We start from the raw sequence: 113,029 nt of genomic DNA on the forward strand, positions 1-113,029 counted from the left end.
GCCCACCGATCCGCCCCAGGCGCTGCCGTCCCTGCTGCTGAATCGGCTGGCCGTCGAGCCGGAGTGGGCCGAATCGGCTCGGAATCTCCAGGAAGCGCTGAGTGGCAGCCGCTTTCGTTACGCATGGCGTCCCCCGGTAGAAGCGGACCCGGCGCTCATCGCCACCCTGCGCGGCCACGTCGGACCAGTCCTGGCCGTCTGTGCCAGCGCTGACGGCTCCTGGCTGGCCACCGCGGGAAGCGACCACACGGTGCGGCTCTGGGACGCCGGCACCTTCCGGCTGCGCGCGGTACTGGAGGGACACCAGGGCCCCGTCACTGCGGTGGCGGCGGCTGCGGACGGCTCCTGGATCGCCAGCGGCAGCACCGACCGCAGCGTCCGCATCTGGGACGCCACCACCTTCCAGGTCCGCACGACCCTGCCCGGGCACCGTCGCCCGATCACCGCCTTGGCGGCCGCTCCCGACGGCACCTGGATCGCCACCGGCAGCACCGGCGACGAGGTGCGCGTCCACGACACCCGATCCGGCCGCACCCGTGCCGTCCTGCGCGGCCAGAAAGGTCCGGTGACGGCCCTGGCCGTCACCGAAGACGGTTCGCGCCTTCTGGCCGGTGGGCACCGACAGGTCCTGAGTGCATGGACGTTCGACGGCCACGAGTTCACGGCCACCGCCCTGCCGCACCAGAAATCGGTCGTGGACCGGACGACGCTGGCCATCAGTGCGGACGGCCGCCAGTTCGCGACCGCGTTCGACTACACCGGGCCCGGAACGGGCTGCCCGGGTGCGGCCACGACCGAGTACTTCCCCCAGGAGGCCTGGGCGGGCAACTACATGGACGGCAGCGTCCGAGACACCACGGCGATGGCCTTCAGCCCGGACGGGTCCCTGTTCGCCGCGGCGGGGGACACCGGTATCTGCTGGTACGACGGGCTCTTCGTGGACGAGCGCCGTCCGGGAAACAGGTATCTGTCATCGGGCCGGCAGTACGCGCCGTTCACTGCAGTGGCCTTCAGCCCGGACGGGGCCTGGCTGGCCGGGTGTCCCTCTGACGGGACGGTGCGGATCTGGGCGATGTCCGGGCTCGTGCACCGACCGGAGCAGAAGGCCTCCGCCGCGCACCAACCGGACACAGCTCTGCCGATCGCGGTCAGCCCCGACCACCGCTGGGTCCTGACCCTGAGCGCCCGGACGGCCTACCGTGGGCAGCCCGACGATCGCGGTCGGGCCGAGGTCTGGGACGCGGCCGAGCGCTCGGTGGTCGGCGTAGTGTCCGATGTCTGGCTGGAGCCACGTCTGTCCGCGAGCATCCGGGCCGAGATGGGGGCGCAGGGGGACTGGGCCATCGCGCTCGACCGTGCCCCGGTCCGGCTCTGGGCCGAGTCTCCGACCAAGGGGGAGAGCGAGCCCTCTGCGCGCTGGCACGACGTTGCATATCGCGGATCCCATGTCTGGGAGAGGACCTCGATCTCACGAACCGTCCTCGACCCCTGGGCCGTCCTGGCCGCCAGCCCGGAAGGTTCCTGGGTTGCGATCGCCGGCACTCACGGCGCCCACCTGATTCTCCGGTCGAGCATCACCGGAATGGGTGGACCCCACGGTCTGCCGGGCTCCCAGTTGCCGGACCCGGACGAACGACGCTGGACCGCTCGCCTTCCCCGGCGCCGGGCCAAGCGTGAGCCCGGCCGCCGGCTCGCCGCCGGCGCCGCCGGGCCGGACGGTTCCTGGCTGGCCGTCGGGGGAGAGTCGGGTGCGGTGCTGCTCTGGGACATGCGCCCGGTCCAGGCCGGTCGGCATGTCGACGCCTACGACCTGCAACCGCCCCGGCTCCTGCGTCGCCACACCGGCCCCGTCGCCGCCCTCCAAGCCGGCCCCGACGGCACCTGGCTGGCCAGCGGTGGCCAGGACCGACGCGTCCTGATCTGGGAAATGCCCGCCGGAACGGTGCTCTGCGAGCTGTTGGGCCACGAAACCGGGGTCTGCGTGCTGGCCCCGCATCCGGCGGGCCGACTGCTCCTGAGCGGTGGCCGCGAGAACCACGCCCAGATCTGGGACGTGAGTACCGGCGTCCGCACCCGCACCCTGAACTGGACGGGCGGCCTGCTCACCGCGGCCGCCTTCAGCCCGGACGGGCGTTGGCTGGCCACCGGGTGCGAGGACGGGACGATCCGGTTGTGGAGCGCGCTGGAGTGGCACTCCGTCACGATGATGCGGATCGACGACGAGGTCCTGCGGATCACCTGGGACCCGGCTTCGCGGCAGATCGCGGCCAGCGATCGGCACGGCGTGCATCTGCTCACGTATGTGACCTAGATGATCATCTGCGTGATCTCGGGGCCCACGCGCCCGGGATCCCTGCCAGGGGCTGACCGCTGGTCGCACGACACTGGGTGCCGCTGATGGGGGGCCACGGGCAGGCGTAGCGTCACTGCATGACCGTGCGCGCCTGGCCGGTGAAGCTGCCCGTCCTGGTCGTGGGCACGGGGATGGCCGGCCGGACCGCGGCGGCGCTGATCGCCCGCTGGGGTCTGGACGTGCGCCTGTTCGAGGCGAGCAGCACCCGTGATCCGGGCCGTTCCGCCGCCGAGCAGCCTTCTGAGGACGTGCTGGACATCTGGGAGACGATCGGGATCAGCCGCCGCTCCGTCGAGGCCGGGGGTCGGATCGACGATCTGCTGGACCAGGCTCTTGCCGGTCTTGGGGTGTTCACCTTCTGGGGGTACGAACTGGCCGGCCTGTCCCTGCAGGACGACCTGCTGCGTACCAGCTTTCGCTGTCGGGGCGGTGAAGTGAGTTTCGCGGGATCGCATCTGGTCCTGAGCGAAGCGGGCGCCGGCCCCGTGCTGGCGCGGGTGCTCACCCTCTCTGCCGGAGATGGGCTGGAAGCCGGTGTTCTGGATGCCGAGAATCTGTCTTGGAAGGTGTTTTTCGATGCCAATGGCTGGGGTGGTCCAGCGCTCCTGGGCAGCTACTACACCGAGCGCGCGACCCCGCCCCGCTGGTACGGCGACTCTGTGCTCACCACACCCGACCCCACTCGTCCTTCAATTGGTGCCCCAACCCCGGGCGCACTGATACCCGACATTGCGGTCGGACTGCCCGGGCGGCCCCGGGTGCGACGGCTGCGGGAGGTGGTGCGGGGTGGCTTCACGGTGCTGGTCGCCGACGGTAGGTACAGCGAAAAGCTTTACCGGGCGGCCGTATCGGTCTCCACCGCCCCGATCGACCTGGTGCCGCTCGACGGTGTCCATGGTGGTGACCGCGTCGTTCGGGCTCTGGGGATGCGGGCGGGGGAGGCCTGGCTGATCCGCCCGGACGCCTGTGTGGCGGCGGTGGTGGCGCAGGACGATCCCGCGGCGCTGACCCGGGCTCTGTTGCGGGCCCTCGGCCATCCCTAGCCCCGGCCGCTAGTAGATTGCCGCCATGCAATCTCCGGGTGTTCTTGAGTGGATCGGGCTGGCTCTGCAGTTCGTCGGTCTGGTGCTGGTGCTGCCCGGAGCCTTCCTGCTGTACCGCAACACGGTCGCCGACGGCCGGCGTCGCCGCGCCGAGGGCGTGGGTGGCTATCACCCGGGCGACAGCGCCCGCTTGGCCCGCCTGGTGCGCGCCGAGGAGCAGGACTGCGGCATGCCCGACACCGACCGCGTTCGGCTGAGCTCGCTGGCCCGCACCCTGCAGGCCCGCCGCCCCCTGGCCCTCCTGCTGGCCGCGGGCCCGCTGACCGCCTGGGGCCGGGTGCTGCTCGACGCCAATGCCGTGGTGATCGGCCTGGCCGTGCTGATGTCGCTGGTGCTGGTGGCCGTGGTGCAGATCGAGCGCCAGGCCCGGGACGGGAAGGCCTTCCGGCAGCGCTTCCCCGTCCCCGTGGCCTGATCTAGCTCACCCGGCGGCGGTCGAGGAACTCCCCGATCCGGCCGATCGCGTCCTTCAGCACCTCTGCGTGCGGCAGGGTGACGATGCGGAAGTGGTCGGGCGCCGACCAGTTGAAGCCCCGCCCGTGCACCACCATCACCTTCTGCTCCCGCAGCAGGTCGAGCACGAACGCCTCGTCGTCCTCGATCGGGAAGGCCTTACGGTCCAGCCGGGGGAAGCAGTAGAGCGCGCCGGTGGGCTTCACACAGCTGACGCCGTCGATCTGGTTGAGCATCTCCCAGGTCACGTCGCGCTGTTCGAGCAGCCGGCCGCCGGGCAGCAGCAGGTCGTTCAGGCTGTCCGAGCCGAGCGCGGTGGCGATCACGTGCTGCGAGGGCACGTTGGCGCACAGCCGCAGGTTGGCCATGATCTGCAGGCCCTCGAGGTAGTCGGCGGCCTGGTGCCGGGGCCCGGACACGACCATCCAGCCGGCCCGGAACCCGGCCACCCGGTAGGCCTTCGACAGGCCGTTGAAGGTCAGGCAGAACACGTCCGGGGCGAGCGCCGCGGTGGCCACGTGCTCGGCGTCGTCGTAGAGGATCTGGTCGTAGATCTCGTCGCTGAGCAGCATCAGGTCGTGACGCCGGGCGATCTCGACCAGCCCTTCGAGGATCTCGCGCGGGTAGACCGCACCGGTCGGGTTGTTCGGGTTGATGATCACCAGGCCCACCGTGCGGTCGGTGATCTTCGCCTCCACGTCGGCCAGGTCGGGCAGCCATCCGGAGGTCTCGTCGCACACGTAGTGCACCGCCCGGCCGCCGGCCAGCGTGGTGGTAGCCGTCCAGAGCGGGTAGTCGGGGCTGGGCACCAGCAGTTCGTCACCGTCGTTGAGCAGGGCCTGCAGCGCCATGCTGATCAGCTCGGAGACCCCGTTGCCGAGCCACACGTCCTCGATGTCGAACTCGGTGACGCCCTTGGCGCGGTGGTACTGCACCACCGCCCGCCGGGCCGGGACGATGCCCTTGGCGTCGCTGTAGCCGTGCGCGCCGGGCAGCTGCAGGATCATGTCGCGCAGGATGTCCTCGGGCGCCTCGAAACCGAACGGCGCCGGGTTGCCGATGTTCAGCCGCAGGATCTGGTGCCCCTGGGCCTCCAGTCGCATGGCCTCGGCGAGCACCGGCCCGCGGACGTCGTAGGCAACGTGGTTGAGCTTGCGCGACTGTCGGATCTCCACGCGCGTCAGAGTAGCCCTCGGCCCTGGCCCCACCGGAGTCCGGTGACGCTCGCCGACCAGTGGCGTGGCAGCCGTGACGTATGGGGCGGACCACACATCTGTCCTCGCTCTGGACAAAAACCACGCCGGCTTGTCAGGTAGAAAGGGAACAGGTGCCCAACGGGGAGGGTGCGATGAGAACCGTGCTGAAGCGGCGGAACTGCCTGAGACGGCCCGTGCCGTGCTGAGCCTGGACATCCCGGTGGTGACGGTCCACGGCGAGGCGTCCCGGGTGGTGGTGCGGCTGCAGGAACCCGATGCGGTGGAGTTCTGGTACGCCGAGATCCGGCACGGGGTGGTCCCGATCCCCTGGCTGAACGCCTGGGTCACCCAGCTCACACCACGGATGCCCGGTCGTTTCGGCGGGGTTGTACTCTCGGCCGGGCCCTCGGGCGAGGTGCTGCTGTCCATCCCGCCGGAGATCATCGACCACGCGGTGGCGACCGCCGACCTCGCCGCCCTGCGGTCCGCCGGTCGGCGACGGGCCCGGCCGACCTAGGAATTCTTGGGAGGTTACTACCGGTGGATGGTTGGTGAGGGTGTTGCCTCCAGCCCGCGCGAGCACCCACCATCCACTCAGGTCCCAGGCTTCCCCGGCGGAAAGGAGATGAAGACAGCGACTCCCGGTCAGACCGTAAAGTCGCGGTCGCAAAAGTTTACGGATCGTCGCGCTCTGCAGCACATGAAACTCCCTATCCCGCCGGGGCAGTGTGTCCGGTCTCAACCTGGGGCATGGTCTGGATCTGAGCAGCCCGAAACGGTCCACGGTCAGGAGCAGACGTTTTCCGAGGCCGGTCGGTGCCGCAACAGGTCCGAGATCTGGGCAGCGAGTTCTCGCACGGCCGCCTCCAGCCGGGGGCCGTCGGTGGCGAAGTACTCGACGGTGCCGACCAGGCAGGCCGCGGCCACCACGGCTCCGCTGGAGTCGTGCACGGGGGCGGTGACCGACTGCATGCCGGTGTCGTCGAAGGGTTCCATGGAGATCGCCCCCTCCTGCACGACCTGGCGCACGCGGCGCAGGAACCGGTCGAGCTCCAGGCGGGTGTAGCGGGGTGGGAAGAGCTCGGCGATCTCCGGCAGGTCCAGGTCCATCACGAGCACCGGCCCGCCGTCGGAGCCGATGATCGGGTGGGCCCGGCCGAGCCACGGCGACATCCGCAGGCCCGCGCCGGGCGAGGAGAGGTGCTCGACCAGCGTGAGACTGCGCATGCCGCGCAGAACGGTGAGGAACACACAGGTCTGGGTGAGTTCGGCGGTGCGTTCGGCCAGCGGGGAGGCGTGCCGCACCAGGGTCGGCGCCACGATGCTGCGGTGCCAGGCGTGCACCGCCCAGCTGAGCCGGTAGCGGGCGGGTCTGCTGTCCTGGTCGACCGGGACGACCAGGCCGGTCCGGGTGCAGGAGTCGAGCAGGCGCTGGGTGCGGTCGGCGCGCAGACCGACGGCGCGGGCGGTGCCGGTTGCGGTGTCGGGCGCGGTGGCCAGGTGCTTCAGGATCAGCAGGGATGCCTCCAGTGCAGTGGTTCTCGGGCCGGTTGACGGGGTTTCGGTGATCTCGGACGCCCAGTGGTGGGCGATGGCCGGCTCGATGCTGCGGCGCGCGATCTGGACCGCGCGCCGGGCGCTGGAACCGTGCTGCGGCAGGCGATTGACCGGCATCCGTACGGCCACCACGGCCACGCTCTCGCCGGCCGGGCCCAGCACCGGTGCCGCGATCTCCGCACACCGGCCGATCGTCGACTCGAAGGTCTCTTCCGCCTGGTCCGCGCGCTCGGCCCGGATCATCGCGCTGTGCTCGTCCTCGACCAGGTCGCCCGGATCGGCCGGGGCGTGCAGTGTCCACAACGACTCGACCATGGCGGTGATCTGCAGGCCGGGCCCGGAGCGGGCGGCCAGACAGACGGTTTCGCCGGTCTGGTGGGCGGCCAGGGTGAGCGCGTATCGCAGCGCGTGGGCGTAGGGGGCGGCGGCGCGGCCGGAGAGCCGGACGGCTTCGGGACCCAGGAGGTAGGTGCCGTAGGCCTCGCCGGCCTCCAGCAGGCCCAGTCCTTGTAGCTCCGAACACAGCCGGGAGGTCTGGCTGAGTGAGGCGCCCAGGTCGCGGGCGATCGAGCCGACCGGTACGGCGATGGTGGGATCGCCTCGCCCGGCGATCATTTGAACGATTGTTAACGCGGTCGACACGCGAGCGGTCATTGCCTCCCCCTTCACAGAACCGGCAATCTCCCTGGCTGAAGATTGCGTCCCATACCTACCACGAGCGCTGCGTCCGAGAACCCTGCTATAGCGTCCGCCAGATACTCGGCTGTCGAGAGTTGCTTGCTCATAGCCGTTCTCGTCAGGTCCGGAACTGGAGGAGGGACTTCATGGAGACGTTCGACGTGGCCGTGGTCGGCCTCGGGGCGCTGGGCAGTGCCGCCGCCTACCACCTGAGCCGGAAGAACGCCCGCGTGGTGGCTTTCGAGCAGTTCGAGCTCGGGCACGTGCGCGGCGCCTCGCACGACACCTCCCGCATCATCCGCACGTCGTACGGCTCGGAGCCCTACGTGCGGCTCGCGCAGTCGGCCTACCGGGACTGGGCGGACTTCGAACAGGCCTCGGGTGAGCGCCTGGTCACGGTCACCGGGGGTGTGGTGTTCATCCCCAAGGCCGGCCCCTACTCGGCGGCCGACTTCGCCACCAGCCTGACCGCGGCGCAGGTGCCCTACGAGCTGCTCACCCCCGAGCAGGTGGCGCGGCGCTGGCCCCAGTTCCGGCTCACCGACGACGTGGAGACGGTCTACACGGCCGACACCGGCATCGTGCACGCCTCCCGCTCGGTCGCCGCGTTCCAGATGCAGGCCCGGATGCACGGGGCGCAGCTGCGCGACCGCACGCCGGTGCTGCGGCTGACGCCCACCGAGGGCGGCGTGATCGTGCACACGCAGGGCGGGGACGTGCTGGCCGGCAAGGTGGTGCTGGCGGCCGACGCCTGGACCAACACGCTGCTGGAGCCGCTGGGTGCGCAGATACCGTTGATCACCATGCAGGAGCAGGTCACCTACTTCCGGCCCGGTGATCCGGAGCAGTTCGACCGGGAGCGGTTCCCGGTGTGGATCTGGGAGGACGACGAGTGTTTCTACGGCTTCCCGACCTACGGTGAACCGACCGTGAAGGCCGCCCGCGACCTGTCCAACAACCTGATGAGCCCGGCCGAGCGCACCTTCGCCCCCTCGCCGGCCCTGCTCGAGGAGCTGGGCGGGTTCATGGGGCGCACGATCCCCGGCAGCGGAGAAGTACTGCGCACGGTCACCTGCCAGTACGCGATCACCCCCGACCGCAATTTCGTGATCAGCCCGCTGGAGCGCCATCCCGACGTGCTGGTGGCCCTCGGGGCCGGTCACGCGTTCAAGTTCGCCCCGGCGATCGGGCGGGTCCTGGCCGAGCTCGCGCTCGAGGGCAGTACCAGTGACGACATCTCGGCCTTCGAGGCCCCGACGACAGTGGGTGCGGCATGAGTGAAGTGCAGTTGCGGAACGCTCGTCTGCTGAAGAGCGAAGAGATTGTGGACGTGGTGGTCGCCGGCGATCGGGTCGCCCGGATCACCCCGGCCGGCACCGAGCCGCAGTCCGGTGCCGCGGTGGACCTCGACGGACGGGTCCTGGTGCCCGGCTTGTGGGACGAGCACCTGCACTTCACCCAGTGGACGATCCAGCAGTCGCGGCTCGACCTGACCCGCACCACCAGTGCGGTCGACGTGCTCGAGGCGGTCCGGCGGGCGCTGCCCGACGTCACCGGAGAGTTCCTGTCGGGGTACGGCTTCCGCGACGGCAACTGGCCGGAGCCGCCCTCGCTGGTCGGGCTGGACGCGGTCACCGGGGCGGTGCCGGTCGTGCTGATCAGCGGGGACCTGCACTGCGCGTGGATGAACTCGGCGGCCGCGGCCCGGCTGGGCGCGCAGCCGGACGGGTTCGGCCTGGTGCGCGAGACGGCCTGGTTCGAGGCCGGGCGTCACCTGATCGAGGCCGCCCCGCCCACGCTCGCCCAGTACGCGGCGGCGGCGCAGGCGGCGGCCCGGCGCGGGGTCGTGGGCGTGGTGGAGTTCGAGAACGAGGACAACGTCACCGACTGGCCGGCCCGGGTCGCCCAGGGCGTGGACAGCCTGCGGGTCGAGGTGTCGGTCTGGCCGGAGCGGCTGGAGGCGGCGATCGCGGGCGGCCACCGCACCGGCGACGTGCTGGACGAGCGCGGCCTGATCACGATGGGCCCGCTCAAGGTGGTGGTGGACGGCTCGCTGAACACCCGCACGGCGCTGTGCTGGGACCCGTACCCCGGCCTGGAGCACGACCTCGTGCACGGCTGCGGGGTGGCCGCCGTGACCCCGGACGAGCTGCGCGAGCTGCTGCGGCGCGCGGGGGCCAACGGCGTCGGGGCCGCCGTGCACGCGATCGGCGACCGGGCCAACTCCGAGGTCATCGGGATCTTCGAGGAGCTGGGCCTGCCCGGCAGCATCGAGCACGCCCAGCTCGTCGACGAGGCGGACTTCGCCCGCTTCGCGCGGCTCGGCCTGGTGGCCAGCATCCAGCCCGAGCACGCCATGGACGACCGGGACGTGGCCGACCGGCACTGGGCCGGGCGTACCGGCCGGGCGTTCGCCTACGGTTCGCTGCACCGGGCCGGCGCCACGCTGCGCTTCGGTTCCGACGCCCCGGTGGCCCCGCTCGACCCGTGGCAGGCGGTGGCGGCGGCCACCTCGCGCAGCCGCGACGAGCGTGAGCCCTGGCACCCGGAGCAGCGGGTGCCGCTGGACGTGGCCCTGGCCTCGAGCATGCGCGGACGTCTGCGCCCGCAGGTCGGGGACGTGGCCGACCTGGCCGTGCTGGAGGCCGACCCGTTCGTGGTCACGGCCAAGGAACTGCGGGCCCTGCCGGTGGCGGCGACGCTGGTGGGCGGCCGGTTCACCCACGACACCCTGACCGGGAGCGCGTGATGCGTCATGCTCCCCACTACGCGGTGCCCGAGGTGGAGGAGGTGCGCCGGATGATCGCCGCCCACCCGTGGGCCACACTGATCAGCCACACCTCCACCGGCCTCGTGGTCTCGCACTACCCGGTCCTGCTCGAGGGGGAGCCCAGCCCAGAACACCCGGAACACCCGGAGCACCTGGTGCTGCTCGGGCACGTCGGCCGCCCCGACGAGCAGCTGCACGAGCTGGGCCGGCACGAGGTCGTGATGGTGTTCTACGGGCCCAGCGGCTACGTCTCGCCGAGCTGGTACGACCTGCCGATCGGGGTGCCGACCTGGAACTTCGAGGTGGTGCACGCCTACGGGGTGCCGCAGATCCTGTCCGACGCCGAGAACCTGCGCGAGCTGGAGCGTCTGGTCGACCACTTCGAGGACCCGCTGCCCAACCCCTTCCGGATGCGCGCCACGCTGGCCAACGAGGCCTACGCCGAGCGGATCGTGCGGGGCACGGTGGGCTTCCGGATGCGGGTGACCCGGTTCGAGGCGAAGAACAAGATGAGTCAGGACAAACCCGCGCCCGTGCGGGAGCGGATCGTCGCGGCCCTGCGGGCGTCCGGCCCCTACCACAACCCGGAACTGGCCGACCGGGTGGACAGTTCGAGGGCTGGGGTTGGCAGGGTCCACGAGGGCACCGGCTGAAGGTGGGCCGCCTGCCGGCCGGACCGGCAGGCGGGTCGTCGCTCAGGCCGGGACCGGGCTGCCGAGCATGCCGAACAGGTCCTTGGGGTCGTCCGGGCCGGCGATCAGGTCGATCCGCTCGGCGAAACGGGTGCCGGTGAGCGCCTCCCGCACGTAGGTCAGGGCGGTGAAGTCCTCGATCGCGAACCCGACCGAGTCGAACACCGTGGTGCGCTCCGGGCCGACCCGGCCCGGGCTCTGCCCGGCGATCACCCGCCACAGCTCGGTGACCGGGAAATCGGCTGGCTGCAGCTGGATCTCACCCTCGATCCGGGTCTGCTCGGGGTACTCGACGAAGACGTCGGCTCCGGCCACGATCCGCGGGTCGAGCTCGGTCTTGCCCGGGCAGTCGCCGCCCACGGCGTTGATGTGCACGCCGGGGTGGATGTCGGCCAGGTCGAGCACGGCGGCGTTGGCCTTGTCCGCGGTGCAGGTGGTGACGATCTGCGCGCCGCGTACGGCCTGGGCGGGGGAGTCGGTGACCTCCACCTCGAAGCCCTGGGGGGTGAGGTTGCGCACCAGCTTGGCGCAGGCCTGCGGGTCGACGTCGAACACCCGCAGCCGGCGCACCCCCAGCTGCGAGCGCACGCCCAGGGCCTGGAACTCGGCCTGTGAACCGGCCCCGATCATGGCCATCACCTCGGCCTGGCGCGGGGCCAGCCAGCGGGCCGCCAGGGCCGAGGTGGCGGCGGTGCGCAGGGCGGTCAGCAGGGTCATCTCGCTGATGAAGGTGGGGTAACCGGTGAACACGTCGGCCAGCACCCCGAACGCGCTGACCGTCTGCAGGCCGTGCCGGGGATTGCCCGGGTGCCCGTTGACGTACTTGAACGCGTACTGCTCGCCGTCGGTGGTCGGCATCAGCTCGATCACCCCGACGTCCGAGTGCGAGGCCAGGCGCGGGGTCTTCTCGAACTGCGGCCAGCGCCGGAAGTCGCGTTCCAGGGCGTCGGTCATACCGGCGATGACGGCCTCCGGGCCGGTGGCCGCGACCCACTGGGCCATGTTGCTCACGCTCACGAAATGCATGCCTCAACGGTAGTTTTCGCCGCTGCAGGCGGACAATCGACGAACCGGGCGATCTGCCCGGCCCGACCGCGCAGATCGCCGGGTGTCACCGGGCAGATCGCCACCGACCTCAGGAGGTACCCCCAGTGGACGACCTGGACCGCCGCCTCGTCGCCGCCCTGCGGGCCGACGCCCGTGAGCCGGCCGCCTCGCTGGCCCGCCGCCTGGGAGTCACCCGCGGCACCGTCACCCAGCGCGTCGAACGTCTCCAGAACAGCGGCGTGATCCTGGGTTTCACCGCCCGCGTGCGCGACGAGACGGTGGGGGACGTGCGGGCGGTCTCGTTCATCGAGATCGAGGGCCGGGCCACCGCCCAGGTGATCGAGGGGCTGCGTGGGCTGCCGCAGATCGTGTCGCTGCACACCACCAACGGCGCCTGGGACCTGGTCGCCGACATCCGCGCCACCTCGCTGTCGGAGTTCGACGCGGTGCTGGGGCGGATCCGCTCGGTGGACGGTGTGCTGAACTCCGAGACCAGCCTTCTGCTGTCCTCCCTGCTCCTGTGAACGCCGTTTTCGTGCCGTCAACACAATGCCGCCCGATTCTTTGCTTTCCCGGCACATTGTCCGGTGAATCAGCGCTTCCTAGCCTCGACACATGGACCCGGCGGGTCCCTCCCCACACAGCAGGTCGAGTCCCATCGCTACGAGTCGGAGGACGACTGCAATGACCAGGAAACACTCCCCGGCCGGGGCGGTGGCTGCCACCTCCGCGATCGCCGCGCTCACGCTCACCGCGTGCGGCGGCGGCAGTGGAGGCGGCACCGAGGCGGCGTCCACCACCTACGTCTCCGGCGGCACGTTCAACGTGGCCCTGAACGACGACCCGGGCAGCCTCTCCCCGCTGAACGGGGTATCGCTGGTGCAGCGGGCCCTGGTGCCCTACGCCTACGACTCGCTGGTGCACACCACCGCCCAGGGCGAGTTCCAGCCCTGGCTGGCCGAGAGCTGGAAGGAGACGCCGACCTCCATCACCTACACCCTCAAGGAGGGCGTCACCTGCTCCGACGGCAGCGCCTTCAGCGCCGCCACGGCCGCCGCGAACATCAACTACCAGGCCGACGAGAAGAACGGCACGTTCTGGCACGGCTCCAACATCACTGCCGACATGTCCGCCGAGGCCGACGGCAACCAGCTGACCATCACCAGCAAGACCACCAACCCGTTCCTGCTCTCGTCCACCGGCGCGGTCGAGATGGTCTGCCAGAAGGGCCTGGACGACCCGGACACGCTGAAGGACGCCACCGACGGCACCGGCCTGTTCCAGCTCACCAAGGCCCAGGCCGGCAGCGAGTACACCTACACCAAGCGCGACGACTACACCTGGGGCCCGCAGGGCGTCACCAGCGACACCGAGGGCCTGCCCGACACCGTGGTGGGCAAGGTGGTCACCGACGAGTCCACCGCCGCGAACCTGCTGCTGTCCGGTGGCCTGAACGCGGCCGGCATCGCCGGTTCCGACCGCGACCGGCTCGAGGCGGCCGGGCACAGCAACAAGGGCGTGCCCAACCCGATCGGCGAGATGCTGTTCAACGAGCGCCCCGACCGGCCCACCGCCGACGAGAAGGTACGCCAGGCCCTCACTCTCGCGCTGAACCGGGAGGCCGTCGGCGACATCGTCACCAACGGCCACCGCACCGAGATGACCTCCCTGGTGGTGCAGACGCCCCTGCTGTGCGTGGCCGGTGGGCCGAAGTGGACGCTGCCCGCCAGCGACCCGCAGAAGGCCGGCACGCTGCTCGACGAGGCCGGTTACGCCGTCGGCGCGGACGGTGTGCGGGCCAAGGACGGCAAGCCGCTGAGCATCCGGTTCCTCTACGACGCGGGCACCCCCAGCCACGCGGCCGCGGCCGAGGAGGTGCAGGCCGAGTGGAAGGAGATCGGCGTGCAGACCGAGCTGGTCGCCGAGGACCCCACCGGCTGGTCCACCGACCTGTACCAGACCTACGACTGGGACACCGGTTTCATCCAGCTCGCCCCCGGCACCCCGGTCGTCCTGAGTCTGTTCTTCTACGGCGCCACCTCGGAGGAGGGCGGCTACAACTTCATGGGGGTGAAGAACCCGGAGTACAACGCGCTGGCCGAGAAGGCCTTCACCGCCGAGGACTCGCAGACCGCCTGCGGCATCTGGCAGGACGCCGAGGCCGAGCTGGTGAACCGCGCCGACGTGTACCCGCTGGCGCAGACCGAGTCGCCGATCTTCTTCGCCGGGGCCACCGCCGAGGTGGCCGGTTCGGTGCTGCCCACCAGCATCCGGATGCTGGGCCGAGAATGACCACAGCCCCGGTCCTGCCGGACGCCGCGCCCCCGTCCCGCTCCGTGGCGGGGGCGCCGCGGCTGGTCTTCCTGCTGCGGCGCCTGGCCCGCGCCGCCGTCTCCCTCGCCGTGGTGCTGGTGGCGGTGTTCTTCATGGTCCAGTTCGTGCCCGGCGACCCGGTGCGCGCCGCCCTGGGCCCGACCGCGCCGGTGGCCACGGTGAACGCGCTGCGCGAGCAACTGGGCGTCGACCGCCCGCTGGGCACCCAGGTCGCCGACTACCTGGGCGGGCTGCTGCGCGGCGACCTGGGGCTCTCGGTCACCTCGCAGCGCCCGGTCACCGAGATGCTCGGCGAGCGGCTGCCGACCACCCTGACCCTGGCCGTCGTCGCCTTCCTGGTGGCCGTGGTGGGCGCGTTCCCCCTCGGGGTGGCCACCGCCGTCTCGGCCCGCTCGGGTCGCCACCGCATCCTCGACCTGGGCGTCTCCGGCCTGCTCGGCGTCCTCGTGGCGATCCCCAACTTCCTGCTGGCGGTGCTGCTGGTGGCCACCCTGAGCATCGGCCTGGGGATGTTCCCGCCGGCCGGGTGGGGCAGCCCCGCCGAGGCCGTGCTGCCGGTGGTCGCGCTGGCCGCCGGCCCGCTGGCCTACCTGGCCCGGATCGTCCACGTGGAGATGCTGCGGGTCCTCGAGACGCCGTACCTGACCACCGCCCGCAGCAAACGGCTGCCCGGCCGCCTGCTCTACCTGCGCCACGCCCTGCCCAACATCGTCGCGGCCGCGCTGACCGCCGGTGGCGTCGTGCTGGTCGGGCTGGTGGCCGGCACGGTGCTGGTCGAGACCGTGTTCACCGTGCCCGGCATCGGGTCGATGATCGTCTCCTCGATCACCGCCAAGGACTACCCCCTGATCCAGGGCGTCGTGCTGGTGTACGCCCTGCTCGTGCTGGGGGCCAACCTGGTCATCGACCTGGCCCTGGCGATCCTCGATCCGCGCTCGGCGATTGCGGAGGCCTGATCCATGAAACGTCCTTCTCCGCAGGGCATCGCGATCACCCTCGGGCTGCTGGTCCTGCTCGCCGCGGCGCTGCTGGGCCCGGTGCTGTTCGCCGACGCGGCCACCGAGCGCAACATCGCCGACCGGCAGGCCCCGGCCGGCCCGGAGCACTGGTTCGGCACCGACGACCTGGGCCGGGACCTGTTCGCCCGGGTGGTCGTGGCCACCCGTCTGTCGATGCTGCTGACCCTGGGGGCCGTGGGCATCTCGGTGGTCGGCGGGGTGCTGCTGGGGGTGACCGCGGCCGTGCTGCCGCGCCTGCCCCGGCGCCTGCTCACCGGCCTCATCGACATCCTGCTGTCGTTCCCCTGGCTGCTGCTGGCGCTGTTCTTCTCGGTGATCTGGGGAGCGACCTCCACCGGGGCGATGCTGGCCATCGGCTTCGCCGGCGTCCCGGTGTTCGCCCGCCTGGTCTCCACCCTGGCCGCCTCGGTGGCCAACACCGACTACGTGCGCGCGGCCGGGCTTCTGGGCAGCAACCCGGTGCGCACCGCGGCCCGGCACGTGCTTCCCAACATCCTGCCGCCCCTGGTGGTGAACGTGGCCGCCCACGCCTCGGTCACGCTGCTGTCGTTCGCCGCGCTCAGCTTCCTGGGGCTGGGCGTGCAGGCGCCGGAGTACGACTGGGGCCGGCTGCTGAACGCAGGCGCCAAGGACATCTACCGCGAGCCGATGGCCGCCATCGGGCCCGGCATCGCGATCGTCCTCACCGGCGTGCTGTTCTCGCTGCTGGGCGAACTGCTCAGCCAGGAACGCAGACACAGCGTGCGTGCCGTCCGCTCCCGCAGCGCGGCCCCGGCGCCGGAGGCCGACGAGGCCGTCGTCGAGGTCAAGGACCTGCGCGTCTCGTTCCGGGCCGACGACGGCTCGTTCGTGGAGCGGGTGCACGGCATCGACCTGACCATCGCCCCCGGCGAGGTCGTCGGCGTGGTGGGCGAGTCCGGCTCGGGCAAGTCGGTGACCGCGATGGCGATCGCCGGGCTGCTCGGGCCGCAGGCCCGGGTGGAGTGTGAGCGGCTGCTGTTCCGGGGCATCGACATGACCGCCCGGCCCACCGCCGCGCAGCGCCGGCAGCTCGGCCTGGAGCAGGCGATGATCTTCCAGGACCCGCTGTCCTCGCTGAACCCGGCCCTCTCCGTTGGGCGCCAGCTCACCGAGGTCAGCCAGGTGCACGCCGGGGTGGGCCGGGCCGCGGCCGCCGCCAAGGCGCTGCGGGCCCTGCAACTGGTGCGCATCCCCGATCCGGCCCAGCGCATCCGGCAGCTGCCGCACGAGTTCTCCGGCGGCATGCGCCAGCGGGTGATGATCGCGATGGGCCTGATGGGCTCGCCGCGGCTGATCGTCGCCGACGAGCCGACCACCGCCCTCGACGTCACCGTGCAGCGTCAGGTGCTGCGGGCCCTGCAGGACGCCCGGGAGCAGACCGGTGCGGCCATCCTGCTCATCTCGCACGACATCGCGCTGGTGAGCGGATTCTGCGACCGCATCGTGGTGATGCGGGACGGGGTGGTGGTGGAGCGGCTGGCCGCCGCCGACCTGAGCCGGGCCCAGCATCCCTACACGCGGGGGCTGATCGCCTGTGTGCCCGACATGAACACCGACCGCTCGAAACCGCTGCCGGTGATCGAGGTGGCCGCCGACGAGGCGGCTCCGGCCGAGCAGGAGGTGACGGTATGAGCGAACTGGTCTTCGACCGGGTCAGCGTGCGGTTCGGCGGGCACCGGGCGGTGGACGACGCTTCCCTGGTGGTCCGGCCGGGCACCACGCTCGGGCTGGTGGGCGAGTCCGGGTCGGGCAAGTCCACCCTGGCCCGGGTGGCCGTGGGCCTGGAACGGGCAGCCACCGGCACCGTCCGCCTCGACGGGGCCGAGCTCACCCGGCAGACGCGCCGCCGGGTGCAGCTGGTCTTCCAGGACCCGCTGGCCGCGCTCGACCCCCGGATGCCGGTGGGCACCTCGGTGGCCGAAGGGCTGCTGGCCACCGGGCGGCGCTGGAGCGGCGCCGAACGTCAGGCCCGGGTCCGTCAGCTGCTCGAACTGGTGCACATCGATCCGGAGCGGGCCCGCGAGCGGCCCGACCGGTTCTCCGGCGGCCAGCGGCAGCGCATCACCATCGCCCGGGCCCTGGCCGCCGAGCCCGCGGTGCTGATCGCCGACGAGATCACCTCGGCGCTGGACGTGAGCGTGCAGGGCGTGGTGCTGAACCTGCTGCGCGAACTGCGTGCCGAACTGGACCTGACCATGCTGTTCATCTCGCACAACCTGGCCGTGGTGCGTTACGTCAGCGACGACGTGGCCGTGATGCGCAACGGCCGGATCGTCGAGAACGGGCCCACCGAGACGGTTCTGCAGGACCCGGCCGACCCGTACACCCGTGAGCTGTTGCGTTCCATCCCCGTCATCGGCCAGCCCCTCGATCTCAAGGACGCCTGATGCCCCTGTTCACTACCCCCGCCGGGGTGGAGGTCTACTACGAGACCGACGGCGACCCCGCGCACCGGGCGCTGGTGCTGTTGCACGGTGGCGGGGCCCAGCTGATCGGCTGGGCCGACGAGTTCGTGGCGCTGCTGGTGAAGGCCGGCTTCTTCGTGGTGCGCCCGGACAACCGCGACGTGGGACTGTCGCAGCAGACCGGTGGCCCGGACGAGCTGAGCGCCGGCTACGACCTGAACGACATGGCCGACGACGTGATCGCCCTGCTGGATCACCTGGGCATCGAGCGGGCTCACCTGACCGGCATGTCGATGGGCGGATTCATCGCCCAGCTGGTCGCGATCCACCGGCCCGAGCGGGTGGCCAGCCTGGGGCTGATGTCGACCTCGCCCTCCAGCGCGCCCGAGTTCCTGGTCGGGGAGCACGGGGACGGGCAGCCGGTGACGGCCGCGCCCGAACTGCTCGACCACGACGCCTACGTCACCATGTTCGTGGGCGGCCAGAAGCACTACCAGTCGCCCGGATTCCCGTTCGACGCCGAGGAGTCGGCCGCTCTGGGCAGCCACTACTACCGGCGCATCTACCGGCCCGACGGGCTGGTGCGGCAGTGGAACGCGATGCTGCGCGGCCCGCTGGAACGGCGTGAGCAGTTGCGCGGCCTGAACATCCCGGCGGTGGTGATCCACGGTATGCGCGACCAGGTCCTGCACCACAGCGCGGCCACGGCCTTCGCCGAACTGTTGCCGCAGGCCGAGATTCACCTGTACGCGCAGATGGGCCACGACATTCCCCGGCAGCTGTGGCCCGAGTTCGTCGCCGTGCTGTCGCGCACGGCCGACATCGGCTCAGCGCCGGCCGGCGCCCAGTAGCCGCACCCGGCAGGCCAGTTCGAGAGCGAAGCGGGTGTCCGGGTCGTCCAGGTCGAGCTTCAGTTCCTCGCGCACCCGCTTGAGCCGGTAGCCCACGGCGTTGGGGTGCAGGTTCAGCTCCCGCCCGGCGTGGGCCAGCGAGTTGCGGTGCGAGAGGTAGGAAAGCAGCGTCACCACCGAGGTGTGCGCCCGCTCGGGGCCCAGCGCGTCGAGCGGGTGCAGGATGTCGGCCAGCAGGCTGCGGCTGGTGGGTGAGGCGTACAGGTCCAGCAGGACCCGGCGCAGCCCGGTGACGTCGGTGAGCTCCACGCTGCCCAGACGTCCGGCCGCGACGGCCGACTCGGCGGCGATGCGGGCCTCGGCGGCCGAGGAGCGCAGACCGCCTGCGCCCAGCTGCGGGGTGCCCAGGCCGAGCGTGTAGGCCCACTCGGGACCGGCCAGGTTCTGCGCGTGGGCCTGCACCCGCTCGGCCACCTCGCGCAGCCGGCGCTGGTGGTCGCCGGCGCCGTGTTCCTCGGTGCAGACCAGGATCAGGTCGTCCTGCACGAAGGCCACGTGCCACATCTCCGGGCGTTCCTCGGCCAGTTGCAGGGCGAAGAGCTCCACGGCCGGCTGCACACTGCGCGGTGCCCGTGCCTCGGGTGTGAGCAGGCTGGTGGGCCGCAGCCAGCCGGCCGCGTGGGACAGCTGCAGGGGCAGGCCGAGCCGGGCCGCGCGGCCGACGAAGCCCTCCACCCGCGAGGACTCGGCCAGGATCAGCTCGACGATCAGGTCGGCCCGCGACTGGGTGGGCGCGAACCGGTGGCTGATCCGGCGCTGCGCCGCCCGGGACATCAGCGACGCGATCACCGGGCGGGCCACCGCCACCGCCGGGTCGAGCTCCGAGCCGGCCAGCCGGCCGATCGGCACCTCGCCCACGCACACCGCGTCGGTCGCCGACCACAGCACGTCCGGATCCTCGACCAGCACCAGGTCGGCACCCAGGGCGTGGTTGGCCGCGGCCAGGATGCTCTCCGGCGAGCCTTCGGCCGCCGCCTCGGAGGCCTTGGCGATGCCGTGCGAGGCCCGCATGATCGCCTCCGAGGCGCCCGCCGACAGCAGCCGGTCGACCGTCATCGCCAGCTCGGCGGGGCGCACCTTCGGGGCCGCGAAAACCGTTACGCCACCGCGTTCGGCCAGGATTCGCGCGGTCGAGGGCAGCGACAGGCCGGTGGTGAACACCAGACCCGCCACCTCGCGCGCACTGGCCTGGCGCAGGGCCACGTCGAGGCGGTAGGGCGGCGGGGGAGTGTCGCCCGGGACGATCACCAAAGAACCGGCCGGCACGCTGCCCAGCCGCTCCAGCGTGGCCACCTCCACCCGCGCCACCACCCGGCCGCCGGCCGGGCCGGCGCTGAGCGTCAGGCCGAGACGTTCGGCCTGCGCGGCAAGATCGGCGATCGTCACTTGTGCCATCGCCACAGTATGACCAGATTCTCTGGAGTGCCGGACCATAGGGCAGCGGTGCCAGTCTTCCTATCGTGATGCCCATGCCCCCTACATCCCCAGCATTCGTCGCGGCCCCGGACGTCGCGGCCCTGGCCGCCGGTGCGGCGATCTTCGGCACCGGCGGCGGCGGGGCCGTGCACACCGCCCAGGTGGTGGCCGAGCAGGCGCTGCTCGAGAACGGCTCGGTGCCCCTGGTGACGGTCGACGACCTCGGCCCGGACGACCTGGTGATGCTGATGTCCGGCATCGGCGCCCCCACCGTCGGGATCGAGATGCTCTCCTCCCGCCACCAGATCGACCTGCTCGTGCGCGAGGCCCAAACCGCCGCCGGGCGCCCCATCACCACCCTGATGGCGGCCGAGATCGGCGGCAGCAACGGCGTCGGCCCGGTCGGCTGGGCCTCCCGCCTGGGCCTGAAACTGCTCGACGCCGACGGCATGGGCCGGGCCTTCCCGAGCGCCGCCATGGTCTCGATGAACGTGGCCGGACTGCCCTGCGACTTCGCGATCCTCAGCGACGTGGTCGGCAACGTCTCGGTGATCAAGACCATCGACCTGCACTGGCTGGAGCGTCACGCCCGGGCCCTGACCGTGGCCAGCGGCTCCATCTGCCTGGGCGCGCACTACCCGATGACCGCCGAGACCGCCCGCGGGGCCGTGGTCGAGGGCACGGTGAGCGCCGCGATCCGGGTCGGGCACGCCCTGCTGTCCTCCTCCGACCCGGTCGCCGCGGTGGCCGCCGAGCTGGGCGGCTCGATCCTGCTCACCGGCAAGATCGCCGACCTGGACCGTCGCACCGAGGACGGATTCGCCCGCGGCTCGGTCACGATCGCCGGGACCGGCGCCGACCGCGGCCGCCTGCAGCGCCTGGAACTGCAGAACGAGAACCTGGTCGTCCTGGAGGACGGCGAGGTCCTGGTCAGCGTGCCGGACAACGTCACCGTGATCGACGCCGAGACCGGCCAGGCGATCACCACCGAGATGCTGCGCTACGGCCAGCGGGTGGCGGTGCTGGCCTGGGCCTGCGACCCGATCTGGCGCACCCCGCGCGGCCTGGAACTGGCCGGGCCGGGGGCCTTCGGCTACGACCTGACCTATGTGCCCTTCAAGGAGGCCACCCGATGAACCGCGACCTTTCCCTGGGCGTCGACGTGGGCGGCACGAACACCGACGCCGTCGTCATCGACGGCGCCGGCCAGGTACTCGCCTCGACGAAACGGGCCACCAGTGACGACGTCACCGGTGGCATCCGGGCCGCCATCGCGGCGGTGCTGGCCCAGCTGGGCGAGGAGCGCTCCCGGGTGTCGCGGGTGATGCTCGGCACCACGCACGCCACCAACGCCATCGTCGCCCGCCGGCACCTGGACCGGGTGGCCGCGATCCGGCTCGGGGCCCCGGCCGCCACCGAGTACCCGCCCCTGCTGGGCTGGCCGCAGGGCCTGGCCGACCTGGTCCTGGCCGGCTCGGCCATGGTCGGCGGCGGCCACATGGTCGACGGCACCCCGATCGCCCCGCTCGACCGCGACGGCATCCGCCGATTCCTCGACCGGACCGAGGGTTTCGACGCGGTCGCGGTCACCGGCATCTTCAGCCCCTCCTCACCCGAGCAGGAACTCACGGTCGCCGAACTGGTGCGCGAGCACCGGGGCCCGGGCACCCGGGTGTTCCTGAGCCAGGACATCGGCCCGACCGGCCTGCTGGAGCGGGAGAACGCCACGGTGCTGAACGCGGCGCTGTACAGCGTGGCCCGCTCGGTCACCGAGGCCCTGGTCACCGTGGTGGCCGAGGAGGGGATCGACGCGGTCACCTTCTTCGCCCAGAACGACGGCACCCTGATGTCACTGGACTACGCCGCCCAGTACCCGGTGCTGACCATCGGCTCCGGCCCGGCCAACTCGATCCGCGGGGCCGCGCACCTGTCCGGCGCCGAGCACGCCATCGTGGTGGATGTCGGCGGCACCACCTCCGACCTGGGCGTGGTGGTCAACGGATTCCCGCGCGAGTCCACCCTGCCGCGCGAGATCGGCGGAGTGCGCACCAATTTCCGGATGCCCGACATCCTCAGCCTCGGAATCGGCGGCGGCACCACCGTCGACCCGCAGACCGGCGCCGTCGGCCCCGGCTCGGTGGGCCACCGGATCACCACCGAGGCCCTGCTGTTCGGCGGCACCACCCCCACCCTCACCGACGCGGCCGCCCTGGCCGGCGCCGTGATCGACGGCCGCTCGCTGCCGGCCCAGTCCCGGGCCACCAGCAATCTGCTCAAGACCGCGCTCGAAGAGGCCCGCCAACAACTTGAGGACGCCGTTGAGCGGCTTTCGCTCGGCCGGGCCGACCTGCCCCTCGTAGTGGTGGGCGGAGGCGGATTCCTGGTTCCCGACGACCTTCCCGGCGCCGGGCCGGTACTGCGGCCCGGACACGGTGACGTGGCCAACGCAGTCGGTGCAGCGATCTCGCTCGCCGGTGGCCGCGCCGACCAGATCAGCAGCCTGGAAGACCGGGAGGCCGCCGTGGCCCAGGCCTGTGAGGCCGCCGTGGCCAAGGCGATCCACGCCGGAGCGGACCCGCTCCAGGTCAGCGTGGTGGACATCCTCGAGACCCCGGTGACCTACACCGACCGCCCCACCGTGAAGGTGTCGGTCAAGGCGGCCGGGCCCCTGGCCCGCCTGGGTGAGAAGGCCGGCGCATGAACGACCTCGTGCACCTGCGTCGCACCCTGCACCAGCAGCCCGAGGTCGGCCTGGACCTGCCCCGCACCCAGGCCACGATCATCGCCGCCCTGCAGGGGCTGGACCTGGAGATCAGCACCGGAGAAGGACTCAGCTCGGTGACGGCCGTGCTGCGCGGCGGAAGCCCGGGCCCGGTGGTGCTTCTGCGCTCGGACATGGACGCCCTGCCGGTGGTCGAGGCCACCGGCCTGGACTTCGCCTCGACCAACGGGGCGATGCACGCCTGCGGCCACGACCTGCACATGGCCGGGCTCGTCGGAGCCGCCCGGATGCTGGCCGCCCGACGCGAAGAACTGCCCGGCACGGTCGTTTTCATGTTCCAGCCCGGCGAGGAGGGCTTCGCCGGAGGCCGCCTGATGCTCGAGGAAGGCGTGCTCGAGGCCGCCGGAGAACGACCGGTGGCGGCCTACGCCGTGCATGTGGACTGCGTGACGCCGGGAGGTCAGGCCGTCACCCGGCCGGGGCCGATGATGGCCAGCGCCAGTGCTCTCAAGGTGCGCGTGGCCGGAACCGGTGGCCACGCCGCCTTGCCGCACCACGCGGTCGATCCGGTGCCGGTGGCAGCCGAGATCGTCCTGGCTGTGCAGTCATTCGCTGCGCGGCGGCTGCCGGTGAGCGATCCCGCCGTGCTGTCGGTCACCCGCCTGCGGTCCGACTCGGTAGCGAGCAACGTCCTGGCCGGCTCGGTCGAACTGGAGGTGAACATCCGTGCGCTTTCGCGTGAGACCCTCACCAGCGTCCGTAAGCAGTTGCCCCTCTTGCTCACCGCGATCGGCGAGGCCCACGGCTGCACCGTGGAGACGGAGTTCATCGACTCCTACCCGGTGACCGTCAACGACCCGGACGAAACCGCCCACGTGCTGGCCGTTCTGGACGAACTCTACGGCGACCAGGTGGTGCGCCTGCCGTTCCCGGGCATGGCCTCGGAAGACTTCGCCTATGTGCTGGAGCAGGTTCCGGGCACCCTGGTCTTCCTCGGCGTGGGCCCGGCAGACGGTGCCAGTGGGCCGATGCACTCCGACACAGCCACTTTCGACGACTCACGGCTGGAGGAACACGCGGCGCTGCTGGTGGAGTTGGCCTGGCGCCGTCTCACGCGTTGACTACTGGGTGGAGGCGTCGACGTCCACGTCGGCCCAGACCTGGGTCCAGTCGATGCTGAGTCCATCCATGATGCGGCGGGCCCCTTCGCTGACCCTGGCCTCGGTCCAGCCGTTCTCGGTGCGCCGGTGAACCGAGACATGGCGCTGCCGGTGGTCCACGAACAGGATCGTCTCGCAGGAGGGCAGGCCCTGGTAGGCGTAGAGACGTTCGGTGACGTCAAGAGGATCGTTGCTGGGGGACAGCACCTCCACCACCACCCGGGCGTCGTCCTCGAAGAGGCGATCGGCGGCGTCACCACAGCGGATGAGCAGGTCCGGGTAGTAGCCGGTGTCCCGGCTGGTGCGGATCTTCCGGTTCTGGACGAAGACCCGGCCGGGGGTGCCCCGCAGATGCGGGCGAACCTGGTCGTAGAGGGCCTGCACGGTCAGGTCGTGCCGCTCACTGGCCCCGGCCATGAGGCGCACGCGTCCCCTGAGGAGCTCGTGACGTCGCCCTTCGTACACCTCTTCGAAGCGGACATACTCGTCCCAGGTCAGTAGGACGGGCCTGTCCTCAGACACGACGAAGTCAGCCCTTCAGTGCCACCACGTCGGCGAGCACCCCGCCCGCGGTCATCCGCTCGGGGGCGGGGGAGTCGTAGACCACCAGCAGGTGGTCCTCGTCGAGCAGGGTGATGCCCTCGGCGTGGTCGGCGCCGTTGCCGTGCGGCAGCGACATCAGCGTCTCCAGTTCGTGGCCGCGCACCACGTCGGCGGCCTCCACCACCATCCCGTTGCGCCAGCGGATCACCCGGATCGGGCCCGAGATGCTCATGCTCGGGCCGGCCAGGATCAGCAGGTCGTCGCCGTGCGGGCAGAGGTCGCGGATGCCCAGGCCGCCCAGGTCGAGGAAGTGCGTACGGTAGCGCTCACGCCCGCCCAGGGGAGCCAGGACGAGGCGGTGCTCGTCCTTGGGGTCGGTGACGGGGCGGATCTCCAGGAGGGTGGCCCAGCCGCGTAGCACCGGCCCGCGCATACCCAGGTACAGCCGGTCACGGTGGGCAGCGATGCCCTCGATGTCTACGCCGTTGTCCTTGCCGGGGATGCTCAGGAACGGCACCAGGTGCGGATCGTGCTCCTGCGCCAGCATCTCGGTGACTGAGTCGCCCCGTCCGCCCAGCACCGCCGATGTCAGGCGCCGGTCGCCGTCGATCACCGTACGGGCGAGCGCCGGCCCACCGTCGGCGTCGGTGGTGACCGCCAGCCGCATCAGCGTGTAGCGGTTCTCCTCGCGCAGCACCTTGGCCAGCCGCTTACGGGCCTTCGCGTCGGGGTGCACGTCTTTGATCCGGCGCCGCTTCAGACTGTGCGAACCAACGGCCCACAGCCAGTCGCCGCTTCGGGCCAGACCTTCGATGTCGGCCTCGTCCTCGGCGCCGGCCGGCAGGGGGACCAGATCGGCCAGGCGCACGGTGCGGTGCTCGTCGTAACGCTCCGGTCCGGTACCGGCGGGGATGGCGGTGAGCCGCTCCAGGGTGGCGGTCTCGTCTCCTGCCACCCACAGATGGCTACCGTCGGTGCGGATGCCGGAGAGGTTGACGTGCGTGGTGGCGGCCTGCGCCGCGGAGTCGAACACCAGCTCGACCTGACGTTCGGGCAGCCGCCATTCGTCCATGCCGCTCATCCTGGCACGCTGGGCCACGCTCCGTCCCAGGATGTGACGCACTGACCAGGGGCCGGAACGGCTCCCCGTCACCCGGACGGGTCAGCCCCCGGCAGCGAAGCGCCGGCGGTAGTCCGACGGACTCACGCCCAGATGCTTGCGGAACAAACTCCGCAGATGCGCAGCCGAACCGATCCCGGATCGGTGCGCAACCACGTCCATAGTTGGTGCCCCCTGCTCGATCAGGCGACAGGCGAGCGCAACCCGCTGCGCCGTGAGCCAGCCCAGCGGGGTAGTGCCGATCTCGTCCCGGAACCGGCGGTGCAGCGTACCTACGCTCATCCGGCCCTCCCGGGCCAGATCCTCGACGCTGAGTTTGAGGTGCAGCCGTTCCAGAGCCCAATTGAGGACGCTCGCGAGCGGGCTTTCGGTGGCGGCGGGCAGGGGCTGCTCGACGAACTGCCGCTGCCCGCCGTCGCGAAAGGCGGCGAACACCAGCCGTCGGCCCACGTGGTTGGCCACTTCGGTGCCGTAGTCGCGCCGCACGATGTGCAGGGAAAGGTCCAGCGCGGCGGCGCTACCGGCCGAGGTGAGCACGTCGCCGTCGTCGATGAAGAGCACATCGGGCTCAAGCTGCACGTTAGGGAAGCGGGCCCGGAACTCGTCGGCCAGCTGCCAGTGCACCGCGGCGCGACGCCCCTCCAGCACGCCCGCCTCGGCCAGCGTGAACGCGCCGGTGCAGAGCCCGACCAGGTGGGCGCCGCGCTCGTGGGCCCGCCGGACGGCGGCCAGCACCGCGGGGCGGGAGGGGATGTCGACGTCGGGGCGGTTCGGCACGATGACCAGGTCAGCGTGCTCGACGTCGGCCAGGCGCCCGTCGGCCTGGACCCGGAACAGGCCGTCGCGCATGGTCACCGACCGGCCGGGGGTGACGATCGACAGGTCGTACAGGTTGTGCCCGATCTCCGGGCGCACCCGCTGCCCGAAGATCTCGCAGGCGCAACCCACCTCGAACGGGTTGGAATGCTCGTCGACGATCAGCGCGACCTTCGGCGGGTTCTGGGGGGTGGCGCAGGATCCTTGCGGCATGCGTCATTTCTACCGCTGTTCGCCCCGGTCTGCCGATGCCACGATCGGTGCCTCGACACCAGGTGACGGAGGACGGCAATGATCGAAAAGGTTTCGCTGACCGGGGTTGCGCACGAACTCGAGGAGTTCTGGTCGCAGCGGGTGGTCGGCGCGGGCAACGGCAACCTGTTCAAGGTGGCCAAGGGCACCGGCTCGACGAACTGGCACAGCCACCACGACCAGGACGAGACGTTCGTGATGCTCGAGGGCACCCTCATCGTGCAGTTGCGCGACGGCGACGTGGAACTCGGGCCGGGAGACCTGCTGGTGATCCCGCGAGGGGTGGAGCACTGCCCGAAAGCCGAGGGAGAGGCCCGGTTCCTGCTGGTCGGGCCGGAGATCACCTCGAACGCGGCCGGTGGCAGGCCGGACTGGAGCCGGCGCTGATCCCGGACATCATATTTGTCTCGCGTGGGGCTCATCGTTTCGTCAAGTGGGACTTTCGGCCTTGACCGACCATCCGCAATGCGGCAATTCTCCCGAGTGAGCCTCCCTGAACGGCTCGTGTCACGCTCACTGAGGAGTACCTGTGTCCCCCCTTTCCCGTTCGATCCGACCGCGCGGCCGTAGGTCCGTGGCGGTCCTGAGCGGCTCGGTCCTGGCCCTGCTGGCCGGCGCCCTGGCCTTCAGTCCGGTGGGCCCGGCCAGCGCCGCCGACCCGGAACCGGTCGCGGCCGAGGACGTGCCGACTTCCGACACCCCTGACTTCGGCCCGAACGTGAAGATCTTCGATCCGTCCACCCCGGCGGGCACCGTGCAGGCGGCCTTCGACGAGGCCTTCGACGCGCACAATGTGAGCCCCACCGCGCAGTTCGGTGAGCAGCGCTACGCCTTCCTGTTCAAACCCGGTACCTACGGGCGGGTCTGGGCCAACCTCGGCTTCTACACCTCGGTGGCCGGCCTGGGGCAGAACCCCGACGACGTGACCATCGAGGGTGCGGTCAACGTGGACTCGGGCTGGAACTACGGCGACACCGCCAACGCCACCCAGAACTTCTGGCGCAGCGTCGAAAACCTCTCGATCAAGCCGGAGAACGGCACCAACCGCTGGGCGGTCTCGCAGGCCGCGCCCATGCGCCGGGTGCACGTCAAGGGCGACCTGACGCTCGCCCCGTCGAACCAGGACAACGGGCAGGGTTACTCCAGCGGCGGTTACCTGGCCGACAGCAAGGTCGACGGCAAGGTCTCTTCCGGCTCGCAGCAGCAGTGGTACACCCGCGACAGCTCGATCGGCAGCTGGGAGGGCGGCGTCTGGAACATGGTCTTCTCCGGCGTGGAGGGGGCACCGGCCAACGCCTTCCCCAACCCGCCGCACACCACGCTCGACACCACCCCGGTCACCCGCGAGAAGCCGTACCTCTACCTCGACGATGCCGGCAAGTACCAGGTGTTCGTGCCCTCGCTGCAGCAGGACTCGTCGGGCACCAGCTGGCCCGGCACCGCGGGTGAGTCGATCCCGATGAGCAAATTCTACGTGGCCAAGCCGGAAGACAGCGCGGCCCGGATCAACTCGGCGCTGGAGCAGGGCCTGAACCTGTTCTTCACCCCGGGCCGCTACGAGATCGACGAGACGATCAAGGTGACGAACCCGGACACGGTGATCACCGGTATCGGCTTCCCGACCCTGGTCCCGACCGGTGGTGTCACCGGCCTGAGCGTGGCCGACGTCGCGGGGGTGAAGGTCAGCGGCCTGACGTTCGACGCCGGCACGGCCAACAGCGAGACCCTGATGACGGTGGGCACGCCGGGCGAGCACCAGGACCACGCCGGGAACCCGACCAGCATCCAGGACGTCTTCTTCCGGATCGGCAGCGACGTCCAGGGCAAGGCCACCACGACGCTCGAGGTCAACAGCGACGACACGATCATCGATCACATCTGGGCCTGGCGCGCCGACCACGGTGGCGCGCCCACCGGGTGGGACGTGAACACCGGCGACACCGGGCTGATCGTGAACGGTGACGACGTGCTGGCCACCGGCCTGTTCGTCGAGCACTACCAGAAGTACGAGGTGATCTGGAACGGCAACCGCGGCCGGACCATCTTCTTCCAGAACGAGAAGCCGTACGACGTGCCCGACCAGGCCGCCTGGATGAACGGCACGCAGAACGGTTACGCCGCCTACAAGGTCAGCGACGACGTCACCGAACACGAGGTGTGGGGCGGTGGCTCGTACGCGTTCTTCAACGTCAACCCGGACGTGAAGCTGGACCACAGCTTCGAGGTGCCGGAGCGGGACGGAGTGAAGCTGCACAGCATCCTCACCGTCTCGCTCGGCGACAAGGGCACGATCAGCAACGTGGTCAACAACACCGGCGGGGCGGTGCCCAACCCGGCCGGCAACACCACACCGCGCAACGTCGTCTCGTATCCGTGAGACGCAGTGCGGGGATCCGGATCGGCTTCCGGATCCCCGCACGGCCCGGTCAGCGGGCGGGCCACTCCAGGCGCCCGTCGATCACCCGGGTGTCGGCCTGCTTCAGCCGGGTGAGCACGGGCAGGATCTCGACGTGGATGATGCCGGGCAGGCGGCCCACGTCGTCGGTCACGAACCGGAACAGCTGATCGGTGTCGCGGCAGGTCACCGCGGCCGCGATGTTGGCCGGGCCGGTGATCGCAGCCACCCAGCTGGTCCACGGGCGGCCGGCCAGCGCCTCGCCGACCTTGCGGATGTGGCGCGGCGCCACCTGTAACAGCAGCGTCGCCGAGGCCCGGAAGCCGAAACGTTCGAGCAGCACGTCGACATCGACGTTCACGGCGCCGGAGTCGAGCAGCGCCTGAAGGTGGGTGGCGACCCGGGAGGTGGGCCAGTTCAGCTCCCGAGCGAGCTGGGAGATGCTGGCCCGGCCATCGGTACGCAGCGCCTCGAGCAGTGGCCGGTCTTCGTCGGAGACGGTCGCCGGCGCCTGCCCGCCGGTCGGCAGGCTGGTGGGTCCGGAACTCAGGGGCTGGTCGAAGCCGGACCATTCGGCCGGGCCGCCCGAGTAGGAGTGCAGTACCGAGTAGGCCGAGAACGACAGCAGGCTGGCGCTGTTGGACAGGCGGGGGAGCACTCCGGTGCCGCACGCGGCGTCAGCTGGCAGGGTGGTCGTGCACATCAACTCCGAGCCGCCGGAGTGAGCGGCAACCCAGGCCACATCGGGCCGGGCGGCCAGAGCGGCGCCCAGCCGGCTCGAGGTGTCGGGGCGGCACTGCATCCGCAGCAGCCACAGGGCCCGCCCGGTGCCCAGGGCCGACTCGTTGACGAAGACCCGCAGGGCCCCGGCCTCGCGCATGGCCCGGTAGCGACGGGCTGCGGTCTGCTCAGAGACGCCGGCCGCCTCAGCGATCCGCCGCATCGGAGCTCGGCCGTCCAGCATCAGGCACTGGAGGATCTACTGGTCGAGGACGTCCACCGTGGCAGTTTAGGTGTCTGAATCGGCGGCGATGGAAGTTCGTGGCCGGATCGGGCGAACATCTGGATGCCGAGGTGGGCCCGGCCGACACTGACCGTATGGCAGTCCTGACCACCTACTCCAGCTCACTCCGACCCCGGCCCCGCCTGCAGGTGCTGATCGCCAGCACCCGACCGGGACGGGCCGGAGAGCCGACCGGGCGCTGGATCTCGCAGATCGCACTCGAGCACGGCGGGTTCGACGTCGAAGTCGTCGACCTGGCCGAGGTCGGGCTGCCGATGTTCGCCGAGCCCGAGCACCCCAGCCGTTCCGACTACCGGCTGGCCTCCACCCGCGCCTTCAGCGCCACCGTCCAGCGGGCCGACGCCTTCGCCTTCGTCATGCCCGAGTACAACCACGGCTACAACGCGGCCCTGAAGAACGCCCTCGACCACCTCTTCCACGAGTGGCGGGACAAGCCGGTGGCCCTGGTCAGCTACGGCGGGGTGGCCGGCGGCGCCAGGGCCGCCATGGCCCTGGAACCGGTCCTGATCGCCCTGGGGATGCGGGTCACCGGCTTCGTGCCCATCCCGTTCATCGAGACGCTCATCCACCAGGACGGTGCACATCCCTCGTTCCGCCCCACCGAAGCAGTGGAGCGCAGCGCCCGCAAGGCCCTCGACGGCCTGGCCGCAGCGGTGCTGCCGCGCATCCCGTCGGCCCGCTAGACCCCGCATCCCCTACGACCCGAAGAAGCAACGATCATGCCCCAGTTCGAAGAACTCGCCCGCAACGTCACCCTGGCCGAACAGCTCGAGGAGGTTGGTGGCCCGGTCGTCCTGGTCAATGTACTGCGGGTCGACGAGGCCGACGTCGACCAGCTGCTCCTGGCCTGGTCCACCGATGCCGCCGCGCTCAAGCGCCGGCCCGGTTTCATCTCCACCCAGCTGTACCGAGGCATCGCCGGCAGCAGCACCTTCCTCAACCACGCCGTCTGGGAATCCGTCGAGGCCTACAAGACCTCCCGGCTCGACTCCGACGTCCGGGCCGCCGCACGCGACCTCTACCCGGCCAGCCTGGTCGCGAGCCCGCACCTGTTCCGGGCCGAGGCCGTACCCGGCCTCTGCGTGGCCTGAAGCAGCTCTACTGCGCGCCCAGGAACAGTTCGGTGATGGCGGTGTGGTCGTCGTTGAACTTGCCCGGGGTGGTGGTCTGGTTGATCCGCAACCTGATGGTCTGCGTCTGCACCGGGTCGATCTGCTTGTACTGGATCTCGCGCTCGCCGTCGTCCAGGTCCTGGTTGACGCTCGGGCCGCCGTCGAACAGCCAGGTCACCGAGCGGATGCGGCGGGCCGAGGTGTAGCGGTCGTCGCCGGAGGTGGCGTCGATCTTGGTGTAGCCGTTGGTCAGGCCGACCGTGCGGATCTCGGTGCTGGCCGGCAGGGTGATGGTGATCTCCTCGCCGGAGTAGTAACCGGTTGCCCGCCAGGCCGTTTCGAGGTCGTCGTCGACCAGGTTCGCGGTGCTGTAGGTGATGGTCTGGCCAGCCCCGTCGACGCCCGGGTCGCCGGTGCGGTCGGCCACGATCGTGGCGTTCTTGGCCAGGTTCTCGCCGGTCGGGGCGGCCGAGGCGGTGGGGGCGTTCGGGTCGGGCAGGTCGGAGGGGCGCCACCTGGAGTTGTTGCCGTCGTCGCCGGTGGGGGCGAGCACGTTGAGGGCGACGAAGGCCAGCAGCAGCACGGCGATGACTGATGCCCCCCTCAGCAGCCACGGACGCTCGGAGTCACCGGTGGTGTGTTTGCCCGGCGCCGCGACGTGGGGGGTCGCGGCGGTGGGGAAGTGCAGCCCGCAGCGGGGGCATTCGGGGTCGGCGGGCAGGTAGGGGGCGCCGCAGCGGCTGCAGCTCACTGGGCCGGCCCGTCGAGCTGGTTACGGGTGCGCCGGCGGAACTCCTCGGCGCTGAATCCGGAACGTTCCATCGATTCGGCCACCGTGTCGACCACCTGCTGCTCGATGAGCCGGATCTGGCGTTGTGTGGCCATGCCCGCCAGGAGGTCGGGGGACTCCTGGTCGGTGCCGAGTTCACGCACGCCGGCCCGGGCCCCGCGGCCGGTGGTCGCGGCGGAGCCGAGCTGGCGCATCCGGCTGCGCAGGTCCCACGAGACGTGGTCCTGGCCGATCAGGGCCAGGAACAGGCGCAGGGGAGCGCGCAGCAGGAGCCCCGGCACCTCGGGCAGTGCGCTGACTGCGGTACGCAGTACGACGCCGAGGTCGGAGGGGGTGTACTGGTCGACCTCGCGGTAGCTCGGCCGAACCGGGGGCAGGGAGCAGCCGATCACGTCGAGGTGCAGGGTCTGCGCCTCGACCAGGCAGCGCACGAACACCCAGATCTCGGAGTCGCCGTGGCCGGGCGCCATCCGCACGCTCAGGTACCGGTGCACGCCCGCGCTGTCGGCCTCGGCCAGCAGTTCCATCTGCTCGGGCGTGAGCCGGTGCTGCAGCAGGCCGGTGGCGGCGTCGGTGCGCGGGTCGTCGGCCCGCGCCGCGGCCGGTGTGACCAGCCGGTCCTGGACCGAGACCTCGTTCTGCGGGCCGGTGTCGTGCAGCCGGGCCAGGTCGCGGGAGAGCGCATCGCGCAACGAATCGGTGGTCAGCTCGGGTTCGCTGCTGCCCGGGGCGCTGCCGGAACCGATCAGGGGGACGGCCTGGGTCCAGGAACGCTGGACGGTACCGGCACCCACGAACGGACGCTCGGAGGCGTCGGGTGGGTAGTAGGTGACGTTGCCGCTCTGCGCCTCGGCGATGTACCGCAGCCGGGCCTGGTGCTTCTTGGGGCCGGTGGGGCTGGTGGAGGGCACGAACCGGCGCGGCATCAGGCGGTCGAGAATGATCTGGCGGTTGGCCAGCCGCTCGACGACCACCGCGGTCCAGGCCGAGCCCAGCACCACCAGCAGGACGCCGAGCGTCTGCACCAGGACCGACCCGAAGGAGTCGGTCTCCTCGTAGCCGGTCGAGCCGTCGATCGAGGAGAACAGGTTCGAGTGCGACTCCAGGAAGAGCAGCGCGACCAGCAGGCTGATCAGGGCCGCACCGACGTGGGCCACGGCGGTGCCGAAGCGCAGCCGGGCCACCGCCTTCAGCGCACGCCAGAGCAGCAGGGCGGTGACCACCAGGGCGAGCACGGCCAGCAGGATCTTGGCCTGGATCACCAGGAAGACCACCAGGACGGCGGTGAGGACGGCGTCGCGGACGATCTGGTGTCGCCGGGCGTTGAGGGCGTGGCGGACCACGGGCACCGCGTCGGTGCTGAACGCGGGGGCCACGGCTCGGTCGCGGCGGCCCAGGAACTCGTCGAGCACGGCGTTGCGGAAGTCGGCGTCGAGGTAGGTGCCGGCGCTGAGGTAGCGGGTGGAGCCGCTGCGCTGCAGACGGCGCTGTGCCGACGTCGGTGGCAGGTCCAGTGGCCTGTCGGACGTGTCTGCCGCCCCGCTCACTCCAGTAGCCCCCGATGCTCCTTTAACAGCCAAACGGAGCATACCAAGCCGACCCACCCGTCCTTCGGGTGATCGCACCGGACCACGCGCACCGAAAGGGCCATAAGCCGCAATCGGTTCTAATCTGGTAGTCACCGGGTTTGGACCGTCCAGGGCCCGGTCTTGTCGTGATCTACGACGGGAGCTGGCTGTGAAGTCGAAAAACGTTGCTCGTCGGGCCGTCGCACGTCTCCTCGGCGCGGCCGTCCTCTCCGCCGCCCTCATCGGCGTCGCCCCCGCAGGCGCCCAAGCGGCCACCCCCACCCAGGCCGCCCTTTCCACGCAGGCGCTGCAAACGTCCTCTGTTGTTGCCGTTGCCCAGCCCACGCTGAAACGCGGCGACTCCGGGCCGGCCGTGCGCACCCTGCAGAAGAAGCTGAACGCGCTGGGCTACTGGACAGGTGGCACGGCTGACGGGCAGTTCGGCGGCAACACCGAGCAGGCCGTGCTCGCCCTGAAGAAGGTCGCGCGCCTACCCCGCGACGGAATCGCCGGGCCCAAGGTCTGGCGCGCCCTGGCCGACGGGGTGCGCCCCAAGGCCCGCAGTTCGCGGGGGCACGTGATCGAGGTGGACAAGAAACGCCAGGTTCTGAAGATCGTCGACGACGGCCGGGTCCGGTTCACGCTGAACACCTCCACCGGAAGTGGCCAGCAGTACAGCAGCCAGGGCACGACCCGCGTGGCCAGCACCCCCAGTGGGCGTTACCGGGTGTACCGCCAGATCGACGGCGTCCGTCATGCCCCGCTGGGAGTGCTGTACCGGCCGAAGTACTTCAACGGCGGGATCGCCGTGCACGGCGCCGACAGCGTGCCCGCCTACCCCGCCTCGCACGGCTGCGTGCGGGTGAGCAACGCGGCTGTCGACTGGATCTGGAACACCGGCAAGATGCCGATCGGAACGCGGGTGCGGGTGTACTGACGGCCGTGCCCTCCGAGGAGCCGGAGGGCACGGCCACCTAGGTCAGGGCGTGGTCCAGGACTGCGAGGCCAGGCCGTTGCAGTCGTAGATCTGCAGCTTGGTGCCGTTGGCGGTGTTGCCCTGGGGGATGTCCAGGCAGCGTCCGGACTGGGGGTTACGCAGGGCGTTGGCGGTGTGCTTCTGCCACTGCTGGGCGCCGGAGCCGTTGCACTCCCAGATCTGGACCTTGGTGAAGTTGGCGGTGCCCTGGGCGTCCACGTCCAGGCACTTGCCGAAGGCCCGGATCGAGCCATCGCTCTCCATCGACCAGCGCTGCCCGGTGGCCGTGCCGCAGGTGTAGAGCTGCGCGGCGCGGCCGTTGTCGGCGGTGTTGGTGTCTACGTCCAGGCACTTACCGTCGGTGGTGCGGATCGTGCCGGTGGGCCCGGGGATCCGGCCGGTGCCGAAGCGCACCTCGCACTGGTTGTTCTGCCCGCGCCAGGTAGCGGCGAAGTAGGTGTAGGTCGTCCCGTCCTCACGGGGGATGGCGGGGGTGGAGTAGCCCGGGCAGGAGGGGACGCCGGTGGCGTAGCCCCCGGTGGGGTTGACGGTGACGGGGGTAGCGGCCTCGGTCCAGGCGCCGGCGCCGAGGTTGCGGTTGACGAACAGCACCGTGCCCGACTCGGCCAGTACGGCCTTGTTGCCCGTAGGCCCGGCCACCACGCGCTGGCCGGACAGCAGCAGGGTGCCGTTCGGGCCACCGCCGGAGGTCCAGGAGATGTAGGGCGTGTGCAGCAGCTCCCGGTCGTCCGAGGTGCGCACCAGGGTGCCCGCGCTGCCGGGGGCACCCCAGTTCAGCCCGTCCGCGCTGGTCTTCACGTAGACCTCGCAGGCGTGGTCGGCGTTGGTGGCGTCGCGGCACATCTCGTAGGACATGATGAAGTCGCCGTTGGGGAGCTCGGCGAACGTCTGCATGCCGGGCCGGGCGAGGTTGTCACCGGGGAAGCTGACGTCGGCGGTGAACGCCGAGCCCCAGCTCGCCCCGCCGTTGGTGGAGGTGTAGTGCCCGATCACCTGGTTGTTGGTGGGGGAGCCGGCCGGGCGCTCGTCGGAGATGAAGCAGACCAGCGAGTTGTTGTCGGCCACCAGGAAGGTCGGTTCCCAGATTCCGTGGCCCCAGCTGTTGGGCTGGCCGCTGGTCTGCGTGCAGTTGGACAGGTAGCTCCAGCTGGCGCCGCCGTTGGTGCTGCGGAAGACCTCGACCTTCTGCTGCGTGTAGTTGCCCACCTGCCAGGCCGTTCCGGCGGCCAGGATGTCGCCGGCGTTCAGCCCGGTGATGTTACGGGGCACCTCGAACAGGGTGGGGGCCTCGATGTCCCAGCCTGGGGTGTTGGAGGTGACGGTGGAGATCTGGCTCCAGGAGCTGCCGCCGTTGGTGCTGCGGTAGATCGGCAGATCGCCCCGGCTGTTGTGCCCGCCCCGGGCGAAGGTGGCCAGCATGGTCTGGTTGGCCGAGCCGTCGTGGTTGAGGCGGATGGCCCGGGGGTAGCCGGCGGTGCCATTGGGGTAGGTGGACAGGTTCGGGGAGTAGAGCACCTGCCCGGGGATGGCCGCGGCGGCGGGGGTTGCTGCGAGTACCCCTAATGCCGCGGTCAGCAGAAGCAGGGGAGCGGCCAGGGCCGCGAGCGATCGTTTCCAGTGACGCCAGTGCAGCGACCGTCCTTGGTAGCGCATGGTTTCGTCCTCCGGTTTGTTGAACTTACGGAATTACTCGGTTGGTGCGGCCGGTGGGGTGACGCGGGCGCCGCGCCGGTTGGGAGCCTCGATCGGCCCGGCGTCCACGAATGTCTTGGCCCGTACCAGGCCCTCGTCGTCCAAGAGCCAGATCCACAAGCGTTTGGACGAGGTGGGCCTGGGAGGCGCGATCACGAGAGTTGCGCTGTCGGAGAGTTGGAAGGGGTGGGCGGTGACCGGTGCGCTGGTGGTGTCGGGGGTGGGCAGGGGGAGGTCTGCCGGGTGCCCGGCCGGGGCCCAGCCGGCCTGGAGGCGGCCGGTCAGAGCGGATCCGCCGTGGTGCGAGACGTGCACGTCCAACTTGAGTTCCGCCTCGGGCACCGGGATGTCGGCGCCGGCGGCGGCCGGGACCAGGTCGACCACCAGCACGGTGTCGGTGTTGACGTCTCGGGGGTCCAGACCGCCCAGGTCCTTGCCGGTGCGGTGGTAGTCGAGCAGCCCGGCCATCTCGTGCTCGATGTCGGTCAGTTCGGTGTACACGTAGCCGGCGAACCGGTCGTGCCGGCGCAGTTCCTGGGTCTGCCAGCGCAGGTGCCAGGCCCGCTCCAGACTGGTGAAGCCCGCCCCGTACTCGCTGTTCAGGATCGGGACGCCCTGACGGGGGTGAGAGTCGTTGGCGTACAGCGACTTGTCCACCACGAAGTCGGCGCCCAGCCGCACCGGGAAGTCCTCGCGAGTGCCGGAGGCCAGGTCGGCGAGGTTGCGTGCCCAGGCGGCCGGGTCCTCGTCGTAGTAGTGCCAGTCGAGCAGGTCGGTGATCACGTGGGCCCAGCCGGAGTTGTCCACGATCGGGCGGGACTCGTCCAGGCCCCTGAGCTTCTCGTAGGCGGTGCGGGCGGCCCGGGCCCGTTCCGGACTGCCTGGGATGTCCCAGTCCAGGCCCCATTCCTCGTTGTACAGGCCCCAGATGACGATGCACGGGTGGTTCCCGTCGCGCCAGACCATCTCTGGCAACTGGTCCTCGAACGCCTGGGCTGCTGCCGGGCTGAAGCGGCTGGCGGCCGGGGGTTCGGCCCAGACCAGCACGCCCAGCTGGTCGGCGTGGTGCAGCCAGCGCGGGTCTTCCAGCTTGATGTGCTTGCGCACCAGGTTGTAGCCGTTGTCGCGGGCGATCTGCAGGTCGTGCCGCAGGGCCTGGTCGTCGGGGGCGGTCAGGCCGGTGCCGGGCCAGTAGCCCTGGTCGAGCACTCCGCGCAGGTAGAGCCGGGAACCGTTGAGCCACAGCTCTTCCCCGCGTACCTCGATGCGCCGCAGGCCACCGGTGAGCGTGACCACGTCTGGCGATCCGGCCGCGTCGGTGACCAGCTCGATCCGGTAGAGGTGGGGATCGTCCGGTGACCACAGGCGGGGGTGAGTGATCAGCAGCCGCCCACTGAAGCGTCCATTGTTGTCGGTGGTCAGCTCAACGCTCTCACGCAGCCGCGAACCGGCCACCACCCGGGCGGTGACCCGGGTTCCGGCCGGGTGATCACCGGCCAGTTCGCCGCTGAGACCGAAACCGTCGAGCTGGTCGCCGTCCAGGGCGGCGTGAGCCAGATACGTACGGCCGCGCACCTCCAGCCAGACGCTCTGCCAGATGCCGGAGGTGGGGGTGAAGCAGACCCCGTCGTAGTCGGTGCGGGGAATGGAACGCTGCTTGCCGTGCGGGATCTGGCGCTTGTCGGCCGGGGCGTGGACGCGAACCTCCAGCCGGGCCTCACCGCCGGCCGGTACGAGGTCGGTCACGTCGACCTCGAACGGCGTGTACCCACCGACGTGATGGGCGATCTGGACGCCGTCGAGCAGCACGTGGGCCTCGTGGTGCACGGCGCCGAAGCACAGAACGACCCGGTTCCCGGCCCAGGCGGCGGGTACTGAGATGGAACGACGGTAGGCGGCCCGTTCCAGCCAGGTGCGGCCCACACCGGAGGCGCTGGTCTCCCAGGCGAACGGCACCGTCACCGGGACCACAGCGTCCTCGGTCGCCAGCTCCCACAAGCCGTTCAACGACGTCCATTGCTGGGACCGGTCGAAATCGGGTCGTGGGTATTCGGGGCGGGGAAGCGCCGGGGTGGTTGCGATGCCGTCGAACTCGACGTCGGGCAGGGAGGTCATGACACGGCCTCTCGAGGGGGTGGATGGGAAAGTCAGCCTTTGACGCTGCCGGCCAGGATGCCGTTGACGAAATGCCGCTGCAGGGCGATGAAGATGACCACCAGGGGCAGCATGGCGATCGAGGCGGCGGCCAGCAGTTCGCCGGTGACGGTGGCGTAGTCGGCGCCGATCCGGTTGCCGGTGATGTTCTGCGCCAGTGTGGAGAGCACCACCTGGAGCGTGGCCATGCGCTCGCTGTTGGCCACCACGACCGGCCAGACGAAGTCGTTGTAGATGTTCATCACGGTGAGCACCCCCAGGCCGGCCAGCGCCGGGCGGATCAGCGGCATCACCACCCGGGTGAAGATGCCCAGCTCGCCGCAGCCGTCGATGCGGGCGGCGTCGAGCAGCTCGTCCGGGATGTCGGCGATCACCTGGCGCATCCAGAAGATGGCGAAGGCGTCGACCGCGCCGGGCAGGATCAGCGCCTGGTAGGTGTTGACCCAGCCCAGTTCCTTCATCTGCAGCAGCAGCGGGATGATCAGGACGATGGTGGGCAGCATCAGGGTCACCAGGACCGCGCCGAACAGCAGGTTCTTGCCCACGAAGCGGTACTTGGCGAAGCCGAAGGCGGCCAGCGGGGCCAGCAGCAGGGTCAGGGTGCCCTTGCTGAGCAGCACCACCGCGGTGTTGGCGAAACCGCTGAGCAGCGGCACGTCGTCGAACATCCGGCGGAAGTTGTCCAGGGTCAGGGCCGACAGGTCCAGGCCGAGCGGGTCGGCCACGATCTGCGCGGGAGGCTTGAACGCCGAGACCACGGCCCACAGCACCGGGGCCAGCGAGAGCACCAGCACGATGCCGAGAAAGGTGTGGGCGCCGACGGCGGCGGCTCGTTCACGGGTGTGTTTCATGATCAGTCCTCGGTGCGCAGCAGTCGCACGAACAGCAGGGACAGCGCCATCACCACGACGACCAGCAGGAAGGAGTTGGCGGCGCCGGTGCCGAGGTCGGCCTGGTTGATGTGCTTGTACAGCTCGAAACCGGCCGTGGTGGTGGAGTTGTACGGCCCGCCGTCGGTGACCACGAACGGTTCGGCGAACATCTGGAACACGGCCAGGGTCTGCATGATCGCGGCGAACGCCAGGGTGCGGCGGATCAGCGGAACGGTGATCGACCACAGCCGGCGCACGGTGCCGGCGCCGTCGAGTTCGGCGGCCTCGTACAGCGAGTGGTCCAGGCTCTGCAGCCCGGACAGCAGGATCACCACGATGAAACCGGTGGTCTTCCAGATGAACAGCAGGGCCAGCGTGGGCTTGGCCCAGGTGGTGGTGGTCAGCCAGCCCACGTCGGGCAGGCCGGCCAGCGACAGGATCCGGTTGATCGCGCCGTAGTTCTGGTCGAACAGCACCACCCAGATCTGCGCCACCGCCACCAGCGGGGTCACGAACGGGACCAGGAACGAGACCCGGTACAGGCCGCGCAGGCGCAGTTTCGCGTTGTTCAGGCAGACCGCGACCAGCAGGGCCAGGGCGATCTGGGCGGGCACGACGAGCAGCCACAGCACGGCCGAGTTGCCCAGTGAGGCCCAGAACGCCTCGCTGCCCAGCAGATAGGTGTAGTTGCCCCAGCCGACCCACTGCGCCGAGCCCGAACCCCGCCAGTCGGTGAAGCTCAGGCGCAGCGTGAAGAGCATCGGGTACGCGCTGAAGGCGGCGAACAGGGCGATGAACGGCGCGACGAAGACGTAGGGGGCCAGACGGCGGCGCAGCCGGGCCGTGCCGCCCCGGGGCACCGGTGGTGGCGGTTGCGCCGGGGCGGCGCGGGTGAGTGGGGCCAGTGACACGGGATCTCAGCTCCGGTCCACGAGATTCTTCTGGATGTTCTGGGCGGCCTGCTTCACGACCTGCTCGGGCGAGAGGTCGCCGTCGAGCATGCGCTGCACGTCGTTGCCCAGGTAGTCGACGGCACCGGCCCACCACGCGGGAATCGGTGCCCCGGCCGGGATCTGGGCGCCGGCCTCGGTCGCGGTGGCCCACAGGTCCTGGTCGCCCAGGGCCTCGACCGGCTCGAACAGCGGCTTGGCCGGGTCGGCGGCGGGCCGGTAGCTGGGGATGGAGGTGTTCAGGCCCTGCGGGTAGACCTCGCTGGGGCCCCAGACCGCGCTGTAGCCGGCCTCGTCGAACATCAGGAACTCGTAGAACAGCCAGGCCAGCCCGGAGTTCTGGCCGGCCTTGGGCAGCACGAACGACGAGCCGCCCATCGCGCCGCTGCGAGCGCCCCCGGCCTCCCAGGCGGGCAGCGGCATGGCCCGCCAGTCGCCGGAGGTCTTGGGCAGCTGCTGCTGCGGGGCGAAGGAGAACCAGATCGCCCACGGGTAGAACACCTGGTCGCCGGACTCCAGGGCGCCCACGTCGCCGGGGGTGAGGTACTCGGCGCGGGTGCCCAGCTTCTCCTTGCTGACGGTGTCGAGCCAGGTCAGGATCTGCCGGTACTCGGGGGAGTCGAGCCGGAGCTTGCCGTCGGGGCCGGCCAGTGAGGTGCCGAGCTGGTTGGCGTACATCTCCAGCTGCAGCTGGCCGAGGAAGGCGCTCTGCTCCAGGTGGATCGGCCCGGAGCCGGGCCTGAACTCCTGGTAGGTGCGGGCGGCGGCGAGCAGGTCGTCGTACGTCTCGATCGACTCCGGGTCGATTCCGGCCGCGGCGAGCGCCTTCTCGTTGTAGAAGAGCAGGCCCGGGTCGAGGTCGAACGGCACCCCGTAGATGCCGCCGTCCAGGGAGTTGACCGCCACCTTCTGCGCGGCGATGTCCTGGGTGTAGGGCTGCAGCAGGTCTTTCAGGTCCCAGAGGTAGTCGGCGAAGCCGCCCACCTTGGCGTCGTCGAGGAACACCCCGTCGGGCACGTCGGTGCCGGTGATCAGGGTGTTCTGCAGCTTGGCGTCGATGTCGACGGCCTCGTGCCGGACAGTGACGTTCGGGTACTTGGCGTTGAACATGGCGATGGCGGCCTCGAAGACCTTGAACAGGTCGCCCGAGCGGTCCCAGATCACGATCTCGCCGGAGGGGTCGCCGGTGGGGGCCTTGAGCCGCTCGCCGCCGGTTGCGGTCTCGCCGGGGGACTCCTCGGTGATGGACGGCCCGCAGGCGGCCAGGGTGCCGGCCAGGGCGGCCACCAGCAGCCCGTTCATCTGCCGCCGGGTCAGGCCGCCGGGGCGGGGTACTGCGGACATGAGCACTCCCTTGTGCATGACGTTCGTGGTTTGCCTACGTGTGCAAAGTAGGGGGTGTTTGCACACGTAGGCAAGACCTAGACTGGAGGCCGGTGGAAGCGGACTCGAGGAGGATGCCGGTGGCGGCGACGTTGCGGGACGTGGCCCGGCACGCGCAGGTCTCCCTGCGCACCGTCAACAACGTCGTCAGCGGGTACCAGCACGTCAGCGAGGCGATGCGCAGCAAGGTGATGGCCGCGATGGAGGAGCTGGACTACCGGCCCAACCCGATCGCCCGCACCCTGCGCACCGGCCGCACCGGCGTCCTCGCCCTGGTGGTCCCCGAGATCGACGTGCCGTTCTTCGCCGAGCTGGCCCGTGAGGTCATCCACGCTGCGGCCGGCATCGGCTACCGGGTGATCGTCGACCAGACCGGGCACGACCACGAGCGCGAACGGCAGCTGCTCACCGGGGCCGACCGCACCATGCTCTTCGACGGCCTGCTGTTCAGCCCGCTGGTCACCCCGGCCGAGCTGCAGGAGATGCAGGAGGCCCCGAGCGTGCCGCTGGTGCTGCTGGGCGAGCACGACTTCGACGGCCGCTACGACCATGTGGCGATCGACAACGAGCAGGCCGCGCACGACGCGGTCAGCCACCTGATCTCGGTGGGGCGCAGGCGGATCGCGGCGATCGGCACCCAGCCGCACGAGGAGTACGCCACCCCGCAGCAGCGCACCGCGGGCTTCCGGCGGGCACTGGGCGAGGCGGGCCTGCCGCTGCAGCCGGAATACGTGCGCGCGGCCCCGCACTATCGGCGGGCGGCCGGTTACGAGGCGGCGTGCGACCTGCTGGCCCTGCCCCAGCCGCCCGACGCCATCTTCTGTTACGCGGATCTGCTGGCCATGGGCGCGATCCGGGCGGTGTTCGACGCCGGGCTGAGCGTGCCCGAAGACGTGGCCGTGGTGGGCATCGACGACATCGAGGAGGGGCGCTACTCCCGGCCCACCCTCAGCACGGTCTCGCTCGACACCCCGCACATCGCCCGCCAGGCCGTGCAGCGACTGGCCGCCCGGATCGACGATCCGGCCCAGCCCGCAGTGCAGATCACCGCCCCGCACCGGGTTCTGCCGCGCGAGAGCACCCGGCCGGCCGGGTAACCGGGCCCCCGTCGCCCTTCCTCACCAGATCAGTTAGGTTAACGGTCTGGTCGGTGTCACGGAGGACTTCGGAGGCGACATGGAACCCGCACGGCTGAGCGAGGGCGAGGCCCTCGGCGTGCTCGACGGCCTGCTGCCGGAGCTGGCCGAGGAGGCCTCGCGGCGCGATTCCGAGCGGGTGCTGCCGCACGCGGAGATCAGGAAGCTTTCGGACGCCGGGCTGTTCGCCTTGTCGGTGCCCGACCGGTTCGGGGGAGCGGACGTCTCGGTCGAGACCCTGACCGAGGTGTTCCGGCGGCTGTCCGCCGTCGATCCCAGCATCGGGCAGATCCCGCAGAGTCACTACGTCTTCCTCGAGGCACTGCGCCTACAGGGGACGCCCGCGCAACAGGCTCGCTTCTTCGGCGAGGTCGTGCGCGGGGCCCGGTACGCGAACGCCCAGACCGAGCGGGGCGGGCGTACGATCACCGAAGACGCCACCACGCTCACCCCCGACGGGCCGGGGCAGTACCGGCTGCAGGGGCAGAAGTTCTACGCCACCGGTTCGCTCTTCGCCGACCGGCTGCTGGTGCGGGCCGTCCTGCCGGAAAGGCCGGAGGGGCCGGTGGCCAAGGCCATCGCCTTCGTGCCGGCCGACGCACCCGGGGTCACGATCGAGGACGACTGGAACGCGATGGGCCAGCGCACCACCGGCAGCGGCACCGTGCGCCTGGAGAACGTGCTGGTCCCTGAGGACGACGTGGTCCCGTTCACCCCCATCTTCGATCAGCCCACCTACTACGGAGCTTTCGCCCAGCTGCTGCACGCCGCGATCGACGCCGGGGTGGCCCGGGGAGCGTTGAACGAGGCCAAACAGCAGGTGGCCAAGGCCCGCCCGTGGTTCGAGGCGGGCGGCGAGCGCGCGGTCGACGACCCGCTGCTGGTGCAGACGGCCGGGGAGGCCGAGATCACCGTGCGCGGCGCGGAGGCCCTGCTGAAGCAGGCCGCCGAACTGGTGGGCGTGGCCCGCAGTGCTCCGGACGCCGCCAACACGGCCGAGGCCTCGGTGGCCACCGCCGTGGCGAAGGTGACGGCCGCGCGGGCGGCGGTGGAGGCGTCTTCGGTCCTGTTCGAACTGGGCGGCACCCGCTCGGCGCTGAACTCGCTGAACCTGAGCCGGTTCTGGCGGGACGGCCGCACCCACAGTCTGCACGACCCGGTGCGCTGGAAGGTTCAGCACATCGGCCGCTGGCTACTGGACGACGTCGCGCCGCCCCGGCACGGCCAGATCTGAGGACAGTTCATGTCACTGAAGTTTCACTGGTTCCTGCCCACCTACGGCGACTCGCGGTTCATCGTCGGCGGCGGGCACGGCCTGCCCGCGGGCACGGCCTCGGGTGACCGGCGGGCCAGCATCGGCTACCTCAGCTCGATCACCCGGGCCGCCGAGGAGTTCGGCTTCACCGGCGCGCTCACCCCGGCCGGGGCCTGGTGCGAGGACGCCTGGCTGACCACCGCGATGCTGAGCCGGGAATCGGAACGGCTGAAGTTCCTGATCGCCTTCCGGCCCGGCCTGATCAGCCCCACCCTGGCCGCCCAGATGTCCGCCACCTTCGAGGCGCACGCCCCGGGCCGGCTGCTGCTGAACGTGGTCACCGGGGGAGAGGCGCACGAACAGCGGGCCTACGGCGACTTCCTGTCCAAGGAAGAGCGGTACGAGCGGTGTGACGAGTTCCTCACCATCATCCGCGGGCTCTGGCGCGGTGAGAAGGTCACCCACACCGGCAAACACATCCAGGTCGAGCAGGCCACCATCCCGTCGGTGCCCGCGGTGACCCCGGCGCTGTACTTCGGGGGATCCTCGCCGGCCGCCGGACCGGTCGCCGCCGAGCACGCCGACGTCTACCTGACCTGGGGCGAGCCGCCCGCGAAGGTGGCCGAGAAGATCGCCTGGATCCGCAAACTCGCCGCCGAACGCGGCCGGGAGATCAAGTTCGGCATCCGGCTGCACGTCATCACCCGCGACGACGCCGACGAGGCCTGGGCCCGCGCCCGTCAGCTGACCGACGCGCTGGGCGAGGACGTGGTGGCGGCCGCGCAGAAGGGCCTGGCCCGCAGCGAGTCCACCGGTCAGGCGCGGATGCTCGAGCTGCACGAGGCCGCCCGGCGTAACGGCGGCTGGCGCGACCCGCACGCGCTGGAGGTGGCTCCCAACCTGTGGGCAGGCGTCGGCCTGGTGCGGGGTGGGGCCGGGACGGCGCTGGTCGGCAGCCACGCCGAGGTCGCCGACCGGATCGCCGAGTACGCCGAGCTGGGCATCGACGAGTTCGTGCTCTCCGGCTACCCGCACCTGGAGGAGCTGTACTGGTTCGGTGAGGGCGTGCTGCCCGAGCTCACCCGGCGCGGGCTCTTCCAGACCCCCACCGCCCAGGCCACCGGGCACGTACCGTTCCTGCCCGCCCAGCCCTGAGACCGATACGGCGACCGATGCGCGCGGTCAGGTTCTGCCGGACGATCGCGGCATGATCTTCGCCGTGCTGGAGGACCTGGCCCGTGTCACCGCGGACACCACCGACGAGCAGCTGAAACTGCCCACCCCGAGCGGCGACTTCACCGTGGCCGACGTCAGACGGCACCTGACCGGCGGACTCACCTACTTCGAGGCCGCCTTCCGGGATCCGGACGCCGACGACCGGGGGGAGGACCCGCACGCCTACACCGGGCCCGACAACCTGCCGGCGGTGATCCCGCAACTGTCCGTCACCCTGCGCTCCGCGCTGGAGAACGGGATGGGCGGGCGCGAGGTGAAGGTGCTGGAACTGGGCGGCGTCTTCCCGGGGGCCATGGTCGTCGACCTGCTGCTGATCGAGGCCTTCACCCACGGCTGGGACCTGGCCCGGGCCCTCGATCGGCCCTGGGAGCCCGACCCGGCGATCAGCGAGCACACGCTCGCGGTGTTCCAGAACGTGATCCGCCCGGAGTTCCGCGGCCCGGGAATGGCCTTCGCGGAGGAGTTCCCGGTCGGCCCGCAGGCCTCTGCGGTGGAGCGGGCGGTAGCGTTCGCGGGTCGTGACCCGTACTGGGAAACACCAGTTCAGGGCTGACGGCAACCGGCTCCCGAGTCACCGTGATGGTGACTGGGAGCCAGTTGTCGTCAGACCAGGTCAGATCCGGTCAGATCTAAGTTGGATCAGTCGACCCACCACTTGCCGCACTTGGTCACGCCGGCGATCTCGGCGCAGGCGCGGGCGGCGTAGTTGGAGTTGTAGACCGAGTCGGTGCGATTCGGCCACGAGCCGCACATCTTCCAGCCGTCGCGCTTGGCCTCGGCGTCCGACTTGATGCCCTTGAAGTTGGGGAACGAGCGGAAGCTACGGTCCACCCACACCCGGTCGCCCGACTGCCGGCCGGACTTGATCTCGGCCCGGCTGAAACGGTCGAAGAGACGTTCGTTCTGCAGTTCCACCACGCGACCCGCATAGGTGAAAGAGGCCCCGGAGTCGACCCGGCGGAACTGCCCGGCGACGGTGTGCTCGTCGCAGTCCGACTGCGCGGCCTGCGCCGACGTGGTGCCGAAGGCCATCAGCGCAGTGGCCGCCAGCACGATGGCCAGCGCGGACAGAGCCAGCCTGCGAATACCCAGAATGTTCTTCATGTTTCCCCTCCAGAACGCCCGACCGCACCCAGACCAGGGATGGGTGTCCGGTGACGGGCCAACGATCCGGTTCCCCCCGGATCTGGTCGGGAACGTTACCAGCGGGTTTCGGCACCGGAAAGGCTTACGCCCGACCGTGCCCAGATGGTAAGGGGGCTGTGGTTCAGGCCCTGGCTGCGGTGAGTAGTTTCTCGGTGACTTGAGCAAGGCGTGCGCGGTATTCGGGGGTGAGGGCCTCGGGAATGCTGGGCTGGGCCTCGTTCTCGCTGTGGAAGTACTTCCCGCTGACCCCGGCCAGGGCCGGGTCGTCGACCAGGCGGCGGGTGGCGTGCAGCCCTTTCTCCAGTGACTCCTGGGCGTCCACCCCGGACGCCTCGACCATGCGGGTGGGCATGAAAGTGGCCGGGTGCAGGCTGTTCACGGTGATCCCGGTGCCGTCCAGCTCCTCGGCCAGGCTCGCGCTCCAGCTGATCAGGGCCAGCTTGGACCGGCTGTAGGCGCTCGGCTCGGTGAAATCCTTCTCGTGGTCGGGGTCTTCGAAGTCGAAGGCGGCCTGGCCCACGGAGGCGACGTTGACGATGCGTGAGGGAGCCGCCGCCCGCAGGAGCGGCAGCAGTTCCCGGGTCAGGAGCACCGGGGCCAGGTAGTTCACCGCCAGTCGCAACTCCAGGCCGTCCTTGGACAGCTGGCGGTCGGTGCCGGTGACGTGGAAGCCGATGCCGGCGTTGTTGACCAGCACGTCGAGCCGGTCATGACGCCTGGCGACCTCGGCGGCCAGGTCTCTGGTCGCGGCCAGGGACGTCAGGTCGGCCTGATAGGTCTCGCCGCCGGTGGCGGAGGCGACCTCGGCCAGCCGGTCGTGGTCGCGGCCGTGCAGGAGGAGCTGGTGCCCGGCACCGGCCAGGTCCTCGGCCAGGGCCCGGCCCAGCCCGCTGGTTGCTCCGGTGATCAGGATCGTGGCCATCTTGGCTGCCTTCCGTCGGCTTCGGGGTGGTGGCCACGACGCTATCAACACCTGTTGAGAAAACTCAACAGGTGTTTGGAAGAGGGCGGCCCTAGGATCGACGCAATGAGCAGGGAAAGGAATCACCGTGGCTGCACGCGCTGACGAGGCCGGAGGGGGCCGGGTCGGGTCGCGTCCGGCCAGCCGGGGTGACCTGCGGCTGGAGGCCCTCCTGCGGGCGGCCGAGGAACTGCTCGAGGAGAAGCCGTTCTCCGAGGTCTCGGTGGGGGAGATCGCCGGCCGTGCGGGCATCTCCCGCCCCACCTTCTACTTCTACTTCGACACCAAGCACGCCCTGCTGGCCGCCGTGCTGGAGCGGGTCACGCAGGACAAGCTGCAGCTCGCGCTGCGCGGCCTGGCGCCCGAGGCCCCGGACGACGACCCGGCGCGCACCTTCCGCGAGAGTTACCACGAGATCCTGCGACTGTGGCGGGAGCACACCGCGGTGGTTCTGGCCGCGTCCGACGCGATGCGCTCGGACCCGGTGCTGGAGCGGGTCTACGCCGACATGAACGAGGCCTTCGTGGTCTCGGCCACCGCCTGGATCGAACGCGAGCGGGCCACCGGCCGGGCCCCGGCCGGGGTGGACGCCCGCACGCTGGCCACCACCCTGGTCTGGATGAGCGAGCGCAACCTGTACTCGATCCTGCTCGGGCCCCAGGACGAGGCGCAGGAGGAGCTGCGGATCGAGGCGCTCGCGCAGGTCTGGATCCGCAGTACCTACGGCGGCGACACGCCCCTCGTGCCCTGACAGTGCCCTGAAACCGTCCTGAAACGCAGTGGTGCCCGCCGTCGGTGACGGCGGGCACCACTACCGGATCGAAGGGTCAGCTCTGGCCACCGCCGGGCTGGACCACCCCGTTCACCGTGAGCTTGTAGGGCGCGTACTGCTGGCCCTGCTCGGTCGGCTCGTCGTAGGCCACCACGGCCACCACCTGCTCGGCCTTACGCAGTTCGCGCACCTCTGGGCTGCGGCGGCCCAGGTCGATGCCGGACTGCCCGTCGAAGGTGATCTGGGCGGCCCGTTCCTTACGGGCGTCCAGGCCGATCAGCCGCACGTTCCAGTTGGCCACCGCCACCGGGGCGATCTCGGTGGGGGAGTCGAACGGCTCCAGGCTGGAACCGTCGCTGAGCTTCGTGCTTCCCACGGTCAGGTCGTCGATGAGCAAGCCGCCCTCGTTGACCCCAGCGTCGCTGACGTAGCGGATGCTGACCAGGATCTCCTGGCCGGCATAGGCCGACAGATCGTACTCGTGGGCCTCGAAACCGCTCGTGGTGCCGTTGAGGGCGGGGCCGAACGGGCCGTCGACCGTCTTGTCACCGGGAAGCGGTGTGCTGTATGTCTTCCCGCCGTCGGTCGAGACGCTCACGTAGGCGTAGTCGTAACCGGCCTCGGCCCCGTACTTGGCCAGGAAGCGCAGTTTCGGATCGGTGGTGGGCACGCTCGCCTCGGTGACCAGGGCGGCGTCGGTGTTGTTCTGGTTGCCGGAGAACAGCACCGGGTTGCCCGGCCGGTCCGGATCGTTGCTGACCACCGTCCAGGCCAGCGACAGCGGCGGCAGGGTCTTGGCGCCGGCGAAGGTCAGCGTGTCGATGTCCTTGCCGCGGATCGGCTTTCCGTCCTTCATGACCGGCACGTAGTCGGCCCCGTTGGGGGCCGCGCCCGGGTCGAGGTACGACTGCGGGTTCGCCAGGTTGATCGAGGAGTTCAGGCTCTTGCTGGTCACCGCGCTCTTGTCGGCCCCGGTCAGCTTCGACTTCTTGGACGAGTCGAGGAAGGCGTCGAGCACGTTCGAGGACTGGAAGTCGTGCAGCACGTCGTACACGTCCTGCTTGACGCCCTCGTTCTTGAGCTGGGCCGCGACCCCGGCCAGGCCCTGGTGCTCGCCGTCGCGGTGCAGGCCGGAGATGAAGTCCTGGCCGTAGCGGTCGTAGAGGAACAGCAGGAACGCGTACGCGTGGCCGTAGTCGGCCAGCACCGCGTTCGGGTTGTCGCTGTCCTCACCCCACAGGGTCAGGGAGTTCTGCGCGCCGCCGCTGTCGCGCGGGTTGCGGTTGTACGGCGTCTCCACCGTTGAGTAGCCCTGGTAGGAGATCAGGTGGTTGTCGAAGCCGGGCTCGAAAACGGTTGCGGTGGTGTTCGAGTAGCCGACCAGCGAGATGGCGAAGTCCGACAGGCCCTCGTTGACCCACGTCGACTCGCTCAGGTCGGTGTAGTACTGCAGCAGGTGCTGCCACTCGTGCGCGAAAACGCCTTCGTACAACCACGGACGAGCGGGGCGGCTCGTGCACAGGTCGCTGGTGGCCGCGTCGGCCGGGTTCGCGGTGGTGCGATGCGCCCAGTCGAACGCATCGATCGTCATCACGTTCCGGTCGAAGAGCTCGTTCAGGGACGCGGAGAAGAAACCGGCGGTGTAGGTGGGTACCGCGGGGAAGTCGAAGAAGTTCTCGTCGCGCACGTTGTCGACCAGCGTGACGGTCTTCCCGCCTCCGCCGCCGTACTCGCCGCCGTTGCCGTTCGCGTCCGGGCCCAGCAGGGCGTTGCTGCCGTCGCGGTCGGGCGGGGTGCTGAAGGCCGCGGTCTCCTTCGGGTACATGTTGGTGTCGAACTGGGTGATCAGCCCGGCCACCTGCGCGTCGGTGACCGTGGTGCTGCCCGGCACGGCGTTGCGGCAGTCGCCCTGGGGGAAGGCGATGTCGTTGGCGACCCACACCTCGATGTGATCGCCCACCCCGCGCAGGGTGTAGTCCTTGCGGTAGTAGACGCCGTTCTTGTCGTCCAGGGCCAGCCACTGCCGCACCGTGCCCACCCCGGGGGTGGTACCGGCCTGCGCCTTCGACCGGGCTTTCCGCTGCGTCCGGGGGCGGTCCGGTACCTCGACCTTCTCCCCCTCGACCAGTTGCGGGTCGCGGACGCCCATGGTGATGTCCGAGGCGATCCCGGCCCGCTCGGGTTCGGGGGCGGCAGAGCTGGGGGCCGCGGACGGCACCAGAGCGGCGAGCGGGACAGCGAGGGCGAGGGCGACGGGCGCAGCCAGTCGTTTCCGGACCATCTGATCTCCTCGGAGGTTTGGGTGCGACCTCCGAAAGAGTGGGCCGTTCGGTCCGGCCGGGGTCCGGCTTTGGATCAAACTCAGTCGTTCAGATGACCGGGTCGGTGTTACTGCTGGGCCGGTTCTGGCTGTAGGGCCGTTTCGCCGGACTTGCGCTGGGCGTGGCCGGGTTTGAGCAGGAAGAGCTGGTGTTCCGCGTGGGTGGCGCCGGTCTCGGTGTGCACGAGGGCCGAGACGATCGCTTCGTGGTCCGACTCGGTCCAGCGGTCCCGGTGCTGGCGCTGGAACTCGTCCCACGACGGCACGGTGAACCGCTCGAGGATCAGCTGCGGGTCCGAACCGTCCTGGTACAGCCCCCAGGAGTAGCCGCCGGTGCGGCGCCGGGCCCGTCCCACGGCCCGCATCGACCGCTCGAACGCATCGAGTTCCCCGGTCCGGACCCGGTAGGTCTTGACGATCGTCACCGGCCCGTCGGCCGGCTCGGGATCGAAGACGACGGTGGGAGTGGGCCAGGCCGTCGAGACCCCGCGGGCCAGGCTGCCGGTGGCGGCCAGGAGCGGCAGGAACCGGACGCTCGCGGCCACCAGGGCGAGCAGTGTCGCCGAGACGAGCAGGGCCGGGGTCAGGCCGAGGTGTGAGGCGGCCAGGCCCCAGACGAACGAGCCCAGGGCCTGGGTGCCCATGAACACCAGAAGGTAGACCGACATGCCGCGGGCGCGCACCCAGTGGGCCAGGGAGAGCTGCACCGAGGCGTTGAGGGTGGTGAGTGTTCCGATCCAGGCTGCTCCGGAGATCAGGAGCAGGGGCAGGACCGCCCAGACCGGCAGGACGGCCACCGCCACGACCCCCAGGGCGTAGGCCAGGGCCGACAGCACGAGAATGCCGTTGCGGGAGAACTTCTTGGCCAGGACCGGGTTGAGGGCGACGCCGGCCACCGCCCCGATCCCCACGATGCCCAGCACCAGGCCGTATCCCGAGGCGCCGTAGTGCAGGTGCTGGGAGGAGGCCAGCGGCAGCAGGGCCCACAGGGCTGAGGCGGGGAAGGCGAAAAGGGCCGAGCGCAGCATGATCCGGCGCACGATCGGCGCCGACTGCACGTAGTGCACGCCGGTGACGATGGAGCGTCCGAGGGGTTCCCGGTCGCCGGAGCGGTCTCCGGCGTCGCGGTCCCACCAGGCCAGGGCGCCGATGATCACCGCGAAGCTGAGCGTGTTCACGGCGAAGACGGCCGCCGGGCCGGCCGCCGCGACGAGTACGCCACCGGCGGCCGGGCCCACGGCCCGGGCGGCGTTGACGGTCACGCTGCCCAGGGCCGAGGCGGCCGGAATCTGTTCCTTGGGTACCAGTTCCGGCTGGATCGCCTGCCAGGCCGGGGAGGTCAGGGCCGAGCCGCAGCCGAGCAGGAACGTCATGGCCAGCAAGAGGCCGGGGGTGAGGGTGTCGGTGAACGCCAGGGCGGTCGTCACCCCGGCGGCGACGGCGGTGTACGTGCTGACCGCGATCAGCAACCGCCGCCGGTCGAGCAGGTCGGCCAAGGCCCCCGCGAACAGCGACAGGAACAGCACCGGGAGCAGGCTCGCCGTCTGCACCAGGGCGACGACGGTGGCACTGCTGCGGTGTTCCACCAGGAACCACTGGGCCCCGACGGTCTGCATCCACAGCCCGATGTTCGAGATCAGCTGGGCCACGAACAGCGTGCGGTACACGCGGTTGCGCAGCGGCGCCCAGGCACTGGGCCGGTGTTGCGGGGGCATGGGCCGGTTGCTCGACATGGTTCTCAGCTCAGCGCTTTGACGGCTTCTTCGACGACGGCCACGACCTCGGCCGGCTTGGCCAGCATCACCAGGTGGGGCGCGTCGATCTCGACCACGGTGCGCAGGCCGGCCCGCTGGTAGCCGAAGCGCTCGACGTCCGGGTTGATGGTCTTGTCGGCGCTGCTGACGATGCCCCAGCCCGGCTTGGTCTTCCAGGCCGCGACCGGCGCCGGCTCACCGAACGCGGCGGCGGCCAGCGGGCGCTGCGAGACGGCCAGGACCTCGGCGGTCTCCAGCGGGACACCGGCGGCGAAGACGGCCGGGAACGCCTTGGGCTCGACCGAGACGTCGGTGCCGGGCTCGGCGCCCTCGATCGGGTACGGCGCGTAGACCAGGTGGGCGGCCAGGTCCGAGTCGGGGAAGCGGCCCTGCAGTTCGCCCAGGCTCTCGCCCACTTCGAGGGCGTAGCCGGAGACGTAGACCAGGCCGACGACGTTCTCGGCCACGCCGGCCACCGTGATCACGGCACCGCCGTAGGAGTGGCCGACCAGCAGCACGGGGCCCTCGATCTGCTCGACGAACGAGCGGATGTAGGCCGCGTCGCCGGTCAGGCTGCGGTTGGGCACCGGCGGGGCGAAAACGGTGTGCCCGGCGTCGAGCAGCCGGCGGGTGACCGGGGCCCAGCTGGCCGCGTCGGCGAAGGCGCCGTGGACCAGGACGATGGTCGGGGAGGACGACATGTGCGGTGCTCCTGTTCCAGGTGTTCGGGTGGCTGCTTATTCGGCGATGAAGGCGAGGATGTCCGCGGTGAGGGACTTCTGGTACGCGCCGAAGATGCCGTGCGGGGCGCCCGGGTAGGTCACCAGGCGGCCGTCCTTGACCAGGTCGATGGTCTTCTCGGCGGCGGCCTTGATCGGCACGATCTGGTCGTCGTCGCCGTGCGCGATCATGATCGGGACGGTCAGGGCCTTCAGGTCCTCGGTGAAGTCGGTCTCCGAGAACGCCTTCACGCAGTCGTAGGCGGCGGCCAGGTTGACCAGCATGCCCTGGCGCCAGAAGTCGTCCTTGGCGCCCTGGGAGACGTTCGCGCCGGGGCGGTTGGCGCCGAAGAACGGCTCGGCGAGGTCCTTGTAGAACTGCGAGCGGTCGTTGAGCACGCCGTCGCGGATGTCGTTGAGGGCCTCGATCGGGGTGCCGTAGGGGTTGGTCTCCGACTTCAGCATGATCGGCGGGACGGCGCCGGCGGTGACCACCTTCACCACCCGGCCGGCCGCGTGCTGGGCGGCGTAGCGCACCACTTCGCCACCACCGGTGGAGTGACCCACGACGACCAGGTCGCGCAGGTCGAGCGCCTCGACCAGCTGGGCCAGGTCACTGGCGTAGGTGTCCATGTCGTTGCCGGTGTACGTCTTGGAGGAGCGCCCGTGGCCGCGGCGGTCGTGGGCGATGGCCCGGTAGCCGGCGTCGGCGAACACCTTCAGTTCCTTCTGCCAGGCGTCGGACGACAGCGGCCAGCCGTGGCTGAACAGGACCGGCTGACCCTCACCGTGCTCGGTGTAGTAGATCTCGGTGCCGTCGGTGGTGGTGATGTACGACATGGTGTCTCCCGCTGTGTGGTGTTTGCGTGAGATCAACTCTGGTCTGTCGCACGGGTGGTGTCGTCGCTGCTAGCGGCCATTGCCGGGGGATCGGTGGCGGGGGTGGCCACTACCGGGTAGCGGGGTGGTCGCTCAGGCCCGGGGGCGGTAGGGGATCCGGATCGTGATGCTGGTGCCGGCCCCCGGCGGGCTCACGATCGCCAGGGTTCCCCCGGCCACGTCGATGCGGTCGTGCAGGCCGATCAGCCCGGAACCGGTGCCGGTGCGGGCACCCCCGACCCCGTCGTCGGTGACCACCAGGTCCAGGACGCTCCCGTCGGTGCGGGCCGAGATCGTGACCTCGGACGCCTGCGCGTACTTGGCGGTGTTGGTCAGGGCCTCGGCCGCGGCGAAGTACGCGGCGACCTCGACCGCGTCGGGCAGCCGGGTGGGGATGGCGATCGACAGCGAGACCGGCACGGGGGAGCGCCGGGCCAGGGTCTTCAGGGCGGCCGCCAGACCGCCGCGGGACAGGATGGCGGGGTGGATGCCGCGAGAGAGCTCCTGCAGGTCGGTGTGGATCTGCGACAGCGTCTCCACGCAGTGGTCGAGTCTGCCTCTCAGCTGCGGGAACTCGGCGGGCACGGCGGCCTGGGTGGCCCGTAGCTCCAGGCCGAGCGAGACGATGCGCTGCTGGGCGCCGTCGTGCAGGTCGCGCTCGATGGTGCGCCGGGCCTGGTCGGCGGCGGCCACGACGCGGGCGCGGGAGCGGGTGAGCTGGGCCCGGGTCTCGCTGTTGTACACGGCCGTGGCGATCAGGTCGGCGAAGTCGGTCATCCGGGCCTGGATGTCCGGTGCGGGCGGGTGCTCGCCGATGCCGACCACCACCGCTCCCCAGGTGCGGCCGTCCACGGTGATCGGCACCCCGATGCCCCGGACGAAGGCCCGCCGGCGCAGGCGCCCGGCCACCGGCCCGGTCGCCTCGGCGTAGTCCACGGCGACCGGTTCACCGGTCTCGAACACGATCGTGCAGACGTTGTGGCCACCGACCCGGAAGCGCTCGCCGATCACGAGACGGCTCTCGTCACCGTCCTCGTCCTCGGCGGCCAGCACCTCGTACTGGACGCTTCGCGCTCCGTCCTCACCGGCGTCCTCAGGCTTTTCGGGGTTCTCGAAGCGGACCACCGAGACGTGCTCGGCGTCGAGGCTGCGAGCCAGCTCGGAGGCGGCGACGCCGTGCACCTCGTCGGGCTCGGCCCGCGAGGCGACCAGCGTGGCGGTCCGGCGCAGGGCAGCCTGCTGGCGGGCCAGGTCGGCGGTCTGCCGGTGCAGGGTCTCCCGGTCGCGGGCCGCGGCCAGGAGCGCCTCCAGAGCCGGCACCACCCGCCGCACCCGCCGGGCATCGCCGGGCGCGAGCTGGCCGGGCACCATCAGCGAGCCCACCGGTGTGGCGCCGTCGTGCAACAGGATGCGTTGCTGACCTGGTGTGGGCTCCTGCTCGGGCGCACCCAGAACGGCGCTTCCCGGCGGTAGTTCCAGCACCTCGGCCAGCCGGGTGCTCGCGGTGTCGAGCATCTGCGCCGGGTTCACCTCGCGCAGCATGGTCCGCGCCAGTTCGGCTAGCAGGTCGGCCTCTCTGCGGCGCTGCTCCGACTCGGCCGCGCGCAGCCGGGACTGGCCCACCAGCACGTTGGTCAGCAGCGCGAGCACGGTGAACACGATGACGGCCGGCACCAGCGAGTCGCTGTTCTCCAGCACGTGGACGTAGGCGTAGGCGGCGGCGCTCGCGGCCGACGTGGCCAGGGCGAGGCCGAACTCCCAGCTCGCCGAGATCACCAGGACACCGAAGAGGAACAGGGCCCCGAAGGCGCTGTCCGGGGCGATCTGGGTGAGCAGATGCACCAGGAACACCTCGGCCGCGATCAGCCCGGCCGCGACCACCACCCCCAGACCCAGCGGTGGGGGCGTGGGACGCAGCACTTTCAGCAGCAGGCGCTCACGGCGGGTGGGGGCATCGTGCTCGGTCACGTCGCACAGGCTCACGAACGCCCACCCCGGACGGGCAAAGGTGCCGCTAGCGGGAATGTGCCCACCGCAGTGCTCTGCCACGCTGGTCGAATGAGGTACATGGACCACCGCTGTCTGATCGTGGACGACAGCCCGACGTACTGCGCAGCGGTACGCGACATGCTGGAGGCCGCGGGGATGACCGTGGTGGCCACCGCCGCGACGCTGGCCGAGGCCGTCGAGGCGGCGAACACCCACCGGCCCGACCTCGCCCTGGTCGACATCGACCTGGGCGCCGAGAGCGGGTTCGACGTGGTCGAGGCCCTGCAGAAGGTCGAGGTGCCCACGCCGGCCGTGATCCTGGTCTCGACCCACGACCCGGACGACTTCGCCGAGATGATCGCGGACAGCTCGGCCATCGGTTTTCTCCAGAAGTTCGGGCTCTCGGCCGAGCTCATCGCCCAGATGGTGGCCGGGCACCCGCGGAACTGAGACGCCACGCTCAGGAGATGGTGTCGAGGTAGAGGATCACGGCCCGCACCCGCCGGTGGTCGTCCGCGGTGTCGGCCAGGCCGAGCTTGGACAGGATGCTCTTCACGTGCTTCTCGACGGTGCCCTCGGTGATCCACATGCGCCGGGCGATCCCGCCGTTCGACAGCCCCTCGGCCATCAGCACGAGCACCTCCCGCTCGCGGTTGCTCAGCGCGGCCAGCGGGTCGTCCCGGCGCCGGGCCGAGACCAGCTCCTGGATCAGCGCCGGGTCGATCACGGAGGCACCGTCGGCGATCCGCCGGGCGGTGTCGATGAAGTCGGCCACGTCGGTGACCCGGCTCTTGAGCAGGTAGCCGATGCCGCGCCCACCGTCGAGCAGTTCCAGGGCGTGCTCCACCTCCACGTGCGCGGAGAGCAGCAGCATGGCCACGTCGGGGAACTCGCGCCGGATCTTCAGGGCCGCGTCCAGGCCCTCCGCAGTGTGCGTCGGGGGCATCCGGATGTCGATGACCGCCAGCTGCGGCGGCTGCTCACGGATGGCCGAGACGAGCTCCTCGGCATCGCCCGCCTGCGCCACCACCTCGAACCCGGAGCGGGACAGCAGACTGGCCACACCCTCCCGCAGCAGCACGTCGTCATCAGCGACAATCACTCGCAGTGACGCATCGACGGTGCCGGGGGAGGTCATGCGAGGACGTTAGGGACTCTGGCTGCCGGTGAACAAGTGTCCTGATGAGCGGTGCTCGTCACGAGTGTCTGCGCCGGCGGGAAGGGCAGCTCAGTCGAGGCGGACGTCGAACACGGTGAGGTGTTCGTTCTCGGCCCGTTCCACCGGGCGGGCCTGCCGTCCGATCGGCGTGGCCCGGTGCTGCTGCAGATAGTTCTCGAAGGCCAGGTGTTGCTTGTAGTCAAGGGCAGCCTCCTGCACGGGGGAGAACGGGCCTGGCTCGACCGGGCTGAAGGTGACCTCGAGCCGGCGCGGCAAGGTGCCGGAAAGCACAGTCAGGTGCTGACCACATCGATGGTGGACGTCCTGAGTCAGTTCGTCGGCCTCGCCCGCTTCCAGCGGGCGGGCCACCGCGCGGGTGATCACCATCTCCAGGGTCCGGGCGTCAGCGGTCGGTGTTTCCGGCACCGCCGTCCAGGAGATGCCCGAAGGGCCGAGTCCACCGGCAGTCAGAGCCTCCCGGAAAGCGCCGGAGACCAGCGGCAGGTCGGCGGAGAGCACAGCGAACGCCCCGATCTGCTCCGCGGCCTCGGTGGGGATCCCGATCCGCCACAACAGACCGACCCACGCAGTCTCCGGGGCCGGGACCACGTGCGTCCGCAATTGGGCCGGTTCGAAACGGGAGACCTCTTCGGCCACGTCGAGATAGAAGTCCTCGGTGAGCCGGCGCAGCTCCAGCTGCTCACGCCGCGCCCGGAAGTCGAAAGGCTCCTTCAGATCACTGAGCGGCACCGACGCCCGCCGCAGCAGATCCAGCCGCTGGGCCGGCCCGAGCTGGGCCCGGTCGTAGTAGCGGTAGCCGGTGCTGGGCTCGACGAAGGAAGGCAACAGGATGCCGCGCTGGTGGTACAGCCTCAGCGCCTTGGGGCTCAGGCCGGTGAGGGCGGCGAACTCGCCCGCTGTGAATTCCCGGGTCATGGGTTCAGCGTGAAGGTGGCCCCAGGGGACAGGTCAACCCGCCGATGGCTGAGGTGCCGTCCTCGAGGAGGCCGACAGGGCGCCGAGTAGCTGCAGGCCCTCCGCTGCGGGGGTGCCGGGTTCGGCGTAGTACATGAGCCAGAGCACCCCCTGGCCGTCGGCGACGTCGAGGTATTCGTAGTTCAGGTCGAGATCGCCGACCTGAGGGTGGTGGAACAGCTTCTGGCCGTTGCTGAGAGGGCGCACGTCGTGGCCGGCCCAGCGCACACGGAAGTACTCGTTGCGGGTGGACAGTTCGCCCACGAGGTTGGACAGGCTCTTGTCGTAGGGGTTGCGGCCGGCTGCTGCCCTCAGGATCGCCACCACCGGCTCGGCGACGCTCTCCCAGTCGCGATGCAGGGTGCGGGCTGCCGGGTCCAGGAAGATGAAGCGGGGCAGGTTCCGGATCTCTCCCGGGGGCAGCGGGTTCCTGAACATGGGTGAGTACAGTTCCTCGCCCAGCGCATTGGCGCCCAGCACGTCGCCCTTCTCGCTGACCATGATCACTGCAGCGCCGGTGACGGTGTCGACCAGCGTCTGCAGGCCCGGCCGAGCCTGTGGGACATCCTTGCGGGGGCGGGTGCGACGGGGAGCTGGGCCGAGGGCCCGCACCAGGTCGAAGAGGTGGGCCCGTTCGGTGTCGCTCAACTGCAGGGCCTGGGCCACACCGTGCAGGACCTCGTCGGACGCTCCCCGGGCCCGGCCCTGCTCCAGCCGCGTGTAGTACTCGACGCTGACCCCCGCCAGGTGCGCCACCTCCTCGCGCCGCAGGCCGGCGACCCGGCGACGTCGGCCCTGCGGCTGCGCGATCCCGGCCTGTTCCGGCCTCAGCCGGGCGCGGCGCGTGGCCAGGAACTGCGTCAGGTCGCGGCGGGAGTCCATGGCTCAAAGCATGGCAGCGTCCGCCCGCGTAACCAGGCCCTGCGAGGACCACCCCGGGCAGGGCCTGGTTGCCGTTGCCGGCGGCGCCTTGAATCGAGGTCGTCCCGGGCCGAACCCCGGGCCGGGAGCGATCAGAAGGAAACATCATGCGTGCAGCCCTGTTGTTCGGCGCCGGCGACGTCCGCGTCGAGAACATTCCCGACCCCACTCTCCAGCGCCCCACCGACGCGATCGTGCGGGTCGTGCTCTCCTGCATCTGCGGGAGCGACCTGCACGACTACCGAGGCCTGCCTGCCCAGCAGCAGGGCCTGCAGATGGGCCACGAGATGCTGGGGCTGGTGGAGGAGACCGGTTCCGCGGTCACCGGTCTGAAGAGGGGCGACCTGGTCGTCGCATCGTGGACCGCGCAGGACAACACGTGTGAGTTCTGCCGGGCCGGCAACCAGGTCAACTGCGTGCACGGGGAGATGCTCTCGGCGGCGCAGGCCGAACTCGTCCGGATTCCGCAGGCTTCCGGCACGCTCAGGCCGTTGCCGGTGACGTCCGAAGCCGAAGCCCCGCTTCTGCGGTCGTTGCTGACCCTGGCCGATGTGTACGGCACCGGCCATCACGCCGCCAAGCGGGCCGGTGTGGGCGCGGGAGACACCGTCACCGTCATCGGCGACGGGGCAGTGGGCCTGCTGGCGGTGCTGGCGGCCCGTCGGCTCGGCGCGGAACAGATCGTTCTGATGGGCCGGCACCGGGCCCGTACCGACCTGGGCCGCGAGTTCGGCGCCACCGACGTGGTCGCCGAACGCGGTGAGGAGGGTGTCGCCGCAGTGCGCGACCTGACCGCCGGTGGGTCGGCGAAGGTCATCGAGGCGGTGGGACACCGGCCCGCCTACGACCAGGCCGTGGGCGTGGTCCGGCCCGGCGGCGTGATCAGCCGGGTCGGTGTGCCGCAGTACGAGGAAGCCCCGATCGGCGTGAGCAGCCTGTTCTTCCGCGGCATCACGCTGACCGGCGGCCCCGCTCCGGTGCGCTCCTACATGGATGAGCTGCTGCCCGGCATCCTCGACGGAACCGTCAATCCAGGCAGGGTTTTCGACAGCAGTATCGGCCTCACGGATGTGCCCAAGGGATACGCGGCCATGGATGCTCGGGAGTCGCTGAAGGTTCTCGTCGAACTCTGAACGGTCTCAGCCGGCTACGTGGTACAGCCGCTGGTTGCAGAACTCTTCGAAGCCTCCCCCGGCGCGCTCGCCGAACAGATCAGAGACCTTTTGGGCGATCGCGGCCCGTTCGGTGAGGCTGACCGGCCTGGCCAACCGGCGTCGCTGGCTGGCCGCGGTCGAGGCTCAGGAGGCCGATGCCCAGCCTCACGGCTCGACCGCGCCACCGGCCGGGTCCCGACTCAGGATGCAGCTGCGCTCATTGCTGGAGGTCGGTTGATGGTCTTCTGCGTGCTGTCATGGAAGCCCAGCGGGTGACTCCGAGCGACCAGACATGGACCTTGCCGCTTCGGCCTGACGCCGAGGGGCACGATTGACCAAGCCGAAGACTGCGCGTGGCGTTGACTTGGGGTTTACTATTCAGAAAACCCCAAGTCCACAACCGGCGAGGAGCATGACTTGGCTGTTCAGCCTGGCGGAGAGGTCTGGGAAGACCGGCGCAAGCTCGCGGCAGCGGTGGACAAGGCACTGGCGCTGCTGCTCACGGGGGCGACCGCTGACGCAGCCGAAGTCGAAGGTGTTGACTTCAAGGAAGAGGCCGGGCGCCGCGCCCGCGGTGGGGTGATCCTGCCCGGTCAGCCCCGGAGTGACGCAGTTGCTTCGCAACTGGCCGACGAGGCGGCCTGCCTGGCGAACACGCCAGGTGGCGGAGCACTGATCGTCGGAGTCGCGGACGACGGGCGGGCGATCGGGGCAGCTTCGGAACGGGACTGGCTTCGGCACCGGATCCACGAACGGGTCGACCTGGCACCGGCGATCGAGGAGCGCTTCCTGCCGGACGGCACCCGCCTCCTGGTCATCATGGTGGCCGAATCGCGCGAACCCGTGGAGAACACCAAGGATCAACTGCGGTGGAGAGTGGGTGCCGGCTGCGCCCCGATCGACCGGTCGGAGTGGTGGGCAGAACGTCTGAGGCGGCAGGGCAGTGATCCTCTGGCTGCCGAGACGTCCAAGACCCTGGCCGACATCACTCCGGGAGCCATGTCGGCCGCGAAGCGTCTGCTGCGCGGGACCGCCAAGAGCGACCTGAACGATCACAGCGATCGCGAGTACCTCTCGCGCCTCGGCGTTCTACTCCCCAGCGGCCGGCTGACCGCGGCCGGGGTGCACATGTTCTGCCCCGCCCCGAGAACGGTCCTCGAACTGGCCGTCCTCGACGTGGTCGGCGGGGACGTGATCTCCGGGCCCCCGGACCTGTCCGGGCTGAGCCTGGTCGAGCAGCTCGGCGAGATCGAGGCCCGCCTGGACGTTCTCGACAGCTCCGTCGTCCTGCAGTCAGGTCTGCAACTGGAACCGGTGCGCCGGATTCCTTGGCCGGCCGTGCGCGAAGCGCTGCTCAACGCGATCGTCCACCGCGACTGGCTGCCCCTCGAACCCGTACACCTGACCTGGGTTGCGGCCGACGCCAGCCTCGACGTGGTTTCCCCAGGGGGATTCGCGGGCGGGGTGACGAGCGAATCCGTTCTATCAGCAAGATATTCACGCAATCCTGCACTGGCGGACCTGGCCCGGGCCATGGGGTTGGTGGAACGCCAGGGGATCGGCGTGGACCGGATGTACCGGGAGATGGTCTCTCTCGGCCATCGTCCACCGACCATCCGGCAAGAGCCAGGTCCACAGGTGCGTACGCGTCTGGTGGGCGGCCAGCCGTTGCCGGCCGTGATCGCCTCGATCGGGGCGGTCACACCCACCGAGCGCCAGCGGGACCTTCGGGTTGCCCTGGGCCTGTACGTGATGTTGCGTGACGGATTCCTGACCGCTGCCGCGTTCGCGGCGCTGCTGCAGGTTCCCCTGGACGAGGCGGAGCAGACGCTGGACGTCCTCGCGACCTGCAGCGTGGACGACGAGCCGCTGATCCGTTCCACCTCTGCAGGTCCCTGGCTCCCGGCTCCCGGCATCATCCGGCGGGCCACGGCAGATGCCCGGTCGCTGGAGCAGGCTCAGCGACGGGGCCTGATGGGCTGGTACCGGCCGGGTCAGCGGGCGGCAGAGCACCTGGTGCGCACGTATGTAGCTGCCGCGGGGAGAATTTCGAGCGGTGAGCTGGCCGGGATTACCGGGCTCACCACTCAGGGGGCGCTGAACATGCTCACCCGGATGGAGAACGAGGGGATCGTGAGACGAGGCGCAGCGCAGGGGCGGCGGGCGCACTTCATCGCTGCTGACCTCTGACCGAGTCCAGCCTGGACGGTGCCAGAAGGCCGGACCGGGAAACCTGCTCGGCCACATCCAGATAGAAGTCCGGGCTCGACGAAGGCAGGCAGCAGGATGCGAGTTCGCGTTACAGCTTCAGGGCCTTCGGGCTCAGGCCAGTGAGATTCGCGAACTCGCCCGCCGTGAAGTCTCGGGTCCTGGGGCCAGGTCAACCGGCCCGAACCTCACGAATGCAGGTCGCTCGCGGTGAGCGGCAGATCGTTCCTGCCGGGCAGTCGAACCGCTTCCCCCGGTGGCCCGTCAGGCCCGGCATCGGGGGCCTGGCCGCGGATCCACTGCTGCTCGAACGGCAGTAGACGAGACCAGTTCCGTCGGATGAGGGCGACCAGGGCGTCCCGACGCTCAGCGTGACCGGCTGCGTGAATCACGAGATAGGACAGTGGCATCGCGGGCGGGATGGGACGTCGTCGGCTCTTGGGCTTTGCCAGCCACTGTTCGTACCAGACGCACACATCGTCCCAAATACGGTCATCCGCTACTTCCAGCAATGCGTCGGCCGCGTACTCTCGCACGGCACCGCGATTGTCGGTGAAGGCTCGCCAGAGAACCTGGCTGGATCCGGCCCCGCATCGACGGCCCAGGGACACCAGGGCTGCACACCTCAGATGCTCGGTGCCGGGCCCGGTCCGCGTCAGAAACGCTTCGAGGGCAGGAATTCCTGTGGTGCCGTGTGAATGACCAAGTTGCGCAGCCACGGACACAAGGCCGTGGAGCGATTTGGACGCGTGACCGTCCAGTACCTCAGCGTCGGTTGCCTGCATCGTGCTTCTTCGACGGGATTCGATTCGATCGGACACGAACTTTACTGGGTGAAGGCGTAGGTGCGGATCGGGTCGAGGTGCAGCTCGTAAGGTCGCATACAGTCCGCGCAGAGGCCAAGTGGCGTCCGAGTTCAAGACGGCCGGCCTGATCGGCTGGTGGAGGTCGGCGCCCCGCCGCCGGCCTCCGGAGGCGGGCGGATCAGCCCACGTGCAGCGGTTCGCTGTAGGAAACGCCGCTCACCACGTCGCCGCGGTACTTCACCCGGTAGTCACCGGGTTCCGAGGAGGTGGGGCCCCAAGGGCCGTAGCCGCCAACGCGCTCGCGCACGGTCGTCCACTCGTTCGTGCCATCTGCCCGGAACTGCAGGTCGAACAGGGACCAGGCCTCGATGTTCCGCCACGACCGGGTCTCCCAGTCGGCTCGCTGCACGGTGGCGCTGAAACCCTCGTCGTTCTGGGTGAACTCGGTGATCCGGGTGGCCCGCAGGACGGTCAGCGTGGTGTCGTGGGTGAAGGTGGTCTCGGCCGCGTCCTTGAAGTCGTCCTTGTCGGCGTCGACGAAAGCCGTGTAGCCGGCCGGCATGGTCTGCCCGGCCAGGACGTTGCCGGCGGCCGGGACGATGTCGAACGGGTAGTCGCCGTCGCTGTGCCAGGCCTTGGGGTGGCCGTTGAGGAAGGTGGTCACGAAGTAGCCGGGCGACTGGACGGCGGAGGGCACGCCTGCGGGCCACTCGGCCCGGTAGGTGAACTCGACGGAGGAGCCTTCGGGGCAGTTCGTGGTGGGGCTGAGGTCGAACTCGTTCTTCTCCAGTCCCACCACGACCGTGGTGGGCGCGCCGGTGATGGAGCAGGTCTCGGCGGCGTTGGCCGGAGCCGCGGCGAGGCCGGTGACGGTGGCGGCGGTGAACACGGTGGCCAGGGCTGCCGAGGTTCTGATGCTTCGCATGGTGGAAAGTTGTAGCTCGCCAGAGGCGCCTTGCGCAGGCTTTTGTCCGAAAAGAACCTATTTGCCGAGGTGGACCCGGTGATGACTTCTGGCGTCCGTACCCGTCACACCTACATCGGAAGCCAACGAGGCGGAAGGATGACGCGATGGGTGTGGACACCAGGTCGGGGGCGCTGGACATGGAGAACCTGGGCGCGATGGACGAGCCGGCCTTCTCCGGGCTGGCGCAGCGTCACCGGCGCGAACTGCACGTGCACTGCTACCGGATACTCGGGTCGTTCGAGGACGCCGAGGACACGGTGCAGGAGACGTTCTTGCGGGCCTGGCGGCGCCGGGAGACCTTCGAGGGGCGCTCGACGTTCCGGGCGTGGCTGTACCGGATCGCCACCAATGCCTGCCTGGACCTGCTGGCCCGGCGCCGTCCGGAGCCCGCCACCGGCGGCGAGGTGCTCTGGTTGCAGCCCTACCCGGACCAGCTTCTGGACGATGTGCGCGCCGAGGAGGCCGACGAACCGGAGAGCGTGGTGGTTGCGCGGGAGACGATCGAGCTGGCCTACCTGGTCGCCGTCCAGCACCTGGCCCCACGCCCGCGGGCGGTACTGATCCTGCGTGACGTGCTCGGCTGGCCCGCGAAGGAGGTTGCCGATCTGCTGGGGGACTCGGTCAACTCCGTCAACAGCGCACTGCAGCGCGCCCGTGCCGGTATGCGTGAGCACCTGCCCGCCGAGCGGCAGGACTGGGCCGGAGGTGAGCCGGATGCCGGAACGCGTGAGTTGGTGCGTCGTTTCACAGACGCCAGCGTGTCCAAGGACGTCGGTGCGATCGCGGCGATGCTGCGTGAGGACGTCCGTTTCTCCATGCCGCCCACGCCGGGTGTGTATGTGGGGCGGGACGTGGTGATCGGCAACTGGGTGGAGGAGGGGTTCGAAAGTATGGGCCGCCTGCGCACAGTGCCCACGTTCGTCAACCGTCAGCCCGCCGTCGCCGCCTACCTCTGGCAGCCCCGGCAGAACGCCTACCTGCCGCTGACCATTGACGTCCTGCGCATCTCGGGTGGTGCGATCAGCGAGATCTTCACCTTCCACAACGACCAGTTCCCCCGGCTCGGGCTGCCGGATCGCCTGCCCGCCGACGGCACGGAACAGCTCGTCCCGGGTGACGGAGGAACGAAATGATCGGCATGGTGGCCGGTTCCGCGTCGACCACCAGGGGTCTGACCGGCACCGGCCTGACGGCCACGGCCGTTGCGGTAGTGCTCAACTGTCTGGCCGCCGCGTCGGCCCGGGCCGCCGGGGTCGATTTCCGGATCCCCGACGGCGGCGAGGCCATTCCGCTGTCCGGGTTCGCCGTGGTGACCGGCTTCTTCTGCCTCGTGGGCGTCGTCCTGGCCCTGGCCTTCGGCCGTTGGAGCGCCCGCCCGGCCGAGCGATTCGGGCTCACCACGACGGCGCTGACCGCGGTCTCGCTCGTGCCGCCGTTCGTCTCCGGGGCCGATGCCGCCACCGTCGTCGCTCTGGTTGCGCTTCACCTCGTCCCCGCCGCGGTCATGATCCCGGCTCTGACCCGGCGACTCCCGGCGTTCCGCACCGATGAGGAACGCCGCGCAGCGCAGTCGGCCTAGAGTCCGGCGAAACGCTCGGGAAGGTCTCCCGCACCGCGCCGGTCGCGGGATCGGTCACCTGGTAGGGGTTCGTGCGGATACTCCGGTGGGTGGAGGGCCGAAGCGGACGATCGAGCGGCCTCCGGTGGCGTTGGCCAGGTCGGTGATGGCGGTGGCGGCGCCGTCGAGGTCGACCACGTCGCCGACCAGCTTGTCCAGGGGCAGCCGGCCGGCCAGGTAGGCCTCGGCGATGAGGGGGAAGTCGCGGGCGGGGACGGCGGATCCGTAGTTGCAGCCGACAACGGTCAGGCCGCGGGTGACCACGTCCCAGGTGTCGATGGCGGCGGTGGCGGCGATCGCGGGCATGCCGACCAGCACGGCTGTGCCGCCGGCGCCGAGGTAGCGCGGGGTCTGGGCGGCCACGGCCGGGGCACCGATGGCGTCGAAGGCGTAGGCGGCGCCGTCGGGGACGATGGCCAGGGCCTGCTCGACCTCGCTGCCGTCGGCGAGCACGGTGTGGGTGGCTCCCAGGTCGCGGGCGGCCTCGAGGCGGGCGGGCGAGCGGTCCACCGCGATGATCGGGTGGGCGCCGGCCTCGGCGGCGGTGGCGATGATGGCCTGGCCCACCCCGCCGCAGCCGCTCACCACCACGGCGTCGCCCTTGGCCACGGACACGGTCAGGCGCACGGCGCCGTAGCCGGTGGTGATCGAGCAGCCGATCAGGGCGGCGACGTCGGCGGGAACCGTGTCGGGCAGGCGCACAGCGGCAGCCTGGGGCACGACAATGTACTCGGAGAAGGCCCCGACTCCGAGGAAGGGCCAGACCTCGCCGTCGGCCGAGGAGACTGCGGTGCTGCCGTCGGGGAGCTGGTTGTCCAGGGCCGGGGAGCCGGTGCACAGCCAGGGCCGGTCCTGGGTGCAGGCCGGGCACGCGGTGCAGGCGACGTACCAGTTCAGGGCCACCGCGTCGCCCGGGGCCAGGTCCTCCACCCCGGGGCCCACTTGGTCGACCACACCGGCGCCCTCGTGGCCGAGCACCAGACGGCGGCCCATCGGCCAGTCGCCGTTCACGGTGTGCAGGTCGGAGTGGCAGACGCCGGCCGCGGTCATCCGGACCCGGATCAACCCCGGGCCGGGCTCGGCCACCTGGGTGTCGACGACCTGGGGCGGTTCGCCGGTGCGGTCGTCGAAGACCAGGGCGCGCGATGCGATGGGCATGGTTCAGCTCTCGTCGGGGGCGGGCAGGTCGAGCACGAGGCGCCCGCAGAGGGCGCGCGAGACGCAGGGGAAGACGCAGTCCTGAGCCTCCCTCTCCTCCGGCAGGAGGATCTGGTCGCGGTGGTCGGCCTCGCCCTCCAGCAGGGGAGTTTCGCAGCTGGCGCAGGTGCCTTCGCGGCACGACCACAGGATATCGGCACCGGCTTCGAGCAGTACGTCCAGCATGGGGGTGCCCGCCGGGACCTCGCGGACCGGGCCGCCGTGGCCGAACTGCACCTCGAAAGCTCCGTCCGGTGAACCAGCCTCAGCAGGGGCAGCCGTCGAGGGGTCGAACGACTCGAACCGCAGACGGCCGTCCGTGACCAGCCCGGCCAGCTCGTCCATCATCCGGCTCGGCCCGCAGGCGTACACCAGGGCGCTGTCCGGAGCCTGGGCCAGGGCCTGGGCCAGCGTGAAATCGGTGGCCTGCGAGCGATCCACGATCAGTGCCGCCTCGCCCAGCGCCGCGACCCGGTCCAGGAACGGCATGCGCTCGCGGGAGCGGCCCAGATAGACCAGCGAGAAGGGCTTTCCGGCCGCGGCCAGGTGCTCGGCCATGGTCAGGACCGGCGTGACCCCGATGCCCCCGGCCAGCAGCAGATGATGCTCGGCCTCCTCCAGGGGGAACATCGGCTTGGGCCCGGCGACCCGTACCTCGTGGCCGATCGCGAGCTGTTCGTGAACGTGCCGCGATCCGCCGGTGCCGTCGGTGCGCAACAGCACCGCGAACGTCCAAACGCTTTCTTCGCCGGGCTTTCCGCACAGCGAGTACTGGCGCACGAGCCCGGGAGCCAGCTCCAGGTCTGCGTGGTCGCCGGGCTCCCAGGCCGGCAACCCCCGTCCTTCATCGGTACTGCGCACGCTCACCAGAACGACGTCTTCGGTGAGCTTCTGGTGAGCCACCACCACGGCGTCGAACCGCTCCAGGGGGCGCCGGGCGGGCGCCTCGACCGACACCAGGGTCATGCTCCGTATCCCATCCGCTGAGCGACCGCGGCCTGGAACATGGCGGTGATCTGGTCCCACGAGGGCAGCAGGGTGGTGTGGTTCGCGCCGTCCGAGGCCCGTCCGGCCTGGAGCTTGTACAGGAACGGGATGTCCTGCTCGTTGACGTGGAACAGCACGTCGCACAGGCTCTTCAGGGACTCGGCGAAGCGCGGCTCGGCGGCTCCCTGGTCGACGAACACCGCCATGTGCTCGACCGTGCGGTCGACCGCGGCCGGGGCCAGCGCGATCACCTGGAACCAGTCGGCCTCCAGGAACACCAGGGCGTTGGGGAAGACGCAGAAGATGTCCTGCGACTCGACCTTGCCGGCGGGCACGTCGCCGATGAAAGGCAGCGCTTCCTCGGACTTCTTGGCCTTGCCGACCGCGCCGCGGGGGTAACGGCCGCCCACGATGACCTGGCGGTCGATCACCACGTCGTCCACGTCCAGCGAGGCGGCGACCGGGCCGACCTGGGGGTGCACAAAGGGCAGGTGGTAGAAGTCGAGGAAGTTCTCGACCGCCAGCTTCCAGTTCACCTCGAGGTCGAAGACCCGTTCCTCGGCCAGGTGCAGCCGGCTGAAGTCGATGTGCGACCAGCGCTCGGCGAGCGGGCCGATCACGTCCTCGAACGGGGTGGGGTCGGGGCTCAGGTTCACGAAGATCATGCCTGCCCAGACGGCGCTGGGCACCGGCAGCAGGCCGAGCTTCTGCCGGGCCTCGGGGGAGGGGGCGCCGCGCCGCTCTCGGTTGAAATAGGGCGCTGCGGCGAGTGATCCGTCGAGATTGTAGGACCAGCAGTGGTAGGCGCACTGGATCCGCTGGGTCACCTCGATCGGTTCCTGGGTGACCACCATGCCGCGGTGCCGGCAGGAGTTGTGGAAGACGTTGACCGAGCCCTCGCCGTCGCGCACCATCAGCAGCGGCTTGCCGGCCACCTCGACCGGGTGCACGTCGCCCTCGTTGGCGATCCAGTGCGCGTATCCGGCCCAGACCCATTCGGCGCTGAAGATGAGCTTCTGCTCGCGGGCGAACTCGGCGGGATCGGTGTAGGCGGCGGCGGGCAGGATCGACTGGCCGTACGTCTCTTCCGAAAGCGGGCCGTCGACAATGGTGTTGCCGGTCTTGGTGGTCGAGTAGGTCGGTTCGGCGGTCATTTCGGGCACTCCTAGAACTTGAGGACGTTGGTGGGCGCGTTGGTCAGACGGCCTGGGCTTCGGTGGTGGCTTGGGTGAAGGCCTCGGTGGCCCATTCCCGCAGCAGCGCCGCCTCGGCCCAGCGGTCGCTGACCTGGACGCCTTCGGCGTCGGTGATCGCATAGGGCGCAGTGCCGAGCTCGGTCAGGAACACCACGTCGCGGTTGGAACCCGAAAGTGCCCGCCGGCGCAGGATCTGCACGAAGGCGTCCTTCCACCAGCGCTGGGCCAGCTCGATCCAGGGCTGACTGGCGGGATGATGCAAAGGCAACTGGACCTGGCACCGTGAGGCCACCCGTCCTTGAGTTGATCCGGCTCTCTGCAGCAGAGCGGCGACGTGGCCCTCGATCTCGGCGGTGGGCGTCGAGGGGATCTCGGCGCCGACCACGTAGTGCGACAGGTCGATGGCCAGCTCGAGGTCTTCGGGCAGGCGCTGGGCCAGGGCGGCGGTGAATCGCAGGTCGTTGGTCATGGTGTTGCGATGCGTCTCGAGCTCCAGGCGCACCCCCTCACGGGCGGCGATACCGTGCCAGCGGGTGGCCAGAGCGGCCGCCTTGTCCAGATCGAGGGTGTAGTGCTGGGCGCACAGCACCAGGTCCTGGGCGCCGATCGTGGCGGCGTACTTCAGGGCGTCGGTGAGCACACCCTCGTCGGGGACGAAGGCCATCACCGTGGCGGTGAGACCGGTGCCCTGAGCCGCGGCGGCCAGGTCGGCGGCGGTGGGAGCCTGCGAGGCGCCGAGGTCGACCGCGAAGCCGCCGTAACCGGCCTCGACCAGCCGGGCCAGTTGCTCGTCCAGGGTCCACGGCCGCTCACTGCGCCAGGGCAGGTCCTCCATCGCCCACAGCGACTGCACGAAAGTCAGCCCGGGCTGTGGAGAAGTTTTGCCGTCGAAGCTCATGGCCACATATTTACGTTCGACTTTGCTCCGATGGCAAGCAAAAGTTGAGCCTGACGACGTTTGTAACAAACAACTATGCTGCTCGAAACATGCTGGGCGTGAGATGCACACCTATGGAGGGTTCTCGGTGACGACGGCAACGACCGACCAGGTCAAGGAGGCGGTGGCCGCAGCGCTGGCCGCCGACGGCCGGATGTCCGTGGAGGCACTGTCCCGCTCGCTGGGCCACACCAGTGTGCTCATCCGCCGGGCCATGACCGCGCTGGCCGAAGACGGCATCGCCGTGCGCGCGGTGGTCCATCCTTCCGTGCTCGGCCTGCACACCTGCGCCCATCTGCGGCTGCGGGTCGACGGCCCGCTGGAGCACGCGCTGCAGGCTCTGTGCGACCGGGAGGAAGTGCCCTTCGTCTCGCACGTGGCCGGCGGGCACACCCTGTCGGCCGAGATCCGGGTGGCCGACCGGCAGACCCTGGCCGGTGTGATGTCCGAGGTCGCGAACCTGCCCGGGGTGGTGGCGGCCGACCTCGACGAGTACCTCGACATCGTCCGCGACGCCAACCTCGACCTGCCCCGCCCCACCGTCGCCCAGCCCCTCGACGAGATCGACCGCGCCCTGGTCACCGAACTGCAGGCCGACGGGCGCCGCTCGTTCGCCGCGATGGGCGAGCAGGTCGGCCTCACCACCGCCTCCACCCGCAGCCGCGTGCTGCGCCTGATCGAGACCGGGGCCCTCAGCGTGGGAGTGCGCCGCCGCCCGGGCCCGGGCACCGTGCAGGTCGGCTACCGGCTGAGCGCTCCCACCGTTCCCGTCGACGTGCTCAAGGCGCTGCCCGGTGTCTCCTACCTGGCCACCACCCTCGGCTCGGCCGACTTCGTGGGCACCCTGACCTGCGCCTCGCTACGCGCCGCGTCCGACTCCCTGGCCCAGCTGCGGGCCCTGCCCGGCGTGCGCTCGCTGCACAGCTGGACCCACCTCGACGTCGTGAAAGAAATCTACGCACCCCCGACAGGAGCAACCCCGTGACCGAGCTGATCTGGCCCGCCCCGGCGGCGAAAGTGCCTCTGCGGGCCCGCCTCGACGTGGTCCCGGTCGAGGTCGTCGAGGCGCCCACGGTGCAGGACGCCGCCGTCTTCATGGCCGGCGCCGCCGTCACCACCGGCACCGTCGTGCTGCGCAACTGGTCCGCCCTTGCCGACGACCCGGCCGCCCCCGTCCTGCGTGACCTGCTGGCCTCGTTCGGCACCTACGTGGTGCGCTCGGCCGAGGGACTGACCTGCACCAGCCGCTCCACCTCCGGCCATCTGGAAGGCATTTCGTACGACCTTGCCGGCGCCCCGGGCCTGGCGGGCGTCGCCCTGGTGCTGGCCGCGCTGGCCGACAGCCCATCGCAGTTCACCGGCCTCGCCGAAGCGACCCGGGTCGAGCAGGTCGCAGCCAACCTGACCCGACTGGGCGCAAACTGCCACGTGCAGGCAGACGTGGTCACCATCGTCCCCAAGGAACTGCATGGCGGCCTCTGGAACTCGGCCGCAGATCCGGTGATCGCCGCCCTGGGAGCCGTGGTCGCCCTGGTGGTGCCCGACGTGCACATCACCGGTCTCAGCCCCGAGGCTCCGGCGCTGCAACCCTTTCTGAGAGTGTGGGACCGGGCCATGACGGCCGACGAGAACATCCTGCCCGGAACCAGTTCCGGCGCGGTTCCCTACTACACCTAGGTCAGCAACCGCACGACCTGCAGGGCCGCGAGCCCGATCAGGACCAGCCAGGCCAGTGCCAACAGAGCCACGCGTCCAGCCGCACGATCGGCCTGCCGCCACAGGTTCACCGTGAACCGCTGGGTGACCGACACCAGGATGAGCCCCAGCGCGCCGCCGAGCAGCACGCTCAGCACTAGTGTCACGAGCAGCAGGGCGAGAGTCGATTTGGGCAGAGGCGCCACCAAAGTGGCAGTGTGCTGATCGCTGTCGTAGAGCACCGGACTCATGTGCAGCTGGTTGTAGCCCAGTTCCGGTCGGTGTTCGCGCCCCTGGTCGTCGGTGACCACGTAGTTCTCCCAGCGGTCGCGGGGCACCTCTTCGCCCCCGCGCAGCAGCCGCGGCCGACGCCAGCCGCGGGACTCGATCTCCAGATCAACGCCGGCGATCTGTACCGGAAAACGCGACATGTCCGGCATCTTCCCGGCAGCGGGCAGAAGTCGCATCCTGGGCTCAGACCCCCAGTGTGTGCGAGCGCTTTACCAGTTCGGTCATGGCCTGCTGGAAGTCGTTGCGCTTCTGCTCGCTCCATCCGGCCGTGAGCTGGGCGAAAATCTCTTCCTGCCAATGGTGGGCCTGGTCGAGCAGGGACAGGCCGGCCGCCGTGAGTGACGCTTCGCGACGCCGGCCGTCTCCGGCCGCGGGGCTCAGCCGCAGATACCCCGCCGACTCGGCGTTCCGCACGAGCCGGGAGGCCCCGCTCTGATCGATGCCGATCTCGTACGCGACGGCGTTGACCGTGGCCGGCTGACCGCGCTCGGCCAGGGAATGGACGGCCTCGCTGACCAGTACCAGACGCCCCTGCTCGGCGACGGACTCTGCCTGCGCGGAGCGGCGCGACCAGTGCCGGACGAAGCCGAACAGGGTCTGCCCGGGGCCGGGGCCGGTCATTCGGAGGCCGCCATCTCGCGGCACACCTGGGCCAGTTCGAGAGCGGATTCGAGGTCGGGGAGGCGCAGGGCGGCCGTCACCTTGGTGCCGGAGACGCGGAACACCGTGGCCACCCTGGTCTCGGCCGTGCTCTGCGGCCAGGTGGCATCCTCCTCGACGACGATCAGCCGATCGTTCACCGGATGCCACGAGCGGGGAAGGAGCTGGATGCCGGAACGCTGCACCCACTCGGAGAACTGGGCGGGCGTGATCGAGCCGGCCCCCTTGGGCCCGAGGACCACGATCGGATCGCCCACGGCCTGCGCGGACCGCTCTGGGTCAGCGCTGTTGACGCTTGTGTGCCACTCTTCGACGGCGGCTCGGAGGTCGGTCTGCATGAACAGAACTGTATGCGATACGCATACAGTTTGTCTGGTCGGATGTCAGGCTGGATTCAGGGGCGGGAATTCCACCAATGGACGATCGTGCGGGCCGGCTGCTCCTGGTACACCGTGAGCGAGCCCTGCGACAGGTAGCCGACGTGCGGGGTGACCACGGTGCGGGGATGGTTGCGCAGGGGGTCGTCGAGAGCAGGTGGCTCGCCGGTGAGGACATCGAGCCCGGCGCCCCGTAGCCGGCCCTCGTCGAGGGCGGCCAGAAGGGCCTGCTGGTCGATGATCTCGGCGCGGGAGACGTTGATCAGGCTCGCCCCGGGCGGCATCTCCCTGAGCTGGACAGGCCCGAGTAGCGCGCGGGTTTCGTCGGACAGGGGCATGTGCACGGAGAGCACGTCGCTGGCCGAGATCAGTTCGTCGAAGCTGACGGGGAGCACGCCGTCGGGGGCCGGGACGTAGGGGTCGTAGCCGATCACGCGGCCGAACAGGGGCTGGGCGAGGCGGGCGAACTCGGCGCCGATCCGGCCCAGGCCCAGAACGCCCACGGTGCAGGAGGAAAGGCGCCGGGGCATGTGCTGGTAGGCCTCGGACCAGGCGCCGGCGGCGACCTGCTCGGTGACCCTCAGCCCACGCTCCACGGCCAGCACCAGGGCCAGGGCGTGCGCCGCGACCTCTTCGGTGGCGGCGCCGAACAGGGGCTGGATCTGCACGCCGTGACGCTCGGCCGCCTGCAGGTCGACCATGTCGGCCCCGGCCGAGGTCAGGGCCACGAACTTCAGGTCGGGCACCTGGGCGAAGAACTCCTCGCCGAGGTGGGCGTAGCCGCCGACGGCGGCCACCGCTCGCCGGGCCGATTCCGGCACGGCCGGGTTGACGTCGAGTTCGAGAACCTCGACGTCGAAACCGGCCTGGGTGAGCAGATCGACGGCGGGGCGGGGGTCGAGGTCGGAGACGTCGGTCAGCAGGGCCAGGGGTCTCATCCCGAGACCCCGTCCAGCGCTCCCTCGGCCAGTTCACCTGCGATGTGGCTGAACACGTCGAGGCCGGCGAGCAGGTCTGCGTCGATCGTGTACTCGTGCTCGTTGTGCGAGAGGCCGTCGACCGAGGGCACGAAGACCAGCACGGTGGGCACGATGTTCTTCATGTTCGTGGCGTCGTGCCCGGCCAGGGTGACCAGGCGGTGGTGGGTGTGGCCGGTGGCCTCGGCGGCGCGCTCGGTCAGGGCGATGGCCTCACCGGCGAACGGTCCGCTCTCCCAGATCGACTTCCCGACGATCTCGACGGTGCAGCCGGTGCGCGCCTCGATCGCCTTGATCTGCTCGGTCAGCCGCTCGAACGCCACGTGCAGGACGGAGCTCTCGGGGGCCCGTAGATCGGCCAGGAGCTGGACCTCCCGGGCGATGGCGACGGGGGAGTTGGGCAGCACGTCGAGTTCGGCGACGGAGGTGTGCAGTTGCTCGACCTCGAAACCGTCGCACAGTTCCCGCACGGCCACGATGAACAGGGCGGCCGCGAGCAGGGCGTCGCGCCGGTCGGCCATCCGGGTGGAGCCGGTGTGGGCCTGTTCGCCGCTGATCAGGATCTCGTACTTGTAGGCGCACCAGGTGCCTTCGACCACGCCGATGGTCTTGCCGAGTTCTTCGAGGATCTTGCCTTGCTCGATGTGGATCTCGGCGTAGGCGGCGATCGGGAAGCGCCGGGCCTCGCCCCGCCCGCCGATCAGGTCGAGCGCCTGGGCCACTGTGACGCCGTTGCGGTCGGTGGTGGCCAGGGCCTTCTCCAAGGGCAGCACCCCGGTGAACACGGCGCTGCCCATCATGCTGGGCTTGAAGCGCGAGCCCTCCTCGTTGAACCAGTCCACCACGGCCACGTTGTAGGCCGGGGTGGTGCCGGCGGCCTGGTGGTTCTGCACCACGCGCAGGGCGGCGTGGGCGGCGCTGAGCACCCCGTAGGCGCCGTCGTACTTGCCGGCCAGGGGCTGACTGTCCAGGTGCGAGCCCATCAGCACGTAGGGCGCGTCGGGGGTGAAGGTGTAGAGGCCGAAGATGTTCCCGATCTCGTCGGTGAACACCTCGAAACCGTTGCCCTGCAGCCACTGGGTGAACCAGGCCCGGGTCTGGGCGTCCTCGGCGGTGGCGGCCTGGCGGTCGACCCCGCCGCCGGGAGTGGCGCCGAAGGTGGACATCTGGTTGAAGTCGTCCAGGAAGTTCATCGTGCTCACACCCAGTCCCGCTGCAGTTCCATGGTCGAGCAGTGCAGCCCGCCGCCGTTCTTGAGGATCTCGCGGTAGGGCACCGTGATCACCTCCACGCCGTGCTGGTCGGCCAGCATCTCGGCCGTGCGCGGCAGGTGGTCGGGCATGACCACCTTGCGCCGGTCGAGCACCAGCAGGTTGCTGGCCCATTCCTCGCGCGGGTCGACCAGAGCGAGCTCGACCCCGAGCTCCTTCAGGGCGGACATGTAGTCGTAGGGCGCCAGGCGGGGGTTCACCAGAGCCAGGTCGTCGTCGATCATAGACGAGCACATGTCCAGGTGGATCAGGTAGCCCGGCAGCGAGACCCGGTGCAGGGTGATGCCGCGGTCGGCCAGGATGTGCGCGAGCTGGCGGTAGCCCTCCACGTTGCAGCGCACCGAGGTGCCGAAGAACGCGGTGTCCGGGCGGACCTTCACGAACGTGCCGCCCTCGACCAGGCCGGAGCCGGTGATCGTGCCGAAGATCGGCATCCCGGCGGCGGCCACGGTGGCGGCGATCGAGGGTTCCTCGCCGCGCCGCACCCGGGCGGCCAGGCGGCCGATCACCGCGCCACCGGGCACGGTGATCAGCGGGTCGCGGGTGTAGATGGACTTGGTGTAGCTGCGCGGCATGTCGGGGGCGAAGTGCACCTCGACCCCCTGCCCGCGCAGCACCTGCACGAACTGCTCGTACTCGGCGGCCACCCGCTCCAGGTCGGGCAGCTCGGAGCCGGTCCAGTACCAGCGCCGGTCCGGGTCGACGAAGGCGTCCATGTCGGCGTCGTAGGCGTCGGCGCGCACGTCGGCCAGGCCGGTGCTGGGCCGGCGCATCAGCACCGAGCGCAGCTTGCCCACCTCGTCCTTCGCGCCCCAGCGCCGGCCCCAGGTGGCGGTCATCTCCCCGGCGTCCTCGAAGGCCGGGAAGGCCTCGGGGCCGAGGAGTTCGTGGAAGCGCCCGTCCGAGATCTCGGAGGTGGTGTCGGTGGTCTGAGCAGTCATGACGGTGGTTCCTTTCGGGCGTTCAGGGGCCGGGCGTTCAGAAGCCGGGCGTTCAGGAGCCGGGCGTTCAGAAGCCGGCGGCGACGACGACGGTGACCGAGTCGGCCCGCAACGCCTCGTGCAGCGCCTGGCGCAGGGCTTCGGGGTTGTCGACCTTCACCGCGTGGGCGCCGAAACCGCGGGCGATGGCGGCGTGGTCGAACGCGGTGACCTCGGTGTCGACGCGCGTGGCGGCGGCCCGGTCGAAGGAGTCACGGATCTCGCCGTAGCCCCGGTTGTCCCAGATCAGCAGGGTCAGCTGGCGTTTCAGGTCGACCGCGGTGGCCAGCTCGGTGAGGGTGAACAGGCTGCCGCCGTCGCCGGCGATCGCCAGTACCGGCCGCCCGGGCTCGGCGATGGCGGCTCCGACTGCCATCGGCAGGGCCGCCCCGAGCGTGCCCAGGCCGTAGGTGGCCGTCCAGGCCGAGGGCTCGGGCGGGGAGAGGTAGTGGTGGGCGGTGTAGGCAAGCTGGGTGGAATCCAGTACCACGGCCGTGTTCTCGGGAAGGGCCTCGGACAGCGCGTCCAGCCAAGGGAAGTGCCCCTGGGACTGTTCGGTCCAAGCGACGTCCTCGCGAGCGTCCTTAGTTCGTTCTGGGCCCCTCAGCGCGGGTTCCCGCGTGATCAGAGCGGCCAGCGCGCTGAGCGCGGCATCGGCGTCGGACTGGATGGCCACCTTGGCGGGCATCGGGGCGTGGAGGTTGGCCGGGTCGATGTCCACCCGGATCAGGGCGCCGCCGATCCGGATCTCGCTGCCGGTGTAGAGCACGTCGGTCTCAGAGAACTCGGTGCCCACCGCCAGCACGACGTCGGCCTCGCGCAGCAGGTTCTGGGTGCCCTGGAACGGCAGCAGGGTGCCGACTGCCAGCGGGTGGCTGCTGGGCAGGAGTCCAGCGGCATTGCCGGTAGTGACGACCGGGGCGCCGACGAGTTCGGCCAGCTCGCGTACCGTTTCGCCCGCTGCGCGGGCTCCGCCGCCGGCGAGGATCACCGGGGTGCTCGCCTGGGTCAGCAACGCCGCTGCCGCCTCAAGGGCTTTGGAGTCGAGATTGGGGACGTCGGTGCTCTCGTCGGCGACCCGGGTGAACGGGCCGTCGATCTCGGTGGTGAGCAGATCGATGGGCACCGCGATGTGAGCCGGCCGCGGGCGGCCGGTGGTCATCGCCTTCCAGGCCTTCGCGACCAGCGCGGGCAGCTCCTCGGCGCTGTGCGCGAGCCAGGAGTGTTCGGTGACCCCGGCCACGGCCATCACCTGGTCGCGGATGTCGTGCAGCGGACCGCGTTCGCGCCCGAGCAGGTCCGAGCGCGTGGCGGCGGTGACGTACAGCAGGGGGATCGAGTCGTGCCAGGCCTGGGCGAGCGGGGTGAGGGCGTTGAGCACTCCCGGTCCGGTGACCAGGACACAGACCCCGGGCCTGCCGGTCTGGCGCGCGTACGCGTCGGCCATGAACCCGGCGCCCTGCTCGTGGCGGGCCGGCTGGGTGGAGATGCCGGCCTCGGCGAAACCGCGGTAGAACTCGATGGTGTGCACGCCCGGGATGCCGAAGACGGTGTCCACACCGTATTCGCGCAGCAGCAGGGCCAGCGCGTGGCCAGCTCGCATCAGAGGTACTCCTTAGTGCATGTGGGCGAGGAAGCGGCGGGTGCGCTCGTGCTCGGGGGAGTCGAAGAACTGCTCGGGCGGGGCCTGTTCGACGATCTGGCCGGAGTCGAACAGCGCCACCTCGGAGGCCACGCTGCGGGCGAAGCGCATCTCGTGGGTGACCACGACCATGGTCATCCCGTCGGAGGCGAGCTTCTCCATCACGTCGAGCACCTCGCGCACCAGTTCCGGGTCGAGGGCGGAGGTGGGCTCGTCGAACAGCATCAGCTGGGGCTTCATCACCAGGGCGCGGGCGATCGCCACGCGCTGCTGCTGGCCGCCGGACAGCTCGGCCGGGTAGGCGTGCGCCCGGCTGGACAGGCCGACCCGCTCGAGCATCTCCAGGGCCTGCTCGCGGGCCTCCTTCTTGGGCACCCTGAGCACGGTGGTGAGCCCGGACATCACGTTGCGGGTGGCGTCGAGGTGCGGGAAGAGGTTGAACTTCTGGAAGACCATGCCGATCGCGGTGCGCTGGCGGGCCAGCACGCGCTCGGGGGCGGGCCGCATCTGCAGTGGGCCGCCGACCACGCCGATCGGCTGGCCGTCGAGCAGGATGCTGCCGGAGTCGGCCGGCTCGAGCAGGCTGATCAGCCGCAGGATGGTCGACTTCCCGCTGCCGGAGGGGCCGAGCAGAGCCTTGACCTGACCGCGCTGGACGGTGAAGTCGACGCCCTTGAGCACCTCGACCTCGTTGTAGGACTTGTGCAGGTTCTGCACCTGCAGCAGCGGCTGGGGCTTCATGCGGGGACCTTCTCCTCGGCCGTGGGAGCGCCGGCGCGGTTCAGTGCCGGGAAGCGGCGCTTGGCGCGGGTGGACGTCCAGCGGTAGCGGCGCTCGACCCGGGTCTGCACCAGCATCAGGGCGGACACGATGACCAGGTAGTACACGGTGGCGGCGGCGTAGTACTCGGCGTAGCGGAAGGTCACGGCCACGCCCATCTGCGCGGTGGTGAGCAGTTCCTGCAGCGAGATCACGCTGGCCAGCGAGGTGTACTTGACCATGCCGATGAACTCGTTGCCGGTGGGCGGGATGGCCACCCGGATCGCCTGCGGCAGAACCACCTTGAACAGCACCTGGGCGCGGGTCATGCCCAGGGCGCGGGCGGCCAGCTCCTGGCCGTCGTCGACGCTGAGCAGGGCCGAGCGGATGATCTCGGCCATGAACGCGCCCTCGGCCAGGGCCAGGCCGACGAAGGCGGCCAGGAACGGCGTGTACCACTCCTCGCGGAAGACCGGGTTCAGCTGGGGCAGGCCGTTCCAGAGCATCAACAGCAGCAGCAGGGCCGGGATCGCCCGGAAGAACCAGATGTAGCTGGTGCACAGCGCCCGCAGCGGGGCCAGTTTCGAGGACTTGCCCAGGGCCAGACCGAAACCGATGACCACGGCGCCGATCTGGGCGGCCACGGCGAGGGTGAGCGAGAGCAGCGCGCCGCGCACGAACGCCTCGGACGTCAGCTGCTCGAAGAAGATGGTGGAGTCGAATTCCAAGGAGGGACCTCCGCCCCGTGGGCCGGCGGCCTGCGTTCAGGCCGGCCGCCGGCTGTGCGGATCAGTAGACGTCGAGGGACTCGGTGCTCAGGCCGTACTTCTCGGCGATCTTGCCCAGGGTGCCGTCCTCGTGCAGGGCCTTCAGCGCCTCACCGAGCGGGGCGGTGATCTCGGCGTCCTTGTTGGCGAATATGCCGAACTCGGTGCTGGGCGGGAAGAATCCCTCCACCAGGCGCAGCTTGCCGTTGCTCTTCTTGACGATGTCGACCGCGGCCACGTCGGTCTCGATCAGCGCGTCGGCCTTGCCGTTCATCACTGCCAGCACGGTGTCGGCGGTCTTGGGGTACTGCTGCACCGAGGTCTTGGTGGCGCCGCACTCGCCTGCGATGTCCTGCGCCATGGTGAGGTTCTCGGAGGCGTTCTGCCCGGTGATGGTCAGGCCGCAGAGGTCGGAGTTCTGGGTGGGCGCCAGGTCGGTGGACTCGCCCAGGATCAGCGCCGGGCCGGTCTGCATGTAGGAGACGCCGTCGAGCACGGCGGTGCGCTCCTCGCTCATGTACAGGCCGCCGGGGATGATGTCGCAGCGGTTCGACTGCAGGCCGGGCTGCAGACCCTCGAAGGTGGTGACCTGGGTGGCGAACTCCAGGCCCCAGTAGGAGGCCAGGGCCCGGGCGGCGTCGGCGTCGAAACCGATGATGTCGCCGGAGGTCCCGTTCTCGTAGTACTCCAGCGGCGGGTACTCCGGGTCGATGCAGACCGTCAGGGTGCCGTCCTTCACCAGCCCGGCGGGGGCAGCCGCCTGGGCCTCGACGACGGCGGCGCTGCCGGACTCCGAGGAGCCGGAGTCGGAGGAGTCCGAGCCGCAGGCGGAGACGCCGAGCAGCGTGGCAGCGGCGGCCGCGGCGATGATGCTTCGCTTCATGGAGGGTCGCTTCCTGTTACGGGACCGGGAGTTACCGAGCGGGTGCAGGGTGGGTAACTGCTGCGAACGCTAAGTGCCGTTTGTTTCCGTCAGGTTCCGAATCATTGCGATCCCACGTCCTGACCACGGATTCGGCTCCGGACGGCGGCGGCTGTGCGATCGTTTGGGCGTCCGGACGGGGGTCGGGCGAAGGATTCGGATCATTCGCGGACCGAAGAATTGGTTGCGCCGATTTTCACGGAGGCCCGGTGGGCGGTTCCCCGCAGGAAGACCTGAACGAGCGGCTGGTGGCCCTGCTGCGGCAGGACGGCCGGGCCCCGATCGTCGACCTGGCCGCGGGGCTGGGCGTGCCCCGCTCGGTGGTGCGGGGCCGGCTGCGCGAGCTGCGGGCCAGTGGTGACCTGGCGATCGTGGCGATGGCGCACCCGGCGGTGGTGGAACTGGACGTCGGCTGCCACCTTTCGATCAAGGTGGCCGGGCCCACCCGCCCGGTCGTGGAGCACCTGCTCGCCTCGGACAACGTGACGCTGGTCTCGCTGGTCAGCGGCCAGTACGACATCGTGGTGGAGCTGCGGGCCCGGGACCAGCGGGAACTGTTCGACGCGGTCGAGGAGATCCGGCTCTCCAGCGTGGTCAGCGAGGTCTGCACGCTGGTCTACGTCGACGTCCTGCGCAGTCCTTTCGCCGTGGCCACCCGGCCGGCGCGGGTGCGGCTGGACGAGATCGACCTGGCGATCGTGCGCAGGCTGCAGGAGGACGGCCGCCTGCCGTTCCGGGAACTGGCCGAGGCGGTGGGGGTTTCGGAGAGCACTGCGCGCACCCGCACGCTGGCCCTGCTGGAGCGGGAGGTGATGCGGATCTCCACGATCTCCCGGCGCAGCACCCGGACCCGGAACATGGCGATGGGCATCGGCCTGCACGTACGGGGCTATTCGGACGATCTCGTCGCCGCGGTGCTGGGGATCCCGGGCGTGGAGTTCCTGGCCACCGTGATCGGCAACTACGACATGATCGGCACGGTTTCGGGTAGTTCGTTACCCGCCCTGCAGGCCGTGATCGAGCAGGTGCGCTCCTCGCCCGACGTCACCGGCATCTGTACCTGGGTGCATCTGGACTTCGTGCGGGAGACCTACCGACTGCCCCTCGGCGCAAGCCCCCGAGCGACTTAACCAGACGCTTAAGTCACCGTTGACAGCGGTCGGCGGGCTGCGCATCCTGCCGGGAAACGACCGACTCCGAGGTGGGGCTCATGGACACCGGACAGCCTGAATCGCTCGGCTCGCCCCGGCCCGAGAGGGGTGGGCCCACGGTCGACGACGCCGTGGCCAACGCTGAGTCGGGCAGCCAGGTCGAGGGCGTGCACACCCCCTCGGGAGAAGCGGCCTCCGGTGAGTCGCGAGTGGAGCAGATGACCGAGGTACCCGGGGTCACCGAGCCCCGGGTGGACGGGGTCAAGGGCGAGGGGGAGCCGCTGCCGCCCGGGCCCTCGCCCGACGAAGTCGGATCGGGCGGAGCCCAGAGAGTGGTCGGGGCAAGAGTTTCGGACCGGAAAGCAGCCGAGTCGGACGACTAGGCCGGCCCGAGCCTCACCCGTCGCGGAGCCAGATCCTGGTGCAGGCGGGCCTGACCTGAGGTCGGGGTGGGCGACAGCCCGCGGCTGCCCGGTCGCGAGGTGTACACCTGGTACCGCGTGTACACCTCGCCGATCTGCCCTGTCCTGCCCCGCCGGTGGGTCGATGCTGCGGTGAGGGGGTGCAGTGTGCGGGTGCTCGGTGAAGGCCCGGGGTCTCAGGTGCTGCGTAGATGGCGGTCGGCGAAGTCGCCGTCCTGAGCGAACTCGACCGCCAGGGTCTGGGTGAGGCGCTCGATGGTGGCGGCCAGATTGCCCAGTTCGTCGGGCTGCCAGTCGCGGAAGGTCTGGCGCAGTGTCTCCACCCGCGCCTGACGTACCGCGGCCACGCGCCGGCGGCCGGCCTCGGTGATGGTGACGAAGACCGTGCGGTGGCTGTCCGGGTGCCGCTCCCGGCGCACCAGGCCGGCCTCGGCTAGCGGGGCGACCCGGCGGGTGGCGGTGGACGGGGTCATGTCCAGCTGCTCGGCGATCTCGCCCATCGCCAGCCCGGGCCCGTCGGCCAGGCGGGACAGGACCAGGAAGGCGGTGCGGTCGAGCATCGGCCCGCCGCCGGCCTCTCCGCGGTGGAAGCGGTGGAACTCGCCGAGGCGGATCAGCCACGCGATGGACTCCTGGATGCGGGCGAGGTCGGAGTCGACCGACGGTGACGTTGCCATGGCTCTCATGGTGCCGGATGTGCCGTTCCGGGGAACTCCAGCCAGTGCAACTAAGTCTATTGACTAGGTAGGAATTGCTGGTAGCGTCATTTTCACCCTGCAAGTGAAGGTGTGGAGGACATGACGTGACCGAGGTGCGACCGCAAGAACTGGCGCGCGTGCTGGAGGAGCTGGAGGCCGGGTCCGCCCAGCGGGAGCTCACGGGCGAACGCCCGCACGACGTCGTGGCCCGGCTGCGCGGCACCGGCTTTTTGAAGCTTCGGCTGCCGCGCGAGCACGGTGGGGCCGACGCCACCCTGCGTGAGGTGTTCAGCTCGCTCATCGACGTGGCCCGGGCCGACTCCAGCGTGGCCCAGGCACTGCGGGCCCACTTCGCCTACGTCGAAGGGCTGCGCTTCACCCCCGACAGCCCGGCCCGCACGGCAGCCCTGGAGGCGATCGCGGCCGGCAGCGTGATCGGCAACGCAATCACCGAACCCAGCGGCGCCGCCGCCGGTGACTTCGCGGGACTGGCCACCACGTTCGTCCCCACCGACGACGGCTGGGCGATCACCGGCACCAAGTTCTACTCCACCGGCACCCTGTACGCCGACCGCGTCTGGGTCTGGGGGGTCACCGACCAGGGGGTGCCGGCCAGCGCCCTGATCCCTCTCGAGCGCCCCGGCATCAAGGTGGTGGACGACTGGGACGGCTTCGGCCAGCGGGCCAGCGGCAGCGGCAGCACCCACTTCGAGGGCACCCCGGCCACCCGCGAGGAGGTCGTCGTGGCCGGCGCCGAGGCGCCCCCGCGCCTGGCGATCGGCTCGTTCCTGCAGCTCTTCCTCACCGCCGTCATCGTCGGGAACCTCGAGGCGGCCGACCATGACGCCCAGGCCCTGATCCGGGGCCGCAGCCGGGGCATCACCCACGCCACCACCGACCTGCCCCGCCACGACCCGGTCCTGCTGCAGCAGGTGGGCGACATCGCCAGCAAGGCCTACGCGGCCCGGGCCATCGTGCTCGACGCCGCGTCGCTGCTCGACGACGTGGACGCCCAGCTGCACAACCGCGAACTGGACGGCACCGCGGTCCAGGCCGCCGGCCGGCGCGTGGCCGAGGCCAAGATCTCGGTCGAGCGGCTGGCCCTGGACGCCGCGACCGCCCTGTTCGAGGTGGGCGGCGCCTCGGCCACCCGCGCCGGCGCCAACCTGGACCGGCACTGGCGCAACATCCGCACCCTCGCCTCGCACAACTCGACCCGGCTCAAGGCCCGGGTGATCGGCGACCACGTGATCAACGGCGCCGACCTGCCCGACAACACCTACTTCTGAAGGAGAACGACCATGTCCGCAAGCATTCCGGTAGAGGCGTTCGGCCCCAATGCCCAGAGCGTCGACGTGCCGGTGCTGGACTCGCACCTGCACCACATCGAGGAGGGCGAGGGCTCCCCGATCGTCTTCCTGCACGGCAGCCCGAGCAGCTCCTACCTCTACCGGCACGTGTTCCGGGCCCTGAAGGGCCAGGGCCGTCTGCTCGCGGTCGACCTGATCGGCTTCGGCGACTCCGGGCGCCCGGCGATCGACTACGAACTGGCCGACCACGAGCGCTATCTCGACGCCTGGTTCGACGCGCTCGACCTGCGCGAGGTCACCCTGGTGCTGCAGGACTACGGCGCCGCCTTCGGTGTCTCGTGGGCCGCCCGCCACCCCGACCGGGTGCGGGCCGTGCTGCTGGCCGAGCCGGTGATCCGGGACATCGAGTCCTCCGCCCTGCCCGAGGCCTTCGTCGGCGCCCAGCAGCTGATCCGCACGCCCGGCGACGGCGAGAAGTTCGTGGTCGAGGACAACGGCTTCCTGACCCAGGTGTTCCCCGGCGCCTTCCTGCAGCCCCTGGCTCCCGAGGACCTGGCCGTGTACCAGGCGCCGTTCCCGACGCCCGAGTCGCGCACCCACCTCATCCGGTTCCCCCGGAACCTGCCGATCGACGGAGTGCCCGCCACGAGCGTCCACTATCTGGCCCGTAACGAGGAGTGGCTGCGCACTTCGGCCGACGTGCCCAAGACCCTGCTCACCTACGAGCCCGGTTTCCTGCTCACGCCCACCATCGAGAGCTGGATCCGCGAGAACGTCGCGAACATCGAGATCCGTTCCGGCGGCGCCGGTGTGCACTTCGTGCAGGAGGAGCAGCCGCAGGGCATCGCCGACGCCGTGGTGGAGCTGCTGAAGCGGAGCCAGCGATGACCGACCAGGCCGAGGTCCGGGCCCTGCTGGAACGGATCGCCGAGGGCGCGGCCGAGCGAGAGGGCAACGGCACGGCGCCGTTCGAGCAGATCGCCTGGATCAAACAGGCCCGGCTGGGCGCCTACCGGGTACCGGTCGCCGAGGGCGGATCCGGCGCCGGGGTGCGCGAACTGTTCGACCTGGTGGTCCGGCTCAGCCACGCCGACTCCAACATCGGCCACCTGCTGCGGGCCCACTTCGGCACCGTGGAGGACATCCTGACCTGGCCGGCCTCGCCCCGCCGCGAGCGCTGGCTGGCCCGGGTGGCGGCCGGGGAGCTCTTCGGCAACGGCAACAACGAGCTGGGCGCGAAACACGCCGGTGACTACAACAAGTCGACCACGTTCACCCGGGACGGCGACCACTTCGTGGTCAACGGCACCAAGTACTACTCGACCGGTACGCTCTACGCCGACCATACCTTCGTCACCGGGGTGACGCCGGAAGGGCTTCCGGTGCAGGCGCTGCTGACGCTGGGGACCGAGGGCATCACGGTTGAGGACGACTGGGACGGCTTCGGTCAGTCGCTCACCGCGACGGGGACGACCCGTTTCGAGAACGCCCGGGTCTCCGCCGACGAAGTGACGCTTCCGCCGGAGGATCTCAGCTCGATCCCGCGCTGGCACCTCGGCCCGTTCTACCAGCACTACCTGAACGCCGTGGTGGCCGGGAACGTCCGGTCGGTGCTGGACGACGCGGTCGCCCTGATCCGTTCGCGGCGGCGTAGTTTCACCCACGGTTCGGCCGACCTGCCCAAGGACGACCCGGTGCTGCAGGAGGTGGTGGGGGAGATCTCGGCCCTGGCCTCGGCCGCCACCGCGGTGGTCCTGGAGACCGCCGGCGTCCTGGCCCGGGTCGCGCAGAGCCCGGGTGACGACGTGGTGCACGAGGCTGCCTTGCGCGCCTCTCAGGCCCAGGTGGTGCTCCACGACCTCGGTCTCCGAGCGGCGACGGCGCTTTTCGACGTCGGTGGGGCCTCGGCGGTCAAGCGCTCGGCCAACCTGGACCGGCACTGGCGCAACATCCGCACGGTGGTCTCGCACAACCCGGTGCGGTTCAAGAACCGCGCCATCGGCGATCTGCTGGTCAACGGCCAGACCCTGCCCGACAACACCTATTTCTGAACGGAGGCGGCCGCCTCGTGACCCGCCAGCTGCACCTCAACCTGTTCATCCTGGCCTCCGGCCACCACGAGGCGGCCTGGAGACACCCCTCGTCCACGCCGGAGCGGATGTTCGATCCGGGTTTCTACACCGAACTGGCCCGCGCGGCCGAGGCGGCCGCCTTCGACGCGGTGTTCCTGGCCGACATCCCCAAGCTCGACGACAACATCGAGTTCAACTCGGCCGGCCGGCTCGACCCGATCGTCACCCTGGCCACGGTCGCGGCCGCCACCGAGCGGATCGGGCTGATCGGCACCGCCTCCACCACCTACTCCCACCCCTGGCAGCTGGCCCGCTCGTTCTCCAGCCTGGACCACCTGTCCCGGGGCCGGGCGGCCTGGAACATCGTCACCACCGACTCCCCGGCCGCGGCCCGGAACTTCGGGCTGGACGCCAGTCCGGACGCCGCCACCCGCTACGAGCGCGCCGACGAGTACGTGGACGCGGTGCTCAAACTCTGGGACAGCTGGGAGGACGAGGCGATCCGGCTGGACCGGGCCGCGGGCCGCTACCTCGACCCGTCCCGCATCCACCACCCCGGCCTGCGCACCCAGCACGTTCGCGTGGCCGGCGCACTCACCGCGCCCCGGCCGCCGCAGGGCTACCCGGTGCTGGTGCAGGCCGGCTCCTCCAACCACGGCCGCGCGTTCGCCGCCAAGTACGCCGAGGCCATCTTCACCGCCCAGCAGCACATCGACGACGCCCGCGCCTTCTTCGCCGACGTGAAGGGCCAGGCCGCCGCCCGAGGCCGCGACCCCGAGCACGTCAAGGTCCTGCCCGGTCTCAGCCCGGTCATCGGGGGCACCGAGGAGGAGGCGCTGCGGCTGCAGGCCGAACTCAACGAGCTCACGGTGCCGGCGTTCGGGCTGATGCAGCTGAAGGACTTCGCCTACGTCGACCTGGACCACCTCGGCCTCGACGACCTGGTGCCGGAGGAGGCCTTCGCCGGGGCGGGCGACGTGACCGACAACCTCAAGAGCCGCACGCAGGTCTACGCCGACATCGTCCGCCGCGAGAAGCCGACCCTGCGGGAACTGCTGCACAAGCTCGCGGGGGCCCGCGGGCACAAGGTCCTGGCCGGCACCCCGGAGCAGGTGGCCGATCACATGGAGCACTGGTTCAGCAGCGGCGCGGCCGACGGCTTCAACGTCATGCCGCCCTCGCTGCCGGGCGGGCTCGACGCCTTCGCGGAGACAGTGGTGCCCCTGCTACGCAAGCGCGGCCTGTTCCGGGAGGGGTACACCGGTACGACACTGCGGGAACACCTGGGCCTTCCTCGCCCGGACAACCAGTACACGCGGTGAGACCATCGGGGCGGACTCACCCGGAGAGGACACCCCGTTCATGACCTTCCCGCACCGTCTGCCGACCCGTCCGATCGCTGACCCGGCCGCCGTAGTGGCCGGCGAGCGTTACCGCATCACCGTGCTGGCCGACGGGCTGGTGCGCCTGGAGTACGCCGAGGACGGCCGGTTCGAGGACCGCGCCTCGACCTTCGCGGTCAATCGCCTGCTGCCGGTTCCGCAGTTCCGGGTGCAGGAGACCGACAGCCACCTGGAGATCGTGACCGAGCGCTTCCGGCTCACCTACGACCGGGGCCCGTTCACCACCAGCGGGCTGAGCCTGGCCGTGCTGGGCGGGGTCAGCAGCTACCACTCGATCTGGCGCTACGGGCAGGACGAGCCCGGGCTGGGCGGCACGGCCCGCACGCTCGACGACACCGGCGGGCCGGTGCCGCTGGAGCCGGGCGTGGCCTCACGCAATGGGTTCGCTGTGATCGACGACTCGGGCTCGTTCCTGTTCGAGGACGACGGCTGGGTCTCGGCCGAGAATGTTCACCGCCAGGACCTGTACGTGTTCGCCTACGGCCGCGACTACCAGGCCGCGCTCCGGGCCTTCTACGCGGTTTCCGGACCCACCCCGGTACTGCCGCGATATGCCCTGGGCAACTGGTGGAGCCGCTACTACCGCTACACCGCCGAGTCGTATCTGGCTCTGATGCAACGGTTCCGGCAGGAGGGCGTCCCGTTCTCGGTCAGCGTGCTGGACATGGACTGGCACCTGGTGGACATCGATCCGGCGCACGGCAGCGGCTGGACGGGCTACACCTGGAACCGCGAGATGTTCCCCGATCCTTCCGCTTTCCTCCAGCAACTGCACCAGATGGGCCTGCACGTGACCCTCAACGTGCACCCGGCCGACGGCGTCCGCTCGTTCGAGGACGCCTACCCGGCCATGGCCGAGGCCCTCGGCCGTGACCCGGGCGACCCGATCGCGTTCGACGTGACCGACCGCGACTTCATGGCCGCGTACTTCGAGGTGCTGCACCGCGGCCTGGAGGATGACGGCGTCGACTTCTGGTGGCTGGACTGGCAGTCCGGGCCGCACTCCCGCGTCGCCGGGATCGACCCGTTGTGGATGCTCAACCACTTCCACTACCTGGACAACCAGCGCAGCGACCGGCGGGCGCTGACCTTCTCCCGCTACGCCGGGCCGGGTAACCACCGCTATCCCATCGGCTTCTCGGGAGACACGGTGATCTCGTGGGAAGCCCTGGCCTTCCAGCCGCACTTCACCGCCACCGCGGCCAATATCGGCTACGGCTGGTGGAGTCACGACATCGGCGGTCACTTCTTCGGTGCTCGTGACGACGAACTGGCCACCCGCTGGCTGCAGTTCGGCGTCTTCTCGCCGATCCTGCGTCTGCACTCGGGCAACAACCCGTTCATCACCAAGGAACCCTGGACGTTCCCGGGCCCCTTCCAGGAGGTGATGACCCAGTTCCTGCGGCTGCGGCACCGTCTGGTGCCCTACCTGCACACCATGAACCACCGGGCCGCCACCGAGGGCCTGCCGCTGGTCCTGCCCATGTACTACGCCTTCGCCGAGGCCGCCGAGGCCTATCAGGTGCCCAACCAGTACCAGTTCGGCAGCCAGTTGCTGGTCGCCGCCATCACCGAACCCACCGATCGCCGCACCGGCCTGGCCCAGGTCAAAGCCTGGCTGCCCGAGGGGATCTGGGTGGATGTGCTCACCGACCTGGTCTACCACGGTGATCGGGAGATCCTGCTGCACCGGGACCTCGGCGCCATCCCGGTTCTGGCGCGCGGTGGCGCCATCGTTCCCCTGGATGCCGCACAGGTTCCGGCGAACGACCTGGCCCACCCCGAGCACCTGGAAGTGCTCGTGATCGTCGGCGCCGACGGGCAGTTCGAACTGATTGAGGACGATGGTGCGCCTCAGGGCGCCCAGGTCACCACTGCGATCGGTTACGTCCACGACAGCGGCACGCTCACCGTCGGCCCGGCCCAGGGGGATGTCAGCCTGGTGCCCCGCACCCGACGCTGGACCTTCACCTTCCCCGCTCTGGCCACCTCTGCCGATCCGGTCGCCACGGTGGACGGACAGCCTGTGGTGGTGCACACGGAACCGGCCAGCCGCCGGATCAGCATCACCGTCGACGACGTTCCGGCCACGTCCGCTCTGCGTCTCGAACTCGGCCACCGACCGCGGCTTCGGGACAACGACGTCCTCAACGACGTCTTCAAACTGCTCGACCGGGCCCAGATCGAGTACCAGACCAAGTCGAAGGTGCTGACGGTCGTCGAGGCGGACCAGCCGGTCCCGGTGCGGCTGTCCCGGCTGCAGGCGCTGAACCTGGAGTCGGCCCTGTTCAGCGCCCTGGGGGAGATCCTGCTGGCTCGCGCCGACTGATCGGGCACCGGTTGCCCAGGATCGCTCTTGCCGGCGCTCACCCGGTGACGTGCTCCAGGACGGCCGGAAGGGTGGTCACGCCGTCGTCGGCCAGGAAATGACCTGCCTGGGGGACGATCTGGGCGACAGTGCCCAGCCGCTGCGCCAAGGCATCGGTCGCCTCGGCCGGAACCAGGGCGTCGTTGTCCGAGCGCAGCACCCTCAGCCGACGGGTGCGGGTGGCGATGCGCTGCAGGGCCTCGTCACTGACGTCACCGGTGATCGGGTCGGCCAGGTAGCCGTCCAGCTGGGGGAGTGCGGGCAGCGGGCCGGTGAATCCGGCGACCAGGGTGAGGCCGCCCAGCTCCCAGGTGCCCGGATCGGCCGGCAGGGTGGCCAGGTGGCGCAGAAGGGTGAGACAGCCCAGCGAGTGCGCGACCAGGTGGGTCCGGGCGTCGACGGGACCGACTGCGGCGGCGGTGGCGGCCAGCCATGCCTCGGCTTCGGGCGCTTGAGGTTCGGGCAGGGCCGGAACTCTGGTCGCGATCCCGAGTGCGGTCAGTTCCTGGCTCAGCCAGCCGAACCAGTGGTCGTCGGGGGTGGCTCCGTAGCCGTGCAGCACGACTACCCGGTCGATCAGCGCTGCCGGGCCGGGGGCGACGAGGTTGTGGGGGCGAAGAGGGCCGTCCATGCGTCCGTAAGGTAGGCAGTGACGTCAGTGTGAGGGTCAAGACCGCCGGGGCGGGCCGGCGACGAGGGGCGGCACGATGCGGATCGGGCAACTGGCTCAGCTGAGTGGGGTCAGCCGGCGGGCCTTGCGCTACTACGACGAGCAGGGCCTGCTCGTAGCCACGCGCGACGCCAACGGGTTCCGCAACTTCCCCGACGACGCACCGGTCCTGGTTGCGGCGATCCAGGAGATGTACGCGTTCGGCCTGAACTCGGAGATGGTGCGCCGGTTCCTGCCCTGTGCGCGCACCGCTGACCATCGGCTCACCTTCGAGATGTGCCCGCAGTTGCGTGAGGCCCTGGCCGAGCGGCGGGCGGAGGTCACCCGGCGGATCGTCGAGCTGGCCGCTCAGCAGCGTGCGCTGGACGCCCATCTCGTGCCCGGCTGAGGCGAGGCTGTTCGGGTGATCGCACCGGTTGCTCCCGGCCGCAGGTCAACCCGGCTTGGCCGGGGCCCGATACCTCTGGTTGGCGCCGCGTCCGTGCGCATACGGCGGAGGGGGACGAACGGTGGTGGACAAGGCTGGGCGACAGCCGCTGACACGGTTCCTCGCACAGCAGGGGGAGCGCCCGACGCGGCGGGCCCTGCTGATCAGTTCGGCGTTCGCGGTGATCTTCGCGGTCGCGGTGTTCCTGGGCCGGCTGACCGTGGCGGAGGGCACCAACCTGAGCCTGGTGTGGCCGGCGGCCGGGGTCGCGGCGGTGTGGTTCGCGGCTCAGCGCCAGGCGGGCACCCGGCGTCTGGACTACGCCCTGCTGGCCGTGCTGACGTTCGTGATCAACCTGGGCACCGGTGCCTCGCCGCTGCTGGCGCTGTGTTTCGCCGGGGCCAACGTTGTCCAGGTCGGGCTGCTGCACCACCTGCTGCGCCGGTGGAACCCGAAGCTCTGGGGCACCGGCGGTGATGAGCCCCTGACCGGTATGCAGCAGCTCTTCGGGCTGCTCACGGCCTCGGTCGTGGCCACTGCGGCCGGTGGTGTGCTGGGACCGCTGGCGGTGGGGGTGATCACCGGCAACTGGTCGGTGCTGCCGGCCGTGGTCTGGATGGTCCGCAACACGGTCTCGGTGGTGCTGTTCCTCGGGCTGGGCCTGCGGGTGGGGTACCTGATCAGCGCCCATCGCAGCGTGCGGGCCTCCGGTGAGGCGTCGTTCGGGGGCTCGGGCCGGGCCGTCCTGCTGCCCTTCATGCGCCTGAACGGGGCCCGGCGGCTGGAACTGGCCGTTCTGGTGGCGATCTCGGTGGCCGCCTACGTCCTGGTCTTCGTGGTGCTGCCGGAACTGCCGATCGCCTTCCCTCTGCTGGCCCTGACCGTCTGGGCGGCGCTGCGGTTCGACACCACGATCGTGGTGGTGCACGACTTCCTGGCCGGGGCCGCCGCGGTGGTGTTCACCCTGGCCGGGCACGGTCCCTTCACCCTGGTGGAGGACTACGCCACCCGGGCCCTGATCGTGCAGGCCTTCGTCGGCCTGGTCGCGGTGGTCGGCCTGGCCCTGGCGCTGGGGCGCGACGAGCGCGAGGTGCTGCTGTTCCAGGTGCACCAGCGGGCCCGCGAGGCGGAGACGGCCACCCAGGCCAAGTCCGCGTTCCTGGCCACGATGAGCCACGAGATCCGCACCCCGATGAACGCCGTGATCGGCATGTCCGGCCTGCTCATGGACACCCGGCTGGACGCGCAGCAGCGTGAGTTCGCCCAGACCGTCCGCGACAGCGGCGAGGCGCTGCTGACGGTCATCAACGACATCCTGGACTTCTCCAAGATCGAGTCGGGCAACCTCGAGCTGGAGGAGCACCCGTTCGAGCTGGAGGACTGCATCGACAGTGCGGCGGCGGTGACGGCCCTGGCCGCCAGCCGCAAGGGCCTGGAGATGGTGGTCCGGGTGGACGAGCGGTGCCCCGTCGTGCTGGTCGGTGACGTAACCCGGTTCCGGCAGGTGATCGTCAACCTGCTCGGCAACGCGGTGAAGTTCACCGACAAGGGCGAGGTGGTCCTGGAGGTGTCGGTGGCCGAGCCACCGGCCGACCTCCCGCCCGGCCGGGTGCAGATCCAGGTCTGCGTGCGCGACACCGGTATCGGGATCCCGAAGGAGCGCACCGGCCGCCTGTTCCAGGCCTTCACCCAGGTCGACGCCTCCAACACCCGGGTCTACGGCGGCACCGGGCTGGGGCTGGTGATCAGCCGCCGCCTGGCCCAGGCGCTGGGCGGCGACCTCAGCGTGGAGAGCGAGGTGGGGCAGGGGTCGGAGTTCACCTTCACCGCCCAGATGCAGGTGGCGCCGGAGCGGCGGCGCGAGCGCTACGACACGGTCCTGTCCGAGTCGCTGGCCGGGCGGCGGGTTCTGGTGGTCGACGACAACGCGACGAACCGGCGGGTGCTGCAGCTGCTGCTGAACCGCTGGGGCATGATCAGTGTCGAGGTGGACGGGCCGCTGCCGGCCATCGACCTGATCGCCAAGGGTGAGCCGATCGACGTCGCGGTGGTCGACCTGCACATGCCGGACATGGACGGCGTCCAGATGGCCGAGCGCATCCGGGAACTGCCCGCTGGGCGCGACCTTCCGATGGTGATGCTCAGCAGCATGGACTGGCGCCCGGCCGACCGGGGCCGGCTGTTCGCCGCGGTCATGACGAAACCGGTGCGGGCACGGCAGTTACGCACCTACCTGGAAGACATCTTCGCGCCGGTGGAGTCGGTGCTGCGCACGGTCGAGGCCACCGGAGGGCGGCGGGCCCGCGATCCGCAGCCCGGGCCGGTGCGGGCCGCGCGCAGCCTGAAAGTCCTTGTGGCCGACGACAATCAGATCAACCAGAAGGTGGCCCAGGTCATGCTGACCCAGCTGGGACACCAGGTCGACACCGTGGCCAACGGCCGGGAGGCGTTCGAGGCGGTGAACCGGGTGGAGTACGACCTGGTGCTGATGGACGTGCACATGCCGGAGATGGACGGTCTCGACGCCACCCGGATGATCCGGGCCCAGGCGCCGCCGGGGCAGCGGGACGTGCCGATCCTCGCGCTCACCGCCAGCGCCCAGGCCGAGGACCGGGACGCCTGCCTGCGCGCCGGCATGAGCTCGTTCCTGACCAAGCCCATCCGCAAGGCCGAACTGGCCCGGGCGTTCGAGGACATCTTCCCGCCGGAGCCCACGGCGGTGGGTGAGGACGTGACCCACCCGGCCCAGCCCTTGGGATGATCTTTCGTGATGCGCGCTCCGAAGAGTGGGGCTAGCTTTCTCGTCGTCCGGAGAAATCACGACGGGTCGTTCGAAAGGGTTGCAGCATCATGTCGTTCATTTGGGCCATCATCGCGGGACTCATCGTTGGTGCGATCGCCCGGCTCGTCCTTCCGGGCCGGCAGAACATCCCGATCTGGCTGACCATCCTGCTGGGTATCGTCGGTGCGGTCGTGGGTAACGCCGCCGCCGTCGCCCTGGGGGTCGGCGAGACCAACGGGATCGACTGGATCCGCCACATCATCCAGGTCGCGGTCGCCGCTGGTCTGATCGTCCTGGCGGAGCCGCTGTACTCGCGCCGCTCCGTGCGCCACTGATCTTCACCGATCAGCACCGCAGTAGCTTCCGAGAGGCTCCAGGCTCAGGCCTGGAGCCTCTCAGCTGTTTGCTCCTCGGCGCGCATGCTCAGACCGGGCCGGTGGTGCAGGTAGGAACTGCCCGGCCGGGACTTGGCCGAGTACTTGGCCGAGTACATGGCCACGTCGGCCCGGCGCAGCAGCACGTCCGGGTCCTCCAGCGCGGTCCCGGTGGCGATGCCGATGCTGACCCCCACCACGAGGGCCTGCGACCCGAGCAGGACGGGTTGTTCGAGGGCCTGCACGATCCGCTGGGCCACCTCGTCGGCCGCCCGGGCCCCGCCGCCGCGTAGTGCGACCACGAACTCGTCGCCGCCCAGTCGCGCCACGATGTCGCCCGGCCCGACGGTGGCACGCAGCCGTTCGGCCACGGCTGTCAGCAGATGGTCGCCGGCGGCGTGGCCGAAGATGTCGTTGATCTGCTTGAACCCGTTCAGGTCGAGGAGCAGGACGGCCAGTTCGCCGTCGCCGGGGCGGACCCGGCTGCCGTCGAGCTGCTCGTGCAGATAGGCCCGGTTGGCCAGCCGGGTCAGGCCGTCGTGCCGGGCACTGTGGTGCAGTTCACCGAGGATGCGGTGGTTCTCCTTCAGCACGCTCACCTGGCGCACCGTGACCAGGGCGGTCACCCCCGCAGCACCCACGACCACCACCTCGTCGACCGTGCCGCCGGGGCCGAAGGCATCGAGCAGCAGGAGCAGGTGCACCGCCCCCACCGCGGCGTAGGGCAGCAGCGAGTACGAGCGTCGCGGGGCGGAGACGTCGGGCGAGAAAGGCACCGGGCCCAGCCTGCGCTGGCGTTCCGCGGCGGCGGTGGCGAGCATGAAGCACAGCGGATTGCCCACCATCGTGCCGAACAGGTAGGGCCGGAAGTCGTCCAGGTAGGGCTGCAGGGAAGGTGCCACCGTCCCGATCACCGATCCGGCGATGATCAAGGTCAGCACCGATCCGCGCACCACCCGCTGCCCGGACAGCAGCACCTTGGCGAAGGCGAAGACCACCACCATGGCGGCCACGGTCAGGGCCATGGAGGCGAAGACCTGGCCACCCTCCATCGCCATCCGGCGGGTCTGCACGTGCCACAGCAGCACGCCGGCGCCGACCATGATGACGCCGGCGTCCAGCACCAGGCGGGCGTTGTCGCTCTTGCTCCGGGCCAGCAGGGGCAGCCGCAGCAGGGCGCAGATGATCGTCGCCATGGCCAGGGAGGCCCCGGCCACGAGCACCGGCGTGGCGTGCGGGCCGCCGATCTCCGGCTGCCGCCACACGTCCACGCCCTGCCCGCTCAGCGCCACGCCCAGGATGCCGATCGCGCAGCTCAGGGTGAGCCAGAAGCGGCGCTGGGCCGGGTCCACGGTGCAGGCGCGAGCGGTGCGGGCGAACGCGAAGGCGGCAACCGCGGCGGCCAGCGGGGTCGGCAGCCACAGCAGCGCCGAGACCGGGGCCGAGGGCCGGTACGAGCCGGCCAGGCACACCACGAAGGTGACCACGGCCAGCGTGGCCAGGAGCCCGGCGGCCCGCGTCGGCCAGGAGATCGGTGGGACGGGCAGGCGCCGATGCACGCTCGTCCTCCGCTGACCCACGTCGCCGGTCCAGGCCGGGCCCTGGCTGTCGGTGCTACCCGTCGGTCAGGAAGTACCGCATCTGAGGTGTGCGGGTCCTTGGGATCAGTACTGGTAGGCCGGGTAGGTCAGGTAGCCCTGGTCGCCGCCGGCGTAGAACGTCTCCTGGTCGGCGTGTGCGAGCGGCAGGCCGGCCCGCAGCCGCTCGACCAGGTCGGGGTTGGCCAGGTAGGCCCGGGCGAAGCTGATCAGGTCGGCCCCCAGCCCGAGCCAGTGGTCGGCGGCGGCCCGGTCGGCGCGGGCGGCGGGGTCGGCCGACCGGATGGGGTTGACGATGAGCGTCCCGGGCCAGGCACGTCGTAGTCCCAGCAGGGTCTCCTCGTCGGTCGCCGTGGTCAGGTGCACGTAGGCCAGGTCGAGCTTGGCCAGTTCACCCAGCAGGGCGCCGTACAGCTGTGGGACGTCCTCGTCGACGGCGTCCCAGATCCCGGCGCCGGGGGAGAGCCGGATCCCGACCCGGTGGGCGCCGACCGCGTCGGCCGTGGCCGCGGCGGCCTCGACGGCGAAGCGGATGCGCCCGCTCACCGACCCGCCGTAGCGGTCGGTGCGCTGGTTGGCGCTGCTGGAGAGGAACTGGCCGATGAGGTAGCCGTTGGCGCCGTGCAGTTCCACCCCGTCGAAACCGGCGTCCATGGCCCGTGTCGCGGCGCTGGCGTACACCAGGGCCTCCTGCCCGGCCTCGGTGGTGGACAGGGCGCGGGGTACCTGAGCCGGCTGCGGACCGGTGGAGGTGAACACGGTGGTGTTGCGCGCGGCCACGGCGGAGGGCCCGACTGGCTGGATCCCGGTGTGGTCGGAGTGGCCGACCCGGCCGGCGTGCATGATCTGGCCGAAGATCCGCCCGCCGTTGACGTGGACGGCCGAGGTCACCTGCTTCCACGAGTCGGCCTGGGCCTGGTCGGCCAGGCCGGCGCTGTTGGGGTTGGCCTGGCCCTGCCGGCTGGGCTGGATGCCGTCGGTGATGATCAGCCCGGCGGTGGCGCGCTGGGCGAAGTAGGCGGCCATCGACGCGGTGGCCAGGCCCTCGGGGGTGGACCGCACCCGGCTCATCGGGGCCATCACCACCCGGTTGGGCAGGCGCAGGCCGGCCAGGTCGTAGGGCTGCAGGAGGGAGTTCGTTGTGGTCACGCCAAGGACGCTAAAACCTGCCATTGGTGTCAGGGGCAAGTCCGCCTGCCCGGCGGCCGTCAGGGGCCGACGAGCAGGCGGTCATGCGAGCAGAACCTAGCGGTACGACAGCCCGTGGCCGCGCCGGAACAGCGGCTTCACCGAGTCGTCGGCCACGTCCGGCAGCTGGGCTGCGACCGCCTGCTGGCTGGAGGGCAGCTCGAACGGCAGGCGGCCACCGGGCCGGCGCTCGCCGAGGATCGTCTCTAGCAGGACGGAGTCGGAGACACCGTAGTTGGCCAGGACGGCGTCGGCCCGGTCGGTGACGTTCGTCAGGATCAGCGGCCGGTCCAGCTTGGGCACCGCCACGGTGGGCACGCCCGCGTCCACGGCGGCCTGGAAAGCCTGGTAGTCGGGCTCTTTCCCGGTGAAGGCCAGGTCGGTGAGGTCGGCGCCGCCGCGCGGGTCGGACAGGCGGACGATGGCCAGGTCGGCCTGGGCCGGGTCGGTCACCGCGCTCAGCCCCTGGGCCTTGATCGCTTCGGCGCTGATTCCGGGGGCGTAGACCGAGCGCACCTTCTTCGCCTTGGCCGGCAGGGTCTTGGCGTGGTTGGTGAGCAGGGTCAGCGAGGCGGCCTGAGCCTTGTCCCCGACCGCCTGGAAGCGGGCGCTGCCGGAGATCGTGGCGGCGGCCTGCTCATCCACGTAGGGGTTCTCGAACAGGCCGAGCTGGAACTTCTGCACCAGCACCCGCTTGGCGGCCTCGTCCACCCGATCGCGGCTCAGTGAGCCGTTGTTCACGGCCTGGACCACGTAGCTGGGCTCGTTCGAACCGCCCACCTGGTCGACGCCCGCGGTGATGGTCAGGGCGAAGCGTTCCACCACGGACAGGTCCTCCACGCCCCAGGGCATGCCCACGCCCCAGGAGCCGACGAACGAGGCCGGGGGACGGGTGTCGCGGCACACCTGCGGGCAGTTGCCGGTGATGCCCCAGTCCGAGACGATCACCCCGTCGAAGCCGTACCGCCCGCGCAGCAGGTCCTGCAGCATGTACGTGCTGAAGCCGGCCCCGACCTGCTCGACCTTGTGGCCCCGGTGCACCAGGTCTTTCAGGATCGAGTAGGTCGGCATGATGCCGGAGGTCTGGGCATCGAACGCCCCGGTGTACGGCACCAGGTGGGTCTCGAAGTTGTTGCCCGGGAAGGCCGCGTACCGCCCGTAGTAGTAGTGGCTGTCGTAACCGTTGACCTGGGCACCGTATCCGGCCCAGTGCTTGGTCACCGTGGCCACGCTGTCTGCGCCCAGACCGTTGTCGCCGTCCTGCAGTCCGGCGACATAGGCGCGCACCTGCTTCTTGGCGGCCTGGGCGTCGGAGCCGAACGTGCCGTTGATCCGCGTCCACCGGGGTTCGGTGGCCAGATCGGCCTGCGGGGAAAGGCCTTCGGTGATGCCGACGGCGCGGTACTCCTTGCGGATGATGTCGCCGAGCTTCTGGGTCAGGCGCGGGTCGCCGGCGGCGCCCAGGCCGATGGCGTCCGGCATCGCGGTGGTGCCGATCCGGGCGACGGTCTGCCCCTCGGTCACCGAGAAGCCGTTGCGGGGATCGGTCGAGACCACCACCGGGATGCCCAGGGGCTGGCTCTCGGCCGCTTCCTGAACCGTGTTGTTGGCGGCGGCGATCTGCCCTGGAGTGGCCGAGAGCCGGGTGATGAACGTGGTGATGCTGCGCTTGCCCACCAGGTCGGACACCTGGGTGGCGTTGTAGCCGGTGCCGGAGACCGGCAGGGTGCCGTGCACCAGCAGTCCGGCCTTCTGCTCCAGCGTCATCCGTTTCAGCAGGTCGGCGGCCCGCTGGCCGGGGGAGCGGCGCCAGTCCTCGTACGGGGTCAGTTTCCCGTCCCGGTCCAGGTCACGGAACTTCAGGCCGCCGACCGAGATGATCGGCGCCTGGCGGGAACTCAGCTCGGGTTGTCTCGGCCCGGCGGCCTGGGCCGGGCCTGCGCCCACGGCCAGGCCGGCGGTCACGGCGGCCAGTGCCGTGGTGACCAGGGCTGCCTTGGTCCGGGTGCGCCGGTGACTCGCCGGGGACGCCTTCGTCCGCTTGCTCATGGGTTCTCCTTAGATACCGCTGTTCGGCCTCGGCCCGCTCCTTGGGCCGAAGACGTTCCAGTAAGCGCCAGAACAAGCTCAACCGGGCCGCAGCCAGGAGCCGAGCAGCACCTCGATCGCCTGGGACATGTTCACGTCCTGGTCGTAGAGCCACTGCACCTGCAGGCCGTCCATCACCGCGAGCAGGACCCGGGCGACCACCTCGGCGTCCAGGTCGGCGCGCAGCCGGCCCTCCTGCTGGGCCCGGCGCACGTCGTCGGCCGCGTTCTGGCGCAGCCGTTCGTAGCGCTCGGCGAAGTAGGCGTGTGCGGGGGAGTCGCCGGAGGTGGCCTCGGCGGCCAGTTTCGTGAACAGCCGCACCATGCCCGGGCGTTCGGCGTTGTGGTCCATCAGGTCGGCCAGGTTCTCCACCGGGATGACGCCGCCGCCACCCCACTGCGCGCTGTCCTCGCGCTCGCGCTCCTGCAGCACCGCCAGGATCAGGTCGGTCTTGCCGGGGAAGTGGTGCGCGAGCCCGGTCTCGCTGATCCCCACCCGCGCCGCGATCTGCCGCATCGAGGTGGCCCCGTAGCCCTGCTCGGTGAAAACCTCAGCGGCAGCGCGCAGGATCTCGCGTCGTCGTTGAGGTGTCTTGGCGTAGGTGCCCCGGGAACGTCCCGCCGGCGTAGTCATGCGCTGACGCTACGTCGGGAAAGAGAAAATGGGGGACGTGTCCTGCTTTCGTTTGCGCCGAACGGTCAGGCACCGATCGGGTCAGGCCGCGATGGACTCGCCGGGATCGAGGGTGAGCATCGGTGTGGCCGTTGGACCGGTCTCGCCGAGGAACATGCCCATCGAGGCGCGCCCGATCTCACTGAGCATCACGTCGTGGATCTGCACCGTCCGGCGAGGAGCGACAGCCTGCACGAAGTCGATGGCCTCACCGACCTTGAACCACGGCCCACTGACCGGCAGGAGCAGGGTCTCGACCTCGGCGCCGGGCAGCAGATAGGCGTCGCCCGGGTGGAAGACGGTGCCACCGACCACATAGCCGACGTTGTGGGGGACGGCGATACCGGCGTAGATCTGGGCGTGCTCGCCACCCACGGCGCGGATCTCGACTCCGCCGATGTCGAACGTCTCGTGCCCCCGCAGGGCGGTGACCCGGCCCGCGCGGAAGGCGTCGGTGTCTTCGAGGTCCCTGACCACCGAGGCCGGTGCCCACAGGCGCAGTTCGGGGCGGGCGGCGAGCGCGGCGCGCACCTCGTTCGCGGCGAAGTGGTCGAAGTGCTCGTGGGTGACGAGCACGGCGGTGGCGCTCGCCAGCAGTTCCGGGGTGTTGGGAGTGAAAGTGCCCGGATCGAGCAGGATCCGCTGGCTGGCCTCCTCAAGGACGACGGTGGCGTGGGTGTGCTTGGTGAGTTTCACGAGGGCGGGTCTCCATCACGATGTACAACATAGCTGTATATCCAAACTGTACAACATAGTTGTGTACCCTGACGGATCAGAGGCTCACCGACGTCCCAAGTTGTGCACCTATGCTGTACATTTCTGAAAGTGACAACTGAGGACGATCTCGCGGCCGAACTGAGCGAGTCGTTGCGGCAGTCGGTGGGCGCCTTTGTGCGCGCCACACGTTCGCGGGCCGACACCCTGCCGCCGTCACGCTCGGAAACGCTGGGACTGCTGGCCCGTTCGGGCCCGCAGTCGATGGCCGAGCTGGCCGCCGGGCGGGGCGTGAGCCACCAGACGGTCAGCCGGATGGTCACCGAGCTGGAGCAACTGGGGCTCCTCGGCCGCTCACCCAACCCTGAGGACGCGCGCGGCTACCTGATCGCGATCAGCGACCGGGGGCGCTCCGCTCTGGAGGCCGACCGGCAGGCTCGCCGGGACCGGATCGGTGCGGCGATCAGCGCCGTCCTGACGCCGGCCGAGCGAAAGGTCCTGGCCCAGGTGCCCGGGCTGCTCGACCGGTTGTCGCAGGAGATCGCCACCCCGACCTGACCGGTCGCCCCGGCGCCTCAAGAAAAGACCCGAACGGCCGAAGCTTAGAGAGTTGTCCAGGGCCTGGGGGCGAGCGGTGCGGGGCGGTGTGCGGATGCGTACGGCCGGTTTCACTCTGGTGGAACTGCTGGTCGTGATGGTGATGGCCGGGATTCTGGCGGCGATCGCCATCCCGGCCGTTGCCGGGCAACGCCGCCGCGCCGTCGACGGGGACATGAAGAGCGACCTGCGGGCGGTGGCGGCCCGGATGGAGACGTATTTCGCCGATCTGAACAGCTACCCGACCACGATCACCATTTCCGGCAACAACGCCGTCCTGCCCGGCGGGTACACCACCCGGCTCTCGGCGGGCACCACGATGTCGGTGACCACGCCGGCCCGGGCCAACAGCATCCTCACCTACTGCCTGGTGGCCTCGCGCAAGTCCGGGGCCTCGCCGGGCACCCAGAACTGGGTGTGGATCAACGACAAGGGCGGCCTGCAGAGCAGCGGGGTGGTGACGTGCAGCTGAGGGCCCCGAGGACTCTGAGGACTGATCAGCGCGGTTTCACCCTGATCGAGGTGATGGTCGCCCTGGTGCTGATGTCGCTGATCCTGATGTCCGGAGGGATGTTCATGATGCGGGCGATGTACACCTCCTCGTCCCTGGGCACCCGGGACTCGGCCACCACGGTGGCCAACCAGGTCCTGGAGGAGGTGCGGGCCATGGACCCCACGTTCGACGGCGACGATGTGATCCCGCTGGTCTACGGGCGCACCAAGTCGGCAGTGGTGGCGCAGTGGGGCACGGCCGCGAGCGCCGGGGTGGACGTCAGCCAGACCTACGTGGGCAGCGGCAGTACCGACTACGACAACGCCACCTACGACGCGGGCACGCATGCGGTCAGCATCCCGTTGGAGCAGAAGAGGACCTACGGAAACCGCGACTACACCGTTTCCATGCTGATCGGGGCGTGTGCCCGGGCGGACACCGGAGGCGCTTGCACCAAAGGGACGACCGGCTCGCTGTTGCTGCGGGTGGTCGCCCTGGTGCGGTGGAAGAGTCCCCTCGACCAGTGTCCCGCCACCGGATGCACGTACGCCGCGGCGACCCTGATTGATCCGGCCAAGGACCCGCAGTTCAACTCCAGCCGCCGTCCGGTCGCGAACGCCGACAGCGCCTCCACCACCGCCGGCACGTCGGTGGACATCCCCGTGACGTTCAACGACAGCGGAGTCTTCGCCCTCTACGGGGCGGTCTCGCTGATGTCCACCCCGGCCAACGGCACGGTGTCGGTGTACTCCACGAACAACATCGTGAAGTACACGCCCAAATCGGGTTTCGCCGGGATCGACACGTTCACCTACCGTGTGGTGGACACCTCGAACCGGGTCTCGGACGTCGCCGTGGTGACCGTGGTGGTCTCACCGCTGAGCGTGCCCGTGCCCCTGCCCACCTCGATCGGTGGCCTGCTCGGGGCCGCACCGTGAGGGCCCGCGGGGAGGACGGCCTGACCCTGATCGAGATGATCGTGGCGATGACCATCTTCGGTGCGGTGCTGGGCATGTTCGTCACCGTGGTCGCGAACTTCACCGCGATGACCACGAAAACGGTGAACCTGGCCGACCAGAGTGCCGACGCCCGGGTGGTGTACAACCTGTTCGACCGCTCGGTGCGCTCGGCCTCGGCAGTGAACCGGCCGCAGCGCACCGGCAACAACTGGTACGTGGAGTGGCTGTCGACGGTCACCGATCCGGAGCTGTGCACCCAGTGGGTGCTGCGCACCGACACCGACACGCTCGCCCTGCGCACGTGGGTACCGGTCTCGTCCGGCACGACCACCCCGTCGAACTGGCGCACGGTGTCCACCGACGTGGTGAACACCAACGCCCAGGCGCCTTTCGTGTTCACCGCGGCGACCATGACCAGCCCGCTGCAGAGCCTGGGGGTCAACCTGTACTACCAGCGGGGCGCCGACACCGGGCCGACCCAGAGCAACACCACGTTCGTGCTGCTGAACTCCGGGATCTCGGCGCTGTCGAACCCGGACGTGAACGACGACGACGTGAGTGACAAAGAGGTCTGCACCGACATCGCGAACCGGCGGCCCTGATGGGGAATCCCGAGCAACCCTTGGCTGCCCGCGGCGATCAGGGCGTTGCCCTGATCACGGTGGTGGTGGCGATGCTGGTGCTGTCGGCCCTGAGCCTGCTGACCCTGGGTGCGCTGATGTCTCAGGTGGCGCCGGTGGAGTACCAGACCAAGGCCAACCTGACGATCAATGCGGCGAAAGGGGGGATGGACGCCGCCCTGGCGGCGATCCGGAAGGCCACCTACGTGGAGAGCGGCACGACCTACGGCGACCGCGCCAAGCTCCCGTGCTGGACCTCCCAGGTGGGCACGCTGCAGGCACCGATCACCCGGGCGACGGTGAGCTACTCGGTCAGCATCCGCTACTTCAAGAGCGACCCCACCCCGCAGTCCGAGACCTGGCGCACGATCAATGCGCTGCCCTGCACCCAGGGGCTGGGAACATTGATCACCCCGGCCTTCGCCCAGATCACCTCCTCGGCCACCGGTGCCGCGCTGGCGAACCTGCCGGCCAGCTCGGGCGACCGCACCCTGCAGGGCACCTACACGTTCAGCCTGACCAACCCGCAGCTGCCCGGCGGCCTGATCAAGGACCCGCAGGGCCTGTGCTACATCGGAGGCCTGCTGCTGGGATCCGGGGTGACCGTGGGCACCTGCGCCCCCGGCGCGGACGAGCAGATGTGGATCTACACCACCAATTATCAGCTGGTCCTGGTCGCCACCCGCGCGGCGGACGGCACCGGCGGCCTGTGCCTGGGGGCCTCGAGCAGTACCGGGGCCACGGCCATGAAGGTCTGCGACATCACCGACTACGGTCAGCGGTGGGGGGTCAGCGGCAGCAACCCGGTGCACCTCTTCGGCCACCTCGGCGGTCAGTACAACAAGACCTGGTGCCTGGGCCCCGCCACCACCGGATCGGCGGGCAGTCCGGCCGTCGCGAGCACGGGTACCTGCGGCGACGCTGCGCGCGGGGTCTACCCGCAGCCGTCGGTCGGCGCGGGGGCGGCCGGGACACTGGTGAAGACCCAGGAAGAGATTCACCGCAAGCCTTTGCAGTGGGTGAACTACCAGGAGTTCGGCCGGTGCATGGACATCAACGGCTGGAACGTCAGGGCGAGCATCCACATCGTCTACCCGTGCAAGCAGGACCCGATGGCCGGGGCGACCTCGGCCGCCTCACCGGGCTGGAACGAGGTGTTCACCTGGGACATGAACACCAAGTACTTCTACGCCAACGCTGCTTCCAGCAGCAACAAGCCCAGTGACCCGAACGACCCGGCGTACTGCATGAAGAGCCCCAACAAGATCGGCGGGTACGTCGGCTTCTCCACCCTCTGCAGCGCGGTGACCACGGCGACGGCAGCCCCGTTCAAGTGGACGGTGAACCGGGACACGGGAATCTACGCAACGAGTTACACAGTGGTCGACAGCTACGGGCGGTGCCTGGCCAACGGCCCACCGACCGGCAGCTACTCGTCGCTGATCACCAGCACCTGCGACGGCAGCGAGGGGCAGAAGTGGAACGCCCCGGCCGGTTTCGCCCCCTCCGACCTGACCAGCATCCAGGAACTGCGCAACTCGTCCTGATGCCGGTCCGGCCGGAGCGCAAAGGTGTCCGCTGGCCGGAGGTCCCCCGGCCGTCCGCCCGAAAGGATCAGAGCATCCATTGGGGCGAACTGCAGGAGACACACATGATCATCGTCATCGTCGAGTTCGACGTCGCTGCCACCGACCGGCCCGTGGCCCTGGCCCACCTTCACGCGCTGCGGGAAGCGGCCTGTGTGATGCCGGGAAACCTGGCCTACCGGGTGCACGCTTCCCGCGAGAACGAGACCGGCATTACCTTGGTGCAGGAGTGGCAGGACGAAGAGGCGTTCTCGGGCTATCAGACCTCTGATGCCTTCGTGGCCTCCGGCCCGGTACTGCGGCCGCTCATGACCGGGGTCCCGGTGAGCCGCCGGTTCCGGGCCGAGCTGCTGGAGACGGTGGCCTGAGTTCGCGGTGATCTAGGGGAGGAGCGGTGATGGCGCGCGAGGCGTTCGCCTTCGCCCGCACCTTCGCTCCCGGGCCGGCCCGCGACCTGCTGGTGGACCACCACTACCTGCTCTGTGCGTCCTCCGGCGCTCTCCGGCTGGAGGAACCCGGACAGTCGTGGTTACTGCCGCCGGCGAGGGCCGCCCTGATCGAAGCCGGACGACCGATCCGGGTGAGCATCCCGCAGTCGGTGAGCACCGCGTCCGTGCTTTTCAGCACTGGCTTCGCCCCGCAGCCGCCGGCCCCGCTGGCGGTGTTCGATCTCAGCCCGCTGGCCCGCGCGCTGGTGGCGGAGTGCCGCGGCTGGGGTGAGAGCGAGGAGCCACTGTCTGCCTATGCGGCTGCCCTGTTCACCGCCCTGGCCGCGGTGACGTGGCGACTCGCCGAACGCCCGAGCCCGGTCGGGCTGCCGACCGGCCGGTCGGCGGAACTCGGCCAGGCCCTGCAGATCACCCAGGAACGTCTGGGCGATGACCTGCGGTTCGAGGACGTGGCCGCCCGGGTCGGGCTGGCGCCCCGGTCGCTGGCCCGCCGGTTCGAGGACGAGCTGGGCATGACCTGGCGGGCGGTGCTGCGCCGGATGCGGGTGCTACGGGCGATCGAGGAGCTGGCGGCCGGGGACGCGCCGGTCACCCAGGTCGCCTTTGCCGTCGGCTACTCGTCACTGTCGGCGTTCAACGCTGCCTTCCGTGAGCTGACCGGCCGTACTCCGAGCGAGTACCGGGCCAGCTTCCGGCCGTCGTAGAGCCGCGTGAGTCTGGTTGATCGGCAGGTTGGTGCTCTCCGGCCAGGACGATCCGCCCGAACACCTCCCCGGCGTCCATCCGGCGGTGTGCCTCGGCGGCCTGGTCCAGGGGAAGAACGTCGTGGATCACGGCCCGCAGGTCGCCCCGGGCGGATGCCTCGAACTGCTCGCTGCGTGCCTGGCCTCTCTGCGCGGCGGGAATGCTGTCGAGACTGAAGGTAGCCAGCGACCGAGACTGCTGGAACGACTGCAGTAGGCGCGCACCTACGTCCATTGTCGGCATTCCCGCCACAGCACCCACCAGCACGAGACGCCCGTTGGCCGCCAGGCGATCGATGAAGTCGGGGACGTCGGGACCGCCGGCGATGTCAATGATCACGTCGTAGGCTGCTTCTGCGGGGCCGCCGGTCCGATTGAGGACGTTTGTGGCCCCCAGTTCGCGAAGCCGGTCACCTCTGCTCTGGGAGGAGGTGGTCACTGCGACCGCGCCTGCGCCGGCACGGGCGGCGATCTGTACCGCCGCGATACCGATGCTGCCCCCGGCTCCACGGACCAGCACGGATTCACCGGCGCTGAAATGCGCATGTCTAAGCGCGAAGTGAGCGACGGTGGCGGCGCTGCCCAGCGTGGCGGCCTCGATGCTGCTCAGGCCGCTCGGGAGCGCTGTGATGTCTTCGACTGCGGCCACCGCCATCTCGGCGTATCCACCGCTCATGCCGGTGAAAGCCCAGACCTGGCGGTCCTTCCAGGAGGGATCGACCCCGTCGCCGACCGCGACCACGGTGCCGGCGACCTCGCTACCGGGAATCAGGCCCGGCCCGAAATCGGTTCTGCGGATGGTGCCCCGGCGGATCACGGCGTCGACTCCGCCCACCCCGATGGCCTCGGTCGCGATCAGGACCTGTCCAGGGCCGGTCGCTGGGGTGGGAACCTCCACCACGGCCATGCCGCTGGGGTCGCCGAATTCATGAATCACTACTGCGCGCATCGTCTTTCCCGGTGTCTCGTGCGGTGGTGCCGTACAGTCGGGGACGTTAACGGACGCCCGCGTCCGCTTGGAGGAAGTGAGACGGATGGACGATCAGATGCCTCGGCTACGCGCGGATGCGCAGGACAACCGCGACCGATTGCTCGAAGCCGCCCACGCACTGTTCGCCGAACACGGCCTCGACGTCACCATGCGCCAGATCGCCCGCCGGGCCGGAGTGGGCCCGGCCACGCTGTACCGCCGCTTCCCGACCCGGCAGGACCTGATCGAGGCCGCGTTCGCCAACGAACTGCAGGCCTGCAGTTCGATCGTGGAGGACGGATGCGGGGACCCGGACCCGTGGCTGGGGCTGTGCTCGATCATCGAACGGCTCAGCGTGCTCAATGCCCGCAACCACGGCTTCGTCCAGGCTTTCCACGCGGAGAACGCGACCATCGGCGCCCGGGAACACCGCGCCTGCCTGCTGCGCATGGTCACCCGGCTGGCCGAGCGCGCCAAGCTGGCCGGGGCTCTGCGCCAGGACTTCACCGCGGACGACTTCGTGCTCGTGCTGCTCGCCGGCCGCGGCCTGACCACGCTGCCACCACCGCAGCGGGAGGCGGCGGCCCGCCGGTTCGCCGCCCTCAGCATCGACGGACTGCGAGCCCGAGCGTAAAGGTGGCCTGTCAGCTGACCGGATGTACTCCGAGCGGGTACTGGGCCAGCTTGCGGCCCCTGACTGTGCGTCAGGCACTCGTCCGGACGGGTGTTGGGTTGCCTGAGCACGCGTGTTCGCCGACCGGCCGGCCGTAGGGAGCCGGTGGTGACAGGTGCAGGCCGCGGGATCGCGGCGCGAATGCGTAGGTGGATCGGCGATGCGGCGGCCGTGCCCCGACCGGTGCTGTGGGTGCTGGGTGTGGCGGCGGTGGGGCAACTCGTGCTGTGCCTGCGCTGGGACGGTGTGGCGGAAGGGCAGATCTGGCAGGGGGCGCGGATCGTCTGCGTGGCGATGATGCTGGCCGCGACCCTGTGGATCGTGCACTGGCGGGTGCGCCGCACGCCCGGTGAGCGGCGGGTGTGGCGGGTGCTAGGGCTGGCCCTGGCGGTGTTCGGGGTCAGCAGCCTGAGCACGCTGATCCTCGGCCTGGTGCCGGATCTGGCTCACCTGGCCGCGGTCCCGTCGGCGGTGGGCACGTTCATCGCCTTCCCGCTCGCCTTCCGGGCGGTGGTGCGCTGGAGCCGGCGCAGCGCCGGGGTGGATCCGGACGATCTGCTCAACGGCTTCAGTTCGGTGTTCGTGGCCGCCGCTGCGATCGGCTGTGTGCTGGCCTGGGCCCACCCGGCGGACGGTCAGACGCTGCTGCTGACCACCCTGTCGTGGGGCCAGCAGCTCACCGCGGCGCAGAGTGCGGTGTGGGTGATTCTGGTGTTCAGCGCGCTGACGGCCGCATCGGTCAGCCGCCTGTACCGGGACGTGCGCATCTGGCTGGTCACCGGCGCCTACGCCCTGGCCGGCAGCAGCAGCGCAGCCGCGTGGTTCAGCGACGGGGCCCGGCCGGGCTGGACCGTGGCGGTGTGGTGTGTGGGGCTGCTCCTGGTCAGCGCGGCGGCGCTGCGCCCGGTGCGGTTCGTCCCGGTCGCCGCCTCGGACCCGGTCAAGTCCACCGTCGGTGCCTTCGTGATCGTCAGCGCGGGCGTCGCGGTGCTGGTGACCGCTCTGCTCACCGGCGTCCCGGCGATCGTGTCGCTGTTCGCGGCGGCGGCCGTGATGGGTTCCAGCGTGCGCCTGCTGGTCAACCTGCACGAACTGCTGCAGCTGGAGGCCAGCCGGGCCCAGGCCCTGACCGACGAGCTGACCGGCACCGCCAACCGCCGCGCGCTGCTGGCCCACCTGAACTCGACCCTGGCCCACGGCACCACGACCCAGCTGATCGTCTTCGACCTCGACCACTTCAAGGAGGTCAACGACGGCCTCGGCCACGGGGCCGGCGACGACCTGCTGCGGATGGTCACCCAGCGCCTGCAGGACAAGCTGCCGGAGGGAGCCGTGCTGGGGCGGTTGGGTGGCGACGAGTTCGCCGTGGTCACCACCGGTGCCGCCACCGGGGCGACGCTGCCGGCGCTGGACGAGGTGTTCGCCGAGCCCTTCCAGCTGACGCAAATGAGTGTGCACATCGACCTCAGCATCGGCCTGGCCTACTGGCAGCCCGACGCCCAGGCAGGCATAGGCCTGGATGCGGCCACCCTGATGCGGCAGGCCGACACCGCCATGTACGACGCCAAGCGCAACGACCTCAGAGCGGTCACCTACGACCCGGAGCGTCACGCCGACCCGCAGGGCCTGCTGTCCATGGTGGGGGAGCTGCGCCGGGCGATCAGCACCGGGCAGCTCGTCGTGCACTACCAGCCCCAGTTGCATGCCGGCCGGCCGGTCGCCGGCCGGGCCGGGCAGCTGGCCGGGGTGGAGGCGCTGGTGCGCTGGCAGCACCCGCGCCTGGGGCTGCTGCTGCCGGCCGACTTCCTGCCCCTGGCCGAGTCGCACGGCCTGATGGACGCCATCACCCACCAGGTGCTCGCCCAGGCGGTCGCCCAGCAGGCCCAGTGGCGGGCCACCGGCCGAGACATCCGCGTGTCGGTGAACCTTTCGGCCGGCACGCTGCTGGACGCCTCACTGCCCCGGACCGTGGACCAGCTCCTGGCCCAGCACCGGGTGCCCGCCACCTCCCTGGTCCTCGAGGTGACCGAGACCGCGCTGCTGCGCGAGCCCGACCGCAGCCTGCTGGTGGTCGAGGCGCTGCGGGCGATGGGCGCCCAGGTGAGCATCGACGACTTCGGCACCGGCTACTCGTCCCTGACCCAGCTGCGTCAGCTCCCGGTCAGCGAGCTCAAGCTGGACCGCTCGTTCACCGTCGACCTGCTCACCGACCCCCGGGCCGCCGCCATCGTGGCCAACACCATCGCCCTGGCCCACGACCTGAGGCTGCGGGTCGTCGCCGAGGGGGTGGAGGACGAGCCCACCCTGGCCGCCCTGTCCGACCTGACCTGCGACGAGACCCAGGGCTACCTGCACACCCAGCCGCTGTCGGCGCAGGCCTTCGACGGCTGGCTGCAGCGCCACGAGAGCGGCGCCGGCCTCACGTCGTCCTCGCAGGTGGCGGTCTGAACGAAGAAGCCCGGCCGTCAGGCGGCGTCGGGCCGGGCCAGCTGCTGCACGACCCGAAGCAGATCTTCAAGGGGAACCGACAGATTGGCCGGCCGCTCGGCGCTGCGGCGCAGCCCCTCTTCGATCCAGGCCCGCATCAGGACCGACGGCTTCACTCCCTGCCGTCTGGCCTCGCTCTCGACGGCCTGAGCCATCGCCATGGACAGACGGAGAGTCTTGTTCACTTCGAGATTCTCGGCATCGAGATCCGGCGCCTGGGCAGGCTCTCCCTCGGCAATGAGCTCCGAATGATCCATGTTCAGAATGTCCCGTGCCGACTGTGCATCCATGATCAGTTCCCTCCTCGGGCCCGTCGGAAGCTGGCAATCTCGGGTTCGGTCATCTCACTGGAGCTCGTGTTGCAATGCGCGTGCAACGCGGTCAGGTCACCGTAGAGCCGCGTCGCCGGGAAAGCCGCGTCGCCAGAGGATGGGGGCAGCAAGAAGGCCATGTTCCCGGGTTGCTTCTCGGGGACGGGCCTCTCGAGCTACAACGTCGAACATGCTCGGCGATCATGAGATGGCCACACTTTTCGCCAAACCGGCCGAGGCCTCTCCAATGCGCCGATGCTCCCGCGGCCAGCCCGGCCGTCAGGCGGGCGGGGTGTTGGCGGCGTGCCGGCCGACGATGTAGCCGTAGACGATGCCCTGGCCGATGGTGGCGCCGGCTCCGGGGTAGGTGTTGCCGAAGGCGTTGGCCGCGGTGTTGCCGATCGCGTAGAGGCCCGGGATGGGGGAGCCGGTCTCGTTCAGGGCCCGGCCGAGGCCGTCGGCCCGGATGCCGCCGCAGGTGCCCAGGTCCGAGAGCACCACCTGCACGGCGTAGAGCGTGCCGGTGAGGGGGCGCAGGTTGGGGTTCGGGGTGACGGTCGGATCACCGTAGTAACGGTCGTAGGCGCTTGCGCCCCGGTGGAAGTCGTCGTCGACCCCGGCTGCGGCCAGTTCGTTGAACCGCTCCAGCGTCGCGGCCAGCCCCTCGGCGCCGGTCGCCTGCGCCAGTTCGGCGGGAGTATTGGCCCGGTGGGCGATTCCGGCCTCGTACCACGACCGCGGCAGCGGGGCGCGGGGAAAGACGGCGCCGGCCAGGACGTAGCTGCTGCGGTACTTCTCGTCGAAGACCAGCCACATGGTGGGTAGTTCGCCGTCGCGCCGGGCCTGGGCGAGGGTGGCCTGGCCGAAGGTCATGTAGTCGCACGACTCGTTCACGAACCGGCGGCCGGTGCCGTCGACCATCAGTGAGCCCGGCAGAGAACGCTCGGCGAGCAGGATCTGGGGGGCCGCGTCGCCGACCGGGGCCACGGAGGGGAACCACCAGGCCTGGTCCATCAGGTCGGTGCCGGCTCCGGCTTCCTGGGCGGCATGAATACCGTCTCCGGTGTTGCTCTCCGCGCCCAGACTCCAGTCCTGCAGCTGCGGGTGGTGATGGGCGTGCCGCATCGGCAGGTGGTGGTCGAAACCGCCGGTGGCCAGCACCACCGCGCGGGTGGCGCGGACGGTGAGGCTCTGGCCGTGGTGGCTCAGCTCCACCCCGGTGACCCGGCCGTCCTGGGTGAGCAGGTGTTCCAGACTCGTGTCGGTCCAGACCGGGATGCCGGCGCGCAGGACGCCGGCGAACATACCGGCCGCGATGGCCTGACCGCCCGCCGCGTACTCACGCCCGATGGCCAGACCACCGACGCCCTGCACCACCCGCCTGAGCACGCGGGGCAGCGCCCGGCCCGGGGTGCGGGCCATCAGGTTGAGCCACTTGTAGTCGGCGCCGGTCACCGGCATCGGCACGGGCGCGGCGACCGGGGTGGGGCGCAGCCGGGCGCGGTCCGGGCCCAGCACGTGAAGGTCCAGCGGCCGGCACTCGCAGCTTCGCCCCACTGCGGCGCCGCCGGGCAGTTCGGGGTGGTAGTCGCTGTAGCCGCGCACCCACACGAAGCGCATCGGGGTGGTGCGCTGCAGCATCTGCACGGCGGCCGCGCCGTGGTCGAGGAAGCTGCGCCAGCGTTCGGCCGGCGCCGTGCCCGCGACCACGTTCTCCAGGTAGGTGGCGGCGCGCTCGTAGGTGTCGCCGGAGCCCTGGTCGGCCAGCACCGGGTTGGCCGGGATCCAGAAGGCGCCACCGGAACGCGCCGTCGAACCCCCGACGAAGGCGGACTTCTCCACCACGACGACCGACAGCCCGGCCTCGTGCGCGCTCAGCGCCGCGGCCAGCCCGGTGCCGGAACCGATCACCACGACGTCCACCGTGGTGTCGGAGGGCTGCTGGGGGAGGGACATGGGGAACTCCTAGCCTCGGGCCACGCTGCCCGATCTTCAGCGGTCGAGGATCGCGAGGACCTCGGCCAGCTGCTCGATGCTTTCCTGGGTGATCGGGTCGAGCACGAGCTGGAGGTGGGTGGCGCCGGCGGCGGCCATGGCGGCCAGGTGCTGAGCGATCTCTTCGGCGGTGCCCTGGACCGGTGGGACGGCCGACTTGTAGCTGCTCTCGCCCATCACCCGGCCCTGCCCACCCGGGAAGGCCACGAGAACCGCCGCGGTGGCCTCCACCAGGTGACCATGAGCGTCCACTTGTTCTTTCAGGGCCGCGAAGCCCTCGGGGGTGTTGCCGTACCGGTTCCACCAGGCGTTCCACGAGGTGATGTGGCCCAGCCCGATACCCAGCATGCGCGGGCCGGTGGAGCCGAGCATCAGCGGTACGCCGCCGGGGCGCACCGGGCCCGGGTCGAGCACGCAGTTCTCCAGGTCGTAGAACTCGCCGTGGAAGTCGATCTGCCCCTCGGACAGGAGGGTGCGGATGATGGTGAACGCCTCGGCGAACCGCGAAACCCGCTTGTCGTAGGGGAATCCGAAGGCCCGGTACTCACGCTCGTTCCAGCCTGCCCCCAGCCCGAGGATCAGCCGGCCGCCGGAGATCGCATCGACCGTGGCCGCCTGCTTGGCCAGCATGGCCGGGGCGTGGAAGCTGGTGGCCGCGACCAGCGGGCCGAGCTCGACCCGTTCGGTGACCGCGGCCAGCGCGGCCAGTGACGTCCACACCTCCCAGGGGCCCCGGGTGGTACCGCCGGGCAGGTCGTAGAGCAGGTGATCGCCCAGCCACAGGGAGTCCAGGCCGATCGCCTCGCCCGCCCGGGCCATGGCGAACAGTTCCGGCCAGGCCACGGCTCGTTCGACTTCGGGCAACTGGACGCCGATCTTGCACGGTCGGGACATTGCCCCACCATAGTTCGCGCCGTCCGGAAAGGGCAGGGGTGCTCAGTTCTTCGCTGTCATGGCCAGATAGAGCTTGCGGGCCGGGACCGGGGGAACCGGGAGCGGTTCGGCGTGCTCGGCGCTGAGGGACTGCAGGAAGTAGCCCACCAGGCGCCGCCAGGCGTCCGGGGCCTGGTC

Annotated in this window: 104 protein-coding genes and 1 pseudogene (2 of these 105 running past the window's edge); 52 read left to right on the forward strand and 53 right to left on the reverse strand. The window is 70.4% G+C overall.

The annotated features are described in order from the left end of the window. The 3 genes from LWF15_RS07190 to LWF15_RS07200 form a co-directional block, all read left to right on the forward strand. Positions 1-2,311, forward strand: partial view of a WD40 repeat domain-containing protein gene (locus LWF15_RS07190; RefSeq protein ID WP_232809597.1) — the 3' portion only. It extends 215 nt beyond the left edge of the window; the window shows 2,311 of its 2,526 coding nt (coding positions 216-2,526); its start codon lies beyond the left edge, outside the window; it ends in the stop codon at positions 2,309-2,311. A 119-nt stretch (positions 2,312-2,430) separates the two neighbouring features. Next, the gene (locus tag LWF15_RS07195; protein WP_232809598.1) at positions 2,431-3,396 is read left to right on the forward strand and encodes an aromatic-ring hydroxylase C-terminal domain-containing protein; all 966 of its coding nucleotides are present in this window, start codon (positions 2,431-2,433) and stop codon (positions 3,394-3,396) included. A gap of 25 nt (positions 3,397-3,421) precedes the next feature. After that, a complete protein-coding gene (locus LWF15_RS07200) occupies positions 3,422-3,871 on the forward strand; it encodes a hypothetical protein (protein WP_232809599.1) in 450 nt (149 codons plus the stop codon). A gap of 1 nt (position 3,872) precedes the next feature. Here LWF15_RS07200 and LWF15_RS07205 read toward each other — a convergent pair whose 3' ends face one another. Then, positions 3,873-5,084 (reverse strand): pyridoxal phosphate-dependent aminotransferase, encoded by a 1,212-nt coding sequence (locus tag LWF15_RS07205; protein WP_232809600.1) that lies wholly within the window; start codon positions 5,082-5,084, stop codon positions 3,873-3,875. Between the two features lie 220 nt (positions 5,085-5,304). Between LWF15_RS07205 and LWF15_RS07210 the strand changes: the two genes are divergently transcribed. Then, positions 5,305-5,622, forward strand: coding sequence for a hypothetical protein (locus LWF15_RS07210; protein ID WP_232809601.1), 318 nt, complete (start codon positions 5,305-5,307; stop codon positions 5,620-5,622). A 269-nt stretch (positions 5,623-5,891) separates the two neighbouring features. Here the strand turns inward: LWF15_RS07210 and LWF15_RS07215 are convergent, their stop codons facing one another. After that, positions 5,892-7,316: an IclR family transcriptional regulator domain-containing protein gene (locus tag LWF15_RS07215; RefSeq protein ID WP_232809602.1), complete on the reverse strand. Its 1,425-nt coding sequence runs from the start codon at positions 7,314-7,316 to the stop codon at positions 5,892-5,894. Positions 7,317-7,486: 170 nt separating this feature from the next. Here LWF15_RS07215 and solA point away from each other — a divergent pair, with 170 nt between their 5' ends. From solA to LWF15_RS07230, 3 genes are read left to right on the forward strand one after another with little or no spacing between them, the layout of a single operon-like run. Next, positions 7,487-8,617, forward strand: coding sequence for an N-methyl-L-tryptophan oxidase (gene solA, locus LWF15_RS07220; RefSeq protein ID WP_232809603.1), 1,131 nt, complete (start codon positions 7,487-7,489; stop codon positions 8,615-8,617). Next, positions 8,614-10,089: an amidohydrolase gene (locus LWF15_RS07225; RefSeq protein ID WP_232809604.1), complete on the forward strand. Its 1,476-nt coding sequence runs from the start codon at positions 8,614-8,616 to the stop codon at positions 10,087-10,089. The genes solA and LWF15_RS07225 overlap by 4 nt, the downstream gene beginning before the upstream one ends. Beyond that, positions 10,089-10,763 carry an FMN-binding negative transcriptional regulator gene (locus LWF15_RS07230; RefSeq protein ID WP_232809605.1) on the forward strand — a complete coding sequence of 225 codons (675 nt, stop codon included), beginning with the start codon at positions 10,089-10,091 and terminating at the stop codon, positions 10,761-10,763. Before LWF15_RS07225 ends, LWF15_RS07230 begins: the two co-directional genes overlap by 1 nt. 42 nt (positions 10,764-10,805) lie before the next feature. Here the strand turns inward: LWF15_RS07230 and LWF15_RS07235 are convergent, their stop codons facing one another. Beyond that, the gene (locus LWF15_RS07235) at positions 10,806-11,828 is read right to left on the reverse strand and encodes an ornithine cyclodeaminase (protein WP_232809606.1); all 1,023 of its coding nucleotides are present in this window, start codon (positions 11,826-11,828) and stop codon (positions 10,806-10,808) included. Between the two features lie 125 nt (positions 11,829-11,953). Here LWF15_RS07235 and LWF15_RS07240 point away from each other — a divergent pair, with 125 nt between their 5' ends. The 6 genes and pseudogenes from LWF15_RS07240 (at position 11,954) to LWF15_RS07265 (ending at position 18,479) form a co-directional block, all read left to right on the forward strand. After that, the gene (locus LWF15_RS07240) at positions 11,954-12,373 is read left to right on the forward strand and encodes an Lrp/AsnC family transcriptional regulator (protein WP_232809607.1); all 420 of its coding nucleotides are present in this window, start codon (positions 11,954-11,956) and stop codon (positions 12,371-12,373) included. A gap of 160 nt (positions 12,374-12,533) precedes the next feature. Then, positions 12,534-14,141, forward strand: a complete 1,608-nt coding sequence (locus LWF15_RS07245; protein WP_232809608.1) for an ABC transporter substrate-binding protein — start codon at positions 12,534-12,536, stop codon at positions 14,139-14,141. Next, positions 14,138-15,139 (forward strand): ABC transporter permease, encoded by a 1,002-nt coding sequence (locus LWF15_RS07250; RefSeq protein WP_232809609.1) that lies wholly within the window; start codon positions 14,138-14,140, stop codon positions 15,137-15,139. Before LWF15_RS07245 ends, LWF15_RS07250 begins: the two co-directional genes overlap by 4 nt. 3 nt (positions 15,140-15,142) lie before the next feature. After that, positions 15,143-16,855, forward strand: coding sequence for a dipeptide/oligopeptide/nickel ABC transporter permease/ATP-binding protein (locus tag LWF15_RS07255; protein ID WP_232809610.1), 1,713 nt, complete (start codon positions 15,143-15,145; stop codon positions 16,853-16,855). Continuing rightward, positions 16,852-17,586: pseudogene (locus LWF15_RS07260) on the forward strand (ABC transporter ATP-binding protein); the annotation flags it as partial. The gene LWF15_RS07255 and the pseudogene LWF15_RS07260, both read left to right, overlap by 4 nt. Positions 17,587-17,609: 23 nt before the next feature. Beyond that, a complete protein-coding gene (locus LWF15_RS07265; RefSeq protein ID WP_232809612.1) occupies positions 17,610-18,479 on the forward strand; it encodes an alpha/beta fold hydrolase in 870 nt (289 codons plus the stop codon). On the opposite strand, the gene LWF15_RS07270 is transcribed toward LWF15_RS07265, so the two are convergent. Further along, positions 18,456-19,934, reverse strand: coding sequence for a PucR family transcriptional regulator (locus LWF15_RS07270; protein ID WP_232809613.1), 1,479 nt, complete (start codon positions 19,932-19,934; stop codon positions 18,456-18,458). The two genes, LWF15_RS07265 and LWF15_RS07270, sit on opposite strands and share 24 nt — an antisense overlap. A 74-nt stretch (positions 19,935-20,008) precedes the next feature. Between LWF15_RS07270 and LWF15_RS07275 the strand changes: the two genes are divergently transcribed. From LWF15_RS07275 to LWF15_RS07285, 3 genes are read left to right on the forward strand one after another with little or no spacing between them, the layout of a single operon-like run. After that, a complete protein-coding gene (locus tag LWF15_RS07275; protein ID WP_232809614.1) occupies positions 20,009-21,091 on the forward strand; it encodes a DUF917 domain-containing protein in 1,083 nt (360 codons plus the stop codon). Beyond that, positions 21,088-22,656: a hydantoinase/oxoprolinase family protein gene (locus LWF15_RS07280; RefSeq protein ID WP_232809615.1), complete on the forward strand. Its 1,569-nt coding sequence runs from the start codon at positions 21,088-21,090 to the stop codon at positions 22,654-22,656. The genes LWF15_RS07275 and LWF15_RS07280 overlap by 4 nt, the downstream gene beginning before the upstream one ends. Beyond that, positions 22,653-23,798 (forward strand): M20 metallopeptidase family protein, encoded by a 1,146-nt coding sequence (locus tag LWF15_RS07285; protein ID WP_232809616.1) that lies wholly within the window; start codon positions 22,653-22,655, stop codon positions 23,796-23,798. The genes LWF15_RS07280 and LWF15_RS07285 overlap by 4 nt, the downstream gene beginning before the upstream one ends. Here LWF15_RS07285 and LWF15_RS07290 read toward each other — a convergent pair whose 3' ends face one another. The 3 genes from LWF15_RS07290 to LWF15_RS07300 all read right to left on the reverse strand — a co-directional run bounded on the left by LWF15_RS07290 (position 23,799) and on the right by LWF15_RS07300 (position 26,529). Further along, positions 23,799-24,359, reverse strand: coding sequence for a Uma2 family endonuclease (locus LWF15_RS07290; protein ID WP_232809617.1), 561 nt, complete (start codon positions 24,357-24,359; stop codon positions 23,799-23,801). It abuts the gene before it with no gap. A gap of 7 nt (positions 24,360-24,366) precedes the next feature. Further along, a complete protein-coding gene (locus LWF15_RS07295; protein WP_232809618.1) occupies positions 24,367-25,461 on the reverse strand; it encodes a DUF3616 domain-containing protein in 1,095 nt (364 codons plus the stop codon). Positions 25,462-25,542: 81 nt separating this feature from the next. Continuing rightward, entirely contained in the window at positions 25,543-26,529 is a 987-nt protein-coding gene (locus LWF15_RS07300; protein WP_232809619.1) for a GlxA family transcriptional regulator, read from the reverse strand. A 78-nt stretch (positions 26,530-26,607) separates the two neighbouring features. On the opposite strand from LWF15_RS07300, the gene LWF15_RS07305 reads away from it, so the two are divergent. After that, positions 26,608-26,955 (forward strand): cupin domain-containing protein, encoded by a 348-nt coding sequence (locus tag LWF15_RS07305; RefSeq protein WP_232809620.1) that lies wholly within the window; start codon positions 26,608-26,610, stop codon positions 26,953-26,955. A 187-nt stretch (positions 26,956-27,142) separates the two neighbouring features. Then, entirely contained in the window at positions 27,143-28,945 is a 1,803-nt protein-coding gene (locus LWF15_RS07310) for an adenylyl cyclase (protein WP_232809621.1), read from the forward strand. A 49-nt stretch (positions 28,946-28,994) separates the two neighbouring features. Here the strand turns inward: LWF15_RS07310 and LWF15_RS07315 are convergent, their stop codons facing one another. Continuing rightward, a complete protein-coding gene (locus LWF15_RS07315; RefSeq protein ID WP_332879884.1) occupies positions 28,995-29,942 on the reverse strand; it encodes an Lrp/AsnC family transcriptional regulator in 948 nt (315 codons plus the stop codon). Between the two features lie 119 nt (positions 29,943-30,061). Between LWF15_RS07315 and LWF15_RS07320 the strand changes: the two genes are divergently transcribed. Both LWF15_RS07320 and LWF15_RS07325 read left to right on the forward strand, forming a co-directional pair. Continuing rightward, positions 30,062-30,670 carry an NADPH-dependent FMN reductase gene (locus LWF15_RS07320; protein WP_232809623.1) on the forward strand — a complete coding sequence of 203 codons (609 nt, stop codon included), beginning with the start codon at positions 30,062-30,064 and terminating at the stop codon, positions 30,668-30,670. A gap of 36 nt (positions 30,671-30,706) precedes the next feature. Then, the gene (locus LWF15_RS07325) at positions 30,707-31,078 is read left to right on the forward strand and encodes an antibiotic biosynthesis monooxygenase family protein (RefSeq protein ID WP_232809624.1); all 372 of its coding nucleotides are present in this window, start codon (positions 30,707-30,709) and stop codon (positions 31,076-31,078) included. 7 nt (positions 31,079-31,085) lie between these two features. On the opposite strand, the gene LWF15_RS07330 is transcribed toward LWF15_RS07325, so the two are convergent. Further along, positions 31,086-31,850 (reverse strand): NADase-type glycan-binding domain-containing protein, encoded by a 765-nt coding sequence (locus LWF15_RS07330; protein WP_232809625.1) that lies wholly within the window; start codon positions 31,848-31,850, stop codon positions 31,086-31,088. Next, entirely contained in the window at positions 31,847-33,436 is a 1,590-nt protein-coding gene (locus LWF15_RS07335; RefSeq protein WP_232809626.1) for a hypothetical protein, read from the reverse strand. Before LWF15_RS07335 ends, LWF15_RS07330 begins: the two co-directional genes overlap by 4 nt. Before the next feature lie 190 nt (positions 33,437-33,626). Between LWF15_RS07335 and LWF15_RS07340 the strand changes: the two genes are divergently transcribed. Beyond that, positions 33,627-34,394, forward strand: coding sequence for a L,D-transpeptidase family protein (locus LWF15_RS07340; RefSeq protein ID WP_232809627.1), 768 nt, complete (start codon positions 33,627-33,629; stop codon positions 34,392-34,394). A 42-nt stretch (positions 34,395-34,436) separates the two neighbouring features. Here LWF15_RS07340 and LWF15_RS36090 read toward each other — a convergent pair whose 3' ends face one another. The 5 genes from LWF15_RS36090 to LWF15_RS07365 are packed head-to-tail and all read right to left on the reverse strand — an operon-like array spanning position 34,437 to position 41,466. Next, positions 34,437-36,107 carry a ricin-type beta-trefoil lectin domain protein gene (locus LWF15_RS36090; RefSeq protein WP_269809758.1) on the reverse strand — a complete coding sequence of 557 codons (1,671 nt, stop codon included), beginning with the start codon at positions 36,105-36,107 and terminating at the stop codon, positions 34,437-34,439. A 33-nt stretch (positions 36,108-36,140) separates the two neighbouring features. Further along, positions 36,141-38,261 (reverse strand): glycoside hydrolase family 2 protein, encoded by a 2,121-nt coding sequence (locus LWF15_RS07350; protein WP_232809628.1) that lies wholly within the window; start codon positions 38,259-38,261, stop codon positions 36,141-36,143. Between the two features lie 32 nt (positions 38,262-38,293). Then, entirely contained in the window at positions 38,294-39,151 is an 858-nt protein-coding gene (locus LWF15_RS07355; RefSeq protein WP_232809629.1) for a carbohydrate ABC transporter permease, read from the reverse strand. Between the two features lie 2 nt (positions 39,152-39,153). Further along, positions 39,154-40,083 (reverse strand): carbohydrate ABC transporter permease, encoded by a 930-nt coding sequence (locus tag LWF15_RS07360; RefSeq protein ID WP_232809630.1) that lies wholly within the window; start codon positions 40,081-40,083, stop codon positions 39,154-39,156. A 6-nt stretch (positions 40,084-40,089) separates the two neighbouring features. Next, positions 40,090-41,466 (reverse strand): ABC transporter substrate-binding protein, encoded by a 1,377-nt coding sequence (locus LWF15_RS07365; protein ID WP_269809759.1) that lies wholly within the window; start codon positions 41,464-41,466, stop codon positions 40,090-40,092. Between the two features lie 119 nt (positions 41,467-41,585). Between LWF15_RS07365 and LWF15_RS07370 the strand changes: the two genes are divergently transcribed. From LWF15_RS07370 to LWF15_RS07385, 4 genes are all read left to right on the forward strand, one after another. Then, positions 41,586-42,602, forward strand: a complete 1,017-nt coding sequence (locus LWF15_RS07370; protein ID WP_232809632.1) for a LacI family DNA-binding transcriptional regulator — start codon at positions 41,586-41,588, stop codon at positions 42,600-42,602. Between the two features lie 79 nt (positions 42,603-42,681). Then, positions 42,682-43,875: an SfnB family sulfur acquisition oxidoreductase gene (locus tag LWF15_RS07375; RefSeq protein WP_232809633.1), complete on the forward strand. Its 1,194-nt coding sequence runs from the start codon at positions 42,682-42,684 to the stop codon at positions 43,873-43,875. A gap of 9 nt (positions 43,876-43,884) precedes the next feature. After that, complete coding sequence (locus LWF15_RS07380) at positions 43,885-45,051, forward strand: LLM class flavin-dependent oxidoreductase (RefSeq protein WP_232809634.1); 1,167 nt, start codon at positions 43,885-43,887, stop codon at positions 45,049-45,051. A gap of 52 nt (positions 45,052-45,103) precedes the next feature. After that, a complete protein-coding gene (locus LWF15_RS07385; RefSeq protein WP_232809635.1) occupies positions 45,104-45,685 on the forward strand; it encodes a TIGR03086 family metal-binding protein in 582 nt (193 codons plus the stop codon). Positions 45,686-45,771: 86 nt separating this feature from the next. Here the strand turns inward: LWF15_RS07385 and LWF15_RS07390 are convergent, their stop codons facing one another. Then, positions 45,772-46,236, reverse strand: coding sequence for a hypothetical protein (locus LWF15_RS07390; protein WP_232809636.1), 465 nt, complete (start codon positions 46,234-46,236; stop codon positions 45,772-45,774). A 163-nt stretch (positions 46,237-46,399) separates the two neighbouring features. Beyond that, positions 46,400-47,200, reverse strand: a complete 801-nt coding sequence (locus tag LWF15_RS07395; RefSeq protein WP_232809637.1) for an SDR family NAD(P)-dependent oxidoreductase — start codon at positions 47,198-47,200, stop codon at positions 46,400-46,402. Between the two features lie 127 nt (positions 47,201-47,327). On the opposite strand from LWF15_RS07395, the gene LWF15_RS07400 reads away from it, so the two are divergent. Further along, positions 47,328-47,990, forward strand: coding sequence for a TetR/AcrR family transcriptional regulator (locus LWF15_RS07400; RefSeq protein WP_232809638.1), 663 nt, complete (start codon positions 47,328-47,330; stop codon positions 47,988-47,990). Between the two features lie 76 nt (positions 47,991-48,066). Here LWF15_RS07400 and LWF15_RS07405 read toward each other — a convergent pair whose 3' ends face one another. The 5 genes from LWF15_RS07405 to LWF15_RS07425 all read right to left on the reverse strand — a co-directional run bounded on the left by LWF15_RS07405 (position 48,067) and on the right by LWF15_RS07425 (position 55,651). Continuing rightward, entirely contained in the window at positions 48,067-50,292 is a 2,226-nt protein-coding gene (locus LWF15_RS07405; RefSeq protein WP_232809639.1) for a M6 family metallopeptidase, read from the reverse strand. 107 nt (positions 50,293-50,399) lie between these two features. Further along, complete coding sequence (locus LWF15_RS07410) at positions 50,400-52,064, reverse strand: MFS transporter (protein WP_232809640.1); 1,665 nt, start codon at positions 52,062-52,064, stop codon at positions 50,400-50,402. A gap of 5 nt (positions 52,065-52,069) precedes the next feature. Continuing rightward, positions 52,070-52,786: an alpha/beta hydrolase gene (locus LWF15_RS07415; protein ID WP_232809641.1), complete on the reverse strand. Its 717-nt coding sequence runs from the start codon at positions 52,784-52,786 to the stop codon at positions 52,070-52,072. Positions 52,787-52,822: 36 nt separating this feature from the next. After that, on the reverse strand, positions 52,823-53,644 hold the full coding sequence (locus tag LWF15_RS07420) for an alpha/beta fold hydrolase (protein ID WP_232809642.1): 822 nt from the start codon (positions 53,642-53,644) through the stop codon (positions 52,823-52,825). Positions 53,645-53,776: 132 nt separating this feature from the next. Then, positions 53,777-55,651, reverse strand: a complete 1,875-nt coding sequence (locus LWF15_RS07425; protein ID WP_232809643.1) for a GAF domain-containing sensor histidine kinase — start codon at positions 55,649-55,651, stop codon at positions 53,777-53,779. 99 nt (positions 55,652-55,750) lie between these two features. Between LWF15_RS07425 and LWF15_RS07430 the strand changes: the two genes are divergently transcribed. After that, positions 55,751-56,122: a response regulator gene (locus LWF15_RS07430; RefSeq protein WP_232809644.1), complete on the forward strand. Its 372-nt coding sequence runs from the start codon at positions 55,751-55,753 to the stop codon at positions 56,120-56,122. A gap of 10 nt (positions 56,123-56,132) precedes the next feature. Here the strand turns inward: LWF15_RS07430 and LWF15_RS07435 are convergent, their stop codons facing one another. The 3 genes from LWF15_RS07435 to LWF15_RS07445 form a co-directional block, all read right to left on the reverse strand. Beyond that, on the reverse strand, positions 56,133-56,810 hold the full coding sequence (locus LWF15_RS07435) for a response regulator (protein ID WP_232809645.1): 678 nt from the start codon (positions 56,808-56,810) through the stop codon (positions 56,133-56,135). 90 nt (positions 56,811-56,900) lie between these two features. Next, positions 56,901-57,767 carry a MerR family DNA-binding transcriptional regulator gene (locus LWF15_RS07440; protein ID WP_232809646.1) on the reverse strand — a complete coding sequence of 289 codons (867 nt, stop codon included), beginning with the start codon at positions 57,765-57,767 and terminating at the stop codon, positions 56,901-56,903. 33 nt (positions 57,768-57,800) lie between these two features. Continuing rightward, positions 57,801-58,688 carry a helix-turn-helix transcriptional regulator gene (locus tag LWF15_RS07445; protein ID WP_232809647.1) on the reverse strand — a complete coding sequence of 296 codons (888 nt, stop codon included), beginning with the start codon at positions 58,686-58,688 and terminating at the stop codon, positions 57,801-57,803. Between the two features lie 146 nt (positions 58,689-58,834). Here LWF15_RS07445 and LWF15_RS07450 point away from each other — a divergent pair, with 146 nt between their 5' ends. Continuing rightward, entirely contained in the window at positions 58,835-59,860 is a 1,026-nt protein-coding gene (locus tag LWF15_RS07450; protein WP_232809648.1) for a zinc-binding dehydrogenase, read from the forward strand. A gap of 438 nt (positions 59,861-60,298) precedes the next feature. Beyond that, positions 60,299-62,071 (forward strand): DUF5635 domain-containing protein, encoded by a 1,773-nt coding sequence (locus LWF15_RS07455; protein WP_232809649.1) that lies wholly within the window; start codon positions 60,299-60,301, stop codon positions 62,069-62,071. 206 nt (positions 62,072-62,277) lie between these two features. Here LWF15_RS07455 and LWF15_RS07460 read toward each other — a convergent pair whose 3' ends face one another. Both LWF15_RS07460 and LWF15_RS07465 read right to left on the reverse strand, forming a co-directional pair. Then, on the reverse strand, positions 62,278-62,874 hold the full coding sequence (locus tag LWF15_RS07460) for a hypothetical protein (RefSeq protein WP_232809650.1): 597 nt from the start codon (positions 62,872-62,874) through the stop codon (positions 62,278-62,280). 199 nt (positions 62,875-63,073) lie between these two features. After that, complete coding sequence (locus LWF15_RS07465) at positions 63,074-63,820, reverse strand: hypothetical protein (protein ID WP_232809651.1); 747 nt, start codon at positions 63,818-63,820, stop codon at positions 63,074-63,076. A 146-nt stretch (positions 63,821-63,966) separates the two neighbouring features. Here LWF15_RS07465 and LWF15_RS07470 point away from each other — a divergent pair, with 146 nt between their 5' ends. Continuing rightward, on the forward strand, positions 63,967-64,995 hold the full coding sequence (locus LWF15_RS07470) for an RNA polymerase subunit sigma-70 (protein WP_232809652.1): 1,029 nt from the start codon (positions 63,967-63,969) through the stop codon (positions 64,993-64,995). After that, complete coding sequence (locus tag LWF15_RS07475; RefSeq protein ID WP_232809653.1) at positions 64,992-65,441, forward strand: DUF6069 family protein; 450 nt, start codon at positions 64,992-64,994, stop codon at positions 65,439-65,441. Before LWF15_RS07470 ends, LWF15_RS07475 begins: the two co-directional genes overlap by 4 nt. 54 nt (positions 65,442-65,495) lie before the next feature. On the opposite strand, the gene LWF15_RS07480 is transcribed toward LWF15_RS07475, so the two are convergent. Genes LWF15_RS07480 through LWF15_RS07495 form a run of 4 tightly spaced genes read right to left on the reverse strand, consistent with a single transcriptional unit; the run spans position 65,496 to position 69,758 of the window. Then, a complete protein-coding gene (locus LWF15_RS07480; RefSeq protein WP_232809654.1) occupies positions 65,496-66,638 on the reverse strand; it encodes an alcohol dehydrogenase catalytic domain-containing protein in 1,143 nt (380 codons plus the stop codon). A 3-nt stretch (positions 66,639-66,641) separates the two neighbouring features. Then, positions 66,642-67,643, reverse strand: a complete 1,002-nt coding sequence (locus LWF15_RS07485; RefSeq protein WP_232809655.1) for a PDR/VanB family oxidoreductase — start codon at positions 67,641-67,643, stop codon at positions 66,642-66,644. After that, positions 67,640-68,818, reverse strand: a complete 1,179-nt coding sequence (locus LWF15_RS07490; RefSeq protein WP_232809656.1) for an aromatic ring-hydroxylating oxygenase subunit alpha — start codon at positions 68,816-68,818, stop codon at positions 67,640-67,642. The genes LWF15_RS07485 and LWF15_RS07490 overlap by 4 nt, the downstream gene beginning before the upstream one ends. A gap of 43 nt (positions 68,819-68,861) precedes the next feature. Continuing rightward, on the reverse strand, positions 68,862-69,758 hold the full coding sequence (locus LWF15_RS07495; RefSeq protein WP_232809657.1) for an apurinic/apyrimidinic endonuclease family protein: 897 nt from the start codon (positions 69,756-69,758) through the stop codon (positions 68,862-68,864). A 127-nt stretch (positions 69,759-69,885) separates the two neighbouring features. Between LWF15_RS07495 and LWF15_RS37360 the strand changes: the two genes are divergently transcribed. Both LWF15_RS37360 and LWF15_RS07505 read left to right on the forward strand, forming a co-directional pair. Continuing rightward, on the forward strand, positions 69,886-70,782 hold the full coding sequence (locus tag LWF15_RS37360) for an Lrp/AsnC family transcriptional regulator (RefSeq protein WP_232809658.1): 897 nt from the start codon (positions 69,886-69,888) through the stop codon (positions 70,780-70,782). After that, entirely contained in the window at positions 70,779-71,474 is a 696-nt protein-coding gene (locus LWF15_RS07505) for a 3-phosphoshikimate 1-carboxyvinyltransferase (protein WP_232809659.1), read from the forward strand. The genes LWF15_RS37360 and LWF15_RS07505 overlap by 4 nt, the downstream gene beginning before the upstream one ends. Here LWF15_RS07505 and LWF15_RS07510 read toward each other — a convergent pair. The 10 genes from LWF15_RS07510 to LWF15_RS07555 form a co-directional block, all read right to left on the reverse strand. After that, positions 71,471-71,923, reverse strand: coding sequence for a hypothetical protein (locus LWF15_RS07510; RefSeq protein WP_232809660.1), 453 nt, complete (start codon positions 71,921-71,923; stop codon positions 71,471-71,473). The two genes, LWF15_RS07505 and LWF15_RS07510, sit on opposite strands and share 4 nt — an antisense overlap. Before the next feature lie 43 nt (positions 71,924-71,966). Beyond that, complete coding sequence (locus tag LWF15_RS07515) at positions 71,967-72,404, reverse strand: MarR family winged helix-turn-helix transcriptional regulator (RefSeq protein ID WP_232809661.1); 438 nt, start codon at positions 72,402-72,404, stop codon at positions 71,967-71,969. After that, positions 72,401-72,781, reverse strand: a complete 381-nt coding sequence (locus LWF15_RS07520; RefSeq protein WP_232809662.1) for a hypothetical protein — start codon at positions 72,779-72,781, stop codon at positions 72,401-72,403. The genes LWF15_RS07515 and LWF15_RS07520 overlap by 4 nt, the downstream gene beginning before the upstream one ends. Positions 72,782-72,837: 56 nt before the next feature. Then, positions 72,838-73,758, reverse strand: coding sequence for an NAD(P)-dependent oxidoreductase (locus tag LWF15_RS07525; RefSeq protein ID WP_232809663.1), 921 nt, complete (start codon positions 73,756-73,758; stop codon positions 72,838-72,840). Continuing rightward, positions 73,755-74,990 (reverse strand): M20 family metallo-hydrolase, encoded by a 1,236-nt coding sequence (locus tag LWF15_RS07530; RefSeq protein ID WP_232809870.1) that lies wholly within the window; start codon positions 74,988-74,990, stop codon positions 73,755-73,757. The genes LWF15_RS07525 and LWF15_RS07530 overlap by 4 nt, the downstream gene beginning before the upstream one ends. 5 nt (positions 74,991-74,995) lie before the next feature. Then, positions 74,996-76,009, reverse strand: a complete 1,014-nt coding sequence (locus tag LWF15_RS07535; RefSeq protein WP_232809664.1) for a dimethylarginine dimethylaminohydrolase family protein — start codon at positions 76,007-76,009, stop codon at positions 74,996-74,998. Positions 76,010-76,076: 67 nt separating this feature from the next. After that, positions 76,077-77,651 (reverse strand): 5-guanidino-2-oxopentanoate decarboxylase, encoded by a 1,575-nt coding sequence (locus LWF15_RS07540; protein WP_232809665.1) that lies wholly within the window; start codon positions 77,649-77,651, stop codon positions 76,077-76,079. Between the two features lie 12 nt (positions 77,652-77,663). After that, complete coding sequence (locus LWF15_RS07545) at positions 77,664-78,431, reverse strand: amino acid ABC transporter ATP-binding protein (protein ID WP_269809760.1); 768 nt, start codon at positions 78,429-78,431, stop codon at positions 77,664-77,666. Next, positions 78,428-79,177, reverse strand: a complete 750-nt coding sequence (locus LWF15_RS07550) for an amino acid ABC transporter permease (protein WP_232809666.1) — start codon at positions 79,175-79,177, stop codon at positions 78,428-78,430. Before LWF15_RS07550 ends, LWF15_RS07545 begins: the two co-directional genes overlap by 4 nt. Before the next feature lie 61 nt (positions 79,178-79,238). Further along, positions 79,239-80,099, reverse strand: coding sequence for a transporter substrate-binding domain-containing protein (locus LWF15_RS07555; RefSeq protein ID WP_232809667.1), 861 nt, complete (start codon positions 80,097-80,099; stop codon positions 79,239-79,241). A gap of 248 nt (positions 80,100-80,347) precedes the next feature. On the opposite strand from LWF15_RS07555, the gene LWF15_RS07560 reads away from it, so the two are divergent. Both LWF15_RS07560 and LWF15_RS07565 read left to right on the forward strand, forming a co-directional pair. After that, positions 80,348-81,268 carry an Lrp/AsnC family transcriptional regulator gene (locus tag LWF15_RS07560; RefSeq protein WP_232809668.1) on the forward strand — a complete coding sequence of 307 codons (921 nt, stop codon included), beginning with the start codon at positions 80,348-80,350 and terminating at the stop codon, positions 81,266-81,268. Between the two features lie 80 nt (positions 81,269-81,348). After that, positions 81,349-81,672, forward strand: a complete 324-nt coding sequence (locus LWF15_RS07565; RefSeq protein WP_232809669.1) for a hypothetical protein — start codon at positions 81,349-81,351, stop codon at positions 81,670-81,672. A gap of 215 nt (positions 81,673-81,887) precedes the next feature. Here LWF15_RS07565 and LWF15_RS07570 read toward each other — a convergent pair whose 3' ends face one another. Then, positions 81,888-82,388, reverse strand: a complete 501-nt coding sequence (locus LWF15_RS07570; protein ID WP_232809670.1) for a MarR family winged helix-turn-helix transcriptional regulator — start codon at positions 82,386-82,388, stop codon at positions 81,888-81,890. Positions 82,389-82,513: 125 nt separating this feature from the next. On the opposite strand from LWF15_RS07570, the gene LWF15_RS07575 reads away from it, so the two are divergent. From LWF15_RS07575 to LWF15_RS07595, 5 genes are read left to right on the forward strand one after another with little or no spacing between them, the layout of a single operon-like run. Further along, complete coding sequence (locus tag LWF15_RS07575) at positions 82,514-83,698, forward strand: acyl-CoA dehydrogenase family protein (RefSeq protein ID WP_232809671.1); 1,185 nt, start codon at positions 82,514-82,516, stop codon at positions 83,696-83,698. Positions 83,699-83,710: 12 nt separating this feature from the next. Next, positions 83,711-84,607 (forward strand): haloalkane dehalogenase, encoded by an 897-nt coding sequence (locus LWF15_RS07580; RefSeq protein WP_232809672.1) that lies wholly within the window; start codon positions 83,711-83,713, stop codon positions 84,605-84,607. Then, the gene (locus tag LWF15_RS07585; RefSeq protein WP_232809673.1) at positions 84,604-85,770 is read left to right on the forward strand and encodes an acyl-CoA dehydrogenase family protein; all 1,167 of its coding nucleotides are present in this window, start codon (positions 84,604-84,606) and stop codon (positions 85,768-85,770) included. Before LWF15_RS07580 ends, LWF15_RS07585 begins: the two co-directional genes overlap by 4 nt. Positions 85,771-85,787: 17 nt before the next feature. Then, entirely contained in the window at positions 85,788-87,113 is a 1,326-nt protein-coding gene (locus tag LWF15_RS07590; protein ID WP_232809674.1) for an LLM class flavin-dependent oxidoreductase, read from the forward strand. Positions 87,114-87,153: 40 nt separating this feature from the next. After that, on the forward strand, positions 87,154-89,523 hold the full coding sequence (locus tag LWF15_RS07595; protein WP_232809675.1) for a glycoside hydrolase family 31 protein: 2,370 nt from the start codon (positions 87,154-87,156) through the stop codon (positions 89,521-89,523). Between the two features lie 37 nt (positions 89,524-89,560). Here LWF15_RS07595 and LWF15_RS07600 read toward each other — a convergent pair whose 3' ends face one another. Continuing rightward, a complete protein-coding gene (locus tag LWF15_RS07600) occupies positions 89,561-90,193 on the reverse strand; it encodes an RBBP9/YdeN family alpha/beta hydrolase (protein WP_232809676.1) in 633 nt (210 codons plus the stop codon). Positions 90,194-90,269: 76 nt separating this feature from the next. Here LWF15_RS07600 and LWF15_RS07605 point away from each other — a divergent pair, with 76 nt between their 5' ends. From LWF15_RS07605 to LWF15_RS07615, 3 genes are all read left to right on the forward strand, one after another. Beyond that, positions 90,270-90,620, forward strand: coding sequence for a MerR family DNA-binding transcriptional regulator (locus LWF15_RS07605; RefSeq protein WP_232809677.1), 351 nt, complete (start codon positions 90,270-90,272; stop codon positions 90,618-90,620). A 121-nt stretch (positions 90,621-90,741) separates the two neighbouring features. Continuing rightward, entirely contained in the window at positions 90,742-93,420 is a 2,679-nt protein-coding gene (locus LWF15_RS07610) for a hybrid sensor histidine kinase/response regulator (RefSeq protein WP_232809678.1), read from the forward strand. An 89-nt stretch (positions 93,421-93,509) separates the two neighbouring features. Beyond that, entirely contained in the window at positions 93,510-93,776 is a 267-nt protein-coding gene (locus tag LWF15_RS07615) for a GlsB/YeaQ/YmgE family stress response membrane protein (protein WP_232809679.1), read from the forward strand. A 44-nt stretch (positions 93,777-93,820) separates the two neighbouring features. Here the strand turns inward: LWF15_RS07615 and LWF15_RS37365 are convergent, their stop codons facing one another. The 5 genes from LWF15_RS37365 to LWF15_RS07640 form a co-directional block, all read right to left on the reverse strand. Then, positions 93,821-95,374, reverse strand: a complete 1,554-nt coding sequence (locus LWF15_RS37365) for a GGDEF domain-containing protein (protein ID WP_232809680.1) — start codon at positions 95,372-95,374, stop codon at positions 93,821-93,823. Positions 95,375-95,479: 105 nt separating this feature from the next. Then, positions 95,480-96,562, reverse strand: a complete 1,083-nt coding sequence (locus LWF15_RS07625) for an oxidoreductase (RefSeq protein ID WP_285621152.1) — start codon at positions 96,560-96,562, stop codon at positions 95,480-95,482. Between the two features lie 96 nt (positions 96,563-96,658). Next, positions 96,659-98,650: a glycoside hydrolase family 3 protein gene (locus tag LWF15_RS07630; RefSeq protein ID WP_232809681.1), complete on the reverse strand. Its 1,992-nt coding sequence runs from the start codon at positions 98,648-98,650 to the stop codon at positions 96,659-96,661. A gap of 78 nt (positions 98,651-98,728) precedes the next feature. Then, positions 98,729-99,322, reverse strand: coding sequence for a TetR/AcrR family transcriptional regulator (locus LWF15_RS07635; protein WP_232809682.1), 594 nt, complete (start codon positions 99,320-99,322; stop codon positions 98,729-98,731). A gap of 81 nt (positions 99,323-99,403) precedes the next feature. Next, entirely contained in the window at positions 99,404-100,057 is a 654-nt protein-coding gene (locus tag LWF15_RS07640) for an MBL fold metallo-hydrolase (protein WP_232809683.1), read from the reverse strand. A gap of 129 nt (positions 100,058-100,186) precedes the next feature. On the opposite strand from LWF15_RS07640, the gene LWF15_RS07645 reads away from it, so the two are divergent. The 7 genes from LWF15_RS07645 (at position 100,187) to LWF15_RS07675 (ending at position 105,483) form a co-directional block, all read left to right on the forward strand. After that, complete coding sequence (locus LWF15_RS07645; RefSeq protein ID WP_232809684.1) at positions 100,187-100,633, forward strand: MarR family winged helix-turn-helix transcriptional regulator; 447 nt, start codon at positions 100,187-100,189, stop codon at positions 100,631-100,633. Between the two features lie 52 nt (positions 100,634-100,685). After that, entirely contained in the window at positions 100,686-101,144 is a 459-nt protein-coding gene (locus LWF15_RS07650) for a type IV pilin protein (RefSeq protein ID WP_232809685.1), read from the forward strand. Continuing rightward, entirely contained in the window at positions 101,135-102,103 is a 969-nt protein-coding gene (locus tag LWF15_RS07655; protein ID WP_232809686.1) for an Ig-like domain-containing protein, read from the forward strand. The genes LWF15_RS07650 and LWF15_RS07655 overlap by 10 nt, the downstream gene beginning before the upstream one ends. Further along, the gene (locus LWF15_RS07660; RefSeq protein WP_232809687.1) at positions 102,100-102,726 is read left to right on the forward strand and encodes a PulJ/GspJ family protein; all 627 of its coding nucleotides are present in this window, start codon (positions 102,100-102,102) and stop codon (positions 102,724-102,726) included. The genes LWF15_RS07655 and LWF15_RS07660 overlap by 4 nt, the downstream gene beginning before the upstream one ends. Next, on the forward strand, positions 102,726-104,291 hold the full coding sequence (locus LWF15_RS07665) for an RICIN domain-containing protein (RefSeq protein ID WP_232809688.1): 1,566 nt from the start codon (positions 102,726-102,728) through the stop codon (positions 104,289-104,291). The genes LWF15_RS07660 and LWF15_RS07665 overlap by 1 nt, the downstream gene beginning before the upstream one ends. A 104-nt stretch (positions 104,292-104,395) precedes the next feature. Next, positions 104,396-104,698, forward strand: coding sequence for a putative quinol monooxygenase (locus tag LWF15_RS07670; protein WP_232809689.1), 303 nt, complete (start codon positions 104,396-104,398; stop codon positions 104,696-104,698). Between the two features lie 29 nt (positions 104,699-104,727). Further along, the gene (locus tag LWF15_RS07675; protein WP_232809690.1) at positions 104,728-105,483 is read left to right on the forward strand and encodes an AraC family transcriptional regulator; all 756 of its coding nucleotides are present in this window, start codon (positions 104,728-104,730) and stop codon (positions 105,481-105,483) included. On the opposite strand, the gene LWF15_RS07680 is transcribed toward LWF15_RS07675, so the two are convergent. Further along, positions 105,413-106,471, reverse strand: a complete 1,059-nt coding sequence (locus LWF15_RS07680) for a zinc-binding dehydrogenase (RefSeq protein WP_232809691.1) — start codon at positions 106,469-106,471, stop codon at positions 105,413-105,415. The two genes, LWF15_RS07675 and LWF15_RS07680, sit on opposite strands and share 71 nt — an antisense overlap. 85 nt (positions 106,472-106,556) lie before the next feature. On the opposite strand from LWF15_RS07680, the gene LWF15_RS07685 reads away from it, so the two are divergent. Both LWF15_RS07685 and LWF15_RS07690 read left to right on the forward strand, forming a co-directional pair. Beyond that, positions 106,557-107,126: a TetR/AcrR family transcriptional regulator gene (locus LWF15_RS07685; protein WP_232809692.1), complete on the forward strand. Its 570-nt coding sequence runs from the start codon at positions 106,557-106,559 to the stop codon at positions 107,124-107,126. A 180-nt stretch (positions 107,127-107,306) separates the two neighbouring features. After that, a complete protein-coding gene (locus LWF15_RS07690; protein WP_232809693.1) occupies positions 107,307-109,613 on the forward strand; it encodes a putative bifunctional diguanylate cyclase/phosphodiesterase in 2,307 nt (768 codons plus the stop codon). 17 nt (positions 109,614-109,630) lie between these two features. On the opposite strand, the gene LWF15_RS07695 is transcribed toward LWF15_RS07690, so the two are convergent. The 4 genes from LWF15_RS07695 to LWF15_RS07710 form a co-directional block, all read right to left on the reverse strand. Then, positions 109,631-109,942, reverse strand: coding sequence for a hypothetical protein (locus LWF15_RS07695; protein WP_232809694.1), 312 nt, complete (start codon positions 109,940-109,942; stop codon positions 109,631-109,633). A 300-nt stretch (positions 109,943-110,242) separates the two neighbouring features. After that, positions 110,243-111,919: a 3-ketosteroid-delta-1-dehydrogenase gene (locus LWF15_RS07700; RefSeq protein WP_232809695.1), complete on the reverse strand. Its 1,677-nt coding sequence runs from the start codon at positions 111,917-111,919 to the stop codon at positions 110,243-110,245. A 36-nt stretch (positions 111,920-111,955) separates the two neighbouring features. Next, the gene (locus tag LWF15_RS07705) at positions 111,956-112,852 is read right to left on the reverse strand and encodes an LLM class flavin-dependent oxidoreductase (RefSeq protein WP_232809696.1); all 897 of its coding nucleotides are present in this window, start codon (positions 112,850-112,852) and stop codon (positions 111,956-111,958) included. A 42-nt stretch (positions 112,853-112,894) separates the two neighbouring features. Then, positions 112,895-113,029: the 3' portion of a TetR/AcrR family transcriptional regulator gene (locus tag LWF15_RS07710; RefSeq protein WP_232809697.1), read on the reverse strand. Its footprint extends 504 nt past the window's final position; only the last 135 of its 639 coding nucleotides appear in the window; its start codon lies beyond the right edge, outside the window; it ends in the stop codon at positions 112,895-112,897.

Origin of the sequence: Kineosporia rhizophila (assembly GCF_021277265.1) — a bacterium.
Lineage (GTDB): Bacteria > Actinomycetota > Actinomycetes > Actinomycetales > Kineosporiaceae > Kineosporia > Kineosporia rhizophila.

Excerpts from the sequence above, each read along its gene's own strand:
- LWF15_RS07395 (WP_232809637.1), bottom strand. The coding sequence starts at position 47,200 with ATGGCCACGATCCTGATCACCGGAGCAACCAGCGGGCTGGGCCGGGCC.
- LWF15_RS07515 (WP_232809661.1), bottom strand. The coding sequence starts at position 72,404 with ATGACCGGCCCCGGCCCCGGGCAGACCCTGTTCGGCTTCGTCCGGCAC.
- LWF15_RS07200 (WP_232809599.1), top strand. The coding sequence starts at position 3,422 with ATGCAATCTCCGGGTGTTCTTGAGTGGATCGGGCTGGCTCTGCAGTTC.
- LWF15_RS07300 (WP_232809619.1), bottom strand. The coding sequence starts at position 26,529 with ATGCCGCAAGGATCCTGCGCCACCCCCCAGAACCCGCCGAAGGTCGCG.
- LWF15_RS07670 (WP_232809689.1), top strand. The coding sequence starts at position 104,396 with ATGATCATCGTCATCGTCGAGTTCGACGTCGCTGCCACCGACCGGCCC.
- LWF15_RS07630 (WP_232809681.1), bottom strand. The coding sequence starts at position 98,650 with ATGAGCAAGCGGACGAAGGCGTCCCCGGCGAGTCACCGGCGCACCCGG.
- LWF15_RS07270 (WP_232809613.1), bottom strand. The coding sequence starts at position 19,934 with ATGGCACAAGTGACGATCGCCGATCTTGCCGCGCAGGCCGAACGTCTC.
- LWF15_RS07705 (WP_232809696.1), bottom strand. The coding sequence starts at position 112,852 with ATGTCCCGACCGTGCAAGATCGGCGTCCAGTTGCCCGAAGTCGAACGA.
- LWF15_RS07430 (WP_232809644.1), top strand. The coding sequence starts at position 55,751 with ATGGACCACCGCTGTCTGATCGTGGACGACAGCCCGACGTACTGCGCA.
- LWF15_RS07245 (WP_232809608.1), top strand. The coding sequence starts at position 12,534 with ATGACCAGGAAACACTCCCCGGCCGGGGCGGTGGCTGCCACCTCCGCG.
- LWF15_RS07525 (WP_232809663.1), bottom strand. The coding sequence starts at position 73,758 with ATGAGACCCCTGGCCCTGCTGACCGACGTCTCCGACCTCGACCCCCGC.
- LWF15_RS07490 (WP_232809656.1), bottom strand. The coding sequence starts at position 68,818 with ATGACCGCCGAACCGACCTACTCGACCACCAAGACCGGCAACACCATT.
- LWF15_RS07435 (WP_232809645.1), bottom strand. The coding sequence starts at position 56,810 with ATGACCTCCCCCGGCACCGTCGATGCGTCACTGCGAGTGATTGTCGCT.
- LWF15_RS07375 (WP_232809633.1), top strand. The coding sequence starts at position 42,682 with ATGGAACCCGCACGGCTGAGCGAGGGCGAGGCCCTCGGCGTGCTCGAC.
- LWF15_RS07540 (WP_232809665.1), bottom strand. The coding sequence starts at position 77,651 with ATGCGAGCTGGCCACGCGCTGGCCCTGCTGCTGCGCGAATACGGTGTG.
- LWF15_RS07350 (WP_232809628.1), bottom strand. The coding sequence starts at position 38,261 with ATGACCTCCCTGCCCGACGTCGAGTTCGACGGCATCGCAACCACCCCG.
- LWF15_RS07520 (WP_232809662.1), bottom strand. The coding sequence starts at position 72,781 with ATGCAGACCGACCTCCGAGCCGCCGTCGAAGAGTGGCACACAAGCGTC.
- LWF15_RS07195 (WP_232809598.1), top strand. The coding sequence starts at position 2,431 with ATGACCGTGCGCGCCTGGCCGGTGAAGCTGCCCGTCCTGGTCGTGGGC.
- LWF15_RS07690 (WP_232809693.1), top strand. The coding sequence starts at position 107,307 with ATGCGTAGGTGGATCGGCGATGCGGCGGCCGTGCCCCGACCGGTGCTG.
- LWF15_RS07675 (WP_232809690.1), top strand. The coding sequence starts at position 104,728 with ATGGCGCGCGAGGCGTTCGCCTTCGCCCGCACCTTCGCTCCCGGGCCG.
- LWF15_RS07580 (WP_232809672.1), top strand. The coding sequence starts at position 83,711 with ATGTCCGCAAGCATTCCGGTAGAGGCGTTCGGCCCCAATGCCCAGAGC.
- LWF15_RS07475 (WP_232809653.1), top strand. The coding sequence starts at position 64,992 with ATGATCGGCATGGTGGCCGGTTCCGCGTCGACCACCAGGGGTCTGACC.
- LWF15_RS07600 (WP_232809676.1), bottom strand. The coding sequence starts at position 90,193 with ATGGACGGCCCTCTTCGCCCCCACAACCTCGTCGCCCCCGGCCCGGCA.
- LWF15_RS07545 (WP_269809760.1), bottom strand. The coding sequence starts at position 78,431 with ATGAAGCCCCAGCCGCTGCTGCAGGTGCAGAACCTGCACAAGTCCTAC.
- LWF15_RS07595 (WP_232809675.1), top strand. The coding sequence starts at position 87,154 with ATGACCTTCCCGCACCGTCTGCCGACCCGTCCGATCGCTGACCCGGCC.
- LWF15_RS07285 (WP_232809616.1), top strand. The coding sequence starts at position 22,653 with ATGAACGACCTCGTGCACCTGCGTCGCACCCTGCACCAGCAGCCCGAG.
- LWF15_RS07460 (WP_232809650.1), bottom strand. The coding sequence starts at position 62,874 with ATGCAGGCAACCGACGCTGAGGTACTGGACGGTCACGCGTCCAAATCG.
- LWF15_RS07215 (WP_232809602.1), bottom strand. The coding sequence starts at position 7,316 with ATGACCGCTCGCGTGTCGACCGCGTTAACAATCGTTCAAATGATCGCC.
- LWF15_RS07250 (WP_232809609.1), top strand. The coding sequence starts at position 14,138 with ATGACCACAGCCCCGGTCCTGCCGGACGCCGCGCCCCCGTCCCGCTCC.
- LWF15_RS07555 (WP_232809667.1), bottom strand. The coding sequence starts at position 80,099 with ATGAAGCGAAGCATCATCGCCGCGGCCGCCGCTGCCACGCTGCTCGGC.
- LWF15_RS07700 (WP_232809695.1), bottom strand. The coding sequence starts at position 111,919 with ATGTCCCTCCCCCAGCAGCCCTCCGACACCACGGTGGACGTCGTGGTG.
- LWF15_RS07615 (WP_232809679.1), top strand. The coding sequence starts at position 93,510 with ATGTCGTTCATTTGGGCCATCATCGCGGGACTCATCGTTGGTGCGATC.
- LWF15_RS07510 (WP_232809660.1), bottom strand. The coding sequence starts at position 71,923 with ATGTCGCGTTTTCCGGTACAGATCGCCGGCGTTGATCTGGAGATCGAG.
- LWF15_RS07275 (WP_232809614.1), top strand. The coding sequence starts at position 20,009 with ATGCCCCCTACATCCCCAGCATTCGTCGCGGCCCCGGACGTCGCGGCC.
- LWF15_RS07605 (WP_232809677.1), top strand. The coding sequence starts at position 90,270 with ATGCGGATCGGGCAACTGGCTCAGCTGAGTGGGGTCAGCCGGCGGGCC.
- LWF15_RS07390 (WP_232809636.1), bottom strand. The coding sequence starts at position 46,236 with ATGAAGAACATTCTGGGTATTCGCAGGCTGGCTCTGTCCGCGCTGGCC.
- LWF15_RS07420 (WP_232809642.1), bottom strand. The coding sequence starts at position 53,644 with ATGTCGTACATCACCACCACCGACGGCACCGAGATCTACTACACCGAG.
- LWF15_RS07665 (WP_232809688.1), top strand. The coding sequence starts at position 102,726 with ATGGGGAATCCCGAGCAACCCTTGGCTGCCCGCGGCGATCAGGGCGTT.
- LWF15_RS07320 (WP_232809623.1), top strand. The coding sequence starts at position 30,062 with ATGGCAGTCCTGACCACCTACTCCAGCTCACTCCGACCCCGGCCCCGC.
- LWF15_RS07410 (WP_232809640.1), bottom strand. The coding sequence starts at position 52,064 with ATGTCGAGCAACCGGCCCATGCCCCCGCAACACCGGCCCAGTGCCTGG.
- LWF15_RS07565 (WP_232809669.1), top strand. The coding sequence starts at position 81,349 with ATGGACACCGGACAGCCTGAATCGCTCGGCTCGCCCCGGCCCGAGAGG.
- LWF15_RS07380 (WP_232809634.1), top strand. The coding sequence starts at position 43,885 with ATGTCACTGAAGTTTCACTGGTTCCTGCCCACCTACGGCGACTCGCGG.
- LWF15_RS07445 (WP_232809647.1), bottom strand. The coding sequence starts at position 58,688 with ATGGACTCCCGCCGCGACCTGACGCAGTTCCTGGCCACGCGCCGCGCC.
- LWF15_RS07585 (WP_232809673.1), top strand. The coding sequence starts at position 84,604 with ATGACCGACCAGGCCGAGGTCCGGGCCCTGCTGGAACGGATCGCCGAG.
- LWF15_RS07415 (WP_232809641.1), bottom strand. The coding sequence starts at position 52,786 with ATGTCGTCCTCCCCGACCATCGTCCTGGTCCACGGCGCCTTCGCCGAC.
- LWF15_RS07385 (WP_232809635.1), top strand. The coding sequence starts at position 45,104 with ATGATCTTCGCCGTGCTGGAGGACCTGGCCCGTGTCACCGCGGACACC.
- LWF15_RS07450 (WP_232809648.1), top strand. The coding sequence starts at position 58,835 with ATGCGTGCAGCCCTGTTGTTCGGCGCCGGCGACGTCCGCGTCGAGAAC.
- LWF15_RS07570 (WP_232809670.1), bottom strand. The coding sequence starts at position 82,388 with ATGGCAACGTCACCGTCGGTCGACTCCGACCTCGCCCGCATCCAGGAG.
- LWF15_RS07280 (WP_232809615.1), top strand. The coding sequence starts at position 21,088 with ATGAACCGCGACCTTTCCCTGGGCGTCGACGTGGGCGGCACGAACACC.
- LWF15_RS07465 (WP_232809651.1), bottom strand. The coding sequence starts at position 63,820 with ATGCGAAGCATCAGAACCTCGGCAGCCCTGGCCACCGTGTTCACCGCC.
- LWF15_RS07535 (WP_232809664.1), bottom strand. The coding sequence starts at position 76,009 with ATGACTGCTCAGACCACCGACACCACCTCCGAGATCTCGGACGGGCGC.
- LWF15_RS07635 (WP_232809682.1), bottom strand. The coding sequence starts at position 99,322 with ATGACTACGCCGGCGGGACGTTCCCGGGGCACCTACGCCAAGACACCT.
- LWF15_RS07325 (WP_232809624.1), top strand. The coding sequence starts at position 30,707 with ATGCCCCAGTTCGAAGAACTCGCCCGCAACGTCACCCTGGCCGAACAG.
- LWF15_RS07695 (WP_232809694.1), bottom strand. The coding sequence starts at position 109,942 with ATGGATGCACAGTCGGCACGGGACATTCTGAACATGGATCATTCGGAG.
- LWF15_RS07255 (WP_232809610.1), top strand. The coding sequence starts at position 15,143 with ATGAAACGTCCTTCTCCGCAGGGCATCGCGATCACCCTCGGGCTGCTG.
- LWF15_RS07235 (WP_232809606.1), bottom strand. The coding sequence starts at position 11,828 with ATGCATTTCGTGAGCGTGAGCAACATGGCCCAGTGGGTCGCGGCCACC.
- LWF15_RS07685 (WP_232809692.1), top strand. The coding sequence starts at position 106,557 with ATGGACGATCAGATGCCTCGGCTACGCGCGGATGCGCAGGACAACCGC.
- LWF15_RS07295 (WP_232809618.1), bottom strand. The coding sequence starts at position 25,461 with ATGAGCGGCATGGACGAATGGCGGCTGCCCGAACGTCAGGTCGAGCTG.
- LWF15_RS07470 (WP_232809652.1), top strand. The coding sequence starts at position 63,967 with ATGGGTGTGGACACCAGGTCGGGGGCGCTGGACATGGAGAACCTGGGC.
- LWF15_RS07495 (WP_232809657.1), bottom strand. The coding sequence starts at position 69,758 with ATGAGCTTCGACGGCAAAACTTCTCCACAGCCCGGGCTGACTTTCGTG.
- LWF15_RS07405 (WP_232809639.1), bottom strand. The coding sequence starts at position 50,292 with ATGGTCCGGAAACGACTGGCTGCGCCCGTCGCCCTCGCCCTCGCTGTC.
- LWF15_RS07305 (WP_232809620.1), top strand. The coding sequence starts at position 26,608 with ATGATCGAAAAGGTTTCGCTGACCGGGGTTGCGCACGAACTCGAGGAG.
- LWF15_RS36090 (WP_269809758.1), bottom strand. The coding sequence starts at position 36,107 with ATGCGCTACCAAGGACGGTCGCTGCACTGGCGTCACTGGAAACGATCG.
- LWF15_RS07230 (WP_232809605.1), top strand. The coding sequence starts at position 10,089 with ATGCGTCATGCTCCCCACTACGCGGTGCCCGAGGTGGAGGAGGTGCGC.
- LWF15_RS07480 (WP_232809654.1), bottom strand. The coding sequence starts at position 66,638 with ATGCCCATCGCATCGCGCGCCCTGGTCTTCGACGACCGCACCGGCGAA.
- LWF15_RS07530 (WP_232809870.1), bottom strand. The coding sequence starts at position 74,990 with ATGAACTTCCTGGACGACTTCAACCAGATGTCCACCTTCGGCGCCACT.
- LWF15_RS07225 (WP_232809604.1), top strand. The coding sequence starts at position 8,614 with ATGAGTGAAGTGCAGTTGCGGAACGCTCGTCTGCTGAAGAGCGAAGAG.
- LWF15_RS07440 (WP_232809646.1), bottom strand. The coding sequence starts at position 57,767 with ATGACCCGGGAATTCACAGCGGGCGAGTTCGCCGCCCTCACCGGCCTG.
- LWF15_RS07365 (WP_269809759.1), bottom strand. The coding sequence starts at position 41,466 with ATGTCCGCAGTACCCCGCCCCGGCGGCCTGACCCGGCGGCAGATGAAC.
- LWF15_RS07485 (WP_232809655.1), bottom strand. The coding sequence starts at position 67,643 with ATGACCCTGGTGTCGGTCGAGGCGCCCGCCCGGCGCCCCCTGGAGCGG.
- LWF15_RS07355 (WP_232809629.1), bottom strand. The coding sequence starts at position 39,151 with ATGAAACACACCCGTGAACGAGCCGCCGCCGTCGGCGCCCACACCTTT.
- LWF15_RS07265 (WP_232809612.1), top strand. The coding sequence starts at position 17,610 with ATGCCCCTGTTCACTACCCCCGCCGGGGTGGAGGTCTACTACGAGACC.
- solA (WP_232809603.1), top strand. The coding sequence starts at position 7,487 with ATGGAGACGTTCGACGTGGCCGTGGTCGGCCTCGGGGCGCTGGGCAGT.
- LWF15_RS07680 (WP_232809691.1), bottom strand. The coding sequence starts at position 106,471 with ATGCGCGCAGTAGTGATTCATGAATTCGGCGACCCCAGCGGCATGGCC.